Source organism: Austwickia sp. TVS 96-490-7B, from assembly GCF_019331795.1.
Classification (GTDB): Bacteria; Actinomycetota; Actinomycetes; order Actinomycetales; family Dermatophilaceae; genus Austwickia.
The window spans coordinates 425,548-540,890 of record NZ_JAHPZL010000003.1; the positions used below are offsets into that span (position 1 = coordinate 425,548).

Sequence of the window (115,343 nt, forward strand, 5' to 3'; positions counted from 1 at the left end):
TGGGCGCCAGATCTGTGGTCGAGGGGGCGATCACCCCTGGGGAGGCGGTGCAGTTTTACGGCTATGCCGCGTTTTTGTCGATCCCGTTGCACACGATGACCGAAGGCGCGGATCGTGCCGTGCGAAGTCTGGTCGCGGCCCGCCAGGTCATCACGGTGTTGCAGGTCAACCCGGATCAGCAGGACAGCGGACAGATGACAACGCCGGTGCGGCCACCGGTGGGGCCACAGCAGTGGCTGGATCCGGTGTCCGGCGTGGCCGTCTCAGCGGGGACCTTCCTGGCAGTGGCCTGTCCTGACCCAGCGGTGAGCACAGCCATGGCCGAACGTTTGACCAGGGTCGGTCCAGGACACTGCCAGACGCTCTTGGGCGACAACGCTCTGGCTGACCTTCCGCTGGCCCAGGTTCGATCACGGGTCATTTTGGGGGACAACGAAGCCCACCTTTTCAGCGGGTCACTGCGTGATCAATTGGATCCGAGATCACGGTGGGACGACGACGCGGTACGAACCGCGTTGTACGCCGCCGACGCCCTCGACGTACTCGACGGTCTCCCTGAGGGATTGGACACCCATGTCGAGGAACGCGGCCGCTCGTTGTCTGGCGGACAACGTCAACGTCTGGCCTTGGCTCGGGCGCTCCTGACTGACGCGGACCACTTGGTCCTCGTCGAACCGACCAGCGCCGTCGACGCTCACACCGAAGCCCGCATCGCCCCGCGGTTGCGCACCCACCGCCACGGCCGCAGCACCGTCATCGCCTCCGTGAGCCCGTTGCTGCTGGACGCCGCCGACGACGTGGTCCTGCTCGACCGTCAGGGTCATGTCGTGAGCCGCGGCCATCACCGTCATCTGCTCGACCACTGCCCGTCATACCGGAGTTGTGTCTTGCGTGAGGAAACCGACTGATCATGCCGCCCCACGACCCCAGCCCGCAGGCTCACGCCCTGCCAGTCGCCGCAGCCAGCACCGTACGCCGTTACGTCCGGTCCGCGGCCAGGGCCCACCGGGGAGAACTGGTGCGCACCCTGCTGTGGCATAGCAGCGCCACCGTCGCGCTGCTGGCCGTCCCTCGCCTGATCGGGATGATGATCGATCTGATCAGCGGGACACTCCCACCAGATCGGGCCGTGTCCTTGGCCAGGATCGATCAGATCACCGCAGCCCTCATCGGGGCTGTCCTCCTGCACAGCGTCCTCACCTGGTGCGCCAATCGTTCCGCCACCGTCCTCGGCGAACACCTCTTCGCGGAGTTGCGGGAAAACTTCATGTCCCGCGTCGGCGAGCTGCCCCTGTCCGTCGTCGAGCGCGCCGGCACCGGCGACCTGATCTCTCGCACCACCAACGACATCCAATCCCTGAACCTGGTGATCCGATTCGGCCTGCCCCAACTGTTCGTCGCCTCAGTCACCGTGGCCCTCACTCTGGTGGCCACCCTGGTGACGTGCCCGCCGATGACACCCGTGGTGCTGATCGCCCTCCCGATCCTGTGGCCAACGACCCGCCGCTACCTCCGCGACGCCCCGGCGGCATACCTGCGGGAACGAGCCAGCTACGCCACGATGAATGGCATTATCGCCGAGACCGTCGACGGCGCCCGAACCGTGGAAACACTGTCGTTAGCTGAACAGCGCATCCGCCGGATCGAGGACTCCATTGCGGACACCTTCACCGCCGAACGACGCACCCTACAGCTCCGATTGGCGTGGTTTCCCTGGGTCAGTCTGGCCGTGGTGTTGCCCGTCGCCGCCGGGCTGCTCTGGGGCGGTGTGCTCGTCAGCGCTGACGTGGCCACCATCGGGGAGGTCACCGCAGTGGTGCTCTATCTGCACCAAGCGGCGAAACCGCTGGAAGTCCTGCTGATGTGGCTCGACGAGATCCTCGTCGGAGCCACCAGCCTGGCCCGCATCATCGGAATCGACGACATCCCGCCCGACCGCATCCCCCGCGATGTCACCCCGGACGGCCAGGTCCTTGATGTCACAGACACGCGCTACTCCTACCAGCCTGGACGGGACGTGCTGCACGGCATCGACCTGCAGATCCACCCCGGCGAACGGCTCGCCCTGGTCGGTCCCTCCGGCGCCGGGAAATCCACGTTGGGTCGCCTCCTCGCTGGCGTCGATGGTCCCCGCACCGGGCGCATCACCGTGGGCGATGTCCCCCTCGTTGATCTGCCGTTGGATCGGTTACGCCGCGAAGTGGCTCTCCTCACCCAGGAACACCACATCTTCATCGGCACCCTCGCCCAAAACCTCTCCCTGGCCCATCCTCAAGCCACCACCGAGCAGCTCTGGGCGGCGCTCCGAGCCGTGGACGCCGACACCTGGGCGCGGGAACTCCCCGACGGCCTGGACACCACGGTCGGCTCCAGCGGTCACCGCCTCACCGAAGCTCAAGCGCAACAGATCGCCCTGGCCCGACTGGTCCTGGCCGACCCACACACGTTGATCCTCGACGAGGCGACTTCGTTGCTAGATCCCCGCGCCGCCCGGCATCTCGAACGATCCCTCGCCGCCGTCCTGCACGGACGCACCGTGGTGGCCATCGCGCACCGCTTGCACACCGCCCACGACGCCGACCGGGTCGCCGTCGTAGAAGCCGGCCGGATCAGCGAGCTAGGGACCCACCATGAGCTCGTCAGCAACGATGGCTCCTACGCCGCGTTATGGCAGTCCTGGAGCGAAGGGAGGGGGCACCCGTCCACGACGGATGTCCCCTCCCCCAGCTGATGATCAGAGGAACTCGAGCGGGTCGAACTCGTCGACCGGAATGACCCGCAGACGCGGCAACCGCTCATTAAACGCGGCCACGTCGTACTCCAGGTCAATCAGCTCCACGCTCGGCCCCAAGGCTGCAAACCGTGCATTACGGAACTCGGTGAAACCAATCACGCCCAGACGACGACCGTCGTCGAGCATCTCCACCTGCGGCAGGAAATCCCCGTCGTGGCTGACCAACATCACATCGGCAGGACGTTGCGCGATCGCGTCCAACGTGCGCTGGATGGCAATATCCACGACTTTTTGGTCTGGACGTCCACTCAACGCGACGGGCTTATAGCCCACCGCTATCAACGCCTGGACAAAAGGCATCGGCAGGTCACCGTTGACAGCGAGGAAAAACAAAGCCGTAACCGGCTGCTCCCAATGCTCCTCAGCGAACCGCTTCACCCTGTCCCACCGAGGACGTTCGTCCGGCCGGGGACGGCGCCCCAGGATGCCGGTGCCGAGCGTCGCGTCGATGTTTTCCCCATCGACGAGCAGGTACGTCGTCCCGCTCGGCTCCTGCAGGGTCATGGCTGCCTCCTCATATCGCCCCCGACAACGCCGGAAGTCACCGTCACATTCTGCTCCCGACACCAGGTCATGGACGCCCGAGGGCTTTCATCACCCGGAAGAAGCCGGTCATCACCCCAGTGAACTGGCGCGATGTCAACGGTCGAGGAACACCCAAACCTTGCAAGCGTTGCACCGCTACCGTCTGTGTCTCGGTGTACTTCATCACACCTTCAGCGCCATGGCGCCGCCCCATCCCAGACGCTTTGAAGCCGCCCATCGGCGCATGCGTCGACCCGTACGCCGCGGCATACCCCTCGTTGACGTTGACCGTGCCCGCCTCGATGGACGCGGCGATCCGACGGCCGCGCACCAGGTCCCGGGTCCACACTGAGGCGTTGAGCCCGTACTCGGTGTCATTGGCTACTCGGACGGCTTCCTCGTCCGACGCCACCCGATACACCGACACGACCGGACCGAACGTTTCTTCCCGGCACACCGTCATGTCCTCAGTGACCCCATCCAACACGGTCGGTTCATAACACCACGGTCCCAGGTCAGGACGGTGCCGCCCACCGGCCAGCACCGTCGCACCCTTAGCGCGGGCATCTTCCACATGCCGCTGCACCGTGGCCAGCTGCTCCGCAGACACCAAACTGCCCATGTCTGCGTCGTAGGTCAATGCCGTGCCGACGCGTACCGCCTGCACCGCCGGAATGAACGCCGCCAAGAACTCGTCGGCGATGTCTTCGTGCAGGATCAACCGTTCGATGCTGACGCACAGCTGGCCAGCGGACGCGAAGCACGCCTGCACGGCGCCTTCCACCGCACGACGCAAGGGCGCGTCAGCGGCGACATACATCGGGTTCTTGCCCCCCAACTCCAAGGAGCATGACACCAGCCGCTCTCCTGCCTGCTGTGCCACCGCACGACCGGTCTTGGTCGAACCGGTGAACTGGATGTAATCGACCAGGTCGAAAATCGCCGACCCGACGACCCCACCCCGCCCAAGAACGACCTGCAACACCCGCGAGGGCAGCCCCGCCTGCCGGAACAAGTCAGCGCAATACAACAATGTCAACGAGGTCTGCATATCCGGGCGGACCACCACCCCGTTGCCAGCCATCAACGCCGGGATCACATCGGTGATCCCCATCGACAACGGATAGTTCCACGGCGCCACGATCCCCACGACCCCTTTGGGATGGTGCAATTCGGTGACCTCAGTCAATCCCGGGATGATGCCGGTATGTTTGCGCGGCGCCAGATGCTGCGCTGTCGTCCGGGCGTAATACCGCGACACCTGACAGACGTCGACGATCTCCTCGAAAGCGTGCAACCGGGATTTGCCGCTCTCCAGCTGGATCAGGTCAAGCAACTCCACCTGATGGGCCAACACCAGATCGTGAAAACGCAACATGATCTCGGCCCGCGCCTCAATCGGCAACATGGCCCATGACGGCTGGACCGCACGTGCTCCATCCACGGCCACCCGCACATCCTCCGGAGTGGACAACGGGATCTGGGCCAGGGCCCGGCCACTCATGGGTGTCACCGCCGTGTGCGTCTGCGCCCGCGGAGACGTGATCGCCAAACCAGTAAGTCGTCGTATCACAGCGGGATCCAGCGGAGACTGGCCGGTAGCCGGGTCGATGTGCGGAAATTCTTGAAGGTCCTCGTGCAGGTCGAGGCCAGATGTCGCGGTCATGACCCCACCGTACGTCGCAGCGGCGCCAGAGCTGTCCTCCCCGCCCCCACCAACCGCCACGGGGCCGGCTTCCGACGTACGAAAACCGACCCCATAGCGGGTTCAGGGCTGATCAGCGAGCATCGTACGGCGCGACGATGACCTCTACCCGCTGGAATTCCTTCAAGTCGCTATAGCCCGTGGTGGCCATGGCCCGACGCAAGGCACCAGCGAAGTTCGTCGTCCCCTCAGCGCACCGGCTCGGGCCGTGCAGAATCTCCTGCAGCGAGCCAGCCACCCCGACCTGAACCCGCGAACCCCGCGGCAACTCGGTGTGATGCGACTCCGGCCCCCAGTGGAAACCCCGCCCCGGGGCTTCTTGGGCCCGCGCCAAAGCCGCACCCAACATCACTGCATCCGCGCCACAGGCCACCGCTTTGACCACGTCACCAGAGGTGCCCATGCCGCCGTCAGCGATCACATGGACATACCGGCCGCCAGACTCATCCAGGTAGTCCCGACGCGCTGCAGCAACATCTGCCACCGCCGAGGCCATCGGTGCATGAATCCCCAGAGTTTGCCGGGTGGTGTGCGCCGCACCGCCACCAAAACCGACCAGGACGCCTGCAGCACCCGTGCGCATCAGATGCAAAGCCGCGGTGTACGTCGCCGCACCGCCGACCACCACTGGCACATCCAGTTCATAGATGAACCGTTTGAGGTTCAACGGTTCGGCATGGCTGGAAACATGCTCCGCTGACACCGTGGTCCCCCTGATGACGAAAAGATCGACACCAGCATCTACCACGGTCTTCCAATGCTCCTGAGTCAGTTGCGGCGACAAGGCGCCCGCCACCACCACGCCGGAGTCACGCATCTGCCGCAGCCGATCCCGGATCAGCTCAGGCTTGATCGGCTCGGCGTAGATTTCTTGCATTCGCGCCGTCGCCATCGACAGGTCCAGACCCGCGATCTCAGCCAGCAGCGGCGACGGGTCGTCATACCGCGTCCACAACCCTTCCAGGTCAAGGACACCCAGACCGCCAGCCTGACCGAAGGCAATCGCCGTCTCCGGGGACATCACCGAATCCATCGGTGCCGCCACGAAGGGCAACGCGAACTGATAAGCGTCGATCTGCCAACTCAGCGAGACGTCACCAGGTGCTCTGGTACGCCGGGAAGGCACAATGGCGATGTCGTCGAAGCTGTACGCTCTGCGGCCGCGTTTGCCACGGCCGATCTCGATCTCGGTCACCGGCCCAATCTACCCGCGCCCAGCGTCAGGTCCTTCGCACAGCACGCCGGATCAGCGGGCGTTCCCGGCGTAGTTAGGAGCTTCGACAGTCATCTGGATGTCATGAGGGTGCGACTCCTTCAGACCAGCCGAGGTGATCCGCACAAAACGACCCTTGGCCTGCAACTGCGCGATGGTGCTCCCACCGACATAAAACATCGACTGTCGCAGTCCGCCGACCAGCTGATAGACCACCGCCGCCAAAGGGCCACGGTACGCGACCTGACCCTCGATGCCTTCCGGCACCACCTTGTCGTCATCGGTGACATCACCCTGGAAATAGCGATCCTTCGAATACGACTTGGCCCGACCCCGAGATTGCATTGCGCCCAGGCTGCCCATCCCGCGATAACTCTTGAACTGTTTACCGTTAATGAACACCAGCTCGCCTGGGCTTTCCTCACATCCAGCCAACAACGATCCCAGCATCACCGTGTCGGCGCCAGCAACCAGGGCTTTGGCGATATCCCCGCTGAACTGCAGACCCCCGTCACCGATCACCGGCACCCCCGCCGGACGACAGGCCAAGGACGCCTGATGAATCGCGGTCACCTGAGGCACTCCCACCCCGGCGACCACTCGCGTCGTACAAATTGACCCCGGACCGACGCCGACCTTCACCCCATCGGCCCCCGCGTCGACCAGAGCCTGAGCGCCTGCCCTCGTCGCCACATTTCCGCCGATGACGTCGACACCGGCCGCCGCCGGATCGGACTTCAGCCGCCGGATCATGTCCGTCACCCCGCGGGCATGTCCGTTGGCGGTGTCCACCACCAGGACATCCACTCCGGCCTCCACCAACGTCATCGCACGATCCCAGGAGTCCCCCCAGAAACCGATCGCGGCACCGACTCGCAACCGGCCAGCGTCATCCTTCGTGGCCAGCGGATACTGCTCTGATTTGGTGAAGTCCTTCACCGTAAACAGACCCTTCAACCGGCCAGCGTCATCCACCAGCGGCAGCTTCTCAATTTTGTTTTTGGCCAGCAGCGCCAGCGCCGCATCCTTATCGATCCCGACCGGCCCGGTCACCAGCGGCATCGGAGTCATCACATCCCGGACAAGACGGGTGAAATCTGTCTCGAAGCGCAGATCACGGTTGGTGATGATGCCAACCAGGTGCCCGCTGTCATCGACCACCGGCAGTCCCGAGATCCGGAACTGACCGCAGACCTGGTCGACCTCATGCAAGGTGGCATCCGGGCTGGTGGTGACCGGGTCGGTGATCATCCCAAACTCGGAGCGTTTCACCACGTCAACCTGATGGGCTTGGGCAGCAATAGACAGGTTGCGGTGCAAAATGCCCAATCCACCCTGTCGGGCCATGGCAATAGCCATCCGGGATTCCGTGACGGTGTCCATCGCTGCAGACAGCAACGGGATTCGTACGGTGACGTTGCGGGTCAGTCGCGTCGAGGTGTCGGCCTCGCTGGGGATGACGTCAGTGTCTCCGGGGAGGAGAAGCACGTCGTCGTACGTCAGCCCGATTGTCGCGAAGGGGTCGTGGTCTGGTCCGGTCGCGTCGCTCATCCTAGGAGTCTACGGGCCACTCCTGAATCTCTACGGCCTGCCTGGCCAGCCTCGCAGCCTCGGTGGTCGGTCACGCTGACCGACCACCGAGAAGACGATCGTCAGACCGTGAGGCTGCCGACCCATCCACTCGCGGTGGGTTGGAAGACCCACCCGCCGCTACAGGCCACCGGACTGCAGGCTCGGGTGCTGCCGTCCATCCCAAACGAAGGCCGCACGGTCAGCGACCCAGGGGACGATGAGGCGGGTGCGCCATCGTCCGGAGGCTGCCGAGGAGCTGGCGGCGGCGGTGGTGGTGGCGGCGGATTCCCACCAGGGTTGGTCGGCACCACTGGTTTCGGCGCCGACGGCTGCCGAGGAGCTGGCTGTGTCGGCAGGGGCGGCGGGGGCGGGGGCGGCGGTACCGCTCCAGGGTTGTTGTCTGAAGGTCTTGACGGACGTGGCTGTTGCGGCACATCGGGCGGGGGCTTAGCAGCTCCCGGCGCTTTCGGCGTGTGTGGTGCCGTTTTGCTCGGGGTAGAGGGCATGCCCCCGCTAGGGGTAGCGGTGCCAGTCAATGGGTCGGACGGCGCCACCGATGTCTGGCTCTTGCCAGGAGATTGAGTCTGCGACGACGGGGAGATTTTTTTGTCGGCCGAATTGCTCTGGGAACCCAACAGGGTTGCGCCGACACCACACACCACGCCTGCGGCCACGACGCCAGCGATGGCCAAGATCGGCACCTTGCGGCGGCCTTTCTCGTCTTCTTCCTCAATCTCAGCTTCGTCGTACTCATCGGGGACGCGCTGCTGTTCGCCGGTGTCGTAGTACTCCACGACCTCCGCTCGGGCGTCGGGATGCACCGATTCGGGGAGGTAAAGGGACCCGGTGTCACTCACTGAAGCAGCCGCAGCGTAGGCCATGGGCTCCCCGGTGCGCGGGTCGGCATAGCCATCAGCGTGGTCTCCGTGGTAGCCCGGTGCGGCATCCGCGGGGTACGTCGACGTGTCGGCATTCCACACGTCGTACGGCGCAGTGTCGGCAGGTAGGTGCCGAATCGGGCCGGTCGCTCTGGAAGAGACTCCCTGCGGGCCGTCCTGCCCGGGAAGGACTTCGGTGCCCTCTTCCAGATCAGGGGCGAAGGCCTCGGTCCGTCCGCCAGCCGGGATGGCCTCCATCGCCGCAGTGGACTGTTCAGCTGCGCCGTAGGGGTCGGCCAGTGCCTCGGTGGACGCTGTCGGTGCGCTCTGATCGACCTCTGGTAACGATTCCATCGCCGCAGTGGACAAGCCGCTGTCCTCAACCTGAGGCTCACCTCGACCCACCTGCTCGGTGGCTGCCGCAGCCGGAGCTGGGGGTGGCACCGGCGGTGCCGACGGCTCAGTGGGTGGCGCCGAGGGCCTCCGGGCAACCGCAGCAGCTGCAGCGGCTCCAGCCGCGAGTCCAGCCACTGGTGCAGCGACCTGAGCAGCTACCGATGGGCCGGACGCAGGAGCTGCCGGGGCAGCGGGTGGCGCCACAGGAGCTGCTGTGGGTGGGGCAACGGGAGCAGTGGGCGGAACAGCCGGAGCGACCGGCGGTGCCACCGGCTCCGAGACCGGAACTCCGCCGTCGTGAGCGGCGGCTTCGCTGTCAGCCAACATCGCATCGATGACATCCAGGTCGAGCCGTTCAGCGCAGATCGCGGCATCGGCATGGATCGGAGCGACCCAGTCCGTGAGCATCTCGGCGAGTTGCTCACCAATCGCGCCTTGACCGTTACCGAGCGCGTCGAGCAACCGGTCATCTGCGTCATACATGGTGCCTGTCATCCTCGTGCACCCCCTTGAGCTTTCATCAGCTGTCGCATTTTGACCAAAGCCCGGTGTTGAGCGACCCGGACCGCGCCCGTGCTCATCCCGAGAGAGCGACCTGTCTCCGCAGCGGACAGACCAACGGCGACCCGTAAAGTGAGCAATTCACGTTGATGATCGGGTAATTGATCGAGTAACCGGCCAGCACCCGGGACATCTACCGCGACCTCACCCGCTTCGCCGTTGGGGTCACTGGAAGTTCGCGTGTGAGGAATTTCACCCGCCACGTCGCCATGGCGTCGCATCAACCGATATGCCTCAGCCACCTCGCGCGAACAGATCGAGTAGAGCAGAGCTTCAAATGGCAAGCCTCGGTCGTCGTACTTCGGCAACGCCGACAGCACTGCCACACACACCTGAGAGGCGACCTCTTCGGAGAGGTCGCCTGCCCTCGGGGAGCGATGCAGCCGAGCCCTGGCATAGCGGAAGGCGCGGTCATGCACCTCACCCATCAACCAATCACGGGCCTGCAGGTCACCCTGCTGAGCTTGCAGAGCGGCGTCGGTGAGTTCGGACCGGGCAGGCACTGCCGGCGTGCTCATCGTCGCCGTCACCGCGCCACGGGCTGCGCCGCCCCGCGCGGCATGACGTTCTCCGGTCACGAGACTTTCACCTGCACACTTACCTCACTCGAATGCGGGATCAGCATCCGGTTCGGCCGGAGAGGCGTTCGCCCTTCCTGTCGCCGCGTTGATGATGCGCCACCCACAATTCCTCACCTCTGACTCGTGGAATTCCACAGGACCCTCTCCTCGCGACGTTTGGTCAGCGACGAGACGGGTACACCCGAAGACGGGAGACCTTGCTGGACGCCCGACCGACATCACGAAGAGAGGCACATTCTTGCACTGAACGGTCGCCAACCACATACCGAACCGGTCCACGTGGACATCTAGAGAGCGGAGGAGACGTTCGTGGCGGAGATCTCGAGACTGCCCGGCGCACACATCGACCATTGGGAGTGGCAACATTCAGGCGCCTGCCGTGGCTATGCCACTGACGTCTTCTTTCACCCTGACGGTGAGCGCGGGGCGGCCCGACGCCGGCGCGACGAATCTGCCAAGGCAGTGTGCCATCGCTGTCCTGTCCTCACCAGATGTCGTGAACATGCTCTCACCGTGCAGGAACCGTACGGCGTCTGGGGAGCAATGACCGAGGGAGAACGTGAAGCCGCTCGGCTCGGGTCTGCACCGATGATCGCAGCCTCCTAAGACGCCCCAAGATCGGGCGTCACGGGTCGCGCAACTCCAACCCGTGAGTCAGCTCTGAGGGTGAGCTCCGGGGGAAAACGCCCGGTGGGCGCCACCGCATTGATGACACCCACCGGGAGTGAGGCAATTCAGGATCAGTGGCCGTGACCGTGGCCGTGACCCGCCGGAGCCGGGGGCTCCTCTTCCTTCTTCTCCACGACCAAGGTGTCGGTGGTGAGCACCATCGACGCGATGGACGCGGCATTGCGCAGTGCAGAGCGGGTGACCTTGACTGGGTCGATGACCCCAGCGCCGTACAGGTCGCCGTAGACGCCAGTGGCGGCGTTCAGGCCCTGCCCGACCGGCAGCTCGCGCACCTTGGCGACCGCGACATAGCCCTCCATGCCAGCGTTCTCTGCGATCCACCGCAGCGGCTCAGCGGCCGCCTTGCGGATGATCGCCGCACCAGTGGCCTCGTCACCCTGCACGGACAGGCTGTCGACCGCCACGGCGGCATGCACCAGAGCGGTGCCACCGCCAGCAACGATGCCTTCTTCGATCGCAGCACGGGTGGCCGAGATCGCGTCTTCGATGCGGTGCTTCTTTTCCTTCAGCTCCACCTCAGTGTGCGCACCAACCTTGATGACGCACACGCCACCGGCCAGCTTCGCGAGGCGCTCCTGCAGCTTCTCGCGGTCCCAGTCAGAGTCGGTCCGCTCGATCTCCTGCTTGATCTGGGAGACCCGGGCGTCGACCTCGTCCTGCTTGCCGCCACCTTCCACGATGGTGGTGTTGTCCTTGCTGGACACGACCCGGCGGGCGGTACCCAGCTCGTCCAGGCCAGCACCGTCCAGCTTGAGGCCCACCTCTTCAGAGATGACGGTGGCGCCAGTGAGGATCGCCATGTCTTGCAGCATGGCCTTACGGCGGTCGCCGAAGCCCGGGGCCTTGACGGCGATGACCTTAAGGACCTCGCGCATCCGGTTGAGCACCAGCGTGGACAGGGCTTCGCCCTCCACGTCCTCAGCAATGACCAGCAGCGGCTTCTTCGCACCAGCAATCTTCTCCAGCAGCGGGAGCAGATCCTGGACGTTGGAGATCTTGCCGGAAGTAATCAGGACGTAGCAGTCCTCCAGCACACCTTCCATCCGGTCGGCGTCGGTGACGAAATACGGCGACAGGTAACCCTTGTCGAACTGCATTCCCTCAGTGAACTCCAGCTCGGTGGAGGCCGTCTGGGACTCCTCGACGGTGATGACACCGTCTTTGCCGACCTTGTCAAAAGCCTCAGCGATGAGCTCACCAATGGTGGCGTCCTGCGCGGACAGCGCGGCAACCTGAGCGATCTCGGTCTTGCCTTCGACCTCACGGGCATTGGCGAGCAACTGCTGCGAGACGGCCTCGACCGCTGCGTCCATGCCCTTCTTCAGCGCGGAAGGAGCCGCACCGGCGGCCACATTGCGCAGACCTTCTTTTACCATGGCCTGCGCCAGCACCGTGGCGGTGGTGGTCCCGTCGCCAGCGATGTCGTTGGTCTTGGTGGCAACCTCCTTGGCGAGCTGCGCGCCGAGGTTTTCGTACGGGTCCTCCAGGTCCACCTCACGAGCGATGGTCACACCGTCGTTGGTGATGGTGGGGGCGCCCCACGACTTGTCGATGACGACGTTGCGGCCCTTGGGGCCAAGCGTCACCTTCACGGTGTTGGCGAGGGCGTCGACGCCCCGCTCCAGCGCCTTGCGGGCGGAGTCGTTGAACTCCAGCTCCTTGGCCATGTCAATCCTTCTCTCTGTGCAGTCACGGTACACACGACGCCCCGGCGCACCGTAGCGGCGCGGCCGGGGCGCGTCATGATGTCGCACAGGACATCTGGTCCTGGCGCGGGGATCCGGAGAGGCAACGTACCTCACAGCACGCCAGCCTCCCCGGAGTGTCTGACGCCGACTCCTGGTCGACGTCAGGCACTGGCGGAGAATCAGCGCTCGATGACGGCCAGGACGTCGCGAGCGGACAGGATCAGGAACTCCTCGCCGGAGAACTTGACCTCAGTGCCGCCGTACTTGCTGTAGATGACCTTGTCGCCGACTTTGACGTCGAGCGGGACCCGGTTGCCCTTGTCGTCGATGCGACCCGGACCCACGGCCAGGACCTCGCCCTCCTGGGGCTTCTCCTTGGCGGTGTCCGGGATGACCAGTCCGGACGCGGTGGTCTGCTCGGCCTCGCTGGACTTGACGACGATGCGGTCCTCGAGCGGCTTGATGGAAACCGACACGATCGGAACCTTTCGCTTCGGCCGTGCCCCTCCACGAGGCACGGGGAACTGGTGGGCGCCTTCGAAGGCTCGTACGACGCCGTCGCGGGGGTCGCCGTGCGCGCTTCCGAGAGCGGACTTCTTCACTCTTCTGTGGAACCGAGCGCTTTAGCACTTGGCACCTCGGAGTGCTAATAGCGAATCTAGGCCCGTCATTAGCACTCGGTCAACTCGAGTGCCAACAACATCGATTCCGTCTCGGCCCCACCCGCACCGACACGGCAGCCCCCCGAGACGGACCTACGTCCTGTCCCTGGCGGACGGACCGATCCATGGCCAGACGGACCACACCAGTGCGAGAGGATGGACGCCATGGACATCACGCTCGTGGAACGGTTGCTCTCCGCCGAGGGATGGGCCCTCCTAGGATCATTGCCGCCGTACGACGACGCGACCTCCCTCAAACTAGGCGAAGCGCTCCGCGATGCCGGATACGACGGCGACCTTGTTGCCGCCGCCCTCACCCAAAGTCGGTTGCGCGCCCGCGCCCGCAACAAACTCGGCGACTTCGCCGACGGCATGTTGTTGACCCCTGACGGGCTTGAACAAGCCACCCGGCTCGAAATCGCCGCACGGCACGCCGGTCGCTTCCGCGCCGCCGGTGTCCCCCACCTGTGGGACCTTGGTTGCGGTATCGGCGCCGACGCCATGGCCGCCAGCGCCCTGGGACTATCCGTCACCGCAGTGGACAGCGACCCAGCCACCGCTGCTATCGCCGGGGTCAACCTGCGGCATTTCCCCGACGCCGACAGCCGTGTTGGCGACGCCACCCAGATCGCCGCGCTGATCCCCACCGAAGACGGCGCCTGGTTTGACCCCGCCCGACGGATCCCCGGCACCACCGACGCCCACGGCCGGACCCGCCGTACCTTCCGCCTGGACGACCTGTCCCCGGCCTTCTCCACCATCCTGGAAACTGCCGCCCGAGTGCCCGCCACGGGGGCCAAACTCTCCCCCTCTCTCAGCCACTCCGCGATTCCCGCTGGCTGCGAAGCCCAATGGATTTCCTTCTACGGCGAAGTCCTCGAATGCACCCTGTGGTGGGGGCCACTGGTCCACCACCAGGGACGCACCGCACTGGTCCTTTCCCCCCAGGGCACCGAGACCCTCGTCACTGAACAGGACACCGACCCCGGTGCCGGTGGGCTCGGCCCAGTGACCAACACCATGCCCACCGCAGGACAATACGTCTGGGACCCAGACCGTGCCGTCATCCGAGCCGGACTCGTCGGCGCCCTCACCGCAGCCACCGACGGCGCGGAGCTGTCCCACGGTGTCGGATACGTCGTCTCCTCCCGCCCCATCGATCTGCCCTACGCCCGCCGCTACGAGGTCATCGACGCGCTCCCCCTACAGACCAAAACCGTTCGATCCTGGCTCCGCCAGCACGGCATCGGACGTCTCGTCATCAAAAAACGCGGCGCCCAAGTCGATCCGGACACCTTCCGCAAAGACCTCCACCTCGACGGCAACGGCGAAGAACTGACCTGCCTGCTGACCAGAGTCGGCTCCCGACAGGCCTTCATCGCCGTCCGTCCCTGCTGACCGCAGGACGCCCACCCCGACAAGCGAAAGACGCCATGACCGCCCTCGACACCACCCCGGCCACCCACCCCACCCACCAGTGGCCGCTCCCCCCGGTGACCCCACCGAACGCGCAGATCCTCGCCGAAGCCCACGCTCGCAGCGATGCCCAAGCCAAACCCCTCGGAGCCCTTGGCCGCCTCGAAAGCCTCGCTGCCTGGGTCTCCGCCTGCCAAGGCGTCTGCCCGCCCCTGCCTCTCGACGACGTTCGCGTCGTCGTCCTCACCGGAGATCACGGCGTCTCCGATCATGGAGTCTCCGCCTATCCCGCCGCTGTCACCACCGCGATCGTCAACGGTGCCGCCACCGGATACGCCGGTATCAACGCCCTCGCCCACCCGCACGGGATCGCCGTACGAGTCCTGGACATCGCCTGCCAAGAAGACACCCTGGCCGACCATCGCTACAAGATCTGCCGCAGCAGCAACCCCCTGCACCTGCGTGACGCCCTCACCCGGGAGCAGACCCTCGCCGCCCTCAACGCTGGCGCCGCCATCGCTGACGAGGAGATCGACGACGGCGCACAGTTGCTCATCACCGGGGACATTGGCATCGGCAACACCACTCCCGCTGCCGCGCTCATCGCAGCGACCTGCAGCGCTACCGCGCAAGCCGCAGCTGGGCCAGGGACCGGCCTCGATGATGCCGGGGTGGCCGCGAAAGCCGCTCTCATCCAGACCGCCCTGGATCGCGTTGGTGACCGCGCCGCTGACCCCGTCGAACGCCTCGCCGCGCTCGGTGGCGCCGACCTAGCCGCTGCCGCAGGGCTGATGGCGCGAGCCGCCCAACGCGGCGTCCCGGTCCTCCTCGACGGCGTGATCTCCGTGGCTGAAGCCGTCCTCGCCGCCGAGCTAGCCCCCGGCTCGGCCTCCTGGTTCCTCGCCGGGCATCTCTCCCCCGAACCTGCCTGCCAGCTAGGTCTGACACACCTCGGACTAGACCCGATCATCGACCTGGGAATGCGACTGGGAGAAGGCACCGGAGCGGTCTGCGCTGTCCCGATCGTGCGCACCGCCATCGCGGCCTTGCGTGACTTGGCTCTGCTCTCTGACCTCACCCCAGTCAGCCACCCCACGGGGCCAGACGGCGACCCTGCACCGCAAAGCTGACCGGCACACCATGACCGACCAGCCCTCGAAAAGCCGTCCCGGAGCCGGACCCGGCGTCCTCCCCCGGGACGGCTTCGCCCTAGCCGCCGGAACCTTAACGATCCTGCCTACTCCAGCGCCGACCGCCGTAAACACCCGGGTAGCCGGACTGGCCATGATCGTTGGCCCGCTGGTCATGGCACCGGTAGCCCTCGTTGCCTGCCTGATCGGTCACCTCGTGGCCGCCGCTGGAGCTCCCCCTCTTGCTGCCGGATTAGTCACCATCGGGATGCTCCTCATCGGCACCCGCGCGATCCACGCTGACGGTCTCGCCGACACCGTCGATGGTCTTGGCGCGTCGTGGGACCGCGAGCGCGCCCTTGACGTGATGCGTCGCGGTGACGTCGGGCCGATGGGGGCGGTCGCGCTGGTGGTGGTCACCATGCTGCAGGCCGTGTGCATGGGAGCGATCCTAGAAAACCCGCATGGTTGGGTGTGGGCGGCGGTCCTGGTGGCCGCGTCCCGCAGTGCACTAGCCACCGGGACTCGCCGCGGAGTGCCTGCGGCCCGCCCGGAAGGGTTGGGTGAGGCGGTGGCTGGCGCGGTGTCCTGGCTGCGGTGGGGGGTGACGTGGCTGGTCACAGCGGCGGTGGTGGTGGCCTCTGGGTGGGCTGTTGGTCAGTCCCCGGTGATCGCTGGGGTGGCGGTGCTGTCGGCGGCAGTAGCAGTGGAGGTGTTCTTGGCGTTCGTCGTACGTCGGCTCGGCGGGATCACCGGGGACGTGCTGGGGGCCCTGGTGGAGACCGCCGCGACGGTGTCCTTGCTCGTGGCGACGTGCTGACCTGAAGGAGCGATGTCGTGGTCTGCTGATGACCCGGAGGTCGACCTGGTTACGGGCGCATCAGGTGGGCGTGGCAGCGGCGGAGACGCTCGAGCCACCATCTGGAGCGTTCCGGTTCGACAGCCCACTGGGTGAGCCGGTCCGGGTCAATCACAGCGGGCCGTACCTGGAGTTGCCCGTGGTCGGGGAGGAGTGGCTTTGGAGAGACATCTGCCGCTAGCAGCGCCACAGTGCCCAACCCGCAGGCGTAGTCCAGTCGGGGCAACGCCGCGGCCAGGGCGACCCCTGCAGCGATCCCCACTGAGGTATCTAAAGCGCTGGATACCACGGCGGGTAGGCCACATTCCTGGACGATCCGCAGCGCTGCCCGTATCCCGCCGAGGGGGGCCACTTTCACCACGATCACGTCTGCTGCTTCGAGGTCGCGCACACGGAGCGGATCGGCAGCTTTCCGGATCGATTCATCCGCCGCGATCGGGACGTCCACCCCGTCCCTGGCGAGTGCGAGACGCAACTCGGCTAGCTCTTCGACGGTGCGGCAGGGCTGTTCGGCGTACTCCAGGTCGAATCGGGACAGCCGGGCGAGCGCTTCTCGGGCTTCGGTGAGTGACCAGCCGCCGTTGGCGTCGATACGCACTCGCGCCGATGGCCCCCACAGTGCCCGTACTTCGGCGAGTCGGGCCACGTCGTGGTCGAGGTGTTGTCCGCGCTCAGCCACCTTCACTTTGACGGTGTCGCATCCAGGGAACCGAGTGAGGACGTGCTCGACGTCTGCGACGGGCACTGCAGGCAGGGTGGCGTTGACGCGCACGGTGTCCCGCATCGGCGGTGGCATCGGCCGGTAGGCCGCGTCTGCTGCTGCTGCCAACCAGCGGGATGCTTCTGCGTCGTCGTACTCCGGGAACGGCGCGAATTCACCCCATCCGCAGGGTCCGGGCAGCAGGACGGCCTCCCGGCTCTCCACGCCACGAAACCGGACTCGCATCGGCAGCCGGACCACTGTGGCTGCCCCGATGACGTCATCCCAGGGGAGGTCACGCATCCACGTCAGGTCAGTGATCGGATCGTCGGTCGTGTCAGGCACTCCCCTACGCTACCGGCGCCGTCCCACCGGCCGCCGCGGCCGGTGTTGTGACCGACCGTTGTGGTGTGGATCTCCTCCGATGCGCTCAGGTAGATGTTCAGCCCAGGGCCGCTGCTTTCACTGCGGTGTAGACGATGACGTCCATGATGCTGTCTACTTCAGCGTCTTTGGGGAGCAGGCTGACTGCCCGGGACAGGCCCTGCAGCACTGGCGGGTGGACGTACGAGCCGGCGGATTGACCAATCGCTTTGACGGTCGCTGCGGCTGAGGCGAGATCGGGGAAGACAAAGATGGTCGGTTCTGGTTCGCCACCCATCGCAGAGGTACGTCGGATCGCTTCTTGGAAGGAAACTGGTCCGCGAGTGACCAGGTCAGGGTGCTGCTCTGCGAGAAGTGCCCGAGCGGCGCCGATGGTGTCTCGGTCTTCTTGAGCGGTGGGCGACCAGGAACTCGGCGCGACGAAGGCGATGCGCGGGGTGAGACCACACATCCGGGCGGTGTCTGCTGTCTCGTGGGCGATGCACGCCAGTTGGCGGGCGTCGGGGTGGGCGTTGATCAACGTGTCGGCAAAGAACAACACCTCGTCAGGAAGCATCGCGGCCTGCGCTGCCGACGTGGTCACCACATCGCTGGCCAAAGCAGTCGCAGCGCGGGCACCTGCGATGAATCCGGCTCGGTCGCCGTTGAGTCCGCCGATGACTCCATCGACTTTGCCGTCTTCGAGCAACGCTAATGCGGCGACCATGGCCGCATCTAGGGCTTCGCCTAGTCCTTGCTCGGTGAGTCGCTGCCGGACTCGTTCCACTGCTGGCCCTTGCAGGTCCGGATCGATCACCTGTGTGCCTAGCGGCAGCATCTCCCCCGTTTCGGCGAGTCGGGCTTCGATGTCGCCCCGCCGCCCCACCACCGTGAACTGCAATGCTTCATACCGTTGCAGCAGCACCACGGCCTGCAATACGCGCGGGTCGGCGCCGTCGGCCAGGACCAGCCGGATCCGGCCTTTTCGCATCTCAGTGCGCAGCCGGTGCGCGAACTGAGCGGGGGTCACCCGAGTGGAGGCCTCAGCGCGCGGCAATTCCGCTAGGAAGGTCTCGTCGAAGGCATCGGCAACGGTCTCCCGCACCAGGTGGGCGCGTTCCTCGTCGTCAGCAGGGATATCCCGGTCCACGGTGACGATCGCCTGGGTCGTCGGGAAGGTCTTTTCCGCGCTGAGCAGCAACGGTAATCCGCCGTTCAGGGCGGGTCCCACCAGGGCCATCACGTCGGGGTGCGGTTCGATCCCGGCGGTGAGGAGCAGACCAGCCAGTTTGGTGCCGACGGTCTCAGCGAGCGCCGCAGACAACAGCACTTCGTGGCGATCACCAGGCACTACGACGAGGGCACCGTCGGTGAGAGCGGACAAGAAACCGGGGATGGACTGTGCCACGATGACTGTGCTGGCGATACGACGGCCGAGGTCGCCTTCAGAGAGGATGCGCAGGTTCAGTTCCCGCACAATGTCACCGACCCTGGCCTGGATGAATTCGGCGTGGTCGGTGACCTGGCCAACGCAGCGCAGTCCGCGCAGCCGCAGCGTGTCTTGAATCGCGGCGGGATCCAGATCGGTAGGGACGTGGTTGGCGAGGACCCCCACGACCCGGCTTTCTTGTCGGACCCGATAAATTCTTTCGGCGGCAGCAGCCTGGTCAGCGAATCGCTCTGGGGTGGATGAGCCGATCGCCCCGACCAGGACCACCTCAGCGTCCAGGGCCTGAGCTACTTCAATGTTGATTCGGTCGGCGTACGGCTGATCGGCGCTGGAAGCGAGCCCCTCCAGCACCAAGACGTGCCGGTCGGCGTCGAGTTCGGCGGTCAGGTCGACCATCTGAGTCATGACGTGTTTGAGGCGTCCCCCGGCGAGGCGGTACTCCAGGTCGCCGACGGCGATGGGCTCCGGGGGACGCTGCGCGGTCGCCAATCGGATCAGTTCGGTGGAGTGATCTTCGGATCGCCCTCGGGCCTGCGCGAAGGGTTTGCAGTAGCCCACCGAGATGTGCCGCCGTTCAAGAGCGTGGACCAATCCCAGACAGGCCGCGGTGACGCCTGCGTTGGTGCTGACCGGGACGACGAGAATACGGCGGGCCATGAGGGGGCTCCCTTGGTCGTGCAAGGCCGCGGGCAGGGTGGCCCTGCGAAACACCACTGTCCGTGCCCTATCGGCAGCTGTGGCCGGTTTCGAAGGGATTTAGGATCGCTAGGTGAACAGCGCCTCAGATGCCGCTCCCGTTGGCGGTGACCACCCGGTGTCCGTGACCTTTGATCCTGCTGCGTGGGAGGAGGTCCCCGGCTTCGATTTCACCGACGTGACCTATCACCGTTGCGTGCTGCCCGGCCCGGTCCCGGGGCGTCCGTTGGGGGCGGTGCGGATCGCTTTTGACCGGCCGGAGGTGCTGAATGCGTTCCGGCCGCACACCGTCGACGAGTTGTATCAGGCCTTAGATCATGCTCGGATGAGCCCGGAGGTCGGAGTGGTCTTATTGACCGGTAATGGGCCTGGTCCGGACGGGACTAGGTCAGCCGGGAAATGGGCTTTTTGCACCGGTGGTGATCAGCGGATCCGGGGGCGTAGCGGATATCAATACGCCTCGGAAGCCGCGACGGTCGCCGGAGACGAAGGCACGTCATCCGTCGATCAGGCCCGGGTGAAAGCTGAAGGCGGCCGATTGCACATTTTGGAGGTGCAACGCCTGATCCGCACCATGCCCAAAGTGGTCATTGCCCTGGTCAACGGATGGGCCGCTGGTGGCGGACATTCATTGCATGTGGTGTGTGACCTCACCATGGCGTCCGCGGAGCATGCCCGATTCAAACAGACCGACGCTGACGTGGGAAGTTTTGACGCCGGGTACGGGTCGGCGTATTTAGCACGGATGGTGGGGCAGAAATGTGCCCGGGAGATCTTCTTCCTGGGGCGCACCTATACGGCGGCCGATATGCACCGGATGGGCGCGGTGAACCTGGTCTGCCCCCACGCTGACCTGGAAGCCGAAGCATTGGACGTGGCTCGGGAAATCATGGGCAAATCCCCCCAGGCACAACGCATGTTGAAGTTCGCATTCAACCTGGTCGACGACGGCCTGATGGGTCAGCAAGTGTTTGCTGGCGAAGCAACCCGACTGGCGTACATGACTGACGAGGCCGTGGAGGGCCGGGATCAGTTCCTCGAGAAACGAGACCCCGACTGGTCGCCGTTCCCCTGGTATTTCTGATCTCGGCCAGGTCCGAGCGGGTGAGTCAATCCCAGATCGGCGCGCGGTGCACCTTGTATTGCGCTGCTTGCGCGAGAGGACGCACCGTGAGCTTGTCGATATTGACGTGGCGGGGCAGTCCAGCGACCCAGGACACGCATTCAGCAATGTCTTCTTGAGTGAGCGGTGAGTCAACCCCGGCGTACACGGCAGCAGCTTTGTCAGCGTCGCCGTCAAAGCGGGTCAAGGCAAACCCGTCCGAGTGCACCATCCCCGGGGCGATGTCGCAGACCCGCACGGGCTGTCCGCACAGTTCGAGACGCAAGGCGTCAGTGACCGCGACCTCGCCGTACTTAGCTGCGTTATAACCAGCGCCGCCCTCGTAGGCCATCTGTCCAGCGGTGGAGGTGATCATCACGATGGTGCCAGCGCCGGAGGCGAGTAGGGCGGGCAGGAGGGCTTTGGTGACCCGCACGGTGCCGAGCACGTTGGTGTCAAACATGGTGCGATAGCGGTCCAGATCGGCGTGCGCGACGGGTTCCGCCCCGGATGCCCCGCCAGCGTTGTTGACCAGCAACGTCAGCTGTGGTCCCACGTCCTGGGCAAGGGCAGCGACGTCGTCATCGGAGGTGACATCGCAGGTGAGCGTGCGGCATCCGACTTCTTGGGCGAGCGCAGCGAGCTTGTCAGTGCTTCGGGCGACGGCGATCACCTCGTAGCCGTCACCGACCAGGCGTCGCGCCGTGGCCTTTCCGATCCCGCTGCTCGCTCCGGTCACCACAGCCAATCCACGATTCGTCATGTTTGCCATTCTGGTCACCCGATCGGGTTGAAAGGCGGTGGGGTGGCAGGTTCGATGGGGACGTCGACCGCGCCTGTGCCGGTGTCAGCGCTATTAGGGTGGGCGGGTGAGTCGCCGTCTTGAGGTCTTGCCGATGCGGGTCGGAGCCGATCTGGCGGAGGTGATGAGGTCGGTGTCGGCGGCATTGGCCGGGACTGGTCCGGCGGTGCTCCCTCGCCCTGCGGGAGCGGATCTGTCGGTTCCAGATCATGATCCGCAGACGCTTCCTGATGATCTCGCAGTGGTGGTGGGCACGTCCGGGTCGACAGGCGCCCCCAAATTGGCGTTGTTGACGGCGACAGCGTTGCGCGCGAGTGCTGCCGCGACAGCTGACCGGTTGGGCGGGACGGGTGACTGGTTGTTGGCGTTGCCTGCGCATCATGTGGCGGGGATGCAGGTGGTGGTGCGCGCAGTCTGCGGTGGAGGTCAGGTGGTGGCCTCTGCTGCGGGCCCGTTCACGGTGGGGGTGTTCGTGGCAGGGACCGCTGCGTTGTCGGCAGGCGGTGCCGGGCGGCGGTACACCTCGTTAGTGCCGACGCAGCTGGCGCGATTGGTCGCTGATCCGGCGGGGGTAGCGGCATTGGCGGCGTATGACGCCGTACTGGTGGGAGGCGCGGCCTGTCCGGTGTCTCTGCTCACGCGCGCTCGGGAGTTGGGTGTGCCGGTGGTGACGACGTACGGGTCCAGTGAGACCTGCGGGGGGTGCGTGTACGACGGGCTGCCCTTGTCGGGGATACAGCTGCGCTTGGAAGGGGCGGATGAGCTCGGGGTGGGTCGGATCTGGGTGGGGGGTCCGGTAGTGGCGTCTGGATATCTCGGTGACCCGGTGCGCTCTGCTGCAGCGTTTCCACAGGTCGAGGGGCAGCGCTGGTATCGCACCGATGATCTCGGGCGGATAGATCCCTCGACCGGCAGGGTTCAGGTGTGGGGACGCGCCGATGATGTGATCGTGTCGGGTGGGATGAAGGTGTCACCGCGCGTGGTGGAGGAAGCCGTGGCGTCGGTCCTCCCGGCCGGCTGGACGGCAGTGGTGGTGGGGATTCCGGACAGCCAATGGGGCCAGCTGGTGGGATTGGCGGTGGCTCCGCAGGCCGCAGCGGATACCGCCGGGGAAGTCGGTACGGCGGCGTCACGGTGGGTCACCGGGGGTGGTGGTCTGGAGATGCTGCGGGAGGAATTGCGCGATGCGCTGCCGCGATATGCGCTGCCGCGGGTGATGCAGGTGTGGTCAGAAATTCCGCTGATCGGGGTGGGCAAACCGGACCGTGCGGCGGTGCTCCGACGTTTGTCTGCGGCGGCTGACACAATGACTGGCACCGACATGCCGTGAAGACGGCACCGGCCTTGCCCGTGATGTGAGATGACGGTGCGGCCGGGTCGGGTGGTCGACCGGATGAAGGAGTGCATGGTGCTGCGGGTGCTGGTGGGGTTGGGGGTGTTGGCGTTCACGGTCTACGCGGTCGTGGATTGTGTGCAGACATCCGAGGAACGAGTCCGGGGGCTGCCCAAGCTCGCATGGGTGATGATCGTCCTGCTCTTCCCACCCGCCGGTGGCTTGGCGTGGTTGATCGCGGGCCGGCCGGCAGGCCCGTCAGGGTCGTCGCTACCGTGGGCGAACCGTCAGGGCGGCCCCCAGGACCGCCAGAGCGGACCGAAAGGGCCAGACGATGACCCCGAGTTTTTGAAGGGGCTGTGAATGGCTTCGCTGCGCGATTGGGTGGAAGGCGCCCGCCCCCGGACGTTGCCTGCGGCGGTGGCTCCGGTGGTGATCGGCACCGGCGCTGCGGCCGCGATCGGGAAGGCCTCGGCCGCTGCAGCATTGCTGGCGCTGCTGGTGGCGGTGTCCTTGCAGATCGGCTGCAATTACGCCAATGACTACTCCGACGGGATCCGCGGCACCGATGCCGAACGGGTCGGGCCGGTGCGTCTGGTGGGCCAGGGACTGGCTGATCCGGACGACGTCAAACTGGCGGCGTTCGCCTGTTTTGGATTCGCGGCCATGACCGGGCTGGCGCTGTGCGCCTTGGCCAACACCTTCTGGATCCTGTTACTGGGCGCGGCGGCGATTTTCGCGGCGTGGTTTTACACCGGAGGCAGTTCGCCGTACGGCTATCTGGGTTTGGGTGAAGTGTTTGTTTTCGTCTTTTTTGGCTTAGTGGCGGTGATGGGCACTCAATACACCCAGGCGTTGCAGATCACCACGGCGGGATGGGCCGGGGCCGTCGGTTGTGGCGCATTGAGTTGCGCGATTCTCATGGTCAACAACATCCGCGATATTCCCGGCGACCGGGTCGCTGGGAAACGCACCCTGGCGGTGCGACTCGGCGAGAGGTATGCCCGATTGGCGTACGCCGGGATGATTGCGGTGGCATTGGGCACAACCATCGCCACGACGTTTCATCACGCCGGGGCCTTGGCCGGGTTAGCCGCATTTGGCTTGGCGCCGTGGCCGGTGGCTAAGACCTTGCAAGGGTCCAAGGGACGGGACCTCATCCCGGTCCTTGCGGCAACTGGCCGGTTGACTTTGGCCTTCGGTGTGCTCTTTGGGATCGGGATCGCGCTAGCCCCACAGCCGCTGCTGGGCTGAGACGTCTCGGCCTTCTGTGCCGGATCGGCCACGCGGCACGGGTCGCCTCGCGCAGAATGCTGCTGCGGACCTCTAGCGGAGGCTCCGTGGTCATCATCCGCGTCGTCCGTCGAGGGCGACACCATCCCCAGGAGCGTTCATGCCCCGCGTTCTCATCGCCGCCGACAAGTTCAAAGGTTCCCTTACCGGCGCCCAAGTGTTGGAGGCGATCTCCGCGGGCATCGCTGAAGCGGTCCCTGATGTGCAGGTGTGCAGTTCGTTGATCGCTGACGGCGGCGATGGCACCTTGGATGCGGCGGTGTCCTCGGGTTTCACTCGGGTCCCAGTGTCTGCCTCCGGGCCGTTCGGGGAGCCCGTTGAGACGTCGTACGCCGTCCGGGACGGGCGGGCCGTGGTGGAGATGGCTGACGCGTGCGGGATCGTCCGGGCCGGTGACCGGCGGGACGCGTTGCGGGCGACCAGCCGTGGCGTGGGCGATGTGATGCGGGTGGCGTTGGATAGCGGCATCCGGGACATCGTGTTGGGGATCGGCGGCAGCGCTTCCACTGACGGCGGCGCAGGCATGCTGCAAGCCTTGGGTGCCAGGTTGCTCGACGCCGAGGGCGCGGACCTTCCCCCCGGTGGGGGTGCATTGGCTCGGTTGGCGCAGGTGGACCTGAGCACGCTGCACCCCGCCTTGGCGGAGACCACGATCACGCTGGCCAGCGATGTCAACAATCCGCTGCTGGGCGAGCAGGGCTGCGTCGCGATCTTCGCTGGACAAAAGGGCGCCGACGAGGCCATGAAGGTGGAATTGGAGGCGGCGCTCACCCATTACGCGGCGCAGATCACTGCGGCAGTCGGCCGGGATGACACCGCATTGCCGGGCGCTGGCGCTGCCGGTGGCGTCGGTTATGCCGCGATGGCAGTGCTGGGTGCGGGGATGACACCGGGCATCGATGTCGTGCTGGGGTTGGGCGATTTCACCGAATTGTTGCCTGGCTCAGACCTGGTCATCACCGGTGAGGGCGCGCTGGATCTGCAAACTCTGCTGGGTAAAGCCCCAGCGGGGGTGGCCCGGGCTGCGAAAGCGGCTGGGGTGCCGGTGATCGCGTTGTGCGGAGTGGCATCGTTGACTCCGCAGGAGGTGGTGGACACCGGCTTGGCCGCGGTCTATCGACTGGTTGAGCTGGAACCAGACACCGCAGTGTGCATGCGGGACGCCGACCGGTTGCTGCGAGAGTTGGCTGCCCGAGCCGCTCGGGATCACTTCGTCAACTAATGGCTCACCCCCGCCCGGGCCACCTCGCCTCAACGAGGTGGCCCGGTCCGGCGGGGGTGGGTGTCGTCGGCATCACGTTCGTGGTGAGGGTGGCCTATCTGCCTCTCCCTGCTACTCCCTCAGCTGCCTGCGGAAAAGATCCGACACCATGAGGGCACTCACCACGAAAGACCCTATTTCCCAAGGGGTCGCATTCGCAGTGAAAATGATATATCCACTAAGAGGAGCCGCCACGATAAAAAATGTCCAGGCTGCCCAGGCGGGCAGCGACTCCCGCACCAGAGGATTCAGCCACGCCGCGACAACACCCGCCAGAAAGAAAAGCGCCAATCTCATGAACTTAGCAGTTCCAATACCAGGGGCCGCTAGACGGTGAAAAAAGTTATCACTGCCAGGAATTCACCACTAGTTTTCACCAGCGACCGGCGGAGGCACAGGGGTGAAATCGACCAGAAGGTCAAAGCTTATCTAGAGAATCACCGGCCGGGTTAGCGATACCGCTGACCGTCAGCGGCGATCTCCACCTCTTCAGCGTCTTCGTCGCGCTGGCGAGCCGGGCCTTTCTGATCGCCCTCAGCAGCCGCCGTATCATCCTGATCGGCACGATGCTCGATGCGAGAGGCGATCTGGGCGCTCAATTCCTCGCGCGGCCCATTGAGGAAAAACAGCGAAAACAGCATCGCAGCGGTGGTAGCGGCTAGGACCCACAGCAGCAGGTTGTCCCGCATAAAGGGGATCAACCAGAGGATCAGCAAGCAGGCAGCGAAGGCAAGAAGCCTCCAGAGGGAATAGCGGACGATGGCGGACATGTCACCTTCTTCGACGTAAGGTTCGTCGCCCCGGTCGGTGTCTTCCTGGGGTGGCGGGATCGGAAATGTCGCGCAGGGATGGTGCTGCGCCGTCGACGGTCATAGACCTGAGTAGGTGTGCTGCCCGCCGGCGTACAGATTGACGACGGTGAAATTCACGATGATCGCGACGTACCCGACAATCGCCAGGATATTTCCGGTACGTCGGCTCCACCCACTGGTGGCCCGGGCATGCAAATAAGCGGCATAAATCACCCAGATGATAAAGGTCCACACCTCTTTGGGATCCCAGTTCCAATAAGAACCCCAGGCTTGCTGCGCCCAGATGGCCCCGGCGATCAACGAAAACGTCCATAGCGGGAAAGCCACGACATGCATGCTGTACGCGAAGCGATCTAAGGTCTGCGCAGTGGGTAATGCGTCTAAGAAACTGCGCGCTGACTCCCCGGCCGCTAGTCGTTGTTCACGTCGCTCCCGCGCGAGCTGCAACAGCAGCACGCTAAACGCGATCGTGAAGATCGCCACCGACAACGTAGCGATAGGCACGTGAATAGCAAGCCAGAGGCTTTGCAAACTCGGCAGCAGCTCCGCTGCGGGGGAATACCACACGGTCAACGCCAGACCAAGAGCGAGCAGTGCCGGGACAGTGACAAAAAGGCCAAGCCACCGCAAGGGGCGACGTAAGGCCGCCCCGACGTACAAGGCCATGGCCAGGAGCGTCACCACCACGGTGAACTCAAACATATTCGCCACCGGCACCCGATGCACCGCGAGGCCACGACAGATCACCGAACCTACGAGCAGCATCGTCGTCAGCCAGGACAGGGTCATGCCCAGCCGTCCCCATCGGTCGCTGCGGCTCTCAAGGAGTCGCTGCCCCTGGTCTTCAGCCGCCTCGGCAGAGGACGAGACATCCGAGGCAGAGGACGAGACGTCTGAGACGTCCTCCTCAGCTGCGCCGCCGACAGTGACCAAAGCGGGATCAGGTATCCGAGCGGGTCGCGGCGCAAACGCCACATGGACTGCGAAGGCCAACATCGCCACGGTCAGCGCGACCATCGCGACGTAAAGGAACAAGTTCGCGTAATGCGCCAGCTGCAGTGAGGTCATGGGGCCTGTCCGGTGAGGTCGGTACGGGGTCGTCACGTCCCGGGTGCGTGTCCTGGGATATCGGACCCGGCAGCACGACCGGTCGGTGCCGGTCGACGTCGACGGAGAGTCAGCTTAGTGTCCGTTTCGTGCCGAACGGCTCTTGTGCCGGGACCAGTTCGTTCGACGGTCGTCCTGCTGCGTCAATCGAATCCAGAAGCCGGGTCACCATGGCACCGAGAGCAGGGTCATCGTGCTTCGCTAGTGCAGCGATCTGCACCGTGCTGCGTCGTACACCCTCAGGCCCATCAGGGGCAGCCGTCACCCGCACGAAGACTCGCCGCCGCCGGACTGTCAACGAGGCGACCAGAGCGAGCGCAGCGATCACAGCGCTGCCCAGGGCCAGCGGGCGAGCAGGATCGTAGCGGGTGGACACCCCGGCCCAGCGTTCCACAGCGTCAAAGGTGACGCTGCCGCGGTCGCCGGGGAGACGAACGGTCTGTCCAGGGGCGAGCGTCAAGCGGGTCAATGCCCCAGATTCGTCTTTGACAGGGGTCATGGCGGAAACGTCGAGGGAGTACACCGACTGGGAACGTCCGGCGGGAAAGAGGTTGCCTTCGTAGACGCCGAGCACCAGGGCCGGATTGGTGGGTGCGGGGAAGGTGGATCGGACCGTTCCATCCGCGCTGGTCCCGGCGGTGGGGAGGAACATCCCGACCAGACCGAGCTGCCGTGGAGTGGCGCCGGTGACTTTGACTGCTCCCACCGAGGTGTAGTCGGCGTCTTGCGGCAGGAAGACGACGTGCTGGTGGAAGAGGACCTTCCCGGCCCGGTCCCGCACCGTGATCATCGGGGCGTAGCCGTTGCCGAGAAGGTAGACCTGGGCACCCCCGAACGACAGCGGCGAGTTCACGGCCAGTTCTCGGCGGGTGACGGGGGCGCCGGGGCGTTCGGTGATGGTGGTGCGAGCCCGGAAATCCCGGGGGGCACCGACCTGGGCACCGGCGCGAGGGTCTGTCTCGAACCGGACGTCAAGGGAATCGATCCGCACGGTGAAGGGGGACAGCGCATCTGTGTCGACCCACGGGCCTGGGGAGAAGGTGTCGTAGCTGCCGACGCTGTTGGAGAATGACTGGCCGACGGGGACGATACGGTCGCCGCGCCACCCGACGAGATGTCCCCACGCGACCGCGACGATCAGCACCAGCAGTGCCGCATGGAAGATGAGGTTGCCGCTTTCTCTGAGGTATCCGGTCTCTGCGGAGACCACTGCGGGGTCGTCGTCGCGGCGTTGCCGATATCGCCGACCGAGGGCGGTGCGGGCCCGGGCGGTGACTTCTGACACGTCTCCGATGACGATGCGTTCTTCGTGGACGGGCAGGCGGTCCAGACGGGACGGCGCTCGGGGTGGTTGGGATCGCAGGTTCTGCAGGTGTTGGCGGGTCCGAGGGATGAGGCAACCCACCAGTGAGGTCATCAGCAACAGGTAGATCGCGGAGAACCACGGAGAGCTGAACACATCGAACATCCCGATCCGGTCGAGCCAGGGGCCGCTATCGGGGTGGTCAGCGATCCATTCGGCGACGCGCGGCGCGTCCACCGCCCGTTGGGGAAAAACCGACCCGGGTACGGCGGCGATCGCGGTCAGCAGCAGCAGGAACAGTGCTGTTTTCATGCTGGTCAGTTGCCGCCATGCCCAGCGAGCCAGGCCGACCGGACCGAGTTCGGGCAGTACGGCGGTGTTGGCTTGGGGGGACGGAGCGTTCCTGGCGGGGGTGCTGCCGGTGGGGTGCTCGTCGTGTGGCTGTTCGTCCATGGCTCGTTCAGAGTGCCACACCGGCAGCTCCGGGAGTCCAGGAGTGTCTAAGTGGGACGACTCGGCTCACAGGGTGGGGACGAAACCACCGACGAGTCGCGACTGCACCCAGGCCATGGAGGTGTCCCAACTACCAGTCACCAGGAGCACTCCCACTGTCGCCAACAGCGCTCCCCCGCCGATCTGCACGCCCCGGTGGTGTCGACGGAGCCAGGAGGTCGCGGCCACCGCGTGGGACCAGCCTGCGGCGATCACCAGGAAGGGCGCCCCCAACCCGAGGCAGTAGGCGATGCCGAGGGCTACGCCTCGGGCGATCTGGCCGTGGTCCGCTCCGGTGGTGGTGGCCAGGGTGTAGATCACCGCGAGAGTGGGGCCGGTGCACGGTGCCCATCCGACAGCAAACACCATGCCCAGGAAGGGTGCTCCGGCCAACCCGGCGGCGGGTCGCCATCGCGGTGACCAGCTGTGTCCTTGACCCACACCGAGGAAGACCGCTGCCATCATCAACACCAGGATCCCACCGAGCATCGAGAGGGTACGGCGGTGCGCCGCGAGCATCACCCCGGTGGCCGACGCAGCCACGGTCCCTGCGAGGAACACCACGGAAAAACCGGTGACAAACAAGGCCGCCCCACCGAGCACTCGGCCCCGCCGGGCGGGTGCGTCCCGCTCGTCGGCAGATAACCCGGTGACATAGCCCAAAAATCCAGGCACCAATGGCAGCACACACGGTGAGGCGAAGGACACCACTCCCGCAGCCCAGGCGATCAGCGCCGCTACCAGCAGGTTACCGTCGATGAGGACGCCACCGGTGGACATCAGGTCTCCTTCAGGACGTCCTGGACGAGTCCTACCACCGTGGATTCGGCCGTGACTTCCCCAGAGACGCGGGCCGCGATCCGACCCTTGCGGTCCAAGACCAGGGTGGTCGGAGTCGCTGCAGCTTTCCCCTGCAACGACAGCGGCACGGTTCGGTCGGGGTCGGAAAGTTGTGGGTAGGTCAGACCGAACCGCTGGACCACTGCTTGGCCGGTGGCGGCTGACTCTCCCGTATCGATCCCGAGGAAACGTACGTCGGGATGCGCCGCAGAGAGTTGGGTCCACGCTTGTTGCAATCGGGGCAGCTCAGCTTGGCAGGGACCACACCAACTTCCCCACACCGAGAGGACAACAACTTTGCCCTGTTCTTTCCGGCTGGACCAGCTACCGCCGTCTAGCAACGGCCCGGTCAACTGCACTGGCTCCCCCCGCCGGTCCGGCGCGATCTGTTCGATCGCGCCGTGACCAGCGGCGTCACCACGGCCGTCGCTGTTTTTAGCCAGCTCAGACACGGAGTTTGGATCGCCGGAGCATCCGACGAGCACCGATGACGCCAGGATCAGGGCCGACAGCGCCATCGACCGACGCGCCGCGGCCCCACGGCGGCGGGTCATGCCCCCGGGACCGAGCTGGCTCCGGCGTACAGCCGACACGCAGGCTCGACGTAGGCGACCGACTCGATCTGATCCCCGACGAAGGCCACCGAGGTCAACGAGGCGAGATTGCACCGCCGACGACGGGGGTCATGCCACAACCGCTCCCCTTGGATCGACCTGCGGACAATCTCCACGGGAAGTTGGTGACTCACCAGGACCGCTTCGTGGCCTTCCGCCGCATCCCGCGCTGCCATGACCACCGCCCGCATCCGGGCCGCAATCTGCTGGTACGGCTCACCCCAGCTGGGGCGCAACGGGTTGACCAGATGCGGCCACACCGACGGTTCACGCAGCCGGTCCGGCGTAAACGGCCGACCCTCAAAAACATTCGCCGCTTCGAGCAGCCGGTCGTCGAGACGCAGGGCTACCCCGGTCTGTTCCACGAGCGGTGCAGCAGTCTCCTGCGCCCGCTCCAAGGGCGAACTCACCAAGACCGTGATGTCCCGGCTGAGGAGATGATCCGCAGCTAACTGCGCCATCTGACGCCCCCTAGCGGACAGGTGATATCCGGGTAACCTGCCGTACAACACCCCTTCGGGGTTGTCGACTTCGCCGTGGCGCAACAGATGGACGATCGTTCGGCTGCTCATGCGCCCATGCTCCCATGCGCAGCGGCTGCTGCCTGCGCCGCGCGAGGCAGGGCCGCCAACACCTGCTCCACCGCGTCGTCATCATGAGCCGCCGAGCAGAACCACGCTTCGAAGGCGCTGGGAGGCAGGTGGACTCCAGACGCCAACATCTCATGGAAAAAAGCCCGGAATGCGTCAACGTCTTGCGCCTTCGCTCCCTCGTAATCGGTGACGGGGCCCTCTCGGAAGAACACCGAGAACATGCTGCCTGCCCACTGCACCACATGCGGCACCCCAGCCGCGGACAGTGCCGCGCTCGCCCCTGAGGCAATAGTTTCAGCCGCTGTCTGCACTCGGGTATAAACCGACTCGTCACAAGCCTGCAAGGTCGCCAGTCCAGCCGCAGTGGCCACCGGGTTTCCTGACAAGGTGCCCGCCTGATAGACCGGACCGGACGGGGCGAGCAACGCCATCACCTCGGCCCGCCCTCCGAAAGCTGCCGCGGGGAAACCTCCTCCCATTACCTTGCCAAAGGTGAACAGGTCAGGCGCACCTATGTCTCGACCGGTGTCATCGACCTGATAAGGGCCTTCTAACCCATACCAACCCGCACGAGAGCATCGGAAGCCGGTCATCACCTCGTCACTGATCAGCATCGCGCCATGGGCTGTGGTGATCCGGCGCAATGCCGCCGTCCACCCCGGCACCGGCGGCACCACACCCATGTTGCCTGCGGCGGCTTCCGTGATGACTGCCGCGATCTGATCGCCATACTCGGCAAAGGCCGCTTCCACAGCGGCAATGTCGTTGTACGGCAACACGATCGTCTCGGCAGCGGCACTTTCCGGCACCCCAGCGCAGTCTGGCAGCGCGAATGTCGCTACTCCACTCCCAGCGTGCGCGAGTAACGCGTCAACGTGACCGTGATAGCACCCGGCGAATTTGACCAACCGGCTTCGCCCGGTCGCTCCCCGCGCCAGCCGTACGGCGGACATGGTGGCCTCAGTCCCGGAACTGACCAGCCGGACCTGCTCGACCGGAGCCACCCGCGACACGATCTCTTCGGCCAGCGCGACCTCGTTCTCGCTCGGGGTGCCGAACGAGAAGCCACGTGCCGCGCTGCGCTGCACTGCGTCCAGCACACGAGGGTCGGCGTGCCCCAAAATCATCGGCCCCCAGCTGCCGACCAGGTCGACGTACCGGCGTCCATCGGCGTCAGTGAGCCATGCCCCCTGGGCCGAAACCATGAACCGTGGGGTCCCGCCCACTGCCCGGTAGGCCCGGACCGGACTATTGACCCCACCGGGGATCACCTGGGAGGCACGCGTGAAGAGCGCCGCGGATGCCGGGGCGTCGTAGGGGTAGGAAGGCAGCTCAGCAATGGGGTCGACCATGCGCCCATCCTCCCCCATCTTGCCCGTCGACCGGGGATGGTGGCCGGCGTCAGCTGGGCTCAGCCTGCAGTGGACGACGTGGTGGCCGGAGAAGAAGACGCCGATGTGGCTGGAGCGGTCAGCTGACCCTCACCTGCCGCAGCAGCAGCATCGGCGTGCGTCGAGACCAGAGCCGCCGAGTCTTTCGTTGGCTGGCCTGTGGTCCCCCGATCCTGCGGAGCTGGTTCCGACTCCGAGGCGTCGGAGTCGGAACCGAGCGATGCAAAGGTCCACAGCTTTTGCAGGACAAAGGAGATCGGGGTGGTGCACAGCACCTGGATGAGTTGCGCCCAGTACAACGGGCGACGCAACCCGGTGCTGCCGTCAAAGACATCCCGAGGCAGGCCAAAGAGCGAGCCCGGCGTCATCAACAAGGTCATGATGAACAGCCCAAACAGCTGGGCAACTAATCCCACTGCGAAGAATCGCAGCAGGCGTTTACGGCTTGCCCGATTTTCGCCGCCAAACGTCCAGAAACGGTTGATCTCGAAGTTCCAGACATTGGCGACAACGAAAGCTGCCATCGCGAAAAGGTGATAAACGCGGACGCTCTTTGACGTGGGCCACAACTGGAAGAGTGCTTCCCGAACCTGGTGGTCATTCATGCCAGTGAGCTTCTGCAGCACCACCACGACCGCCAGGTTCACGATGACACCGGACCCACCGACAAGACCGAACTTCACGAACTCGATCAGGAAGCCCCTGTTGAGACGCCCGGTCCTCAGATCACCATTACTCGACACTCGTCCAGTTTACTGGCCTGTCGGGGGCCGACCGTCACCTCCGGTCGACAAGCGGTCCCTGATCCGGCGCATCAACTCGCCGAGAACGAGGAAGTCCGCACGTCCCAGCGGGTCCACCAAGGTCTGGCGGACACTGTCGACATGCGCCCGAGCAAAGGCGTCCAAGACCGCATGACCTTCCGCAGTGAGGCAGAGTTCTACCCCACGTTTGTCATCGGGAACAGGCCGACGACAAACCCAACCACGCCGTTCCATCCTACTTGCGGTGTGCGTGAGTCGGCTCCTTGACTGGACCGCGATGTCGGCAATCACCGACATTCGCTGCGACCCACCGGGCACCTCGGAGAGAATCGCAAGGATTTCATACTCCGACAATGACGTTCCCATGGGTTGGAGGGCACGGTCGAGAGTTTCAAACACCTGGCAGCTGGCCCTCAAATAGGACCGCCAAGCGATTTGTTCCTCCTCGTCCAGCCACCGCTGTGAGCTGTCCATGACACAGCCCCCGTTCCCGTCGTCCGTGCGTGACATCCGCGACATACACCATTCCTCATCGGCCAGCCCAGGGCGAGCCCTGGTTTCTTCCTCCGACCCAGGAACAGGGGTCCCGGGACGGCCACTTCCCATGACGGTCACCGCGCGAACAGTGATTATCCGAGAAGGTGGGCAACCTCCCCTGCGTAATAGGTCAGGATCTGACCGGCCCCCGCACGTCGAATAGAAATGAGGCTTTCCAGAATGACCCGCTCCCGGTCGATCCAGCCGTTCGCAGCGGCTGCTTCGATCTGGGCGTATTCCCCAGAGACCTGGTAGGCGCTGACTGGGACCACAGATTCTTGGGCTACCGCCCGAAGCACGTCGAGATAGGGCAGCGCTGGCTTGACCATCACCATGTCGGCACCCTCAGCAATGTCCAACCGCACTTCACGCAGCGATTCGGTCAGATTTGCCGGATCTTGCTGGTACGTCGTCCGGTCCCCGGTGAGGGTCGATTCGACGGCGTCACGGAAGGGGCCGTAAAAGCCAGAAGCATACTTAGCGGCGTACGCCAGCAAGATGGTGTCCGTGTGACCCGCTCCATCCAACGCCGCCCGGACATACCCAATCTGGCCGTCCATCATCCCGGATAGCCCCAACACATGCGCACCGGCGGCGGCTTGCGCCAAGCCCATGGCAGCGTACCGCTCTACGGTGGCATCATTATCAACGACGGTGACTCGTCCGCCGCCAGGCAGGTCGCGGCTGGTCAGCACGCCGCAGTGGCCGTGGTCGGTGAATTCATCGAGGCATAGGTCCGCCATCACGACGAGGTCATCGCCGACGGCGTGGCGCACCTCAGTCAAGGCACGATTGAGGATGCCCTCAGGATCGTCAGCGCCACTGCCCTGAGCATCTCGGTGAGCCGGAACCCCGAAGATCATGATCCCACCCAGTCCGGCCTGAACCGCTTCTCGCGCGGTGGCCACCAGCGAGGTCATCGAGTGTTGACTCACCCCGGGCATGGAGCTGATCGGCTGCGGCTCGGTGGCCCCCTCGCGCACAAAGACCGGGAGGATGAGTTCGGCTGGGTCGAGGCGGGTTTGGGCCACCAGCCGACGTACTGCCGGGTTCTGCCGCAACCGCCGCGGACGGATGGTCAACGCGTGAGGATGGGGCATCGGCAGGAGGACCTTTCGTCACGGGGCGGCCGGTCGCATCGTGCCATACCGGCTGTGCCAACCGTACGATGCCTTCCTGACAGCGACGACAGCGGGTCCATGCAGAAGCTCAAAAATCCCTGAATAAGACTGTCAGACAAGGCATTTAAGGGAAAATGGGGGCCGCCATCGGTGGTGGCGGCCCCCATTGTCATAGTGACAACGTTCAACTACGACGCCGACGCCTCGTCTCACTCGGTCGGACCACTCGGTCGCCGTTCTGTTGGGCAGTCCGAGCCCGCTCCGTGCCGTACGCCGCCAACGCGCCCACCAATGCCGCCGCACTCGGCTCCGGGGCCACCACCGAAACGGTGAGCCCATGCTCCCGCGCGGTAGCCGCGGTCTTCGGCCCGATACACGCCACCACGGTGGCGGCATGTGGCTTCCCGGCAATGCCGACAAGGTTGCGCACCGTCGAAGAACTCGTAAACAGGACCGCGTCGAAGTCGCCCTTCTTAATGGACTCCCGCACCGCAGCCGGCGGCGGCGCCGCCCGCACTGTCCGATACGCCGTGACATCGTCGACCGCCCAACCCGCTTCCTGCAGGCCAGCGACCAGAATGTCGGTGGCGATATCCGCCCGTGGCAGGAATACTCCGTTGATCGGATCCAAGTCAGGGTCATACGCCGGCCATTCGTGCAGCAAACCCTGAGCGGACTGCTCCCCACTGGGGACCAAATCCGGCTCCAAACCCATGTCCCGCAGGGCAGCTGCGGTCACCCCGCCGACCGCGGCGATCTTGAGCCCGGCGAAGGCCCGCGAGTCCAACCCGCGCTCAGCGAACTTTTCCCGGACCGCGCGGACCGCGTTCACCGAAGTGAAACCGACCCACTCATACCGTCCGGTGACCATGCCCTCAATAGCCCGGTCCATTTGCGCCGGGGTCCGCGGGGGCTCAACGCTAATGGTGGGGACAACCTCACCGACCGCGCCATACCGTTGCAACTCGGTCAGCGTGGAGCTGGCCTGCTCTTTCGTTCGGGGAATCAACACCCGCCAGCCAAACAAGGGCAGTGATTCAAACCAGCTGAAGGCCTCTCGACCAGCAACATCGCCACCGATCACCGCGACCGTCGCGCCAGGCAATCGTCCCGACCGAAGCACCTTGGGCGCCTCAGACAGGGCAACCACGGTGGTGCGCTGCTCTGTGGTGCTACCGCCCACGACGAGCGCCACGTCGGTATGCGGGTCGCGGCCAGCGGCCAACAACCGCTCGATTCCCACCACCAGTTCCTCAGCCAAACCCATCAGGGTGACCGAGAGGTCGTCATCAGCAGCGGTCTCCCACGAGGGAACCGCCTCAATCTGGGTGACGATCAAGGAAACCGAGGTCTCTGAGCTCGCCCAGGGAATCCCGGCGTACGTCGGGACAGAGGTGGCATAACTCACCCCTGGGACGACCTCCACGGCTAGCCCGGCGTCCAGACAGGCCGCCAACTCAGCGCGTAAGGTTCCGGCCACGCCGGAGGCGCCGTCCATCAATCGGACGACCAGAGCGCTGCCCTGGTCGTCGGTGGGTTTACGGGCGATATCTCGGACCAGACGGGCCAACAGCTGACCCGCTCCCTCTTCAGCGGCGTCGGAGGCCTCGACGACGCGAGCGTCGGACCGTGCATGACGGTCCACGATGGAACGAGGAGTGCCCCGGTCAAGGACCAGGACATCAGCTTGGGAGACGAGTTCTGCGCCTCGGACGGTGAGCAGTCCGGGGGCTCCCGGACCGGTACCGACGAAGGCGACACTGGCCAAGGCATCGTCTCCAGGGGACGAGTGCTCGATCACGAATGGTGCTCCTGCGGTGCGATCACGAAACGGTCGGCGCCCTCGTCGAGCATGCGACGGGCCAGGTCGGCACCGAGTTCCTCTGGGTGGAGAGGCGTACCGGCGAGACTGCGCCTCAAGGAGAAGCAGCCATCCGCCGTCCCTATGAACGCATCAAGCCCCATTTCTATTCCCGCGTCCACCATGTGGATTCGGGCATAGGCCCCGATCGGTGCCGTACAACCAGCTTCCAAGGTGGCCAACAGAGCCCGCTCAGCTGTGACCTCGGCCCGGGTGCGGGGATCATCCAACTCCGCGACAGCAGTCACCACGTCAGCGCGGTCCTGACGGCATTCCACGGCCAAAGCACCCTGACCCGCGGCAGGGAGCATCACCGTGGGATCCAACGTCTGAGTGATCACATGAGCTTGACCCAACCGGGAGAGCCCAGCTCGCGCCAAGATCACGGCATCGCACTCGCCGGTGGCGACCTTCGCTAATCGAGTGCCCACATTGCCCCGAATCGCTTTCACCGTCAGATCCGGCCGCCACGCAGACAATTGGGCTGCTCGACGGGGGGATCCGGTCCCCACCACGCTGCCTGCTGGCAGCTCCGCCAGACTCAACCCGTCCCGGGCCACCAGCGCATCCCGAGGATCCTCACGCGGTGGGACTGCCGCAACGACCAGTCCCTCCGCTGGAGCAGAGGGCAGATCCTTCATCGAATGGACAGCCAAGTCGACGCGATCATCCAGCAAGGCCTGCCGGATCGCCGACGCAAAGACCCCGGTGCCGCCGATCTGGGTCAGCGGTGCCGTGTTGACATCACCTTCGGTGACGACCAGGACCATCTCTACCTCGTGGCCGCACGCCCGGAGCTGATCGGCGACCCATCCCGCCTGAGTCGTGGCGAGTTCGCTGCGTCGCGTCGCTAGTCGCAACGGTCGGTTCATCGGGGTGCGGGACCCCACAGCCGTCCTGTCGTCGTGGATGATGCCACCTCCGGTCATGCCAGGCCGCCTTTCTCCGGGGGGGAGGAGACGGCGGCTACGTCGTACGGGTCCAGGTCAAACAGCTCACGCAGCGCGTGCGCATAATCACCTGGTTCGGACCGACCGGACAATTCCTTCACCCGGACAGTGGGGGTGTGCAACAGCTTTTCCACCACACGATGCATCGCCAGCCGCACTTCACCCAACTCCTGGGGAGTCAGATCAGGCAACCGCGCGCTCAGGCGGGCATATTCCTTGGCCATCACATCCTCTGCGCGGCCTCGCAATGCCGTCACCGTCGGCGCGACCTCGAGGCTGCGCCGATGCGCGAGAAAACTCGCCACCTCGGCAGTCACCAGGTCATGCGCCCGGGACACTTCGTCGATTGATCCTCGCGTCGCAGCGATGACCTCACCGAGCTCTGCCAGCGCAACCACCTCCACCCCGTCATGGTGCCCTACCTCAGGGTCCACATCGCGTGGCAGGGCCAGGTCCAGATAGATCTGCGCCCGCCCTGACCGTGCCGCACAGGCCCGACCGACCCGTTCTTGATCCAAGACATAACCGACGGCGCCGGTGCATGAGATGACGATATCTGCGCGGGCCAGTGCGTTGTCGAGATCCTGCAAAGGCACAGCCTGACCTCCGGTCCCGCCAGCCAGACGTTGTGCCCGCTCGAAGGTCCGATTCACGATCACCAGCTCAGCGCAGCCCATCCTGGCCACTGTGGTCGCCGCCAAACTACTCATCGACCCGGCACCAAAAACCATCACCTTGGCCTGAGCTAACGGGCCGACATGGCTGACTGCGGTGGACAGCCCGGCTTCCACCAAGGACAACCCGGCATGGTCCAACCCGGTCTCGGTATGGGCCCGTTTAGCGACCCGCAACGCCTGCTGCACCACCGCGTTCAGCACCGGACCTGCCCGACCGGCCCGCTGGGCCCGGCGCAGGCCGGTGCGCAGCTGGCCCAGAATCTGTCCCTCACCGACTGCCATCGAGTCCAGTCCGCATGCCACCGCAAACAGGTGAGCGATCGCGCGCTCTTCGTAGTGGACATACAAGTGGTCAGTCAGCCGCTCCCGAGGCATCCCGGTGGCCGTCACCAGACATTGGCCGATCTCAGCGACCGCACCGTGGAAGGTCGTCCCGTCGGCGTAGATCTCCAAGCGGTTACAGGTGCCCAGTACCATCACCTCACGCACGTTGCCGCAGGCGGCAAGCGCGGCGGCCAGGCTCTCCACTTGGCGGTGGTCCAGCGCGGCTTCCTCCAGGACCGACATCGGCGCACTCCGATGAGACAGTCCGATGGCGATCAGACTCATACCTGCGCCCCTCCCTGCGCATGGAAAGCCAGGATTTGCAGCTCGTTGGCCACATCGACCTGGCGAAGGTGGACCCCTGGTGGTTCGGGGAGAACCGCCGGGGCGAAGTTGAGGATCGCCGTCACACCGGCCTGGACCAGTTGAGCACATACCGATTCCGCAGCGTCCTCGGGGGTGGCGATGATCCCGATGACCGGTGCCAATTCAGCGGCCATCGTCGCAAGTTCGGACATGGGTCGGATCGGTTGACCTGCGACCTCGCTGCCGGTGAGTGCCGGATCAGCGTCGAAGAGACCGGCGATGCGGAATCCTCGCTCGGACAGACCGGGATAACGGGCCAAGGCTTCCCCTAGGCGTCCCACGCCGACGACCAGCACGGGCCAGGCATGGGAGAGACCTAGAGCCGACGCGAGGTGACCGGCAAGACGGACGGTGTCATAGCCGACGCCACGTACTCCGTAGGAGCCCAGCAGGGAGAGGTCTTTGCGCAGCTGGGCGGGGGTGACTCCGGCGGCGGCAGCTAACTCTGCGGAGGAAACTGACCGTTGGCCGTGTTCGGTGAGTCTGGTGAGCACGTGCAGGTAGTCCGGGAGGCGGATGACGGTTGCCTCGGGGACGTCCCGGCGCACACCGTTCTCTTCACTCACGGACACCGGCTCCTCGTTCGACGCGATCATGTCTGGGCGTCCCGCCAGGACGCGTTGATCGGGGTGTTCCCGTGGATGGCCGCCCCCGCCACGGGCCCGCCCGCAGGGACCCAGGGCCCGACGGTGGAGAAAATGGACAGTTCACCATAGGCGGCACGGCGTTCAGGCGCCAAACGTCGCCGCCGGTGACCGAAGTGCCTCCCGGAGTTCGTCTTCGTCGATACGGAGCCGACATCGTACGACGCCGTCGATGAGGATCAGGGGGACCTCGTCCCACCAGTGTGGATCGTCTGCTCCAGTGCGGGTGAGGTCGCGCTCGTGCCAGCAGATGTCTTCCTGGTGGGCTACGGCGGTGAGGGTTTCCCGGGCACGGTCACAGAGATGACAGTCGGGGATCGTCACCAGGAGCACACGAGGTTTGGACATACCTGCAGGTTACGCGCTGATTCGCGGTAAGCCGCTTGGAGTGCCTCGCTCGGGCTGGGCACGCGTGGGTGCCGGGGCGCCTGGCAGCAGGCCTGCCCGGCGATCAGCCGAAGGCAGGTCCGCGGTGGGCGAGCAACTGATAGAGCGTGCGTTGGATGGTCTCTCGCACGCTGTCGGTGATTTCCAGGACCAGGACGGGGTCATCGGCGGCTTCTGGAGGAAGGCCGCCCGTCTCAATGGGAGCCCCGAATTCGATGATCCATTTGCTGGGCAACGGAATGAGCCCCAGCGGCCCCAACAGCGGAAACAACGGTGTCACTGGGAAATACGGCATTTTGCATGCCTTAGCGAGGAGCGGAAGATCAGCGAGAATCGGATAGGTCTCCTCAGCTCCCACGATGCTGCACGGAATGATAGGCACCTGTGTGCGTAACGCAGACGCCACAAAACCACCCCGCCCGAAACGTTGCAGCCGGTAGCGCTGGGAAAACGGTTTACCGATGCCTTTGAAACCTTCGGGCCACACCCCCACTAATTCTCCGGCACGCAGCAGCCGTTCAGCATCGAGAGGACTGGCCAGGGTACTGCCCGAACGTCGAGCCCATGCCCCCACCACAGGGGTAGAAAACACCAGGTCAGCCCCCAACATTCGGAGGTGACGGTGTGCTGGATGGTCATCGTGGACAGCCAGCTGAGTCATCAACGCATCGAGCGCGATCGTCCCGGAATGGTTACCCACGATCAAGGCGCCGCCATCCTGGGGCACGTGATGCATCCCCCGGACCTCCACCCGAAACCAGGATCGGTAGAGCGGACGCAGCAGCGGTAGGAATACGTTCTCGGTGAAGTCGGCATCAAAACCAAAGTCGTCGACGTCGTACTCCCCGCTCACCCGCCGCCGAAGGAAGGCGAGGGTGTCGGCGACCCGATCCTCCACCTGCTCCTCATCCACGCCGATCTGCCGGGCAGCCCATCGCAGCGCTTCGACGAGGGCGGTCACTGCGGCAGCGATGTCCTCCACGCCGTACGGGAGTGAGGAGGCGGCATGATCAACGGATGGGTTGTCCATCGCGCACCTCTTCTCGGGATCGTAGGCGGGCGTCGACGTTCGACATCAGATCGGCGCTCCAACGTCGCCACCGGCGGGTCACCGTCCCGTACGGCGGCGCGGGAAAGGCGGTGGCGGCCTCCAGGAAGGCGTGGCGGGTGTCCCTGGTCGGCAGGAAACCCAACCGTTCCTGGATGGCGGAATGATCCAATACTCGACCGTGGCGCAGAAATGCCAGATCTGTGGGGCTGGCCACGACCGGCCCAGCCAACCCGATCCGGCGACCCCAGGCGAGGGCCTGATGCATGGACGCCCCCGCGGTGGCGGGCAACGCGAGGCAGACCCGCCCGGTGAGGGCAGCGGCCTGGGAGACGGTCACCACCCCAGGTGCTGCGACGTTGACCGCACCGACCGGAGGCCCGACGACCGCTTGGACCACAGCTGCCACGGCGTCGTCCTCGTGCAGGAACTGCAATCGAGCGTCATACCCCATCGGGACAGGCACCACTGGTAACGCCAGATAATCCAATAACCGTGACGACATCTGTGACCCCACAACGTGCGCCAGACGTAACGTCGTCCATTCCAGGTCGGGTCGCCGACGCAGCACTGCCCGAAGGTATCCCTCTGCGTCCAGCACATCCCGAACGGCCCCCACCGCCCGGCCGCGAGGAATGACGAGATCCTCAGTAAACACCGCAGGGTCTTGGGCCGAGGAGCCGTAAACCTCACCGCTGGAACGCATCACGATCCGACGTAGCCGGTGAGACTGCTGACAGGCAGCCAGCAACTGCATCGTGCCTACGACGTTGGTTTCTTTTTGCGCGGCACGCGCCTGTCCACCTAGCGGCCTCGTCGACAACGCCAGGTGCACCACTGTGTCGATATCAGCCTGATCCAACAACCGGCCCACTACCGGGTGGCGCACGTCACTACGCACGAAGTCAGCCGCCCCGAGCGATACCAACGGAGCCGTCACATCCAAGCCGATGACCCGCCCCACCTCGGTATGTGCCGCGAGGGACCGAGCCACCCCAGCACCCAGACGCCCACCTGCCCCGGTCACCAAGACATTCCCTGCCACCCAGCACCTCCTTCGCCGCAGACGGTCGACGCTCGGTGGCGATCCACCTGCCCAGACGTGGCTCAGGCCGGGCAGAAGCTCATCTCAGTCCTGATGAACGACAAGGCCCACCCCTGAACAGGGAGCGGGCCCGATCGTCACACCGATGCTCCACGACCATGTCGGGGCACCGGGCACGTCACTTCTTGTTACGACGCTGGTGACGCGTCTTGCGCAGCAGCTTGCGATGCTTCTTCTTCGCCATACGCTTACGACGCTTCTTGATCACTGAGCCCATGAGTGGTCCTTTCCAGAACGATCCGCAAAAGAGTATCCCGCCGACGACGCCGCGCGGAAATCACTCGATCCACGATGACACAACGGACCGTTCGGAGTCGTCACACCCCCACCAGCGGCGTCACCACTCATGCGGTCTCGACGTACGCCGCCTCCAAGTAATCGGCCACCGCCTGATGCGGCACCCGGAAACTACGACCGACTCTCAACGCCGGGATATCCCCGCTGTGGATGAGTCGATAGACGGTCATCTTCGACACCCGCATCTTCGAAGCCACTTCCGCAACGGTGAGCAGATTCGACGCGTCAATTCGAGCGACGTCTGACATGGGAGACCTCCGGGCCAGGTGCTCGCCCGCCGATGTCGACGGGCGACGAAGGATGACAGGATGACGAACCCCCAAGCCGTCCAGCAGGAATGCTGGGAGCGTGCAACATCATGGCACGCCAGCAACCTCCAGAGCGGCGCTGCGACCCACGCATTCTTTTCGCGGCAGGTGTCTCACGAGTCCCCTGCCGTAACGGTGCTGCACAACGGCATGACGCGGTATCCCTACGGCGCTACGTCCCGCAGTGGTCATCTCAGTCAAACCAGACATCCAGGCCCCATCCAGGAAACACCGCCTCCCGGGTCGCCATCACCGCGCGATCCACGTTGTTATCCGGGTCAAAGCCCCCATCCCAGGACCGCCACCACACCCGTCCCTCCGCCGACGCCCCATCGCCCATCGACGTTGGCGCCACTACCTGGCATTGACGCTCCACATAGTCCCGCCACCCCTGCGGCACCGGCGCGTCCACCGGAAGGTCACGCCCTTGGACCATCGCCACCAGATGCGTCCAGGCCCGCGGGACCACCCCGACCACCTCGTAGCCGCCCCCACCCAACGCGATCCAGCGCCCGTCGCACAACTCCACCGCCAGGTCCCGGAGCATCGCGGCAGCCCACCGTTGCGCGTCCACGGATAACGCCAGGTGCGCCAACGGGTCATCCGCGTGCGAATCTGCCCCATGCTGACTGACGATGATCTGCGGTGCGAACGACCGCAACACCGGCGGCACCACGGCATGAAACGCCCGTAACCAGGCGGCATCCCCCACCCCAGGAGGCAACGCCAGGTTCACGGCGCTCCCCGGAGCACCCATCCCCCCGGTATCCTGCGCAAAACCCGTCCCCGGGAACAGGATTGCTCCGGTCTCATGGATCGACACCGTCACCACTCGTGGGTCATCCCAAAACACCCGTTCCACACCGTCGCCGTGATGAGCGTCCACGTCGACGTACGCCACTCGTTGCGCCCCCTGATCTAACAACCATTGGATCGCCACCGCAGCGTCGTTATAGATGCAGAACCCCGACGCGTGCCCCGGCATCGCATGATGCAAACCCCCGGTAAAATTCACCCCACGTTGGTAATGCCCCTGCCACACCCCCTGCGCCACAGCCACCGTTCCCGCGACGATCCTCGCGCTCGCCTCATGCATCCCCACGAACGCTGGATCATCGTCAGTCCCTAGACCGCACCGCTGCGAAGCGGCACTTGGATCGACGGAGGCTCGCCGTACCGCCGCGACATACTCCTCATCGTGCACCAAGCACAACATCTCATCGTCCGGGACATCAGGAGTGATCACCTCGACCTCCGACCCACCCAACAAGCCGAATTCGGTGCACAACCTGGCTGTCAGGTCGAGTCGGAGTGGATTCATCGGATGGTCCGCACCGAAGTCGTACCCGGTGAAACTGGGGTCCCACACGATCCCTGTGCGCGTCATACCAGCACGCTAGCGAGGACACCTGCGCTGCAGGGCCAAGCCCACCGCCGTGTCGACGACGCAGCTGCCGCTGACCCGTCCCCGGGGGCTGCCCATGCCAGGCAGCCCCCGAAAACGACCTCAGGACAGGCTCAACACCATCGCGATTTCCTGCTCCCCGGCGTCAGCGCCCGGGGCGCGCATCGGGCGACGGTGCTCACTCGGCCGGAAACCACGCCCGCTGGCAAAGGCCACCCCTCGGGCGTTTTCCGTGCCTACCCAGTAGATGAGATGACGATGACCCGCAGCCACGGCCTCCTTGACGGCCTCAGAGAAGAGATCCACTGCCACGCCCTGACCGCGCAACTCTTGCGGAACCCACAAGCCGAAGATCTCCGCGGCCTCGTCCTGCACCTCAGGATCCCCGGCACGCATCGACAGAATGCCAATGTCCTGCCCATCCCGACGCGCGATCAGCCGACCGGCCCGCAGCATCCTGGCCCGCCACAACGCCTCGTCGTAATCCTTCTCCTCGTCGTACGTCCGCACGAACGCGTCCGGCGACTCTTGCAACGAGCGCAGTCGCATATCCCGGTAGATCGGCCAGTCCTCTTCAGAGAGGCGGCGCACGGTGGTCTCGGTCATTCGTCACCCTTTCCGCGTCCTGGCCTGCACTCAGGCCGGTGATACGAGCGTCCCAGGACGCGATGAACACACGGTAACAGCGCTGTCGACGCCGACCCCGAGGACAACGTCACGCCCTCACCCCATCAGTAGTAACACCACCGCCGCCGGTTGTCGCTACCGGGTGCAGATCGGATCGACCGACGTGACACGCCTCGGATCACACCGACCGGACAGTCACCCGCCCAGCTCGCGGGACCGACGCGCTGACATCTCTACGGCGTCGACCAGCGCAGAACGCACCCCGGCCGCATCCAAAACTCGCAACGCCGCAATCGTCGTACCACCAGGGCTGCTCACCTGCTCACGCAACAGAGTCGGATGGTTTCCGTCCTGACGCAACAGTGCGGCCGCGCCGTACAAGGTCTGCTTGGTCAACTCGGTAGCGACCTGACGCGACAAGCCCTGCGCCACCCCACCTTCGACGAGTGCGTCGGCAATCATGAACACATACGCCGGGCCCGACCCGGACAAACCGGTCACCGCGTCCTGCTGTTTTTCTGGGACCGTCAGGACTGACCCACAATGTCCCAACAATTCCTCGGCGTACGCGACCTGTTCTGGGCCGCACTCTTTGCCGACGGAAAGCACCATCATGCCCTCACCAATCAACGCTGGGGTGTTGGGCATCACCCGCACCACCGCAGTCCCCTCCGGGAGACCCGACTCCAACACGTCCAGGCTGATCCCCGCAGCGACACTAATCACCAACGCCTCGTCAGAAATATGGTCCCGGACCTCCGCCAGCAGGCTGGCCACGCCATCCGGTTTGACCGAGATGAGGACCACCTCCGCCTGAGCGACAGCCCGAACATTGTCCGTGACCTTGACCTGCAGGTCCTCCCGAAGACGCCGGGCCGCATCCTGGTCCAACGTAGTGGCGCTCACCTCCGCCGGAGCGAAAGCCTGCGCCTCAAGCAGCGCTGCAAGGATCGCTGTTCCCATCACTCCGGCACCGAGCACGGCCAGACGGGCCATGTGGACTCTCCTTCTGTTCAGACCTCCAGGGAGGGTTCCCCGAAGGTGGGTTTCGTCACCGATCAACGAGCGAACGCTGCTTTCAGCAGGTCACCAACCTTGCTGGGGTCATCGGCCACCCGCGAGATCAGATAGGCATACCAGTCCTGACCGAAAGGCGTATACACCCGGCACAGATCGCCCCGATCACCGATCACCGCCTGCATCTCCGGGCGGACCCCATACCGCAGTTGGTACTCGTAACTGCCCCGCGGCCGATCCACATGACGAGCCAACGCCTCCACGATCTCAATGAGCCGCAGGTCTTGAGTGGACAGCACCGGGGTCCCCGGATTGGCGAGCAGCACCCGAGCACTCCGGGCGAATGACCGATCCACCTCCGCAGGATGACGGTACCGGTCATCACCGGTCCCCGGGGGGCCTTTGACGAGGCGCACCCGATGCCCCTGCTGTTCCCGTACGTCGGAAGCGGTCCGGCGGAGCGCCGCTTGCAATGAGATCCCCACCCCAGGGAAGTCTTGACGCAACTCGGCGACCGTCTCCACCGTGAGATCCACATCGTCAGCGTGGATCGTCTCCACCGTGACCAGAGCACCGGCATTCGCGGCGGCCTGACAGATCTTGCGGGCTTGGGTCAGGGCCAGATCAGGCCCCTCGACGCCGATCGCCATACCAATGTCAGCCAGCGCAAAACTGACCTCACATCGCCCCTCCGATGCCAACCCCGACTCGCCGAGACGCCGTAACAATGTGCGATAGCGACGAGCGTGGTAGATCGCAGCCTGCGCGTCCTCTGGGACGGGTTGCAGCGAAGTGAGACAGACGTGGCGTCGCTTCAAGACCAACTCCGCGCTGACTTCAACGGCAGAGGCAATCGTCTCACCGGCGACAAACCGACGAACGAGTTCGCGGCTCATAGTGGGTGCCTCGGCGAGACGGCGCAGCCGACGTTCCCGGGCGACCCGACGCAGCGAGGCCGACAGCATGGCCTTGGCGTTGGGCACGGTTCCCCCCCCTCACTGCTGACGAAAAGTCGTGTAACGCGCCCAGGCTAGCGCCATCCGCTGCGGCTGCTCCCCACGCTGCCCCTGAGGGCACCTCACCCGGCCACGGTCGCGGAGCGCCGGAAGTCTCCCCTCCCCGATCAGGGCACAACCCAACTGACCCAGTGCTCCCAAACGATATCGATCACCTCTGACGTCCCATCAGCAACTACGCTCAACGCCAAGCCCGGCAACCGCCGTGGCCAGCCCACAACGACCCCAGGACACGCCCCGTCCCGGAATCAGACAAGGAGGTCGGTGTTGAACACCAAACGGTGGATGCTCACCGCCGCGGTCACCGTGATCGCCATCGTGCTAGGCATTGCCGCAGCCATGATCACCTACAGCGAAAACACCACCGACGGCCCCCGCCAAAACGGCCTACGCGTCGTGGCCTCCCGACAGAAAGTCAGCGGCTACGAACGAGATTGTGGCAAAGGAAAAGGCTGCGTCTTCGGTACTCGATGGAGCGACGACCACCCTGGCCTACGCGGACACAACAAATGCGACACCCGCAACGACCTCCTCGCCAGTCAAGGTCATGACGTCGTCAAAGACGGCGCCTGCACCGTCGCCACCGCAGTCATCGACGATCCCTACACCGGACAGTCCATCCGGATGAAAGCCGGCCAGAACCCTTCCCCGGTGGAAATCGACCACATCTACCCGCTCGCCCTGGCCTGGGACATGGGCGCCTCGAAATGGGACCAAGCCCGCCGCGTCCAATTCGCCAACGATCAAGACGCCAATCTCGTCGCCGCTGAGGCCAAAGCCAATCACAACAAAAAAGACAAGGGACCCGGATTGTGGCTCCCCCCCAACAAGGACTACGTCAAGACGTACGTCTGTAAATTCCGTGACGTCGCCCTGAAATACGACCTCGCTGTGACCGCCGAAGACGCCAAAGCCATCACCGAACACTGCCCGGTCGGCACCAAAACCTCGTAACGACCGTGACGGGGTACGGCAATCAGGGAAAACACCGCCGTACCCCAGGCTGGCTGCGCCCCTGCCCGAGCGATCTCCCCGCCGGTCACCCCCGCAGGCGACGCTTCGTCGCCCGTCGTACCCGACGATCCTCCCGCCGTTCCCGCCGTCGAGCTGCCCCCGCCCGCATCGTCGTCAACCGCTGATGATGCGGGTGCGGCACCGGCGGATGCTGCGCTGGCGGGTGCCCCAAATGCAGCCGCGCAAACATCAACGACTCCAACAGGTCCGCCTCCCGCTGCGCCATCGAGCACTTCCGAGTCGAGACCTCCAAGCAGACCGCCCCGGTAAAGCCCATCTCCGGCAACCGCGCCACAAACTCGTCACACGGCTGGCCACCACGCCCCGGCACCAGATGCTCATCCATGAACGACCCCGACCCGTCCGCCAGATGCACATGCCGCAACCGATCCCCCAACGTCGCCTGCATCTCCAACACATCGCTTCCAGCCGTCGCGGTGTGCGACAAATCCAACGTGACGTTGTCATACGGCTGCGGCACCGGATCCCACCCCGGCAAATACGCCTGCACGTCAGTGCGGCGCGCCCGCCACGGAAACATGTTTTCTACCGCGATCGGCATCCCGGTGGCGTCCTCCCGCTCGGCGACCCCGTCAGCAAAAGCCCGCGCATAGTCGCGCTGCCACCGGAACGGCGGATGCACCACGACCACCTCGGCCCCCAACTCCTCAGCCAAGCTCACTGACCGGTCCAGCTTCACCCACGGATCGCTGGTCCCCCACACCCGTTGAGTCACTAACAAACACGGCGCATGCACCGACACCACCGGGACGCCATACTCCTGCGACCAGCGGCGCAACAAGGACACTTCTTGGGTCAGCGGATCCGACAGGACCATCACCTCGACCCCGTCGTACCCCAGTCGAGCGGCAGTCTCAAACGCTGCCTGCGGTCCTAACGGATACACCGAGGACGTCGACATCGTGACCCGGATGGCACTCGGCGCTGAATCGGCGACCATGGAACTCAGGGTAGGCGCACGAGCTGAGCGCCATTCAAGGGGCTCCGATCACACCAGGTCACGGTGCAGGAATCAGGTCCAACTCCGCCAGGATGACGCCCTCCCGCAAAGCCCACGGACACACCACCAGATCCTCGATACCCACCAAGTCCATCACCGCTTCGACCACCAATGCCCCCGCCAAGACCTGTCGGCTGCGGTCCGCCGAAACCCCCGGCAGAGCACACCGTTGCGCCGCGGTGCGTCCGGCTAGCTCCGGCACCAAGGCATGCAGATCATCCCGCCGTAACGACCTGGCAACATAGGGGCCCTCTTGGCTGGGTGCCGCCCCGCACATCCGAGCCAATGAGCGGATCGTCTTCGACGTCCCGACATACCGATCAGGGACCCCCACCTTGGTCAGGTCCCGCACCACCCTCGCAATCTCGGCGCGAATGTCCTTACGCACTGAGCGGATCTGCTCCGACGACGGCGGATCTCCAGGCAGTCGTTCCCGAGTGAGTCGCCCCGCCCCCAACGGCAACGACAACGCCACATCAGGATCCTCATCAACCCCCGCCGCCAACTCCAACGAGCCGCCACCCACGTCGACAAGCATCAACCTGCCACTCGACCAGCCACACCAGCGCCGCGCCGCCAAGAAGGTCAACCGCGACTCGTCCTCGCCCGGCAGGACTTGCAAAGTGACCCCGGTACGCGCCGCCACCTCCGCTAACACGTGATCCCCGTTGGGCGCCTCCCGGATCGCGCTGGTCGCAAAACCCCGCAAGGTTTCCACGCCCCAATCTTCCGCCTTGACCGTGCATTCCTGCACAAAGGACACCAAGGTCTGACAGCCTTCGTCGCTGATTCCTCCGTCATCGGTGGTGTGCTCGGACAGCCGCAACGCCATCTTGTACGACGACGCTGGCAGCGGATGCGCGCCCCAGTGCGCGTCGACTGCGAGGAGATGCACCGTATTAGAACCGACGTCGATCACTCCCATGCGCATGGCAGCGAGAGTAGCCGTCACCGCCGCTGAGATACCGGAATTCCGCTCCCGCTGACCATTTTCACTCAGGTCTGGGAAGAAGCCGACGACAAGTGGCTCAGGAACCCCCGGCATGCATATCGCCATCTCTGTGTCCCCGGCTCTGGAGTCCACACCATGACCGCTTCCATGACAGCCCCGCAATCCGGCCTCGACGAGCACGACAGTCCCCTGGGACGACGCATCGGGATCGGCGCCAAAATCATCGCCATCGGCATTCTCGGCCTGATTAGCACTCTGCTGATGTTCGGCATCAACATGTGGGGCCAAGGTCGGGTGGAACAGACCACCGACGAGATGAAGGCAGCTCAGCATCTCAGCTGGACCTCCCTCAAGGTGGACCAGTTGATCTCGGAGATCAACCGACGTCAAAACGGTGTTGTCGTCGACCTGCTGACCATCGGTCAGAAAGGCGCCGAACCGACCTCGGGCCAACGGTCAAAGTTCCTCGCTCGGCAGAAAGAACTCAACGACCTGCTGGACAACTTCCCACCGCTGCTCACCGACGGTGACCGTGCCCAGCTGGAGCTCCTGAAGAAGCACACCGCCAACTTCAACAAGTACGACGACGAAGGCATTGCTAACTTCCGCAAAGACACCGCCGCCAGCCGGGCCCTGGGCTTGGACCAGATCATGAACCAGTGCGTGCCGGACATTGTCGAGCAGAACAAAGCGTCCTCGGCCATCAACGACACCGCCCGGAAAGGCGTCGTCGAGGCGGAACAGAAAGTCGTCGATGTCCGCAACACCACCCGCATCATCACCCTGGTGACGATGCTCATCGCATCTGCCCTGATGATCGGCTTGGCTGTCTTTATTGCTCGCGGGATTCGCGGGTCAGTGCAGTTGGTGCGGGCATCTGTGGATGCCATGCGCCGCGGCGACCTGACGGTGCCTTGCCGCCGGACCACCAACGACGAGATCGGCGACATGGCAGCGTCCACGGAGAGCACCCGCATCAGCCTGCAGAGCATCATGCGTCAGGTGGGGACGGCCGCGACCTCCGTCGCTGCCGCTTCCGAGGAACTCTCCGCGACCTCCTCGCAACTCAACAACGCTGCTGAACGCTCCTCCGGTGAGGCCGCGCTGGCCACCCAGTCCGCTGGTGAAGTGTCCTCGAACGTGCAGACCGTGGCCGCTGGCACCGAAGAAATGACCGCCTCCATCCGCGAAATCTCCAAAAACACCACCGACGCCGCCGGCGTCGCCGCCTCCGCCGTCCAAGTCGCCGACCGCACCAACACCACCGTCGCCAAACTCGGCGAATCCAGCATCGAAATCGGCAACGTCATCAAAACCATCACCTCCATCGCCGAACAAACCAACCTCCTCGCCCTCAACGCCACCATCGAAGCCGCCCGCGCCGGGGAAGCCGGCAAAGGCTTCGCCGTCGTCGCCAACGAAGTCAAAGACCTCGCCCAAGAAACCAGCAAAGCCACCGAAGACATCGCCCACCGCGTCGAAGCCATCCAAATCGACACCGAAGCCGCCGTCGCCGCCATCAGCGAAATCGCCGCCATCATCTCCCAAATCAACGACACCCAAGCCACCATCGCCTCCGCCGTCGAAGAACAAACCGCCACCACCAACGAAATGGGACGGAATGTCTCCGAAGCCGCCTCCGGGGCCAGCCGGATCGCGGACAATATCGACGCGGTGGCTCGGGGCGTGGCTGACACCACCTCAGCAGCAAGCAATACCGCCCAGGCTGCCGACGAGTTGGCTCGCCAGGCAACAGAATTGCAAGGTCTGGTGGGTCAGTTCCGCTACTGATACGCCGAAGAGAGCCGCACTGACGGGTCGGGGATGTCCGGGGAAAGCCTGGACACCCGGCCCGTCGTCGTGAACACGGGCACCTCCAACATCGCCACCCCATTGGGGATAATGGTTCTCATGTCCACATCTGCACCGGTTGCCGCCCCACTCCCAGTCACCGTCCTGTCAGGCTTTCTCGGCGCAGGCAAGACCACCCTGCTCAACCACGTCCTAGCCAATCGAGACGGCTTGCGCGTCGCCGTCATTGTCAACGACATGAGCGAAGTCAACATCGACGCCGCCCTGGTCGCTGACGGCTCCAGCCTCTCCCGCACCGAGGAACGCCTCGTCGAACTCACCAACGGGTGCATCTGCTGCACCCTGCGCGACGACCTCCTCGACGAAGTCGGCCGACTCGCCGCCGAAGGACGCTTCGACCACCTCCTCATCGAGTCCTCCGGCATTTCCGAACCCATGCCCGTCGCCGCCACCTTTGCCCTGGAAAGCGACGACGGCTCCACCCTGTGGCAACGAGCCCAACTCGACACCATGGTGACCGTCGTCGACGCCACCAGCTTCCTCACCGAACTCGCCCGCGCCGACGACCTCATCGAACGCGGCCTAGACCAGCACGAAGGCGACGACCGCACCGTCTCAGCGCTCCTCATCGACCAAGTCGAATTCGCCGACGTCATCCTGGTCAACAAAACCGACCTGGTCCCCGCCGAAGAAACCGAACGGCTCGAAGCGACCCTGCGACGACTCAACCCGCTCGCCGATGTCATCCGCACCGACCACTCCCGCATCGACGTCACCCAGATCGTCGGCGCCCGCCGCTTCGACATGGAACGCGCGCAACAGGCCCCCGGCTGGGTTGCCGAACTCAACGGCGATCACGTCCCAGAAACCGAGGAATACGGCATCTCCTCCCTGGTCTTCCGCTCTCCCCGCCCCTTCCACCCGGCTCGGCTCATGGACCTTCTCGTCCATGACCTCGACGACGGCCCCTACGGTCGCATCGTGCGCTCCAAAGGGTTCTTCACCCTCGCCAGCCGCCCCGACGTCACCGGATTGTGGAGCCAAGCCGGCGGATCAGCCCGGTTTGACCCCGCAGGCGCTCGCGACACGACGTACGACGACCACGACGGACCGGCCGCCTCGCACGCCGAGGAACTCGTCTTCATCGGCATCAACCTCGACGCTCCCGCCCTGCGCACCCGGCTCCAGGCGTGCCTACTGACCGACGCCGAATACGCCGAAGGCCCCGACCAGTGGCGACAGTACGACGATGAGTTCCCCGCCTGGGAAGGCTACGGTCCAGACGACGCCTGCGAGCACGAAGAATGCCAGGACCACCCTGACCACCAGTGACCCGAGGTGTCGGCTGGCCGCCCTATAGTGATCACGTGGCCGGCCGACACCCACCCCGAGAAACTCCCCTCGACAACCCCCGCACGTGGATCGAATTCACTGACCCCGCCGAACCAGCCCAACGCCTCCGCTGCGACCTCACCTGGCTCACCTCGTCGTACGCCTGCATCTTTGCGGCAGGATGTCTCGGGATCGACCGGCACCGCCCCCACGACGGCTGCTGCGCCCTCGGCGCCCATCTCACCGACCACGACGACCTGGTGCGGGTCCGCGACGCCGTCACCCAACTCACTCCCGACGACTGGCAGCTGCACCAGCACAGCACCGGCCCCGACGGCTGGTGGGAAGACAGCGACGACCTCACCGAGGACGACGAAACCGAACTCACAACCCGACTCGTCGACGGTGCCTGCATCCTGCTCAACCGCGCCGACCACCCCGGAGGGCCCGGATGCGCTCTCCACCAGTACGCCCAACGCCACGGGCTACCCCCACACAGCGTCAAACCCGACGTGTGTTGGCAACTCCCGTTACGACGGACCTACCGCACGGTCACCCTTCCCGATGACACCGAATACCTCGAGATCAGCATCGGCGAATACGACCGGCGCGGCTGGGGTCCCGGCGGCCACGACCTGCACTGGTATTGCACCGGATCTGCGTTATCGCACCACTCGAACAGCGCGCTCTACCTGAGCTGCGCCGCCGAACTCATCGAGCTCATCGGCCGTCCGGCGTACGACGAACTCCACCGCCTCATCACCGCCCACCCCGGCATCATCACGTACCCCGCCACCACCGTTGCTCACCACCCACCAGCACCCACCACGTCCGCACCAGGCCGCACGCCCCGATGAAACCTCACGACGCCATCCCCTCCCCCAATATTTGGGAGCATCCCGAGATCTACGAGATCGAAAACCAGGCCGTCGACCCCGACGGGTTGATCCTCGCCGCTATCCAACGCCTCCACCCCCTCGCCGGACAAGATGTCCTCGACCTCGGCTGCGGCACCGGATATCACCTGCCGATCTTCGCCAACCTCGTCGGCACACATGGCAGCGTCACCGGCGTCGAACCCCACCCGCCGTTAATCGCCGCCGCCCGCCGCCGGTTGATCGCCCACCAGGACGACGACCGCGAAGGCCCCGGCCCCGTCGTCCATGTCCTCCCTGGATCAGCGCAGCACATCCCCCTCCCTGACCACAGCATCGACCTCGTCCATGCCCGCTGGGCCTACTTCTTCGGCCCCGGATGCGAACCTGGCCTGGCCGAAATCGCCCGCGTGCTACGCCCCGGCGGGACCGCCATCATCATCGACAACGACGCCACCACCTCCACCTTCGGCACCTGGTTTCGGCGCGCTATGCCCCACTACGATCCACTCGCTGTCGACCGGTTCTGGCGCCGCCGTGGCTACACCGCCGAACGCCTACTCATCCGATGGCAGATGGCCGATCGGGCTGATTTCGAAGCGGTCGTCCGCATCGAATTTGCCCCTGCCATCGCCCAAGAACTCCTCGCTTCCCACCCCGGGCGCGATATCGACTATGCCGTCAACCTGTGGTGGTCGCGCTACTAACCCCACCCACCCAGCCGAACCAGTTGTCAGTACCGGCCGCTACGGTGCCACACATGGCACGCACCACCCCCTCCCGCGCGGCACGCTCCGCCCCCGGATACCGCTGCACCGAATGCGGCTGGACCGCCGTCAAATGGGTCGGGCGCTGTGGCGAATGCCAATCGTGGGGCACTGTCGAAGAAGTCGGCCAGACCACCGCACGCACCGCCCCAGCCACCCGCCTAGATCGTCCCGCCCGCCCCATCGAAGACGTCGACGCCTCCCCGGCAGCGGCACGCACCACCGGAGTCCCCGAATTCGATCGGGTCCTCGGCCGGGGCCTCGTCGCCGGATCGGTCGTCCTGGTCGCCGGTGAGCCAGGAATCGGCAAATCCACGCTGCTGTTGGACGTCGCCGCCCGCACTGCCCGACTCGGACACACCGTCCTCTACGTGACCGGTGAAGAATCCGCCGCCCAAGTGCGCCTACGCGCCGAACGCATCGGAGCCCTCGCCGACCAGCTTTACCTGGCTGCAGAAACCGACCTGAGTGCCGTCCTCGCCCAGATCGAGAAAATCACCCCCGACCTGCTGATCGTCGACTCGGTCCAAACCATCGCCTCCCTCGAGGTCGATGGCTCCGCCGGCAACGTCTCCCAAGTCCGAGAAGTCACCGCCAGCCTCATCAGCACCGCCAAAACCCGCGACATGGCGACCCTGCTCGTCGGCCACGTCACCAAAGACGGATCCATCGCCGGGCCCCGCGTCCTCGAACATCTCGTCGACGTCGTCATCCAATTCGAAGGCGAGCGGGGGTCCCGTCTCCGCCTCGTCCGGGCCGTTAAAAACCGCTACGGCCCCACCGACGAAGTCGGCTGCTTCGACCTCGGCGACACCGGCATTGAAGGACTCGCCGACCCCAGCGGACTCTTCGTGTCCAGCCGAGACCTCGTCGTCCCTGGCACCGCTGTCACCGTCACCCTCGAAGGACGCCGACCCCTCGTCGCCGAAATCCAAGCCCTACTCGCCCCGACCTCCGCCCCCTCCCCCCGACGTACCACCTCCGGCCTGGACTCCTCCCGGATCGCGATGCTGCTCGCCGTCCTCGAGCGACGAGCCCGCATGCCGGTCGGCCGCTGCGACACCTACGTGTCCACCGTCGGTGGCGTCCGCGTCGCCGAACCCGCTGCCGACCTCGCCGCGGCTCTCGCCATGGCCAGCTCGGTCCTCGATCGCCCCCTCCCCACCGGCATGATCGCCCTCGGTGAAGTCGGACTCGCCGGTGAAGTGCGTCCCGTCACTGGTGTTCCCCGCCGCCTCGCTGAGGCCGCCCGCATCGGGTTTACCCGCGCCGTCGTCCCCGCTGGGTCCTTCACCAACGCGGCCCGCGGACACCGCGACGGCGGGCTCTCCCCTCGACCAGTCGGGCCAGTGATCAAGGCCCCCGGCATCCCCGACACCATGAGCGTCATCGAAGTCGCGGACCTACGCCACGCCGCGCATCTGGTCCTCACCGACACCAACGACACCACGGCACGAGCCAGCGACGCTGTCGGCGAACGACCCGGCTGATCAGGGCACCCGCACAGGTCACCCGTAGGATGCGCAGGACGCCCCACCCCCGGTCGCCTCAGAAAGGCCGAACGTGAGCCGCCCCGACGCCTACGAACTCCACCGACCTGTCATCGACTGGTACCACCAGCACGCCCGCGACCTGCCCTGGCGCCACCCGGACTGTACCCCCTGGGGGATCTTCGTCTCCGAGGTCATGCTGCAGCAGACCCCGGTCGCGCGCGTCGAACCCGCCTGGCATCGCTGGATGACCCGCTGGCCTACCCCCGCCGACCTGGCCACCGACGCCCCCGGCGAAGCTGTTCGCGCCTGGGATCGCCTCGGCTACCCCCGCAGAGCCCTACGGTTGCACGCCGCCGCCGAAGCTATGGTCCACCGACACCACGGAGCTGTCCCCGACACCGAAGCGGACCTGCTTGCCCTACCAGGTGTCGGTGCCTACACCGCTGCCGCCGTCGCCGCGTTCGCCTATGGCCGCAGAACCACCGTCGTCGACACCAACATTCGCCGAGTCCATGCCCGCCTGATCACCGGCTCCGCCCTCCCCCACCCCAGCCTCACCCGCGCCGAAACCACCCTCGCCAACACCCTGCTCCCCACCGACACCGCCACCTCAGTGCACTGGAATGTCGCCGTGATGGAACTCGGTGCGCTCATCTGCACTGCGCGCTCACCTCAGTGCGGTCTCTGCCCAGTCACCAACCAGTGCGCCTGGCGCCGAGCTGGCAGCCCGCCGTATGTCGGCAAAGCCCACCGCGGACAAGCCTGGCACGGGACCGACCGACAAGCCCGAGGCGCCATGATGGCTGTCCTCCGTTCTCGACCAACAGCGGTCACCGTTGACGAACTCCATGCCGCCTGGCCCCAGGACCCCATCCAACGCGACCGCTGCCTCGCCTCACTGATTGAAGACGGCCTCGTCGACACTGACGACTCCGGGCGCTACCACCTGCCGCGCTGACCCCGCCCCTGCCTTTCTCCCCCGAGAGGTGCCCCCAACGCAGGCTATGCCGATGCCATCCCGTCGGACGTACACAGCCCCGCAATCCGTCCCGGCGCGTCGGCCAAGAACCCGTAATCCCGCTGGTCACATCGCTGAGCGCCACTGTGGTCCCGACACACCGGGGTAGCACTGTACGTCCGACGGGACGCTCCACGTCCGATCCCACACCCCTGGTCGACGTCGCGGCGTCCTCGGTTGGCGCTCCACCCACCCCGCGAGACACCTCCGGGTCTGCTCAGCAGTGACGAAAACGTCCGCCCACACCAGGGAAAACACCACCCAATCGGCTGCCGTCAACTGGGTATACCGTCGGCGGTCGCGCACAAAACCCGCTGACCCACCATGGAACTCGTATCCATCGCATTCCACGACCAGTCCCAGCCGCAGATCAGCCAGATCCACCCTGGCACGCAGTGACCCCACCTCAATCCACACTTGCGGGCGGAGGTCCAAGAGCGGCACCTCCAATCCGAGTGCCCGAGCCCCCGATTCAAACGGATTCGCCGCAGCTGCACTGGCTGACTCAGCGACTCGACGCACCTGACCTGCCCCGCGCCCCCGACAACGCACACCTGCCCGTTGCAACTCTTCTGCCCCGACATCGCCAGCGCGCAACGCCGAGTCAGCGACCGCCAACACTTCACTCCAGGGCAAGGTCCGGGCGCAATCCACCACAGTCCGCAACGGATCAGTGCGCCCCCGAGCGATTTCTCCGCGAGTCAACAAGCCGTAGTGAATGTCCAACGACCCCATGTCAGTGCGACGGACCTTGCGCCCGCGAGGCACCATGACGCTGATGCGACGCGGTGCCTGACCTACTCCCCAGCCATGATCGACTGCCGCTGATAGATGTGACAACACGGCAGAGCGCCGGTGGGCTTCAGCCCGCGCCCGAGCGACTGACGGCAACGCATATCGGCCCCGAGCAAGATGACAGATGCGGCCATCTGCGACTGCGCGGCGCAACGCTCTGTTGCTGACCACCAAGTCCGCACGAGAAGCGACGCCTTGGCGCCAGATCAACTGATCGAGGAGAGGATCAGGGTGCGCACGATGGAGGAGTGGGCCGGTGTGCGCGTGATCGAGAAGGGGACCGGTATTCACGCGGCTCAGGGTGGCATGATCCACACCCACCCCTCCCCGAGTTATCCACAGATGCTGGGCAGCAGGTCATGGTGTCCCGTCGGACGTACACAGCCCCGCAATCCATCCCGGCGCATCGGCCAAGAATCCATAATCTCGCTGTTCACAGCTCTGATAGCCGCAGCGAGACCGACACACCGGGGTAGCACTGTCCGTCCGACGGGACAGCACACCGGCAATCCCCGCTTCACTTGCATCTAGAGCAATCGAAGCATCCTGGTGTTGCCCAGGGTGTTGGGTTTGACCCGCTCTAAATCGAGGAATTCGGCGACGCCTTCGTCATAGGAGCGCAAGAGTTGGGCGTAGACCTCCGGCTCGACGGCTTGTCCTTCGATGGGGCGGAAACCGTGTCGGGCGAAGAAGTCGACTTCAAAGGTGAGGCAGAAGACTCGGGCGACGCCGATGTCCTGTGCGTCTGCGATGAGTCGATCGACGAGGGCCGCGCCCACTCCTCGTCCATGAGCGTCAGGGGCGACGGCGAGGGTGCGGATCTCGGCGAGGTCTTCCCACATGACATGGAGCGCGCCGCAACCCAGGAGTTGACTCTGGTGGGGGTCAGTGACGACGCGGAATTCAGCGAGACCTTCGTAATAAGCCACGGCGTCTTTAGCGATGAGGATGCGCTGAGCCGCATAGGGAGCGACCAGGTTTCGGATGCCAGGCACGTCTTTGGTGGTGGCGCGGCGCACGATGAAGCCCGCTGGATGCCGTCCGGCGGGAGTCGACTGTGGGGGATCGGGATGCTCCATAGGGGCAGGGTGTCAGAGGTGACTGTGCGGCGGCCTGGTGGGGATGTCACGGCAGGGTGATGCGCTGATGCGGGAATGGTGGGTGATGATGGTGGATACCGCCGACATCATGCCTTCATGGGCGCCTTACTGTGATAAGGCAATCCTTAGAACGACAACCGTTCTCATTAGATCTAAGATGACTCCATGATCCCTCGTCGTCTCACCACTGTGCTGACACTGTCCACCATCGTCCTGGCGGCAACGGGCTGCTCCGGATCTGACTCGAAAAGCTCTGACAGCAAAGGAAATAGCGGAGACAAGGTCGCTATTGTCGCCTCCTTCTACCCGTTGGAGTACGCCGCCAAACGGATCGGCGGCGACCACGTCGAGGTGACCAACCTGACTAAGCCCGGTGCAGAGCCTCACGACCTGGAGCTGTCTCCGCAGGACATCGCCAAGGTGACCTCTGCTCAGCTGGCGATCTACGAAAAGGGCTTGCAGCCCGCGGTCGACAAAGCGGTAGAGCAGCAGGGCGCGAAGAACGCGTACGACGTAGCCTCAGTCGCGGACCTCTCTTTGACAGCGGTGGACGAAGACGAGCATGACCACGGCAAGGATGAGCACGGTAAAGACGATCACGGCAAGGACGCCGAGAAGAAGAAGGATGCAGAGAAGAAAGAGACTGACAACAAGGACGAGCACGACCACGGCGGCGACGGTAAGGACCCGCATTTCTGGTTGGACCCGGTCCGTTATGTCTCTGTCGTCAAGGGCATTGCTGACAAACTGAGCCAGACCGACCCGGCGCACAAGGATGCATACACCAAGAACGCCGAGGAACTGGTCAAAGATTTGAATCAGGTTGACTCGGACTTCTCGAGCACCCTGAAGACGTGCACCAACAAGAACCTGGTGACCAGCCACGCGGCATTTGGGTATCTGGCGAAGCGTTATGGGATGACACAGATGCCCATCGCTGGGATTTCACCGGACCAGGAGCCCAACCCGGCACGGATGGCCCAGATCAGCGCATTCGTGAAGGAACACAAGGTGTCGACGATCTACACCGAAACCTTGGCCAGTCCTGCCGTCGCCAAGACGATTGCGTCATCCACTGGGGCGCAGACGGCAGTCCTCGACCCGATTGAGGGTTTGACCGACGCCTCAGCGGGAAAGAACTACCTTGACGTGATGCGGTCGAACCTGGCGACGTTGAAGAAGGGACAGTCCTGCTCGTGACGGTTCCGGATCTGACGGGGGCGGGGCCCTGCCTGCCCCCGGTGATCGAGCTGCGGTCGGCGTCCTTCGGGTACGCCGGCCGCACCGTGGTCAATGGTGTCACTCTCATGGTGACTCGCGGCGAATCCGTGGCGTTACTCGGCCCCAACGGGTGTGGGAAGTCCACCCTCGTCAAGGGCCTGCTGGGGCTGAACGACCATATGGGTGGTGAGGTCCTTGTTTTCGGTGAACCGCTGAGGTCATTGCAGCGCCGGAGCCGGATTGGCTATGTCCCGCAGCGGCACACGGTCTCATCGTCGGTTGCCGCGACGGTGTCAGAGGTAGTGATGATCGGTCGACTGCCCCATCTGAGAGTGTGGCGACGGCCGGGCAAAGCGGACCGGGCAGTCGTGGAGCGTTCGTTGGACCTGGTCGGCCTGTCAGGGATGGCTAAGGCTGATGTATCGCACTTGTCCGGCGGCCAGCAGCGTCGAGTATTAGTGGCACGGGCCTTAGCTGCTGAGCCTGAGGTGTTGATCATGGACGAGCCGACGGCAGGGGTGGATGAGTCCAATCAGGCCATGCTGGCTGAGGCCATGCATTCGCTGGCTGCGGAGGGGGTCACCTTGGTGACGGTGACACATGGGTTGGAATCGATGGCCGATGCAGTCTCCCGGGTGGTGGTGATGCGAGGCGGCTCGATCGTGGCTGACGGCGCACCGTCGGAGGTGTTGGTGACCGGTACCCCGCCGACACATCATGTGTCTGAGGGGCCGGTCCCCGGCGGGGCCGTGTTGCAGGAGCTGCGTCTGGATGGGGCTGCCGATGTATGAGTTGGTGCAGTACGACTTCATGCAGCGGGCGTTGTTGGCGGCCGTGATGGTCGGTGCGACGGCACCGTTGGTGGGTTTCTTCTTGGTGCAGCGCCGGTTGTCGTTGATCGGTGATGGCATGGGCCATGTGGCGCTGGCCGGTGTGGCGGTGGGTGTCCTGACCGGGCAGCAGCCGGTATTGACGGCGTTGGCCGTGGCGGTGGTTTGCGCGGTGTTGATTGAGGTGATCCGGGTTCGAGGTCGTACCAGCGGGGATGTGGCGCTGGCGATCATGTTCTACGGCGGGATCGCTACCGGGGTGGTGTTGCTGTCGAAGGCTCCGATGCGGGGTCCGAGCATGAACACGTACTTGTTCGGGGCGATCACCACGACCACCGAAGAGGATCTGTGGACCTTCGCAGCGTTGGCGGCGGTGGTGCTTGTGGTGACGGTGGTGTTGCGGCCGTGGCTGTTTGCGGTGGCCAATGACGAGGAATATGCGCGCGCGGCCGGGTTGCCGGTGATGGCGTTGAATGTGACGCTGGCCGTCTTGACTGCGGTGACTGTGGTGTTGTCGATGCGGGTGGTGGGTTTGCTCCTCATCAGCGCATTGATGATCGTGCCCAATGCGACTGGTCAGATTGTGGCGCGCAGTTGTCGTTCGGGGATGCTTTTGGCGGTGCTGATCGGGTTGTGCTGTTCGGTCGGCGGGGTGGCTGGGTCGTTTTACCTGGACACCCCTTCGGGCGGCACGATCGTGATCCTCGCGGTCTCCATGTACGCCGTAGTGGCCATTGTGGCTGCCATGGCGCGTCCGCTATGGGCGGCAGTATCGGGTCATGCCGCGACGCATGCTGCGGCACATGAGCATGATCACGGTCCTGGTTGTGGCCATCAGGCGGTGCCGCACGGTGATCATGTGGATTATGTGCATGACGGGCATCGTCATGCTCCTCATGCGGGTCATTACGACGAGCATGGGGAACACCCTGGCGGCCGGGTTGACCCTGCCCAGCCGGATGGGGGGTCGATCTCGCGTCCGGCGGAGGCTGGCTCCCCCACCGGTCCGAGGTGAACTTGTGGGCACCCGGAGCGGGAGGGACCATGGAAGTCGAGGACCCCGGCCCCGTTCACGGGGTAGGGTCATCCCCCGGAAGCAGCGACGGTCTACCGACGGCAGGGTGGGCGGCTCGTCAGTGAGGAGTGGTACCGATGGCCCAGGGTGAGCGCCGCGCAACCCGGCAGCGACGGGCCGTAGAGGAGGCCTTAGCTGCGACAGCTGATTTCGTATCAGCTCAGGTGCTCCACTCCCGACTGCGCAGCGCTGGTGACACGATCGGCCTGGCGACCGTGTATCGGGCCCTGGCGTGCCTCGTGGAAGAAGGCCGGGCGGACATGATCCGCCGCCATGACGGCGAGGCGATCTACCGGTTGTGTTCCACCGACGAGCACCACCATCATCTGGTCTGCCGGGATTGCGGCAAGACCGTCGAAGTTGAAGCCCCCCAGGATGAGAAATGGGCGGGAGAACTCGCTCATCAGCACGGCTTCAGTGATATCTGGCACACCTTGGAAATCTTCGGCACCTGCAGCACCTGCCACGAGACGCACCACTGACTCCTGCCGTCCACAGCCACTGGCTCCTGCGTCCACAGTCTTCTCAGCACCCCTCGTGTGAGCGTTCTGTCGATCCGCTGGCTCGCAATGGTGGGCTTGGTGTCTCGTGGCATCGATCCGTCATCTCGCGCCGAGGTGCCCGCCTTAGCCAGGAAGTGCGATCAAGGCCACCCCCGCTAGTGCGGTGACGACCCCGGCGATCTGGACTGGCCGCATCCGTTCGTGCAGGATCACTGCGGCAAGCCCGACAGTGACCACGGGATAGAGCGAGGAGAGCACCGAGGTCACGGAGAGCATCCCCTTCGTCGCAGCAACACCGAAGAGCAGGTTGGCGCCCATGTCGCCCGCTCCTAGCAACGCTAGGGCCGGTAGGTCGCGTCGTCGTACGCCGCCGACGCTGCGGGTGACCAGCGCGGCCAGAGCGAAGCTCGTGACACTGGTGGTGCGCATCCCGAGCATCGTCATCAGGGTTGAGCTTTCCGAGCCTCGGGCGATGGCGTAGATGGCGATGCCGAACCCTAGCGCGGCACCGGCGGCATACCAGATGGCTCGGGCTTTGACATGGGGTTCTCCGCGCAGTTCTGGGCCGGAGGCGAGGATCGCACCGGTGAGGGCGAGGATAATCCCGGCGAGTTTTTCCATGCTGGGGCGTTCACCAGCAGCAATTGCGATGAATACGGGGATCACTGCGCCCGTAGCGCTGATCGGGGAGACCACGCCGACGGTCCCAACGGCGAGGGCTCGGTAGAACAGGACGAGCCCAGCTGATCCTGCAAAACCGGCGAGCACCGCCCAAGGAAGCCAGTCGGTGGATGGGGGTATTCCGAGGAAGGCGACCGCGATCACCAGGATCACGAGAGAGCAGGCTTGCGAGACTCCGACGACAGCCATCGCCGCGCGGTGTCGGGAGAGCATCCCGCCGGCGAAATCGGAAATGCCGTATCCGACGGCAGACAGCAAGGCGACAGCGGACGCGAACAGAGCTTCCATGGTCAGCCCAGACTACGGGGCTGATCTGGATGATCGAAGAGCGGAGAGGGACCTCACTCGCAGGTGAGGTCCCTCTCCTTCACGATGGATCAGTCAGCGACCGGGGGTTCGGGTGCTTGACCGCCAGTGGAGCCTGCGCCAGCGACTCCAGAAACTCGGTCCTGGCCGCCTTCGTGGCTGCTGCCCGGGGCGTGGTCTGGGACCGGGACCGGGGTGAGTTCCTTGCGGGTCCCGACGAAAGTGAAGATCTGATCTTTGTCTTCACCTTCGACGTCGACGGTGACGAGTTCGCCAGCGCCGATCTCGCCGTAAAGGATCTTCTCGGAGAGCACGTCTTCAATGTCGCGCTGGATGGCACGGCGCAGCGGACGCGCCCCCAGGACCGGGTCGTAGCCCTTCTTAGCGAGGAGCTGTTTGGCTGCCGGGGAGAGCTCGATGCCCATGTCCTTGTCGCGCAGCCGGTCGTCCAGGCGGGCGATCATCAGGTCGACGATCTGGACGATCTCGTCTTGGCTGAGCTGCGGGAAGACCACGATGTCGTCGACGCGGTTGAGGAACTCGGGGCGGAAGTGCTGTTTGAGCTCGTCCTGGACTTTGTTCTTCATGCGTTCGTAGTTGCTGGCCCCGGTGCTGGCGTCGGGAGCGAAGCCCAAGGAGACGGCCTTGGAGATGTCCCGGGTGCCCAGGTTGGTGGTCATCAGGATGACGGTGTTTTTGAAGTCGACGACCCGCCCCTGGGAGTCGGTCAGGCGGCCGTCCTCCAGGATCTGCAGCAACGAGTTGAAGATATCGGCGTGGGCTTTCTCGACCTCATCAAAAAGGACGACTGAGAACGGCTTCCGGCGCACCTTCTCGGTGAGCTGACCGCCTTCTTCGTAGCCGACGTATCCGGGCGGGGAGCCAAAGAGACGCGACACCGTGTGCTTCTCAGCGAACTCGCTCATGTCGAGCGTGATCAGGCTGTCCTCGTCGCCGAAGAGGAATTCGGCGAGCGCTTTGGCCAGTTCGGTCTTACCGACGCCGGTGGGTCCAGCGAAGATGAACGAACCGCCGGGACGACGCGGGTCTTTCAGACCAGCGCGGGTACGCCGGATGGACTGGGACAGTGCCTTGATGGCGTCGTCCATGCCGACGATGCGTTTGTGCAGCTCGGCTTCCATGTTGAGCAGTCTGGTCGACTCTTCTTCGGTGAGTTTGAACACCGGGATGCCGGTGGACGCGGCCAGGACCTCGGCGATGAGCTCTTCGTCGACCTCGGCGACGACATCCATGTCGCCGGTTTTCCATTCCTTCTCACGTTTGGCTTTGGCCTCGATGAGTTGTTTTTCGTCGTCGCGTAGTTTGGCGGCTTTTTCGAAGTCTTGGCCGTCAATTGCTGCTTCTTTTTCCCGGCGGACGTGGGCGATCTTGTCGTCGAATTCGCGCAGGTCCGGCGGGGCGGTCATCCGACGGATCCGCAACCGGGCGCCTGCTTCATCGATGAGGTCGATGGCCTTGTCGGGCAGGTAGCGGTCGTTGATGTAGCGGTCGGCGAGGTTGGCGGCGGCGACCAGCGCCGCGTCGGTGATGGAGACCCGGTGGTGGGCTTCGTAGCGGTCGCGCAGCCCTTTGAGGATCTCAATGGTGTGCGGCAAGGTCGGCTCGGCGACCTGGATGGGCTGGAAGCGCCGTTCCAGGGCGGGGTCCTTCTCGATGTATTTGCGGTACTCATCGAGCGTGGTCGCGCCGATGGTCTGCAGTTCCCCGCGGGCCAGCATCGGTTTGAGGATGGATGCGGCGTCGATGGCACCTTCAGCAGCACCTGCTCCGACGAGGGTGTGGATTTCGTCGATGAACAGGATGATGTCACCGCGGGTGCGGATCTCTTTGAGGACTTTTTTCAGCCGTTCCTCGAAGTCACCGCGGTAGCGAGATCCGGCGACGAGGGCGCCGAGGTCGAGGGTGTAGATGTGCTTGTCTTTGAGCGTCTCGGGCACTTCGCCTTTGACGATGTCCTGGGCGAGTCCTTCGACGACGGCCGTCTTGCCGACGCCGGGTTCGCCGATGAGGATCGGGTTGTTTTTGGTACGACGGGACAGGACCTGCATGACCCGTTCAATCTCGGTGGACCGGCCGATGACCGGGTCAAGTTTGCCTTCGCGGGCTGCTTGGGTGAGGTTGCGCCCGAACTGGTCGAGCACCAGGCTGCCAGCTGGGGTGGCTTCTGAGGTGGACTGTCCGCCCACTCCGGCGGCAGCGGTCTCTTTGCCCTGGTAGCCGGAGAGCAGCTGAATGACTGTCTGGCGCACCCGGGACAGGTCAGCGCCGAGCTTGACCAGCACCTGGGCGGCGACTCCCTCACCTTCTCGGATGAGACCGAGCAGGATGTGCTCGGTGCCGATGTAGTTGTGCCCGAGCTGCAACGCCTCGCGCAGGCTCAGCTCCAGGACCTTTTTGGCGCGTGGGGTGAACGGGATGTGCCCGCTGGGCGCCTGGGTGCCGGTGCCGATGATCTCCTGCACCTGCTCCCGTACGGCGTCCAGGGAGATTCCCAGACTCTCCAACGCTTTGGCGGCGACTCCCTCACCTTCGTGGATGAGACCGAGCAGGATGTGCTCGGTGCCGATGTAGTTGTGGTTGAGCATGCGCGCTTCTTCCTGCGCAAGCACGACCACCCGACGTGCCCGGTCGGTGAACCGTTCGAACATGTGACCCGCTCCTCAGCTCATCGAGTTCTCTCGATGCTATCGGTGCCTTTCAGCCGACCGCACCTTCACATTGGCCGCGAACGCGCGTGCCCCCGTGGTGGACCCGGTGGCCCTCGCTGATGCAACGCACCTCGCCCCGCGCTGATTCCAGTTTTCACGACACGAAGGCAAACACATCGGCCCTGTTCGCTGACGGCGTAGGCGGGATTTGGCAGCATGGCCTTCGTGAACATACCCGTGAAGGATGAGCAGGCCCTGTCGTATCCGCTGGTGGACGTCGGCTGGCTGGCCAACCGCCTGAACGATCCTGGCATCGTCGTCCTGGACGCGAGCATCCCACCGAACGACCCTGATGGGAAGCGGATTCCTGGCGCAAGACGCTTCGACCTGGAGAAACACTTCTCCGATCCGGATGCCGCCTTGCCACACACGATGCCTTCGGCCGCCGTATTCCAGGAAGGCGCCCGCCGATTGGGCATCAATGATGACGACATGGTTGTCGTCTACGACATCACCGACATCTACTCGGCGGCTCGTGCCTGGTGGATGTTCCGGGCGATGGGTCACGAACGGGTTGCCGTCCTTGACGGTGGCTTGCGGGCGTGGCGTGCGGCCGAGCACGAGGTGATGCCGATCACCGAGGACAAGGTGTCCGAGGGGAATTTCACGGCCCGCCCTCGCCCGGGAATGATCGTGGACATCACCCACGTCGATCACCTCCTCGCCCAGATCGCCGATGACCCTCAGGCAGCGACGACATCCGTCGTGGACGCCCGTAGCCAGGAACGGTTCACCGGGCAGGCGCAGGAGCCTCGGGCGGGGCTGCGTTCCGGACACATGCCCGGAGCGGGGAACCTCCCCTACCTGGCGGTGCAGTCCGAGGGGCGGATGCTGTCCCCGGCGGAGCTGCACACTCTGGTCGATCAGGCGGCGGACAAGCGTGGCCGGATGGTGATGAGCTGCGGTTCAGGGGTGACCGCGTGTGTGGTCGCGTTGGCGGCCCGGCTCGCTGGGTACGCCGAGGCGGACGTGGCGGTGTACGACGGCAGCTGGACCGAATGGGGCGCGACGGATTCTGGCCGGGAGGTCGTCACCGGGGAGGCCGTTCCCGTGGCGGAACGGGACAGCAACGGGGACGAACCCGCCCGCGGATGATCCCGCCGGTCATCCCACCGCGGTGCGTGGTGAGGTGACCGACGGGGTGACCACCGGCGTCGTCGAGGGTGGTGGCGGCGGCTCGGGGGTGGTCCGGGCGGCATCTTCCGGGGAGAGCTCGGCGTCGAATCCCAGTCGGGGATAGAGCGCGTCGAACCCGCGATCCAGGCCGAAATCCAAGGCGACGACGCCGTGCCCACCGCGTCGCGTCTCAATGTAGACGGCGTGCGCACCGGATTTTCGGGCAGCGCCGGTCTTTCGTCGTGCCCCGGTGATGTGGTGGGTGTCGTCGGCGCAGATCGTGAAGACCGTCCACGTGTCGGCGAAGTTCGCTGAGGCCATCATGGTGGGGACCCTGGTGGCGTCGTAAGCCGCTTTGTCCCCGTTGAACATCCGAGAGAGGGTTTTTGCGGGAGCATCAGATCCGGGGAATTCTTCCCCGGAGATGTCCAGCGCGTTGCCCCAGGTCGAGGTGTGCCGAGTGACGAATCGCGCTGCGCACAGGCCGCCGTTGGAGTATCCGGCGATGACCCAGTCGGCGCGCTGTTGCCGCACATTCAGGTGGGACTTGATCCAGGCAACGACGTCGGTGTTGACATAGGTTTCGGCTTTGCCATACAGCTCTGTGTCCATGCACAGCGTGTCGTGCAGGGGGTCAGCGAGCTGATCTGCGACCACCACGATCGGGGCGAGGCCTTGGTGAGCGGCAGCTTTGCGGTCCAGAGCATCGGCGATGTGTCCCACATCCGGGGTGCCTGGCTGCCCCATCAACATCACCACGACCGGCAGGGCAGGCGGGTCGGCGACCTGAGCGGCAGGTGGAAGGTAGAGGGATGCTGGTCGCGCCTCAAACCCGGAAGCGGTCCCCGGGATGGCCACGGTGGACCGTTTGCCTTTCTCTGGCATCCCTGCCGGGGCTTTCCAAGTCTGCGCGATCCACCGGACGCTATCACTGGGGCTGCTCTTTTTCTTTCCTTTAAGCAGGTCACGTGCGTCCACGATTTCGGTGGTGGGTTTCCCGATGAGCGCCCCGACGGTGTCCAGGATGCCGTACGACGCATTGATCCCCACCGCGGTGACGGCCACCATCGGCACGATCGCCAGGACCGCGAGGACCTTGCGCCACCACCGACAGCAGACCGCGTCCAGGCCAACGAGGGCCAGGACGGCGCAGCACAGGACGACCCAGACCTGCCCGCCGAGCGGGAGCCCATCGGGGATCATCTGCAACCACACATCGACCACCAGGACCAGCAGGACACCGGTCGCCAGTCCCGCCAGCAGCGTCGCCCCACCGAGAGTCAGCCAGCGCCGGGTGAACCGTTGCGGATGCCGGGTGAGCAGCAGCAGGACCAGCAGTGTCGTGACGACGTACGTGACGATCTCGGGCCACCACCCGACCACCGGCAGCCGCAGCACCTGCAACACCCACGGGTGCTGCCAGATGCTGGTGGCTGGGAGGATCGCCGTCGGGGCCCAGCCCACCTCGAGGGCCGTCACAGCCCCGATCATGGGTGTTGAACCGGGGGGCGCTCGGCCGGAGCGGCAGCCGCTCCAGAAGAGGACGCCGGTGCCGGAATGTCTTCCTTCACAACCGGTTTGGGAGCAGGGGCTCGGTTTTTCCGCATTTGTTCGACAACCCTCCAGGCCAACCCGAACGAAGCATCGGGCACATAAGCACGAGTGACGGCACGCGCGATCGCCGGGAGGACCGCAGGATCGGCGTACAAGAGATACATGGGTCGATAACTCGGTTGAAACTTGGCTTTGAATCTCAATAACGAGCGGAAGCCGTAGACCGGTTCCAATTCTCGGCCAACTAATTCCAACATGGCATCCACCGCGGCGGGGAGCACCCCTGGCCTGCTAGTTCCCACCCCATCTGCAGGTGGCACTTTGGCCAACGGCGCACCAGAAAGGCTGAGTTCCTGACAGCCTTCGGCTTGGAGATCCAGCGCAGCTTGCCCGATCAGCACTTCCATGGTGTGTCGGAAACCGTGATGGGGTCGACGCATGAAATCCAAGGTCCAGCCGTGGATCTGGCCGTCCCGATAGATCGGGAGCCAGGAGGCACAGCCTTGCAGCACCCCGTCAGCGTCGGTCAGCAAGAAAAGACGCACCGCAGGGTCGGCCAGCTCGTCTAACCCCCCGAGGGTGAAACCCATTTCCGGGAGCGCTTGCTCACTGACCCACTGCTCGGAGATCTCGCGGATTTGCAGCCGGATCTCCAGAGGGGCGTCCTGCCAGGTGGTCCAGGAGGTCGTGAGATTTTGCTTCCGAACGTGGTTCAGTGCGGTCCGGACATCTTGGAAGCGTTTACCGGTGAAGGCTAGGTCGGGCAACGACAGGACCGCCTCTTCGGCGACCTGGACACTCTCCCATCCGCGAGCTGCCGTCAGAGTGCGCATCTGCTCTCCAGCAGAGTAGAAGGCGACGGTCCACCCTTGAGAGTCGGCGTGCGCCAGGAACTCCGATAAGGCCTGCTCCGCCCGATCTGCGGGTCCGACCAGGTCACCGGTGGTCAACGCGACACTGCCAATCACCCGGTAAGGGACATACGATTCGCCGTCAGCGGAAAACCAATGCGCGTTACCAGCCCACAGCCCCATCCACGCCAGCGAGCCACCGCCATGGCGGATCAGCAGGTCACGGGCTCGGTCTGCTTCAGGGCGCACTCCGGCGGTGCGGGATTGGGCTCGGGCGAGGACGATCGTCAGCGGAATCCACGTGGCCACCCCGATCCACGAATACAACAACATGGCGACAGGACCAGCAGGCAGCAACGTGGGAAAGGCATCACTGACCTGCCGCAGATATTCCAACGGGACAAGTCGGCGTGGAGCGTCAGCAACAAGTTGTCCCAGTGAGGCTCGGGGCGTCCACTGGTCCAAGACCGCCAGACCTACCAGGACGTAAACAGCGAGCCCCACGCCCACAATGGCTGCTGACCAACTGAGCAGTCGACGTACTGACCCTGGCGGACCGGCAACGGTGAACAACCCACGGGTGGCGATGAGGAGCAATGCCAAGCAGATCGGCTCGGCCGTAGGCAACAGCACAAACAGCAGATCTTCAGTGGAGATCGGGGCGGAGGTGATGGAGCTGGCATCCTCGATCCACTCCAGCATGGTGTCGACCAGGAATCCGGCCAGGATCAACTCGATGGCGAGCGCGCCAATCCAGGCCAGACGGCGTCCACGGCGCAGCCCGACCGAGAAGATCAGCAGCAACACGGTCGGGACGCAGGTCAACAGCAGCAAACCCGGGTCGGGAGCGAGGGTCAGCCGTTGGATGGCGCAGTCTCTCGGTGAGAGCTCGTGACAGCCGTGGGCCAACAGCTCTGCCGCTTCAGGAGCTGGTTTGGCGATGAAACTCGCCAAGATCGACAGTGGCCCGTCACCGACGCCCAACCATGCACCCAGGAGTGGACCGATGGCTCCGGCGGCGAGGATGAGTGCGACCAGGACTCGGGCTTCATGGATCGACCCCACGGGACGGACGTCAGCGCGGCGAGGGCGGAGCAGCATTCCAATCAGCAAGCCAGCCACCCCGGCGCACAGGATAGACACTGACAGCGCGCCGCCGTGGAAGAGCGCCATCGTCGCCACGGCTGTCCCGCCGGTCACCCGCCACCGCCGCCGCCAGAGCCGAGACATGTACGACGTCGCAGCCGCCCCAGCACCGGCAATCGCTGGCGCCGGGCCGGCGATTCCGTAGGTCAGGATGTTGTCCGACCAGTCCCCGAAGGCATTGACAATGACCTGGGCAAATCCGAGGGAGAGGAGGGCACCTAGGACCTGGCTGACACCCATCACCGCGAGGAAGCGGGTGCGCCCCAGCAGTCGTTCGGTAGGGGCTCCCACCAGCAGGACCAGGACCAGTCCGCTGACCCAGCCGCGGTGCAGCCACGGCGTCAGTGGGCTCCCCGGCACGAAATAGCTGGTGAACAAGGTCCACGGTCGTTCGGTCAGGAGACCTAAGTGAAGCAGCCATTGCTCGTCGACAGCGTCTTGGATCTCCATCGGCAGATACCGGATGACAACACTCAGGATCACCATCCAGAGGACAATCACGCAGGTCAGAGGGGACCTGCGTAAGGCAGCTCCCACGCCGCGTGCGATCCATGCCGTGCTGGCAGTCGGTGTCGACGGCCCGTCTGAGTTTTTCACCCGCGGAAACTCCATTCGCCTTTCAGCCTCAGGGCGACATCGGCCAACCCTGCGCGCCAGACACTTTGCCATACGATCGCGGACACCTTCCGCCTATCGTCGTCGCGCCACCCAGCTTGAGCAGGTGCGGAAAGTCATCAGCGGACCATCAGCCACAATTGATCTCAGTCAGCGCCACTGTCATAGGAGTACGCCGGGGATATCCCCCCGTCGGGTGATGGGGCCACCACCGAAACGAATGTTCTTCTCCTCAAAAGAAAAACACGGTGAATGTGGGATGAGGAGGCACCCCACCCCACGCGGACTCATCGTGCGTTACTCGCTCCCCCAGCGGGGCATCAGTGGGCGCATCCGATCCACGACCGGCCCAATACCGAAGACCACGACGAGCGTGCCCAGCCCGACATCAGCGCCACAACTCCAGCCCAGCAGACATCCTCCGACTTGTAATGCCATGTATCCCCACTGGAAGGGCAGCACGTCATCGAAGGCGATCGCGGGGCCCTCCGTCGGCCCGATCCCCAGGTCTGCCGCCAGATAACCGGCGATTCCGACGCAGATGACCGTAAATCCCACGACGAACTCGACCCAGCGCCCCAGGGTGGCTTCTGGCCAGGGCACCACCGGCAGCAGAAGCTCAACAGCGATTCCCACCACGACGGGCTGAGTCAGCGTGCCCACATCCGGGCGCACCCCCTTGGCCCAGGCGATCCCGACAAAGAGCAACGCAACGCTGACGCTGACCACGGTGAACGACCAACCAGTGAATAACCGCAAGCCGTTGAGCATCGTCGAGTAGCCGTCAGCGCCTTGCCGGGAACCCAGCAGCAGGGCCACTCCGAGGGCGAGGACGAGGCAGGACACGACCAGCAGCAGGAGCCGTGCTGGTGGATAGCGGCGCACAATCACCGGGTGAGCCTATCCGCAGATGCCGGTGGCGCCGCCCCAGGTCAGGGACGGCGCCACCGGCGTACTGGTGCGCTCGTGGTCACAGATCGGCGGTCGTCACCAGGTCGTGTTTTTCGACGAGTTCACGGGCGAAGTCCGAGCGTTGCAGTCGACGGAGTCGCTCCACTTCGCGATGCAGCGCTTTTGAGGTCGCAATGCACATCGCGACCATGACCAGGCTGAACGGCGCAGCCACCAGGATGGCCATGGTTTGCAGGGCGGATAGACCACCAGTGAGTTCACCGGCGCGAGCACCTCCCCACAGCAGGGCGATGGCAATGGCTCCTCCCAGCGCTGACCAGACCACTCGGGTCCATACCGGTGGCAGCTCGTCCCCGCCGGAGGCGAGCATCGCTACCACCAACGATCCAGAGTCGGCGCTGGTGACGAAAAAGATCACGATCAGCAGGAGGAACAACCCGGCCAAGATCGATCCGCCTGGCATGCCCGACAGCATCTGGAAGAGCGCGGTGCTGGTGGAGACGGCGCCGTCTTTGATGAGGGCTCCGTCACCGACGATCTGACGGTAGATGGCGGTCCCCCCGAGGATGGAGAACCAGAGGAAAGTCACCAACGTGGGCACCAAGAGCACCCCGCCAACAAACTCACGCACGGTGCGGCCCCGAGAGATTCGGGCGATGAACACTCCGACGAAGGGCGACCAGGACATCCACCATCCCCAGTAGTACGTCGTCCAGGCAGACAGCCAGGTGGAGCCGCTGTCACCTTGGAAGGGCATGGTCCTAAAACTCAGCCCAAGGATGTTTTGGATATAGGCGCCGAGGTTTTGCACAAATTCTCTGAGCAAAAAGAGCGAGGGCCCCAGGACGAGGACCAGCACCATCAGCACCACGGCGAGGATGAGATTGCCATTGGATAGCCATTTGATACCGACATCAAGGCCGCTGACCACCGAGATCATCGCGATCGCGGTGATGACCGTCACCAAGATCAGCATCAGAGTGATGCTGGGGGCAGCGACCCCGAGGAAATCCAATCCGGCGGTGAGCTGGGTGACCCCGAAGCCCAGTGAGGTCGCCACTCCGAAGAGGGTCCCGACGATGGCGACCACGTCGATCACATCACCCCAGAACCCACGGACCCGCTCACCGAGCAGAGGTTCGAGCGCCCATCGGATCGAGACTGGACGGCCCCGCCGGTGCACTGAGAGTGCCAACGCGAGAGCCACCACGATGTAGATCGCCCAGGCGTGCAGCCCCCAGTGCAGGAAGGTGGTGGTCATTGCTTCCTGGGCTTTGACCGCGGGGCTGGAACCAGCAGCTGCGGCGGCGGTGCCCGGCGGCGGTGAGGCGAAATGATTGAGCGGTTCGGCCACTCCCCAAAAGACCAGTCCGATGCCCATTCCAGCGGCGAAAAGCATGGCAAACCAGCTGGTCAAACCGTACGCCGGAGCTTCGTCGTCCGGCCCAAGCCGTACCTCTCCCCATCGGGACAGGCCGGCATACAGGCAAAACATCACGAAGCCAGTCACGATGAGGACGTAATACCACCCCAGGCCGTCGATGACTGTGGTGTTGGCCTGGGTGAGCACGGCCTTGAGCCGCGCGGGGGCAGCCAGGGCAATGATGACGAACACACCGATGAGGATGACGGCGGGGTAGAAGACACGGGGCGCGATACCTGCGCGCAACGGGGCGGTCGGGGAGGTGGTGCTCACTGCTCTCCTCACTCACGGATGACGTACGGCGGAGGAGGAGCTTCCGTCGGCGACGTTCCTGTGACGATCGGGATCAAGATGGTGCTGCGTCTCCGCAGGGGTGCGGAGACGCTGAAGATTGAACGTTACCGTTCCGTAACTAATCAGGACAAAATGGCTGAAGCCAGTCACCCCTGCAGAACGGCCCGGAAAACACATCTGGCGATGTCACCGGGTCACCGTGATCCCTCCTCGAGAGTTGCGGCCGTGAACAGCACGCTCTCGCTCATATCTCCCCTGAGTTATTCCTGACGAGGGGCAGACACGACAGGGCGGGACCCTCCCAATTCAAGGGGGTCCCGCCCTGGTCGACCTCAACGGTCATGCGCGACCGAGTCGCGCACTACGCGATCGAGAATCAGGCGTGAGCGCGCTCGTAGGCGGACTGCAGCTCGCCGGAGACGCGGCCACGGTCGCTCACCTGGAAGCCATTGGCGCGGCCCCACTCACGGACAGCGTTGAGGTCGCGACGGCCAGCAGCGGCACCGCCAGCGCGACGACCCGTGACCTTACGGCCACCCGCACGGCGGGCGTGACCAATCCAGGTCGCCATCTGGGTGCGCAGCTTCTCTGCATTGGCCTCGGAAAGGTCGATGTCATAAGTCACACCATCGAGCGCAAAGCTGATCGTCTCGCGGGCCTCTCCGCCATCGATGTCGTCAACCAAGAGCACCTGAACCTTCTGTGCCATCGTCTTTCTCCTTCACAACGTTGCCATGGGACATCAGCAAGGGTTTCCCTCGGAGTGAGCTTAAATCAAGATGAGTCAAATTGGAAATAGGACTCTGTGTCATCAAGTGACGTTGGAGATTTTTGCTCGATCATCCGAAGCGGATGAGACGTTAACACACCTGGTGGGCAACAAGCTGCCAGCACGAAGTGATGACAGGCAACATCCAAGCAAGCGCAGGCATCATTGGATCAGCCTTCGACAAGACAAGCACCCAGCACTCGACATGAGTGATGAACCTGATTCTTGAACCACTCAGCAAGGGAGAGTTAAGGATCAATCACAGAAGACCCATGGAAGACATAGATCACGCCCCTCAGACCGGACGTGAACCACATCCGGCGAGATCACCCCTCACTGCGCAAAGTGCTCAACTAAAATGCTGTTTATGCAGCACCATGGATCATTATGCACACCGTGACCGGGGAGAAGTGGCACTGTGAGTCACTGAGGCCGAGTCATCGTAAATCCGAAGGAACCGCTTCGACTCACAACGTGAAGCGCTCGATCAGTGTTCCCATGAACATCCCGAAGGGGAGAGAGTGACCTACGCCAGGTCAGTCACCTATTGGTGGTGGAGACGGATTACCGCCTGAATGAGCCGCCTCCCAGCGCGCTTGAGCCAGTCGCTCATTTCGGTCACCCTCAAGCACTGCCTTCATGACCTTGTAGAAGAGGAAGCCAATGCCTACCGACGGAGCCAGAGCCAACAGCATGGGAGTGATCGTTCCCATCTTTCCTCCTCCTCGCACGCAGGAACGAGCTCCTCCCGTAACCCGCGAACCCGATGGGCGAACATGAACCACAGACATCTTCGCCCGAGGATCTGAGCCTACCCTGTGTCCGTGGCTCTGATCCCATGGCAACCAGCATGGTCCGAAGCGCTCTACGGAAGCGCAGGTTTATGGCGCAGAGAAGAACCTTGCGAACACTTCGCCACATCTGTACAGGGCATCCCGGGAACAACGACAATCCTCGCCGACGCGCTTGCGAGATTGGCTCAAGATCACCATCTGAAGCGCATCGTTGACATGGCTGCGGGCAGCGGTGAGCTAGCCGCTTGCTTAGCTCGTCGACATCCCGACATCGATGTCCTGGCGATCGACATCCGGAAACGGCCCTCGGATCTTCCCGAGACGGTCCGATGGCATCGCACTCCGGGTGGATCTCAGCTGGGAACGGGATGGCCCCATCTCACCCAAACTCTGGTGATCGCCCACGAATGGCTGGACGCCATCCCCTGCCCGATCCTAGAAAGAGGAAGCGACGGCGAATTGCGCACTGTTTTCGTCGACCACCTCACTGGCACAGAGGAATTGGGCAAACCAGCTGACCGCGAACAGATCGACTGGTGCCGCCAATGGTGGCCATGGGATGACCTGCCACCGGGGGCGCGCATCGAAGTGGGGCTCCCCCGGGATCGCGCCTGGGACGACCTGCTGTCCCGGGCTGAAGATGCTCTAGTCGTCGCTATCGACTACGGGCATCTGCGCACCGCGCGACCGACGTACGGCACGCTCACCGGATACCGGCACGGACGCGCCACCGCCCCGATCCCGGACGGACGGCACGATCTGACCGCGCATGTGGCTGTCGACTCGCTACGCCACGACCGCATCCTCACTCAGCGCCAGGCACTACTCGACCTGGGGGTGAACCCCGGGCAACCCGACCCCAGCCGAGCCGTCACCGACCCAGCGAGGTACCTAGCGGAATTGGCACAATGCTCTGCGGCTGCCCGGATGATGGCGCCGCAGGGATTAGGCGGATTCTTCTGGGTGCTGGCCCGCACCGGTAGATCCGTCGCCGGTGACAGTGAGAACTCTCCTCAATAATCTCGCCTTGTGAGACATCGAGCGTCCACGCAGCTGCCGGACGGGGTCCTCCCCCGCCGCTGAAGGAACCCGCCATGACCAGATGTCACCCCCAGGTCATCCACCAATCCGCGCCAGACGTTCCCGGACCTGATCCCGACTCACGATGCCCGTGTCGATGGCCTGCACGACACCCTTTTTATCGATGAAGACATGCGCTGGCACTCCCATCACCCGGTACGCCGAAGCGATCCTTGTTTGCGGATCTGGAATATGGGTGTACGTCAGGCCTAAGCGCTTCACGTATTCCTGCACCGCTGGCGCACCCTCGGAGAGGTACACCCCGACCACCGCGACCCCATCCTCCCCGGCGGCCTCGTGGACCGCCTGGATGTCGGGGAACTCTGCCCGACAGGACGCGCACCAGGACGCACCGAAGGTCAACCACACCGGCCGACCCGCGAACTGCGCCAAAGTCACTTCTGCCCCATCCACGCCTTTGGCGGTGAACCCTGGCGCTGCCGACCCCACCGCCGGAGCTGGCCCTGTCGCTCCACCTTTGAGATCCACTGCGGACACCTTGCCCATCCCCGCGGCCTCGTGGGGCGCCGCTGCATCGCCCTCAGCTCCCCGCACCAGATGGACTCCACCCAGCACCAACACCAGGGTCACCACCAACACCAGTGGCGTACCCCATCGGTTGGCCCGCAACCGGGAGCGCCAGTCATGAGCCAGAGGAGTCGGATCGACGTCGTTGTCGATGGTGTCACTCGACGATGCGGTAGACATAGCAAAACCTCTCAGGCGTAGGAGTGCAGGCCACCGAAGAACAGGTTGCCGAAGTAGGTAAACAGGACAGCGGCAAAACCCAGGATGAGCAGCCATGCTGCCCGCCGACCTCGCCAGTCACGCACCACCCGGGCATGGAGGTATGCCCCGTAGATCAGCCAGGTCACCAGGGCTGCCGTCTCCTTGGGATCCCACGACCAGTACGTCCCCCAGGCGATTTCGGCCCACACCGCCCCCAGGATGATCATCACCGTCATCAGCGGATAAGACACCACTGCCGCGCGGTATCCCAACTCGTCCAGGACCGCAGCGGCCGGCACCGCTTTCCACGACACATAGGGCTTGAGCAGATACAACGCGGCAGCACCAAAAGCTACTCCGGCTGCTCCGTAAGACAACACCGCCGTCGCCACGTGCACGGTGAGCAAGAAATTGTTTTGCAGTGCCGGGACCAACGGCTGAGCATCCGAATCGATGGCCTGGGCATACATCAGCATGGCGATGGTGACCGGCAACACCAGCAGAGCCAACGCCCGGATCCGATAACGCCACTCGAAATACACGTACACCGCCAGGATCCCCCACGCGAAAGACACCGCAAACTCATGCTGATTCGCAAACGGACCATGACCAGTCGCTGCCGCCCGAGTCCACAACGACGCCGTCAAACAGATCAATGACACCTGACCCAGCGCGCTCCCCAACCACGCTGCGCCATCCCCAGACGACGAGGCGCCCGCTGCCGCATCACCACCTGCACTATCCGGTCCAGCGGCACCGACCGGCACCAAGGCCGGCGATGTCGCCCGACGCAGGGCGACCGCGGCGACATCGGCGGCCAGAGCCAAGGCGACCAGCACGGTCGCCGCAACCAGGAAATACTGAGATATGTCGAGCATCGTCACTACCTCGTCGATTCGGGCGGGTATCGGTCCGGACAAAAAAACTCAGCGGCGAAGGCGGTCATGGTCGGCCAAGGTCTCCTCGCGCGGGCGTGGATCATCCGATAGCGCAGCGGTGAACCGCCGGAACCATCGTTCGTACGTCGTGACCTGTCGTTCCGGGGCTGCGATCCGCACGACACTGCCGGACCCGTCCTCAGCAGCCGTCACCCGCACCCACATCCGACGATGGTGCACACACATCGTCATGACGAGGCCAATGACCATGCAGACCGAACCGGCCCACACCCACCATGCCCCCGGATCCTTGACGATCATGAGACCGGTGTACTGCCGCTCCCGTTCGAAGGTGACGCTCAGCTCATCGATCTTCTCGGACTTACCTTGAGAGACGATCTGGGAAGCTGACGGCTCTTGCGACCCCGAGCGGTACAACTCCAGCAATACCTGACCGGCCCCAATCTCCCGATCCACCGCTCCTGACGCAGCGCTGACGACATACAAGGTCATGTCCTTGCCAGGCAGCTTGACCTTGCCGATAGAGCGCCGCTTGTCCTCGCTCTGCCACGCCAAGGGCACTGCCCCTGAAAAGACCGTCGCGCCCGCCTGGTCCTTTGCCGTCACCGCAGCAGCAATCCCGTACGACGCCTGATGCACCGCCACTCCGTCATACCGCAGCGGCGAGTTCACTCGCACTGTCTGCGCGCCAACCTGAGCACCGTCTTTGAAGAGCACCACATCGGAGAAGTAATCCAGCGGCCGACCTTGCTCGGTGTATTTATCGGTGAACGCCTCAGCACGCACTGACAATCCGGTGCCATGACCCACGTCAGCAGTCGTGCCGACCGCCACCGGTAGCGCTGGCTCCTTGAAGCCATACAGATTGCTGATCAACACGCCGAGTAGCACGATCACAAAACCGGCATGCGCTAATGCCGTACCGAAAGGCGCCCACCGAAAGTGGTCGGCGTACAGGTTCAATCCGGGACCACGCGGATCTTCCAGGACCCGGTATCGGCGTGACCGGAACAGCGCCCGCACCCGATCCAGTGCGTCCTGCGGAGGCAGCGACATCACCACCTGGTCCCGCAACCCAGCATGTTCGAAGAAACCATCGGTGACATGCACGTGCGGATGCACCGCCCGGCGCCACAACTGCGGCACCCGATGACAGGTGCAGGCAATAATGCTGATCGCCAGCAAAAGCGTCACCGCGATCAACCAGATGGATCCAAAGATGTCCAACATCCCAGTGATCGCCAAGAAACCGGTCCAACCGCCATACCTCGGTCGCAGTGAGGACACCCACGACGCCCAGGCCTGCGGGTCGTCCTTGACCCCGTCCGGTGCCTGCTCCACAACGGTCCCGATCAGGGTCAGCACCGCCATCGCGAGGATCAGACCCAAACCGGTCTTCTTGTGGTAGAAAAACGCATTGACCCGGTGCAGAGCTTCCCGGACAGGCCCCCGATCTCGGGTTTTCCTGGACACCGGAGGCTCAGCAGTGCTCGGCAGCGACGTCTCCGGTCGGGAGCAGACATCAGTCATGGTTTCCTCGCTCACAGGCCGATAGGGGGAAACAGGCCCGACACACGGGCAAAAAGGTCAGTGATCATCAAGAAACCACCGGCGATCAGCACGGCCCCCGAACCCAACGCCACCGCTGCCCCATGACGGCGCAGCACCCCCAGACGAGAACGCACCACATCTGCACCCACCGCGACCGCCACAAAGGGGACGCCCAAGCCAAGGCAATACGCCACCAGCAGCAACGCCCCCTCAGCCACCGTGTCTCGGGTCGACGCCAACCCGATCACCCCGCCCAGGATCGGGCCAATACACGGGGTCCACCCCGCCCCAAAGGCGACACCAAGTAACGCGCTACGACGCACCCCCACCGCCTGCCCCTGCCCACCCACCGTGGGACGAATCGTGCGCTGCAACAGCGGAATCTCAATCAACCCAGCCACATGCAGACCCAGCACGATCAGCACCGCGCCACCCAACATGCGCAATGTCGCCCGATGCTCCCCCACGGCGTCACCGATCACACCGATCGACGCCCACAGCGTCACAAACACTACGGAAAAACCAGCCACAAACGCACAGGCCTGCCGCAACGCCGTACGACGGTCGTGGCGGGCACCCGCTGACGCGTCGCCGAGGAGATAGCCGATGTACACCGGCACGATCGGCAGGAAACACGGCGAAGCAAACGAGATGACCCCCGCCAGCAACGCTAAGGGCACCGTCACCCCTGTCATCGTCGGCTCCGATCTGACTCAGATATCACCGTGGTCACCGGGACTCAGCGGTCCCCGCGGACGGGGTAGCGGCACTCGGAGCGGCCGACGCCGCCTTGGCACCGGCACTGGCAGCTGGCCCCATCCGGTCCATATGACTGGACACATTTTTTGCCAGCTTGGAGTCCGGATCGATCTCGACAACCTTGCGCCATTCCGCTTTGGCTTTTTCCACATCAGGCGGGTTAGCGCTGAAGTGCAACACACCAAGGTTGTAATACGCCTCAGCGGACTTGGGGTCCATCTCAGTGACGGTCGTCCATTCCTTTTCCGCGCGCGCTGCATCACCGGAGTTGGCCAAGGATGCCGCCAACACCAACCGGGAGCTGACGTCTTTCGGTTGCAGCTCCACTACCTTGTGCTGCCACTCAGCAGCTTTGGCGTACTCCCCCGCGCCGTAATACTGGTCGGTCAACGCTCGCAGCGAAGCAACATCTCGAGGATCGGCATTGACCTTGTCGGTGAGTTCTTTCACCTTGGCCTGATCGACCTGCACCGTGGCGGGAGCGCCTGGAGCCGCAGAGTGAGCAGGGGTGTCCGGGCGACCTGCCTGGTAGACGCCGTAGATGACTCCCACGGCAAGCAGCAGGGCGAGCGCCGGAGCGAGCAAACGGGACCGCGCTTTCCCAGCAGTAGCTGGTGTCGCCTCGCTCGCCCCCTGATCTGGAGTGTGGGGACGATCGACGACCGGGATACGTCGCCCCACGGCAGCTTTCGGGCGAGGGCGGGCAGTTGGGGTGGTGGCGGGGGTGGGCGTGGTGGGCGGGTCAGCGCGAAACTCGTCCTCATCGAATTGGTCTGCCGGGAGGTCTTCGTCGAGGTTCAGCTGCGGCGAAGCCGCTGCGGTGCCGGTGGCATGTCTGGCTGGTGACCCGTCCGCAGATGTCGTCGCGATGTCGCTGAGGTGCTCGCGCCAGCGGTCATACCCGTCCCGCAGCTGGTCCAGGTGGTGGTGCGACCAGGGCTGCACTGCGGTGGGAGCGTTGCTGAGGTAGGTGCTCACATCGTCGTACCGGGCATGGACCGTGGCTGCGTCGGCGGTGGCGGGCAGACCGAGCAGATCAAGGAATCGTTCCGGGGTGCACTCCTGGCCGGCCAGCTGCTCCGCGTGGCTACGCCCACTCATCGATACTCCTGTTGCTGCAGCGGTGACGCCGTCGCCGCCTCCTTTTTATTCCGTTCTCCACTGTCTCCTGGGCGGGACGGCCGAGGCCATCCTCCGCCCGGCATGTTTCCGGTAGAGATCTCCGGCAAGGGGCACAGCAGCATCGTCGATCGATACAGTCCCGCCTCTATCCGACGACCGAGGACCTTGTACCCGGGACCGCCACATCTGTATCTCCCGTATCAGGCGAGCTATATACGGGCAGAAGAGATCTCGTATAGAGAAGGGGCCTGAGATGCGCCTTAACGCACCTCAGGCCCCATCCGTCGACATCCGTGGTCAGATCACCGACTCGATGATGGCGATGCTGACGGCGAGGGGGACGACGCCGCTGACGGAGCTGGCTGCCCCTCCGTCGTCAATGGCTTGCCCGCCAAGGCCATCTCACCTTGTCGGACATAATTCGCCGCCTGGTTCAGCAGGCTCATCTCGTAGTCCGGAGCGTGGAAGCCGTTGGAGTTCTCCGAGACCACCATGTCGATGAGATACGACGCCTTGCGGTGGAAACCCTGGGCTGTCTCGATCCGGTCCCCCGGCGTCCCGTTGTGCTGGGCGTCGGCGATGTCATTGACCAACTGAATCATCCCGTCGAAGGTCATGTTCTTCGCATCAATGAATCGGCCCTGGATCGTCTCGACCCGTCCCTTGATCTCATCCTCGGAGGCCTTGTGACAGCTCTGACAGGCTTTGTTGACATTCAACATCGGTGAGCGCACCTGGTGGTCACTGACCTTCGCTGAGCCCTGGCGGCTATACGGCATGTGGCAGTCCGCACAGGACACGCCAGCCTTGCTATGGATGCCATTGGCCCACATCTCAAACTCCGGGTGCTGAGCCTTGAGCATCTTCGTCCCGGTGACCTTGTGGGTCCAGTCGACGAATTTCTCGTCTTCCAAGTACTTCAGTTCATCCTCGACCTTCATTCCCGCTTTCCACGGGAAGGTCAGCGTCTTGCCCTCACCTTTGAAGTAATACTCGGTGTGGCACTGGCCGCACACGAAGCTACGCATCTCCTGCGCCGTGGCCATCGTGTTGACGTCGTAATCCTTGACGCCTTGGCTGGCCTTGAGGTCCCGCATCGCGTTGATAAACGCCGGACGGGTGATCCGCAGTTTCATCGTCTTCGGGTCGTGACAGTCGATGCAGCCCACCGGGTGTTGCACCTTCGCGGTCGCATCGGCGTACGTCATCTTGTTCATCTTGTCGAAGCCAGCCTGCAGGTTTCCCTCACCCAACTGGTACTTCTGCAGCACGTACGTCGACGCGTGACAGTTCAGACAGGTCCCAGGTTGTTTGACCTCGGTGACCCGCTTGGTGTCCCGCTGGTCTTCCAACATATAGGCGTGCCCGCGCTTTTCCCGGTAATCCTTGCTGAAGGCATATCCCGCCCACATCGTCACCAGGCGCGGATCAGACTCCAGTTTGCTGCGGGCCACCACACTGCGCGGGTCCGCATCAGAGGGGTTGCGCGGCATGGCCTCAGACCCGCCATACCGGGTCCGCTTCATGTCCACGGTTTTCTTATACATGTCGTAATGAATGGGGAAATTCTGTCCCCAGACCGCCGGATCGACGGTCTTGTCATCAAGCTCGACGACCTTGGTGTAAGGCTCGCGGGCTTCTTCTTTACGTTCGAGGATGTTGACGAGCAACGCCGTCAATCCCATCGTGACGACCGCGACGACCGCGACCGCACCAACGATGAGCCACAAGAGCCTACGGCGCCGCGGCACTTCCTGAGTTGTTTCGGTTTCCATGGTGTCCACCTACATGTGCCCGACGTTGCGATGGCAGGAGATGCACGAGATTTGTTGCCCGTGCTCGGAACGCACCGCCCTGATGTTTTCGGTGATCTGCTGGTGGCAGCTCAGACAGGCGTGCTCAGTGATCTGACGATTGCGCTCGGTCATCTGGATGTTCTGCGGATACCGGCCGGTGGTGAAGGCAAAACCGTGGTTCCACCCGTTCAACGCCTTCGTGTAGTACTTGTCCACCACATTGTGCGGGGCGTGACAGTCATTGCACACCGCGACTTTGCCGTGACTGGACTTCATCCAACCGTCGTACTCGCTGCGCATCACATGGCAGTTGACACAGGCCTGCGGATCGTTACTCAGGTACGCAAAACCGTTGGCGTATCCGAAAGTGAAGAACCCCACCCCGATCAACGAGCCCACCACAAAGATCGCCGCGGCGTACACCCAGCTCACACGCCTGGCGAAGATCCTCCGCACGGAGGCAGGCACCCGTGTGCGCATCGTCGCAACCCTCGTTCACTGCCGCCCTCACCGGACGGCTGCCACCCCGCCGATGACGCACCGACGGGGAGGGCAACCTGTCGGGTCGCCCATCGTCCCCATCCTTGCCGCTCACCCAGGTTGCCGACCATCCGTCGGCCGGTAGAAAACCGATATATACCGGAGCCCCCCACCACTATGCCGTTCAGCTGCGGGATGGTAGTCCCAGGCCCTGCCGGACGATGTACGCCGCCGCCTGGATGCGATTATCCATTCCCAACTTCTGCAACGCATTATGGACGTGATTCTTCACGGTCCCCTCAGTGATCGACAACCGGGCGCCGATCTCTTTATTGGTCAATCCGTCAGCGACCAACCGCATAATTTCCAGCTCCCGATGGGATAACCCCGGGTCGGTCGCCGCGACAGCCGGAGCATGGGGCGAGCGGCCTCCCTCCCGCAACTCCACCAACAACCGCCCCACCAAGGCCGGAGATACCGGGGTCTCATCTCGCATCACGGAACGCAGCATGTCAAACAGCTGCTCCGGGCGGAGATCCTTCAATAAATACCCGTGGACTCCCAACCGGATCGCCTCAAAAAGCTTGTCGTCCTGTTCACAGACGGTGAGCATGATGACCTTCACCGCGGGCATCTGATCCCGCAGGATCCGGGCAGCCTCCACCCCGTCCATCACCGGCATTTCCAGGTCCATCACCACCAGGTCCGGGCGCAACGCCCGCGCCTGCTCGATGCCATCCAAGCCGTTGGCAGCCTCGCCAGCCACCTCAAAATCGTCTTGCCCGTTGATGAGCGCCGCTACCGCGCTGCGGAACAGCGTCTGATCGTCAACCAATAACACCCGAACCGGGTCTCCCGGCCCCCGATAACGTGGGGTGATGATCATGCGTGAACCCTCTCCCTGCCCTGCCCAAGATGACATCGGGGCACTGCAACCCGTACCCGGGTGCCCCGACCCGGCGCCGCATCGATCGTCAACCTGCCACCGGCGAGCTGAGTGCGCTCCTGCATCGACCGCAACCCAAAACCATCCGATCCCATCGCGACCCGGTCGAGGTCAAAGCCTCGGCCGTCGTCCTCGACCTCAAACAACACCGTCTCGGCACTCTGAGAAACCCGGACCACCGCACACTCCGCCGCGGCATGCTTGCGGATATTGGTCAACGCCTCCTGCACCACACGGATCACTTGAACCTCGCCATGCGGCGACAACGCAGGATCAGCCACCAAACCAGTGTCTAGCCGGGCATCGATACCCGCCTGACGGGCGTATTTGGCGACATATGTGCGCAAGCTCTCCAACAACCCATGATCCTCACGAGGCGTCGTCCGCAACCCCAGAATCGCTTCTCGGACATCCCGATACGCGTCATGGCACAGATCCGCGACTGCCTCAATTTCTTCGACAACACCGGGGCGCGCCGCCACTTTCGGGTCGCCCGCCAAAGCCAGCAGTCGCAGGTGACTCGCTCCGAGGACCTGGGCCAGGCTGTCGTGCATCTCCCGAGCGATCCGATCCCGCTCGGCGAGCGTCGCCGCATGCCTGGTGCGCTCCCCGACCTCAGCCTGCTCCAACGCGATCGCCGCCAAATCAGCTAAAGCACGAACGGTGCTCGACTGCCCCGACTCGGCCACATCAGGTCCAGCAGATCGAGCCACCCACAGCTGCCCCCACCGGCCAGCCCGCCCTTGCACTTCGGCCTGCGTCAGATCCGCCCCACACCACACCTCAGCAGGGCAGTCCGGACCGCCCGCACGGCATCCCCGAATCCCCCCGTCATAGACACAGGTCCGCCCCCCAATGACGCTGCCCGCCACACCATGTCCCGCTGATCCCGGACGCAAGCCGATATCCAAGCACACACCGGCATCTCGTCCAGTCAGCAGCTCCTGGGCTCCGCTTGCCACCGCGGACAATGTCGCGGTGGTGTCCTCATGGCGGGCGATTCGCCACAGGACGTCACACACCATTTCGCTGTGGCGACGGCTCCGGTCGAGATCTTCGATGAGGGCCGCACGCTCCTGCAACGCCCGATCCAACTCGGCGTGACGGGCCATTAACAGCCGGTGTTCGCGGCGTACCGTCAACGCCATCGCCGACCCGAAGACCACCACCCCGAGAACGGTCACCACATCCAGAAAGATCTGCGCCCAATCAGGCCACAGCACCGCCCGCACATGCGGACGGGCCAACGCCAGCAGCACTAAAAACACCACCGGAATAGCGATTCCTGCGAATGCCAGGCGATGCAGCCACCATTCCCCCTGGGCATCGCCCCCCGGACGGAACCGGGACAGAACCCCACGAGGTGTCGTCCCCGGAGAGCAGCGCTCGGACCGGACGTCCGTCCCCATGCTCCCCTCCTCACCAGCACCATCGGGAATGTTCCTTTGATTCCTAGATATTAATGCTCCAGCCGACACCCGTAGCGCAACAACGCCCGCCGACCCGGGGAAACACCCCGACCCCGCCACGGAACACACCACCTAGGCTGTACCCATGCCCGCACCGACCACCGGACCCGAAATCGTCGTCGGCATCGGAGCGGCCGCCCGCTGGTGCTCCGACATCGTCCTGGAACTCGGCGAAGACCACCCCACCGCTCACGGACTGCTCCGCCTCGCCGTGCACCTCGACGGCGACAACCCCGCCGACGCCCGCATCGTCACCGCCGAACCCCTGGTCGGCCACCTCCACCGAGGCGTCGAAAAGCTCTTCGAGGTGCGCGACTACCGCGCCATCCTCGCTCTCGCCAACCGACACGACTGGCACTCGTCGTACGCCGGTGAACTCGGCATCGCACTCGGCGTGGAAGCCATGTTGGGCCTTGAAGTCCCCGCCCGCGCCACCTGGTTGCGCACCCTGCTCGCCGAATACACCCGGATCATCCACCATCTGACCTTCCTGGCCCACGCTCCCCTCCCCGGCGGTCTTCTCCCAGATGACGACACCCTCCACCAGCTCCGCGAACGTCTCGTCACCGGCCTAGAAAGCGCCACCGGCGGCCGGATGCACCCGATGGTGCTGCGCATCGGCGGGCTGGTCGCTGACATGCCAGCCGGATGGTTCGCCCAGGTCGAGGAGGACGTCGCCGCAGTCCGGGCCGCACTCCCCCGCCTCCAGGACGCCCTGGTCTCCCCTCGCGTTGTCACGGCCACCCGCGGAATCGGCGTCCTCGACGCCACCACCGCCACCGCCTACGGCGCACTGGGAGTGATCTCTCGAGCCGCTGGATTGGCCACTGACCTCCGCCGCGACGAACCGTACCTGGCGTACGACGTCCTCTTCGGCCCGGACGGACCGGGTCGGGTCGTCACCGCCGAACACGGTGACACCCTCGCTCGATGGGACGTCCTGGCTGGCCAGTGCGCTGTCTCCATCGACCTGGTCACCGCCTGCTTGGACGAACTACGCCAGATGGCACCAGGACCCGTCGATGTCCGGCTCCCGAAGGTGCTCAGAGTCCCCGAAGGTTCCCACTACGTGTCCACCGAAGCCCCCGCGGGACACGCCGGATACCTCATCGTCTCTCGCGGTGAGAAAACCCCCTGGCGGCTCGCGATGCGCACCCCCTCGTTTGCTGCAGCGTCAGCACTCCCCCACGTCCTGCCTGGTCACCGAATCGCTGACCTCGCGCCGATCATCGGATCGCTCTGTCTCGTCGTCGGAGACATCGACCGTTAACCCTGGCGCAGATATTCACCGAGACGGGCCGGCGTGATCCTCGGGATCATCCGCAGGCGGGTCGATCCGGCACCACGACTGCACCATCAAACCCACCACCACCATCACCGCCCCCACCACCACATAGGCAGCGGCGCTTCCCATCCCAGCCCGAACTGTCGCTGACGCCCCATCCGGGGCGAGGACCGCCGCATTCGCCGCATACCACCCGGCCACGACCGCTCCGGCCAACGCACTCGCCCGCGCCAGGATCAACGTGCGAAACGCCCGCAGCGGATCCAACCGTCGAGTCAGTTTTCCCCGCTTCCACAGCCGGATGGGCCAGGCAGCCACGACCAACCCGACCATGATGACCACCAGCAGCGCCGCACCCGGCCACCGCGGCAAGGGCATCCGACCCACCTGGTCGTTGACAACCCGCTGCACCAGATAGCCCACCGAGCCGGCCAGCAGGAAAGCCCACCCGATCGTCCGACCCTGCAACCCCTGCCTCTCGGAAGAACCGCTCACGACATCGCCTCCGGCGCGGCCATCACCATCACCGACGCTGCCACACTCTGCGGCCATGCCGGCCCCGGACGTACCCCGGACACGTCCAACCCCGCCACAGCCTGGGCCACCGCCTCATGTGAGGGATCTGCCACTGACCACGGCACCATCACAAAAGCCCGCTCCCAGGCCCGCGGATGCGGCAGCATCAGCTCCGGATCATCGCTGCGCACCTGACCACCCTGACGCGGGTCGACGTACTGAATGAGGTCTAGATCCAGCGTGCGCGCCCCCCAACGCACCGCCCGTTGTCGACCATGCACCGCCTCGATCTCATGCAGCCAGGACAACACCGTCCTGGGCGCTGACCTGGTCCGCAACACGGCCACCGCATTGAGATACGTCGGCTGACCCGCGGGACCACCCACCGGGTCAGTACGCCACAACGGCGATACCCTGAGCAGATCGACCCCAGGCAGGTCCCCGATACGGCGGATCGCATCGGCGAGGCGCTCCTGCGGCGACGACAGATTAGCTCCCAAAGCCACCACCACCTCCGCCTGCCGTTCCCGACGCACCGACACTGACACATCGCCGAAGGGCACCCCCACTGGGGCTTGCGGCTTATGCACTGTCACCGTGGTCGCCTCCATCAACGGAGACGCCAACACCTCCTCAGCCACCTGTTCAGCGAGATGTTCAATCAGGTCAACCGGTGCGCCAGCGACGACCGCCACCGCACGATGCGCGACCTCGGCATAACTGACGGTGTCCGCAAGCCGATCCGAATGACCAGCCCAGCTCAGATCCACCTCCATGTCGATGTCCACCAGGAACGGTTGAGGTGCCGTTTTTTCCTCCGGCAGCACACCGTGACAGGCATCGACCCGCATCCCACGCAGACTGATCCGATCAGTCATCGCTGATCCTCCCTGGCCGCTGATCCTGCGCCTTCACGACGCACCAGGTCAGCAGCGCGCATCCGCTCCACCACGCGGATCGCCGCGACCGATGCCGCGACATCATGCACCCGGACCGCCCACGCGCCAGCCTGCGCAGCGACCACGCTGATCGCCCCAGTCGCCGCGTCACGCTCTAGCGGTGGCGCCGGACGTCCCTGCGCATCGGCCATCAACATCCCCAAAAACGCCTTCCGGGAAGCACCGACCACCATCGGCAACCCCAAATCGTCCAGGTCATTGAGGTGAGCCAGCAATGTCCAGTTGTGGTCCGCAGTCTTGCTGAAACCCAATCCCGGATCCACCACCAATCGGTCCCGGCCGATCCCGGCAGCCAACGCCGCCTCCACCCGAGACCCCAGCTCAGCGCGCACCTCCCGCACGACATCGTCGTACGTCGCCAGCTGCTGCATCACCGCACCATGGGCTCGCCAATGCATGAGGATGTACGGCGCACCGCTGCGCGCCACCACGTCACACATGTCCGGGTCAGCCAAGCCACCACTGACGTCGTTCACGATCTGAGCGCCAACGTCCAATGCCGCCTGAGCCACCTCAGCGCGCATCGTGTCCACCGACACGACCGCCCCGTGCTCGGCAAGACGACGAATCACCGGCACCACCCGGCGTAACTCCTCATCCTGCTCTGGCCGTTGAGAACCCGGCCGCGTCGATTCCCCCCCGACGTCGAGGATGTCAGCGCCCGCAGCAAGCAGCTCCAGGCCGTGGGCCACCGCTGCGTCTTCGTCGAGCCAGAGACCACCATCACTGAAGGAGTCCGGAGTGACATTGACCACCCCCATCACCTGGGTGCGAGGCACATCGCCCGGGGAAAAAGACACCATCAAACCGGTCACCTTCCGCCGTGCAAGATCAGTCCCATCGCCTCAGCCCGGGTCTCCGGACGACGCAGCGAACCTCGAACCGCCGACGTGGTGGTGCGGGCCCCGGGTTTTTTCACCCCACGCATCGACATGCACAGGTGTTCTGCCTCGACGACGACGATGACACCTTGGGCCTGTAAGTGGGTGACCAGGGCATCCGCGATCTGGGTGGTGAGTCGTTCCTGGACCTGAGGTCGTTTAGCGAAACAGTCAACCAGCCTGGCCAATTTAGACAGCCCGGTGACCTGACCACTGCGATCCGGGATATACCCGACGTGGGCGACACCGTGGAAAGGCAACAGATGGTGTTCGCAGGTACTCAACACCTCAATGTCCCGGACCAGGATCAATTCGTCGTGGTCGATCTCGAAGCGACGTTCCAGGATGTCTTCCGGACTCTGGTCACGTCCAGAAAACATCTCTGCGTAAGCCCGAGCGACCCGTCTCGGAGTGTCCCGCAGACCGTCACGATCAGGGTCCTCGCCCAGCGCTGAGAGCAACTCACGCACTGCGGCCTCAGCCCGAACGAGGTCAACTGCCCGGGAAGCGACCGGACTGACAGCGGCGGCGGTGCCCCCTGAAGCAGGGGCACCGCCTTCAGTGAGCTGATCAGCCACCGATCCGTCCATCCGGTGGGTTCTGCACGATCACCGCCGGTGGGTGTTCCTCACCTGGTGCCGGTCGGTCTGGGTCCTCACCACGGTCTAGGGCCGCGCGTTCGGCCGGAGTCAGGACCGGAGGGATTTCGCTGACCGTACGGCGCTCGCTGGACAGCCACACCTGGCGGCGAGGCTGCTTGCGCACTGGGGCGAAGATCTCCGCGAGCTGCTCCGCTCCCAAGGTCTCCTTGTCGAGGAGTTCGAGGACCAGATGATCGAGGATGTCGCGGTTTTCGTGGAGGATGTGCCACGCCTCGTCGTGCGCGGCCTCGATGAGTCGACGAATCTCCTCATCGACGATCGTGGCCAGGCCTTCGGAATAGTCGCGCTGATGACCCATGTCACGGCCGAGGAACACCTCGCCGTTGTCCTGGCCGAGGCGAATCGCGCCGATCCGTTCGCTCATTCCGAACTGGGTGACCATCTTGCGGGCCATCCCAGTGGCCTTCTCGATGTCGTTGGCGGCACCGCTCGTCGGGTCGTGGTAGATGATCTCTTCCGCGACGCGGCCGCCGAGAGCGTAGGCCAGCTGGTCGAGCATCTCGTTGCGCGACTGGCTGTACTTGTCCTCCAACGGCAACACCATGGTGTATCCCAGCGCCCGTCCGCGCGGCAGGATGGTCACCTTGGTGACCGGGTCGGTGTGATTGAGCGCAGCTGCCACCAGGGCGTGCCCGCCCTCGTGGTAGGCCGTCATCTTCTTTTCCTTGTTGCTCATCAGCCGGGTGCGCCGTTGCGGACCAGCAACGACCCGGTCGATGGCTTCGTCGAGCGCCCGGTCGTCGATGAGTTGGGCGTTGGAACGAGCAGTCAACAATGCCGCTTCGTTGAGCACATTCGCCAGGTCAGCACCGGTGAATCCCGGCGTACGACGAGCTACCGCGAGCAGGTCAACCCCTGGCGCCAATGGTTTACCCCGACCGTGGACCTGAAGGATCGCGTGACGGCCCAACATGTCGGGCGCCTCCACCGCGATCTGACGGTCGAATCGACCAGGGCGCAGCAGCGCCGGATCGAGGATGTCGGGCCGGTTGGTGGCGGCGATGAGGATGACGTTCTGACGGGCGTTGAAGCCGTCCATCTCCACCAGCAACTGGTTAAGGGTCTGCTCACGTTCATCGTGCCCGCCGCCGAGGCCAGCGCCGCGGTGGCGACCGACGGCGTCGATCTCGTCGACGAAGACGATGGCCGGGGCATTCTGCTTGGCCTGGTCAAACAAGTCACGCACTCGGCTCGCACCGACACCGACAAACATTTCGACGAAGTCGGATCCAGAGATCGAGTAGAACGGCACTCCAGCTTCGCCAGCGACGGCGCGAGCCAGGAGGGTTTTACCAGTACCGGGAGGTCCATAGAGCAGGACGCCTCGGGGGATCTTCGCACCGACAGCCTGGAACTTGCCGGACTCGGCGAGGAACTCCTTGATCTCGGTGAGTTCTTCGATGGCTTCGTCGGCACCAGCGACATCGGCGAAGGTCACCGGCTCGGTGTTCTTGTCCGCGAGCTTGGCCCGCGACTTGCCGAACTGCATGATCCGGCCGCCGCCACCTTGTGCCTGGTTCATCATCCAGATGAAGAACCCAATCAGCAGCAGTGTCGGCAGGAAATTGGTCAACAGAATTGACCAGACCGACGACTGCGGCGGCTGGTCGTTGTAGCCGTTCGGGGGCTGTTTAGCCTTCAGCTCACCCAGCAGCGACTCACCGCGCTGGGGGATGTAGAGCGTGTAGACCTTGTCGACGTTTTTCAGGTCACCGACGTCCTGCTTGTTTTTCAGGGTGAGTTCCAGCCGGTCGTTGTCGACGAAAACTGCCGACTGGACCTGACCGGAGTTGATCAGTTGCTCAGCCTGATATGTCTTGACCTGGGCGAACCCTCCCCCTGGCACCAGCAGATACATCGCCATCAAGACGATGCAAAGGGTGACCACGGCGATCGGGATCGACAACCTGGGGATGCGTTTGGCGTTCATCTTCAGGGCAGCGCCCCGGACCTCCTGCTCGTGACAGCATTCACCGGGCGCCTGCCGCGGCTCCTCGCACGGTACACGAGCCGGGCCACGCCCCTCACCAGGTGACAACGGTCCGGACCGCCATCATGTTCCGTCACGGACCGTAGACATCCCCGTGAACCCACTATCGGTGGGCGCCAAGGGCCGTCGTACCGGTCCGTGACGGCCCGGTCAGTTCGACGATACGCGTCCAGAGCTCCGCCGCTCGAGATACCACACCATCTCGCACGAAGCGATGCCGATGAGGACGGCCACGGCAGCGGCGCCCAGAGCACTGACGCTCCCGATATCAAGCATCAGGAAGCGAGACAGCGGCGGGACGGTGAACATCACCACATAGGCCAAGGCACTCATCCCGAGCAGCACAAACTTCCACGGACGGTCCGGTCGAGTGACGACCTTCAGGACCCACATCGCAATTCCAATGACCACGAGCAGCACGGCCGTGGAGATCTGCTCCCGTGTGGCGTCATGCAGCTGAGAGCGCAGCACAGCGTAGGTGACGAAGGCGAGGACGCCGATGATGATGCCGGCCGGCGCGGACCGGGCCAAGGCACGACGGGCAAAGCCGGTGTGCGCACGGTCGGCATTGGGCGCCAACGACAGGATGAACGCCGGAATACCGATGGTGAACCACGCGGTGATCGTGACGTGCAGCGGCACGAAGGGGAAAGGCATCCCGAAGAGCCCCACCAGCAAGGCCAGCACACATGAGTAGAACGTTTTGGTGAGGAAGAGAGCAGCGACCCGTTCGATGTTGCCGATGACCCGGCGACCTTCTGCGACGACTTTCGGCAGAGTCGCGAATCTGTCGTCGAGCAATACGATCTGAGCTGCGGAGCGGCTCGCGGCCGACCCTGAGCCCATCGCCACCCCCACGTCCGAATCCTTCAACGCCAGGACGTCGTTGACGCCATCGCCTGTCATCGCCACGACATGTCCTCGCGACTGAAGTGCGCCTACCATCGCCCGCTTCTGTTGCGGGGTGACGCGGCCGAACACCGCGTGACCCTGCAGGACATCAGCGAGGCGGTCCTGGTCCTGCGGGAGGGTGCGGGCATCCACAGCGTCAGCGACGGACCTGGTCTCACCAATACCCACTGATTGAGCGACAGCGGCGACAGCAGCGGCATTGTCGCCCGAGATGACCTTGACATCGACGCCCTGGTCGTCGAAATAAGCGACGGTCTCCGCAGCGTCAGCGCGGACCTGTTGCGCCAGCACCACGAGCGCCAGCGGTCGAGGCTGCCCCAATCGGGTCGGGTCGTCCACGCTGCCATCAGCCTCGCTCAGCAAGACAACTCGGCGGCCGGTGGATCCGATCTCTTCGGCTTGCATCGCGATCGGTGATCCCGGCTCAGCCAAGACATCGGGGGCGCCCAGGAGCAGGCTGGTGGGACGCCCTGGCGCAGCGGCGAAAGTAGCTCCGGACCATTTGGTCGACGACGCAAACGGGGCACTCGCGGTGGTTGGCCACGGGTCGGTGGGGACCCCGACGTGGGCGACGATCGCAGCCATCGTGGCGTTGGGGTAACGGTCAGTGGCGCCGAACTGGGCGAGAAGCTCTTCCATCCGGCTTCGGTCGAACCCTGCGACGACGGGGATGACGTCGTCCAGCTGCATCCCGCCTTCGGTGAGGGTGCCGGTCTTGTCGACGCACACCACGTCCACCCGAGCCAACCCTTCGATGGCCGGCAGCTCCTGCACCAGGCAGCCATGCCGACCGAGCCGGACGACTCCGACGGCGAAGGCCACCGAGGTCATCAGGACTAGGCCTTCTGGGACCATCGGCACCAGCGCAGCGACCAAACCGAGCAGGGCGCTGTCCCGGTCGGCGTGAACGTGGTTCAGCTGCACCCAGACTGTCATCAGACCGACCGGGATCAACAGGTAGGTGACATAGCGCAGGATCTGGTCGATACCGCCACGTAGCTCTGAATCGACCAGGGTGTAGCGGCTGGCTTCCTCAGCGAGTTGAGCGGCGTACGCCTCCGACCCGACCTTGGTGGCCCGGTAGGCGCCAGCACCGGCCACCACGAAACTGCCGGAGAGCACCGGGTCGCCCACGGTTTTACCGATCGGGTCGGACTCCCCCGTCAGCAGGGATTCGTCGATGTCGAGGTGGTCGGCCTCGATGATTTCGCCGTCGACGACAACCTGGTCGCCGGGGCGAAGTTCGATGATGTCGTCGACGACAATCTGATTGCGGTCCAGGTCACTGGCCTGACCGTCTCGTCGGACGATGGGTCGGGCCTGGCCGACCACGGCCAGTGAGTCGAGGGTCTTCTTGGCCCGCAATTCCTGGATGATGCCGATGACGCTGTTGGCGATGATCAGCGCGGCGAAGAGCCCGTTTTTGAAGGAACCAGTGATCACCACAATGCCGAAGAGGACGGCGAGGATAGCGTTGATTCGGGTGAACACGTTGGCGCGGACGATGTCGCCAACGGTCCGTCCGGACCGGGGCGGCAGGTCGTTGACCTGGCCTGCCGCGACGCGTTGGGCCACTTCGGCAACGGTCAGCCCTGGGGCTGCTCGATGTCGCTCCTCGGTCACATGATCCGTCACTGCCGCGCCTCTCTGCCTCGAGCATCTCCGGCAGTTTCACGTTCGACGCTGTGCTGAGGTTCCCTGGCGGGAGGGCCGCCCCGATCCTGGTCAGCCCTCCCTGTCAGCGATGGTCAGGCGTAAACGTGCGGCGCCAACGTGCCCACGCACCGCAGGTTGCGGTACTGCTCGGCGTAGTCCAGGCCGTAGCCGACAACGAACTCGTTGGGGATGTCGAATCCGACGTATTTCACGTCGACCTCGACCTTGGCTGCCTCGGGTTTGCGCAGCAGGGTGCAGATCTCCACGGAGGCAGCATTGCGGGAGGCCAGGTTTGCTTGGATCCAGGACAGGGTCAGCCCGGAGTCCACGATGTCCTCAACGATCAGGACGTGCTTGCCGGTGATGTCAGTGTCGAGGTCTTTCAGGATCCGCACCACCCCGGAGGATTTGGTGCCTGACCCGTAGGAGCTGACAGCCATCCAGTCCATCGGTGCGGTGCCTGGCAGGGCCCGCATCAGGTCAGACATGACCAGAACGGCACCTTTGAGCACCCCTACGAGGAGAAGGTCCTTGCCTTCATAGTCGGCCCAGATCTGGCTGGCCAGCTCGTCGAGCCGCTCCAGGATCTGTTCCTCGCTGATGAGGACCTTCTCCAGGTCCCGTCCCATGTGCTCGGCGTCCACTCACGTCTCCTCATGCGATGCTGTGCGGCGGTCCGTCGTCCATTCTCGCCCCTGTTGGTCACAGATGTGTACGGCGCCGCCGCTGCGCAGGATGCGATCCCCCCCGGGGAGATTGATCGGTCCTTGTCCGTGCCAGTTGGTGAGCAGCGCGTCGAGGGCAGCGATATGCGTGGCGGTAGGGGCGCCTGCACCGATTTCTCGGGCGAGGAGGCGCCACAATCGTCCCCGCACGGCGGGGGGGTGTTGGAGCAGCTCACCGACCGGCCATGGGGGGGCTGCGGGGAGTGCTGCGCGGGCTTGTGCTGCCCAGTCGTCGAGGGCGTCGGCATCCTGTCGGGCTAGGTCAGCGCTGCGCGCTAAGGCCGCGGTCAGCCCTGGACCTAAGTCGGATTCGAGATCGGCCAAGGCGCGTCTGGCTCGGTTGCGCAGAAACCTCGGGTCTTGGTTGGTGGGGTCTTGCCAATAGTCCAGCCCGGCGGCGTCGCAGGCTGCGACAGTCGTCTCTCGGGACAGCGCCAGCAGGGGACGTTCGTACGGCGGTCGTCGTCGTGCCATCCCGGCGAGGGTGCGGGTGCCGGATCCGCGAGCCAACCCCAGAAGGACCTGTTCGGCTTGGTCGTCCCGGGTATGTCCGAGCCAGATGCGATCAGCGCCGAACTCCGCCGCGGCGTTGGCCAGGACGTCGTATCGGGCCTGACGGGCTCGCGCTTCCGGGCCACCGGAACCAGTGGCCGCGACCTGGGCCCGGCGCACCTGCACCGGGTCCAAACCCAGCTGACAGCACTGCTCAGCAGCGTGGTCAGCGACGGCCGCGGAGCGGGGTTGTAGACCATGGTCGACGATGATTGCGCCGACCTCCACCTGATGACGGGGACCTTCAAATGCGGCGGCAGCAGCTAAAGCGAGAGAGTCGGCGCCGCCGCTGCAGGCGATGAGGATGCGGCTGCCGTCGGCGAGGGCGGTGAGATGGTCCCGGACGGCACAGCGGGTCGCCGCGATGGCGGGATCGGGTCCGGTCATGGTGGGGCGCTCGTCCTCGTCGTCAGCCGTGGATACGGCGGATCCACAGCTGTGGGGCAGCGATTTCTTGGGGGGTGGGCAGATGCTGTGGGTCGGTCCACACCGCGTTGAAGTCATCGATACCGACGCTGGAGATGACCTGGCGCACAAAGTCGGCTCCGTCTCGATATTGGGCCATTTTGGCCTCCAACCCCACGAGCCGCCGCCACCACAGGTCCAGCCCGGTGATGCTGTGGCGTCGCTGGTCAAATCGGGATCTGATCTGGGCGACGCTGGGCACCACGGCTGGTCCCACCTCGTCCATGATCACGTCCGCATGTCCTTCGAGGAGGGCCATCACCGCTCGGAGGCGGTCCACTGCGTCGCGTTGTCCGGGGCTCATCATCAGCTCTGCGACCCCAGCGCTATCGGCACGTCGGACGTGGTCGAGTCCAGCAACCAGGGCGCTGAGTCGCTCCCGCATGTGCCGACCATGCGGGAGAAGATCCACCGCGATCTGGCGGGTTTGCTGGACGAGATGCTCGCGCAGCCAAGGCACTGCGGTGAACTGCACCCGGTGGGTTTCTTCGTGCAGACAGACCCACTGCCGGAAATCGGTGGGTTTCAAGTCGAGTTGGCGCTCGACTTGAACGATATTGGGCGCGACCAGTAAGAGCTGACCCGGCCGATCGGTGCCATAGGCCAGGTCGTATTGGCCGAGGACCCGGGTGGCCAAGATCGACATCAAGACAGCGACCTCACTCCCGGTCGCCGAACTGCCCACGACTCGAGTCACTCGGTGCGGGGCGGCTCGGCCATTCCGGCGTACCGCTTCATCGACTACCGGATCCAACAGGACCCGAAACGAATCAATGTTGATCTGCGCCCAGGTAGCCCGGTCCACGACCAATGCCGGGCTGCCCTCGTCGGAGCAGGCTAGCCGGGTGGCGTCGGCAACAGGTTGGCTGGCTCGACGGGAGGCATCACGCAGACCTGCGACAACGTCCCGAGCCTCGGCGGGGCGTAGTCGCGGCCCGGCCGGAGTCAACGCCCGCGCCCCGGCCGCGGCCAACGACCAGTCGACCCAGCAGGTCAGGTCAGTGTCTTGATCGCACCGTGACACGGGCTGATCGCTCATGTGGTGCATCCTTCCCTATGCCAGCGGGGGCATCCCCACGGCATCATGATGGCCTGCGCCCACCGGTCCAGGTCAGCGACAGCCGCAGTCAGCTAGTGCTGCAGCGATGCGGTCCAGTGCCGCCCGTGCCTCTTGAGTGCCGCTGGCTGGGACCTTGTCCGCAAGAGTCGCAAAGACAAGCAGTCGGCCATCGGCGTCCACGACGGTCCCCGCCAGCGAGGAGACCCCCGTGAGGGTGCCGGTTTTGGCGCGGACCAGTCCGACGCCGTTGCGGCTCTCCGGCCCAGCGAATCGGGCAGCCAAGGTGCCAGTCAGCCCAGCGACCGGCAGTCCAGCGATCACTCGGGACAGTTCCGGGGAGGCTCCGGTGGTGCCGCGAGCCACCGTCGCAGCCATGGTGGCTGCGGTGGCAGTCGTCCCGGCGGCCAACCCTGAGGCATCCACCACCCGCAACCCTTCAGCGGGCAGACCCAACTCGCCCATCCGACGGGTGATCCACTCAGCCACCGCAGAGAAAGTCGGCGAAACCCCTGCTTTGACCGCACCAATCCGTGCGAGCGCCGCGGTGAGGGTGTTATCGGATTCGGTCAGAGCGAGGGCGAGTTGCTCGGTGACTGGCGCGGAGCGCACCAGCCCAAGTTGCTCGGCGTCGGTGGCGGCAGCGGTGCGGGTAATCGGTCCGGTGACGGTGATGCCCCGGTTAGTCAGAGCGGCCTTCAGCGCGGTGGCTGTCGCCAGGGTCGGGTCGGCAGGTCCGGCGGGCCCGCCTTCTCGGGGCCGATAGGTGGTCAAGTTCAACGGGGTGACCGCGCCGGCGTATCCGGATCGGACGTCGCCAGGGTCCCAACTCGGGTCAATGCGCGGACCCGCCAGGGATCCTTCGTCCACCGCGAGGGTGACCGGTGTCTGTTGACCGTCCGGAGTGGACCGCAGAGTCTGGGCGACCTGGTCTGCTAGGTCGGCGAGCCCAGCTCGTCCGGCGATTTTGTCCGGCGATCCCGCTCCGGGCGCCAGCAGCGTGTCACCGCCTGCGACGAGGACAATCTGGTGGGGGGCGCGTCCGCGGACGACGCGGGTGTCTAGGGTCGTCCCGGCCGGAACGACGGAGGTCACCGCGGCGGCGGTGATCAGTTTTGTCGCGGACGCCGGAGTGAGTGGGACGGTGCCGCGGTCGGCGTACACGGTGCTGCCGTTGCTGCCGTCGACGACGACGACACCGACGCGTCCGCCCAATGCAGGGTCACGCAGTAGCGGGGCTAGTCGGGCACCGATCCCTTGGGCGGTTGGTGCGGGGGCTTGAGGTGATCGGGCCGGAAGCGGCAGCGCTGCTGGATCGACGGGGTGCAACCGGTCCGGGCCGCCTTGGCCGAGGCTGTACCCGGAGGGGGGGGTCACTTTGGTGCCGGTCCGGGCATCTGCCGGGGATTCCGCGGACAATTTTTCCGCGGGTCGGTCCGCACGAACCGACGTGCTCGTCCCGATCCCGGCGCCCAGGACGACGACGCACGCCATACCTGCCGCCCATCGCGCCTTGCCCACTGCAACCGTCCTTCGATCGTGTCCGAACGGTCACGACACGCCTCGGGGCGCACCGTGAGCCGGAATGCGACAGACTTGGCCCTGACCGTACCGCCGCTGACCGCGAGCGTACGACATCTGCCGAGTGACGAAGGGGACACCTATGACGGGCGACATCGAGCTGCACACCGACGAACAGGACGGCGTATCCGAGGCGGAGGCGCCGATGTTCTTCGACGTGACGGTGGAGATCCCCAAAGGGCAGCGCAACAAGTACGAAATTGACCACGCGACCGGGCGGATCCGGTTGGACCGGATGCTGTTCACCTCCACCCAGTATCCCAGCGATTACGGGTACATCGAAGACACCTTGGGTGAGGACGGCGACCCGCTGGACGCCCTCGTGCTGTTGGACTCCCCGACCTTCCCCGGGGTGGTCATCAACTGCCGGGCGATCGGGATGTTCCATATGCGGGATGAGTCCGGTGGTGACGACAAGATCCTGTGTGTGCCCGCCCGGGACCCGCGGGTCGGTCACATCCAAAACCTTGACGATGTCAACGAATTCGACCGGCTGGAAATCCAGCACTTCTTCGAGACCTACAAGGACCTGGAGCCGGGTAAGTCAGTGGAAGGGGCGCACTGGGCAGACCGGGCGACCGCAGAGCGAGTCATCCGGGAAGCCATTGAGCGGGCCAAGGACAACGGCATGACCACCAACCGCTGGCCCAACCCGCACATGCACTGATCGGCCGCTTTCCCCCGAGACCTGGGGATGCGATAGCGGTGGGGCGACCTGATCTCAGGTCGCCCCCACCGCTATCCGCGCGTCTTCGGTGTTCAGATCACCCGGCCGGCATACGGGACCAGATCGCCCCAGTAAATCGACTGGATTTGGATGGGCTCGTTGAAGGTGGGGGCAGCGATCATCCTCCCGCCGCCGATATACAGACCCACATGGTGGATGTCCCCGCCAATCTGGCCATAGAAGATCAGATCGCCCGGTTGCGCCTGATTCAAGGGGACATGTTTGGTCTGGGCCCACTGGTTGTTGGTCTGGTGAATGAGGCTGACGCCCGCGCTCGCCCACGCCATCTTCGTCAGCCCGGAGCAGTCATACCCGACCGGTCCTTCACCACCCCAGTGATAGGGCTTGCCGAGTTGCGCACGGGCATACGCGATAGCGGCTGCCGCCCCGCTGCCATTGACCGCGGGCACCGAGCCATCGATGGGATTCTCGTCGGCGGCTCGGGCTGCCGCTTCTCTCGCGGCAGCTTCGAGGAGGGCTGTCCGGCGTTGCTCTTCGATTTCCGTGCTGGTACGTCGGACCTCGGCGAGGATCGCCAAGAGTGCTTTCTGCCGCTCCACGATCCGATTGCGTTCGGTAACGGCGTCCCGCAGCTCAGCCCGGGCGGCGTCTGCGGTGTCCTTAGCTTGGCGGGCCGCAGCTTCCTGTTGAATCTTGGCTGTTGCGGCGGCACGGCTGGCAGTCGCAGCCCGTTCAGAGGCTTTATTCGCATCCCCGAGCACCGTGTTGCGGTAGGAACTCAGCACATCCAGACCCGCAGCTCGGTCAGCCACTTTTGTCGTCCCTTTGGGATCGATCAGGACCTCTAGTCCGTCCAACGAGCCACCATTCATCCAGACCTGAGCGGCTAGGGAATCTACGTGGCGTTTGGCAACTCCCGCTTCCTCAGCAGCGCGATCTGCTTGTTTCTGCGCCTCTTCCGCGGCCTGAACTCGCTGATCCAGCTCAATCTTGGCGGCGTTGGCTTTCTCCGCCGCAATGCCGGCTTTGCGGGAACGTTCTTGAAGATTGGCGGTGGCAGCGTCCAGAGCAGCGTTGATGTCAGCGACGTTGCGGGACGTGAGAGCGACCTTGGCCTTAGCTTCAGCGACCTGCTCCTGGGAGGGCGCCCCGCCAAGATCTCCAGGGTCAGCATGAGCAAGGGGCGCCACGCCCAGGGCGCTCGCGCAGAGAAGTGTGGCCAGCAGTGAGAGGGTGCGACGGGGCCGTTTCATCGCAGGGGCTGCGACTGATACGGCCGAGGTGACTCGGTGCTGGTAGGGGGCCATGAAAGACCTTCCAACGGGGACGAAGGGCAGCGGCTGACGCATCAGGCCGACAGTGGGGCTCTGCGGCCAGAATGCCTGAGGCTCAAACGAATAAGTCGCGTTATCCGTCCGTGATCTCAGGCACGCCCGGCGCAGCTGAGCCCAACGGTACCTATTGAGCGCTCAATGGTGAGAGCCGACCTCCCCGACCGGATTGCCGTCGTACCTCCACCCTCGACACCGCGCCAGCGACGCCCACCGCACTCGCTCACACCGACGGGACGAAACGCACCCCCACCGGCCCCTCTCGCCGCTCCTGCACCCACGACCGATGCCAAGCCGACCCGGCCGCCAAGGCAGCCCGCGCATCGTTCTGCTCGTCGAGATGAGTCACCGACAACGGGATGTCCACACACCGCGTCCGCTCCACCGCGTTCGGCGCGCCCTGGGCAACCAGCTCTGCAAGCACCGCTGCCACCGGTTTGGGTCGATGATCCGTGGTGAACAAACCGAGGTCATATTCCCGCTCAGGGAAATCCACCAGATCCCGAGAAACATCATGGGAACTCCACCACGTGACCCCGACCAACCGAGGCTCATCAAGCACCCTGGCCAACACGGCACGAGCGAACTCACCAGCCTGCTCTGCGGGGACCTCCGGGCCTGGAGCACCCACCTCCTGCAACCACACCGGCCGGTGCGGATCATCCGCAGAGGCGACTGCCAACTGCACCAGATAGTCAGCCCAGCTCAGGCAGATCTCATCGTCATATGCTGCGATCCCGGTCGGTCCGTTGAAAATCCACGAATGCACCGAGGTCCAGTCCCCGACCCGCGCTGCCTCGACTGGTGTGAACGGATGGCCGGGATCGGTCCACGCCGCAGAGAACAGCGAATGCAATGCCGCCACCTGAGGGACCTCCTCAGCCACGATCCCGACCAGATCTTGCGCCCATGCCAACGACTCCGATGGGCTGGTCTCGTTGGACGGCCACAGGTTGTTGAGTTCGTTGCCTGTGGTGATGGCAAAAAGCGCAGGATGTGCTCCGAGGGTGCGGCACATCGTCCGCACATAGTCCCGCAGACCGGCGCGCACCGTGTCATCGGTAAACAGGCTGCGGGAATGCCAGGTCAGGATCCAAGACGGCAGAAAATCGAAACTCGACAGATGCCCCTGAACCAGGTCAAGACATACCGCCAACCCCCGTTCGTGGGCGAGATCCAGAACGGATGCCACATCGTCCATAGCCCTGGGTCGAATGTGCGAGCGGTTGGGCTGGATCCACGGCCAGATCGGGAAAACCCGAATATGGTCTAAACCTAGCTCGGCAAGGTCATCTAGATCACGACGTACGTCGTCCAGATCAAGATCGAGCCAGCTGTAAAACCACGACGTGCTGGGGACATAGTTGGCTCCCACCCTGACCCTTCGCCCTCCAGACGATCCCGATGAATTTATGCCGTCAAGGCGAGGGCTGTCCCCACTGACCAGCGTCGCGGGCCGTGGGAGCATCGAAGCATCGGTCATCGGAGCCTCATTTTCAACAGTGGGCGCGCCGGCGTACCCGACAGCGTCAGGAGGAAAGACACGTATCCAGATCTCCTCATTACTAAACCGGTTTGGTCATCAGCGTCAACCGATGAAGACACACCGATCAGTCTCTCGGTGCGGCGGTACTCTCTCGCACCACCAAACGAGGTGGTTGCGATGCCACATGGATCGTCACCGAGGGATCAGCGATCACTGCCACCAACGCCCGCGCCGTCAAGACGCCGAGCTCAAACGGATCGCTGCGCAACGCGGTCATCGCTGGATGTACCGCCTTGGTGAGCACCGTGTCGTCAAACGAGACCAGGGACAGCTCACCAGGCACCGCCACTCCCATCTCATGGGCCACGCCCAAACCAGCGACGGCGAGAAGATCACTGTCGTACACGATGGCAGTGGGCAGATTATGCGGCCTGCTGAGCAGTTCCCTGGTCGCCGAGGCACTGGCCGCATCGGAGAAGTCCGTGGTCACAGACTCCGCCCAGTCCAGGCCGAGGCGCTCTTTGGCATCCCGGACCGCTGCCATCCGCCGCCGGGTATGCCGGAAAACACCCATGCCAGCCACGTGGGCAATCCGTCGGTGACCCAACGCCGCCAGATAGTCCAGGATCCGCACCGTCGCCACATAGTCGTCGGTCGTGACAACGGGAACCCCCTCCCAGAGCGGTTCGGCACCACCGACAGCAACGGCTGGCAACCCGAGGTCCCGGACAGCCGCCGGTCGAGGATCGTTGTCATACAGGTCGACCAGGATGACTCCATCGACCTTGGTCGCCTGACGCCACCTGCGATAGGTCGCGATTTCGTCGGTGTGCGCTTCGGTCACTGCGAGTTGCAGGCCCAATTGGTGTTCGCGCAGCTCGTCTTGCAAGCCGGAGATGAACTGGCCATAAAACGGTTCGACGCCCAGGGTGCGGGCCGGGCGGGAGAAGACGAGCCCCACCATGTCGGCGCGGGCGTGCACTAGGGCTCGCGCAGCCGAATGGGGCTGCCAGTCCAATTCCCTTGCGACGGAGAGTATTCGAGCTCTGGTGGCGTCTGAGACGCCGGGCCTGCCGTTCAACGCGAAGGAGGCGGAGCTCTTCGAGACGCCGGCGCGACGCGCAACGTCATTGATCGTGACCCGGGCCATGCCGTGATTCTGGCATATCACGGAACACTTGACACCGCCAAACACCTAGGTACATAGTCAAGAAACTAAAACGGTTTATCTCTCTTCCACACACTCCCACTGTGCCCTGGAAGAGCAGTGCACCTGCGGACCATCTCAAAGGAGAGATCGGATGAGTCAGCGCCTCACAGCCCTCACCATCGCCGCGATCGTCACCCTGACCGCAGGGTGCGGCCTCGGCGGCGGCGAGCAAAGCCAGGCCAGCAAGAGCATCGACACCTCAGGCGAAATCAGTGGCGAGGTGTCCTTCCAGACCTGGTCACTCAAAACCGGCTTCAAAGACTATTTCGAATCTCTCATCAAAGACTTCGAGACCAAACACCCCAAGGTCAAGATCAATTGGGTCGATCAGCCTGCTGATCACTACGCCGACAAGATCACCAGCCAGATCACTACCAAAACCCTTCCCGACGTCATCAACCTTCCCCCTGAGATTGCCTACAGCGCAGCTAAAGCCGGGGCCCTCCTCGACCTGCGACCCTCGGTCTCCGACCTGGACGACAAATATCAAAAAACAGCACTCGACGCATACTCCTACAGCGGGGTCAAGGGCACCTACGCCTTCCCGTGGTATCTCGGGACTAACGTCTGCTTCTGGAATAAAGAGCTCATGTCCAAGGGCGGCCTCGATCCCAAAAAAGCACCTCCAAAAACCCTCGACGAACTCATCGAACAGGCCAAGATCTTGCATGACAAGACCGATGGATCTGTCACCCTGATGAGCCGCAAGCCGGAAATCATGGACTTTTCCTTCGCGGGCGTCAAGATCATGGATGACGAGCAGAAGAAGTTTGTTTTCAACACTCCTGAGTCCGTGGCAATCCTCGACAAGTACGTCGCCGCCTACAAGGCGGGATACATGCCGAAGAACATCCTGAGCTCTGAATACCTTGGCAACTCTGAGCTCTTCAAGAAGGAACAGGTCGCCTGGACCACCGCCGGGGGCAGCTTCATCGCTAAAGTCAAAGAAAGTGACCCGACCTTAGCGGACAAGATGGTGCCCTCTCCCAACATTGGCGCCGCTCCGCTGTGGGCACAAGGGATATCGGTGAATGCCGCCGCTAAAAACAGCGCCGCCGCTCTCACTTTCGCCGCCTTCGTCACGAACGAAGAAAATCAGGTGAACTTCACCACTAAGACCACAGCTAAAGGGTTCTTCCCCGGCTCAAAAGGCAAGCAGAGCACTGATATCTTCAACAGCTCTGATGGCACTCCTGCCCAAGATGGCCCCTTGATGGCATGGAAAGCCCTACCCGAGGCCCGAATCGCTGCTCCGCCGCTATGGACCGATGCCATGCGCATGTACCTTGACCAGCAGATCGCCGATGCCCTGACCGAAAAGATCTCCTCGAAACAAGCTCTCGACAACGCCGTACAGAAAGCGAACTCTCTCCTGAACTACTGACGACACCCCGGTGACGGTCCCGACCTGCCCGGTCGGGACCGTCACCGCACCACGACTCGACGGTGGGCGCCTCCTCAGTCCGGTCCCACCGAGGCCACGAAGGATCCCATCGATGCATTTCCACCGCAGGTCGACACCCTGGTTGATGTTGTTGCCCGCGCTCCTCCTCCTCTTCGCCTTCAGTTTGTTCCCCGCGGTCAACACGGTCATTCTGTCTTTCACGAACGTGAAATTGATTGGCGGTGGCCATTTCACTGGCCTGACCAACTACCTGCGGTTATTCCAAGACGACCAGCTCCTCAACGCCATCCTGAACAGCATCGTCTATATGGTGATCTGCCTTCCGCTGCTGACGTTGCTGCCCTTGTTGCTAGCGATGCTCATCCAAAAAAATGTGCCTGGTATCGGGTTTTTCCGGACGGTTTTCTACTTCCCGGTCGTCGCCTCGGCCCTGGTGGTGGCCCTGATCTGGCAGTGGCTACTGGATGACCGCGGACTGGTCAACGGGATGCTCACGGCCTCAGGGCTCATCTCTTCTGCCGTGCCCTTCTTGCAAGGCCGGTGGTTGTTGATCTTCTCCGCGATTGGACTGACGGTCTGGAAGGGCCTGGGCTGGTACATGGTGATCTATCTGGCCGGTCTTGGCAGCATCGACAAGTCCTTGTACGAAGCGGCCACTGTCGACGGCGCCAATGCGTGGCGCCGCTTTTGGCATGTCACCGTCCCCGGCGTCCGCGGCACCATGATGCTGGTCGCGGTGATGATCTCAGTGTCAGCCTTACGCGTCTTTACTGAGCCCTATGTGCTGTCCGGGGGGATCGGTGGACCTGGTGGTCGCTCATCGACCGTGGTCATGCTGATCAAACAGAACGGCGCCGGAGTGCAGGGCCAGCTCGGCTACGCCTGCGCCCTGTCAGTCGTGCTCTTCGTGATCTGCCTGGGCCCGATGCTGCTGTTGGCTCGACTGAACGTGAGGGACCGATGAACACCCGGATCCGGCCGTGGGAATACCTATGGCGTTACGCCTTGCTGGCGTTGATGACTGTCATCGCTATCGGGCCGATGGCCTACCAGCTCTCCACCTCGCTGAAGAGCAAATATGAAAACATCAACTCCCCCACTCCACAATTCATCCCCCAAGATCCGACCTGGGACAATTACGTCGAGGTCACCCGGGTCATCCCGGTGTGGAGTTACATCGGCAATTCCCTCTTCGTCGCAGCGCTGGTCGTCGTCGGCAATGTGATTGGCTGCACCCTCGCCGGGTATGCCATGTCCCGACTGCAATTTCGGGGCCGCAAAGTTGTCCTGGCGTTGTTTCTCTCAACACTGATCCTGCCCGGCGAGGCGACCATCATGTCCCAGTTCCAGATGATCACCTCGATGGGATTAGCCAACACCCTGTGGGGAGTGGCATTGCCCGGCTTGATCAGCGCTTTGAATGTGCTGTTGATGTACAACGCGTTTAATCAAGTCCCGATCGAGCTGGACCAGGCAGCGATCGTGGATGGCGCCAACACCTGGCAGCGGCTGTGGCACGTGGGCATCCCCAATGTCACCGGGAGCTTGTCAATTGTGGCGATCTTCAGCTTCATCGGGGCCTGGGATGATTTCCTGTGGCCGCTGCTGGTGCTCTCCGATCCAGATCAGATGACCCTCACGGTGGGCCTGTCATATCTGAACGGAGCATTCACCAACAATCCACGAGTCATCGCAGCCGGGTCGATGATTGCGTTGGTGCCGATCGTGCTGTTCTTCGCAGTCCTGCATCGGTATTTCTTCCAAGGGGTCGGCGAAGGCGCAGTGAAAGGCTGATCCAGGTCACCACCCAAGCTGATGCCACGTGATCGCTGTCAGCGGGCCAGGTCCCGGGCTGCGGTGGCCTGGGACGCCCAGATCTGTGCGATCGGGGCAGCGGCACGGCGGGCACGTTTCAGGTCGCGTCCCTCGTAGCTCCACGGCGGCGGGTAGGCGGTGATCCCGGCGTCCAACGGAAGCTCAGCGACCTCCTGCTGCCACCCTGTCCATCGCAGTTCAGCCGCGAAGTCGTCCAGACCGACGGCGAGCGCCCATTCAACGAAGGCGGCATAGCCAGCGTCGAGTCCCACCCATTCGAGGGTGTCTGGTCCGAAGTAGGCGATGTCACCGGCGGCGCAGGGAAGGCCACCAGCGTTGACAGCGAACAGTCCGCCCAGGACGTCGTAGGCGACGACCATCGCGCCAGGTGTGACGGGAGTGCTGCCGGTCCCCCCGATCGCATTGATCTCGGCAAGGCTGGGTAGACCGGCGGTGGTGTCGGTGGCTGTCTGCCCTCCTCCGAGGAGGCGGAGCCAGCCGCCGTCCGCGACGATGCCGCCGCAGTGCCCGGCGAGCGCGCCGAGGACGGTTTGGGTGGGGGTTTGTAAGGCGGTGAGGGTGTCAGCGCAGCCGGTGGGATCGCCGGGGAGGATGCGGGCGTGGCGTTGCTGCGCCCAGGAGGTCACGAGGGGCCAGGCGTCGTCGTCGGAGTAGAGCCGTTCGGCGGGTTGCGGGCCGATCATGGGGTGCCTTCCGTCGGGGCAGGGCGGGGCTAGGGCGGTCGGGGGAGCTTGGTCGTGACTTCTCAGGGTACGGACCGGAGCGGTTAGGGGGTGAGTCGGTGGGCGCCGGTGTAGACGTTCATCCGGTCACCGCGGACCAGTCCGACGAGTGTCAGCCCGGCGTCTTCGGCGAGTTCGACGGCCAGCGATGAGGGCGCGGCCACCCCGGAGAGGACCGGGATGCCGGCGAGGACGGTACGTCGCACAATGTCGTACGACGTACGGCCGCTGATCTGCACGATCAGTCCGTTGCCGGGAAGGCGGTCGTGGAGGAGTGCCCAGCCGATGACTTTGTCGATGGCGTTACGGCGGCTGATGTCCTCGCGGACCACGAGGACCTCGCCGTCGGTGGTGAAGAGTCCGGCGGTGGGGATATCCCGGATCGTGCTGATGTCGCGGTGGCGTTCGCGGAGCAGGTCGGGCAGGTCGAGCAGGACGGTGGCGGAGACCGGGGTCCGGTCCTGGTGGAGACTCCGCTCTTCCGCGACACGGACGAGGTCGAGGGTGGCTGCGCCGCAAGTGGATCCGATGGGGAGGGGGTCTCCCACGTCGGTGGGGATACGCACTCCGGCGGAGACGGTCACGTCAAGCAGGTTGTAGGTGTTTTGCGCGGTGCTCTGCGGGGTGGTCGCCACAGCTCCGGCGCAGTAGCGGGCGGTGGCAATGTCGACCCGGTGCCGGATGATCCCGGCGCCGTGGAGCAGTCCGTGGGCGAGTTCGATGTCGTGACCGGGGGTTCGCACGGTGGCGGCGACGCTGCGCCCGTTGACTCTGATTTCGAGGGGTTCTTCCACCGCGAGGGTGTCCACGCGCCGTCGTCGTTCACAAGGCACTCCCGGTTCGGGACGGGTCACAGTGACCAGTCGTCGGCGTACGGTCAGTCGTCCCATGCAGTCGTCTTCTCTCTCCTGTGGCCACCCGCCTGGATGCTATCGAAAGAGGGTCGTTCTTTTGGGGTGGTGTTTGGGGTGGCTCGGAATGCCCGGGGGACTTTTTTCCTGGTGTCCTACCTACCACCCGTTCAGCCAGTGCCCAGCTGAGACCCATACCATCACCAGCATGCTTGGACGTCCCACTCTCTGCGCCGCGACCAGTCTCACCCTCGTGGTTGCCGCCTTCTCCGTCGGATGCGCTGGCCCGGCCGATCAGGGCGGCTCCAGCGGTCAGGGATCAACAGACACCAGCCGCACAGCCAGCCCAGTGATGGCTCAGCGGATCGAAGACAACTCGCCCTTTAAGGTCGGCCCGGACGTGCCGTCGTTCACCGTACCCGGAACGACATACGAAACGCTCTCGTCAGAGGACAACAAAGACCGTTATGCGGTCCGCTGGCCAATGATTCCCGGGGCCACAGCACTCAACAAATCTGTGGGGGATTTCGCGAAGGAAAAGCTCGCTAGCTATCAGAAAAAAGATCAACAGCAGGAGTATGGCGGTTTCGCCCAGATGCACATTAACGGCGAGATCGTCGGTGCCGCCGCCCAGGTCGCTGCCGTCCGGGTCACCTCCTCCATCCCGCGGGGCGCAAAAGGCGTCGGCCTGCACAACACATTTTACGGCGACGCTGGCGGATCGTGGGTATCCCCCTCGCATGACTTAATCGATCAGGGTCGGCGTAGTGAGTTCGTCAAGACCGTGCTGGATACGTCAGCCGCCAAGTCGGGGAATCCAGCGCCCCCAATCCCCAGTTCAGTGGACCTATTACTCACCGATGTCACCGTCACCGATAACGGCGGATTGCGTGTCGTCGTCGACGAGGGGGTCGTCGGTGGGGTGGGCGAACCGGTGATCTCGGCAGAAATGTCCGCAGAGACGGCGGCACCGTTCCTCTCTGAGCGCGGCAAATCCGTGGTGCAGGCGTTGACCTCCAAAGCGCCGTACGGCGGTCAGGCCACCGCCACGGCGACACCTTCGCCCAGCAGCACCGCGCCGCGACCGACCCCGTCGACGCAGAACGTGGACTGCGCAGTCAAGAAATGCGTGGCGCTGACCTTCGATGACGGCCCCGGCCCTTATACCGACAAGTTGATTCAAGATTTGACGAGTGCCCAGGTGCCGGCGACCTTCTTCATGGTGGGACGCAGCGCCCAAGCCCACCCTGATGTGGTCAAACGGGTCTCTGAAGCTGGCATGGTCATCGCTAACCACACCTGGGATCACCGCGACCTCGCTCAGATGGACTCGGGTCAGGTCAACTGGGAGATTAATTCAACCAGCAAGAAACTCACTGAAATCACCGGGAAGCCCGTGAATCTGCTTCGGCCGCCGTACGGGTCGTACGGTCCGGAGGTCAAGCAGGCGGGTGCGCCCATCATCCTGTGGGACGTAGACACCGAAGACTGGAAAAACCGCAATGTGGCAGTGACGACGAAGCGCGCCGTCTCTCAGGCCAAGGCCGGATCGATCATCCTGCTGCATGACGTACACCCGACCACCGTCCAGTCCGTGCCGGGCATCATCGCTCAACTGAAGGAGAAGGGGTTCACTTTCGTGACGATTCCGCAGCTCCTGGGGCAGATGAAAAACGGTGGGGTCTATTTCAGCAAGAACGAATGACCGCTCCGGTCAGACCCTGACCGACCAAGAACACCTCACCACGCGTCGGCGCCTCTCTTTTCACGAGGGGCGCCGACGCGTCTGTCATCTCTGACCACTGACATCACACTGCCACCGCTATTTTCTCCCGACACGTACGTTTTGCGAATAATGTCGGGCACACTGAGATTTCACTCACACAAAAGAGCCCCCGATCACTGAACAGCCCTAGCCTTTAAGGGCCACTGAGCTGATTTCAGGAGGGGAAATGAATTCACCCGAAAGAACTGGACAGTCAACCCAAAACATCACGGACACTCAGATCACCGAAAGCAGCCATATCGTCGATCGACCCTCAACCACAGCCAGCCTGGTCGTCGAAGCTATTGGCACATTCTTCCTGGTCCTCACCATCGGATGCACCGTCCTCACCGACCAACCGCTAGCCCCAGTGGCCATCGGCTCGGTCCTGATGGTGATGATCTTCGCGGGCGGACACATCTCTGGAGCCCATTTCAACCCAGCCGTCACCCTGGCGGTGACCCTCCGGGGCCGACTCCGCAGCAACCAACTTCCCATGTATTGGGCCTGCCAGATCATCGGCGGCGCTGCCGGAGCCCTCAGTGCCGTCGCCCTGACCCGTCGGCACACCGGCAACCCCACCGTGAACATCACCACCGCCGGGATCGCAGCGGAGTTTCTCTTCACCCTCGCCCTGTGCTGGGTAGTCCTCAACGTCGCTACCAGCCGCGACCACGCCGACAACCACTTCTACGGCGTCGCCATCGGCTTCACCGTGCTCGCCGGAGCCGTGGCCGTCGGGTCGATCAGCGGTGCCGCTTTCAACCCGGCAGTGGCACTCGGCGTGGGCATCATGGGATTGATCGGTTGGCCAGCCGTCCTCGTGTGGGCGGTCACCCAGCTCGCCGCAGGAGGCGTCGCAGCGGTCCTCTTCCGGATCGCCAACCCGCACGACCGCTGATCCGCACCGCACGAGACCGCCGCTGCTGGCGGCACCTTCACAGCACCACATAGGAAGCAGGGCCTCGGTGACGCTCAAGGATGATGACATCTCACCGAGGCCCTGTCTTAACCCCCGGCGCGACCTGAGGCGCCGTATCCTCATCGCCACCTACCTGCCCAGCCTGCTCGCCGGAATGGGGCTAGGCGCTGTCCTGCCTGTCCTTCCCTCCACCGCACTGGACTACGGGGCGAGCTCCGCCGACGCCGCCTGGATCATGTCGATGATCATGTTCGGCTCGCTCCTGGCGAGCCTGCCAGCTAGCGTCCTCACCGCTCGCCTCGGGGAACGTCCCTGCCTGGTCGGCGCGGCTCTGCTCCAAGCCGTCGCCGTTGCTGGTCTGATCCACGACCCATCGCTGCCGCTCATCGCCGCCGCCGCGCTGGCCCTCGGCATCGGGCAGAGCGTCTTCGCCCTCGCCCGCCAGACCTACCTCGTCGACGCCATCCCGGTCGCCATTCGAGCTCGCGCCCTGTCCACCCTCGGCGGTGTGTTGCGGATGGGGATGTTCGCTGGTCCGCTCTGCGGCTCAGCGCTCATCATCCTGCACGGACGCACGGCCGTGTACGTCGCCGCCACCACCGTGCTGGTCATCGCTGCCGCCACCTGCTGGCTGCTGCCCACTCCCACCGGCCGGGACGACAGCCCACTCCCGGTCACCACACTGCGCACCGTGCTCTACGGCGACCGGCGGTTCTTTGCCACCATCGGCTTCGGCATCGCTTTGCTGGCCGCGGTACGTGGCTCACGCCAAGTGGTCCTGCCGCTCTGGGCCGAGCACTGTGGTCTCGACGCCGCCACCACCTCCCTCATCATCAGCCTGTCGTGGGCCGTCGACGTCCTGCTGTTCTACCCCGGAGGCTGGCTGATGGACCACTACGGGCGACGCGCCACTGCCCTGCCGACAACTTTCGGGATGGCCCTGGCCTTCGCTGCCCTGCCCTGGACTCAGGACGCCCTCGGAGTCGCCGCGGTTGGGATCCTCGTCGCCCTCAGCAACGGATTCGGCTCAGGGCTCGTGATGACCATCACCGCCGACGCCTCCCCCGCTCAGGGGCGCCCTCAATTCCTGGGGATCAGCCGTTTCCTCGGCGACCTCGGCGCGGCCGGCGGACCCGCCCTGTTATCCCTGATGACCGGGCTCCTCTCCCTCACCGCAGGGGTGTGGTGCATCGTGGCGCTCGCTGTCGGTGCCGGCATGGTCTTCGCCCATTACCTCCCCCGACGCACCTCGGCCTGAGGCCATCCTCAATGTCATCGAGTCTGCCAATCGTTTCCCGGAAGACCAGACAGTTTCGAGATGTCAAGCGCTGGCGTGATACCTGCACTCGGAACAACGCCATATTTTTCCAAGGCCACTCGCAAACTCTCTGCCGCATCAATATTCAGCGAGCTAGACGTCCACATTGTGTAGGGCAGGTTGACAAACCTACCCTCACGCACTGCCCGCAGATCCTTACTCGCTGGATGGGATCGCAAGATATCGACCTTCTCCTGGTAAGTCTGTCCTGGATACTCCACAAAAGCGATCACCTCCGGGTCTGCGGTACGGATTCGCTCCCAGCTCACTTTAGACCACGTATCCCTGACGTCTTCCAACGCATTGCGACCCCCAGCGGAGTCAATCACGGCCTGGGGGCCACCGAAAGCACCGGAAGAGAAAATGGTGTCTTTCCCCGAATCAAAAAGGAAAACTGTCGGGCGTCGCGTCGCCTGCGGGGCCTTGCCCAAACGTTCACGACGGGAACGCATGTCAGCGATGACCTTCTCGGCCTCCTCGGCATGACCCGTCAAGGCTGCAATATTTGAGATATCGGTCTCCACGGCATCCCAAGCGTTCATGGTTCCCCGTTTCGAGTCCCCACCCGGACGGCAACTTTCCGATAATAGATAAGAATCGATACCATGACCCTTCAACGTGTCAGGAGTCAGATTCTTTGCTTCACTAAACCCATAGTTCCAGCCAGCAAAAACAACCTGCGGCTTCGCCGCCAAGATGTTTTCTTGAGTCGGATACTTCCCGTTGACAACGTTAAGTCCATCCAACTTTTCGCCGTATTTTGCCCGCAACACTGGCTCATCACGGGCCAGGTTTGTCACCGCAATAAGCTGCTCACGTGCCCCCGCAGCCAGAACCAATGAGATGATATTACCGTCATTCGCAAACAATCTTGTGACTGGCGCGCGATAACTCACGCTTTGCCCGCAATTGGTGACTGTTACGCGATCTCCCACAGTGGTGGCTGAGGTAATTCCGGTCGGAGTGGGCGCCGCTGGTCCGATCTGCCTCGGAGTTGAAGAGTCCGCGGCACCACATCCCGCCAGGCAGACCACTACCGTCGACATCATTCCTAGCTGTCGAGTCAATGTCAGCCTCGACAGGGACTGCACCGTCCCCGCCTGCCTCTTATTGGTCGTCACTGACATCATCCTTTCGCTGGTCCGAACGGTCCCACAACAAATGGGGACGTCCTGTCATGGGATGCTTGACCTGCACTGCTGCCACCCCAAAGGCTTGGAAAATCACTTCGGGGGTCAGCGTTTCTGTCGGCACTCCGAAAGCCAACAGTGATCCCGCCCCCACCACGGCAACGTGACTGAAATGGCGTAACACCAGGTCCAAATCGTGCAGGGAAGCCACGACCGATCCCGGATAGTTCGACAAGATGCCCAATAGTTGTACTTGCCAAGCAATATCCAAATGATTGGTGGGCTCATCCAGCATGAGTATTGGAGCATTCTGCAGCAGCCCACGCGCCAGAA

104 protein-coding genes (2 of these 104 only partly in view) are annotated in these 115,343 nt (G+C 64.4%); 32 read left to right on the plus strand and 72 right to left on the minus strand.

The window, feature by feature from the left end; genetic code table 11:
• On the plus strand, nucleotides 1–908 hold the 3' portion of the coding sequence (locus KEM60_RS04490) for an ABC transporter ATP-binding protein (RefSeq protein WP_219106294.1). 817 nt of this gene lie to the left of the window's left edge; the window shows 908 of its 1,725 coding nt (coding positions 818–1,725); the start codon falls outside the window, past its left edge; it ends in the stop codon at nucleotides 906–908.
• Between the two features lie 2 nt (nucleotides 909–910).
• A complete protein-coding gene (locus tag KEM60_RS04495) occupies nucleotides 911–2,731 on the plus strand; it encodes an ABC transporter ATP-binding protein (protein WP_219106295.1) in 1,821 nt (606 codons plus the stop codon).
• A gap of 3 nt (nucleotides 2,732–2,734) precedes the next feature.
• Here the strand turns inward: KEM60_RS04495 and KEM60_RS04500 are convergent, their stop codons facing one another.
• From KEM60_RS04500 to KEM60_RS04525, 6 genes are all read right to left on the minus strand, one after another.
• Nucleotides 2,735–3,298 (minus strand): NYN domain-containing protein, encoded by a 564-nt coding sequence (locus KEM60_RS04500; protein WP_219106296.1) that lies wholly within the window; start codon nucleotides 3,296–3,298, stop codon nucleotides 2,735–2,737.
• 67 nt (nucleotides 3,299–3,365) lie between these two features.
• Nucleotides 3,366–4,985 carry a succinic semialdehyde dehydrogenase gene (locus KEM60_RS04505; protein ID WP_219106297.1) on the minus strand — a complete coding sequence of 540 codons (1,620 nt, stop codon included), beginning with the start codon at nucleotides 4,983–4,985 and terminating at the stop codon, nucleotides 3,366–3,368.
• Nucleotides 4,986–5,097: 112 nt separating this feature from the next.
• Nucleotides 5,098–6,219 (minus strand): GuaB3 family IMP dehydrogenase-related protein, encoded by a 1,122-nt coding sequence (locus KEM60_RS04510; protein WP_219106298.1) that lies wholly within the window; start codon nucleotides 6,217–6,219, stop codon nucleotides 5,098–5,100.
• Nucleotides 6,220–6,270: 51 nt separating this feature from the next.
• Entirely contained in the window at nucleotides 6,271–7,788 is a 1,518-nt protein-coding gene (gene guaB / locus KEM60_RS04515) for an IMP dehydrogenase (RefSeq protein ID WP_219106299.1), read from the minus strand.
• Between the two features lie 101 nt (nucleotides 7,789–7,889).
• The gene (locus tag KEM60_RS04520; protein WP_219106300.1) at nucleotides 7,890–9,578 is read right to left on the minus strand and encodes a hypothetical protein; all 1,689 of its coding nucleotides are present in this window, start codon (nucleotides 9,576–9,578) and stop codon (nucleotides 7,890–7,892) included.
• Nucleotides 9,575–10,222, minus strand: a complete 648-nt coding sequence (locus KEM60_RS04525; protein ID WP_255574231.1) for a sigma-70 family RNA polymerase sigma factor — start codon at nucleotides 10,220–10,222, stop codon at nucleotides 9,575–9,577. Before KEM60_RS04525 ends, KEM60_RS04520 begins: the two co-directional genes overlap by 4 nt.
• Nucleotides 10,223–10,534: 312 nt before the next feature.
• On the opposite strand from KEM60_RS04525, the gene KEM60_RS04530 reads away from it, so the two are divergent.
• Nucleotides 10,535–10,831 (plus strand): WhiB family transcriptional regulator, encoded by a 297-nt coding sequence (locus KEM60_RS04530; RefSeq protein WP_219106301.1) that lies wholly within the window; start codon nucleotides 10,535–10,537, stop codon nucleotides 10,829–10,831.
• Between the two features lie 134 nt (nucleotides 10,832–10,965).
• Here KEM60_RS04530 and groL read toward each other — a convergent pair whose 3' ends face one another.
• Complete coding sequence (groL, locus tag KEM60_RS04535) at nucleotides 10,966–12,582, minus strand: chaperonin GroEL (protein WP_219106302.1); 1,617 nt, start codon at nucleotides 12,580–12,582, stop codon at nucleotides 10,966–10,968.
• Nucleotides 12,583–12,782: 200 nt separating this feature from the next.
• Nucleotides 12,783–13,079 (minus strand): co-chaperone GroES, encoded by a 297-nt coding sequence (groES, locus tag KEM60_RS04540; protein ID WP_219106303.1) that lies wholly within the window; start codon nucleotides 13,077–13,079, stop codon nucleotides 12,783–12,785.
• Between the two features lie 351 nt (nucleotides 13,080–13,430).
• Here groES and KEM60_RS04545 point away from each other — a divergent pair, with 351 nt between their 5' ends.
• Genes KEM60_RS04545 through KEM60_RS04555 form a run of 3 tightly spaced genes read left to right on the plus strand, consistent with a single transcriptional unit; the run spans nucleotide 13,431 to nucleotide 16,631 of the window.
• Nucleotides 13,431–14,663, plus strand: coding sequence for a class I SAM-dependent methyltransferase (locus KEM60_RS04545; RefSeq protein WP_219106304.1), 1,233 nt, complete (start codon nucleotides 13,431–13,433; stop codon nucleotides 14,661–14,663).
• A gap of 35 nt (nucleotides 14,664–14,698) precedes the next feature.
• Nucleotides 14,699–15,811, plus strand: coding sequence for a nicotinate-nucleotide--dimethylbenzimidazole phosphoribosyltransferase (gene cobT, locus KEM60_RS04550; protein ID WP_219106305.1), 1,113 nt, complete (start codon nucleotides 14,699–14,701; stop codon nucleotides 15,809–15,811).
• 10 nt (nucleotides 15,812–15,821) lie between these two features.
• Nucleotides 15,822–16,631: an adenosylcobinamide-GDP ribazoletransferase gene (locus KEM60_RS04555; protein ID WP_219106306.1), complete on the plus strand. Its 810-nt coding sequence runs from the start codon at nucleotides 15,822–15,824 to the stop codon at nucleotides 16,629–16,631.
• Between the two features lie 49 nt (nucleotides 16,632–16,680).
• Here KEM60_RS04555 and KEM60_RS04560 read toward each other — a convergent pair whose 3' ends face one another.
• Together KEM60_RS04560 and KEM60_RS04565 are read right to left on the minus strand one after the other, a co-directional pair.
• Nucleotides 16,681–17,673: an o-succinylbenzoate synthase gene (locus tag KEM60_RS04560; RefSeq protein ID WP_219106579.1), complete on the minus strand. Its 993-nt coding sequence runs from the start codon at nucleotides 17,671–17,673 to the stop codon at nucleotides 16,681–16,683.
• Nucleotides 17,674–17,812: 139 nt separating this feature from the next.
• Nucleotides 17,813–19,840: a phosphate acyltransferase gene (locus KEM60_RS04565; RefSeq protein ID WP_219106307.1), complete on the minus strand. Its 2,028-nt coding sequence runs from the start codon at nucleotides 19,838–19,840 to the stop codon at nucleotides 17,813–17,815.
• Nucleotides 19,841–19,952: 112 nt separating this feature from the next.
• Between KEM60_RS04565 and KEM60_RS04570 the strand changes: the two genes are divergently transcribed.
• Nucleotides 19,953–20,963 carry a 1,4-dihydroxy-2-naphthoyl-CoA synthase gene (locus KEM60_RS04570; protein ID WP_255574232.1) on the plus strand — a complete coding sequence of 337 codons (1,011 nt, stop codon included), beginning with the start codon at nucleotides 19,953–19,955 and terminating at the stop codon, nucleotides 20,961–20,963.
• 25 nt (nucleotides 20,964–20,988) lie between these two features.
• On the opposite strand, the gene KEM60_RS04575 is transcribed toward KEM60_RS04570, so the two are convergent.
• Entirely contained in the window at nucleotides 20,989–21,744 is a 756-nt protein-coding gene (locus KEM60_RS04575) for an SDR family oxidoreductase (RefSeq protein WP_219106308.1), read from the minus strand.
• 106 nt (nucleotides 21,745–21,850) lie between these two features.
• Between KEM60_RS04575 and KEM60_RS04580 the strand changes: the two genes are divergently transcribed.
• The 4 genes from KEM60_RS04580 to KEM60_RS04595 all read left to right on the plus strand — a co-directional run bounded on the left by KEM60_RS04580 (nucleotide 21,851) and on the right by KEM60_RS04595 (nucleotide 25,631).
• The gene (locus KEM60_RS04580; protein ID WP_255574233.1) at nucleotides 21,851–23,113 is read left to right on the plus strand and encodes an AMP-binding protein; all 1,263 of its coding nucleotides are present in this window, start codon (nucleotides 21,851–21,853) and stop codon (nucleotides 23,111–23,113) included.
• A 30-nt stretch (nucleotides 23,114–23,143) separates the two neighbouring features.
• Nucleotides 23,144–23,479 carry a PLD nuclease N-terminal domain-containing protein gene (locus tag KEM60_RS04585; protein ID WP_255574234.1) on the plus strand — a complete coding sequence of 112 codons (336 nt, stop codon included), beginning with the start codon at nucleotides 23,144–23,146 and terminating at the stop codon, nucleotides 23,477–23,479.
• Nucleotides 23,480–24,370: a 1,4-dihydroxy-2-naphthoate polyprenyltransferase gene (locus tag KEM60_RS04590; RefSeq protein WP_219106309.1), complete on the plus strand. Its 891-nt coding sequence runs from the start codon at nucleotides 23,480–23,482 to the stop codon at nucleotides 24,368–24,370.
• A gap of 139 nt (nucleotides 24,371–24,509) precedes the next feature.
• The gene (locus KEM60_RS04595; RefSeq protein WP_219106310.1) at nucleotides 24,510–25,631 is read left to right on the plus strand and encodes a glycerate kinase; all 1,122 of its coding nucleotides are present in this window, start codon (nucleotides 24,510–24,512) and stop codon (nucleotides 25,629–25,631) included.
• Nucleotides 25,632–26,119: 488 nt separating this feature from the next.
• Here KEM60_RS04595 and KEM60_RS04600 read toward each other — a convergent pair whose 3' ends face one another.
• From KEM60_RS04600 to KEM60_RS04710, 23 genes are all read right to left on the minus strand, one after another.
• On the minus strand, nucleotides 26,120–26,440 hold the full coding sequence (locus KEM60_RS04600) for a DUF4229 domain-containing protein (RefSeq protein WP_219106311.1): 321 nt from the start codon (nucleotides 26,438–26,440) through the stop codon (nucleotides 26,120–26,122).
• A 99-nt stretch (nucleotides 26,441–26,539) separates the two neighbouring features.
• Entirely contained in the window at nucleotides 26,540–27,550 is a 1,011-nt protein-coding gene (gene ccsB / locus KEM60_RS04605) for a c-type cytochrome biogenesis protein CcsB (RefSeq protein ID WP_219106312.1), read from the minus strand.
• Nucleotides 27,551–27,659: 109 nt separating this feature from the next.
• The gene (locus KEM60_RS04610; protein WP_219106313.1) at nucleotides 27,660–29,345 is read right to left on the minus strand and encodes a cytochrome c biogenesis protein ResB; all 1,686 of its coding nucleotides are present in this window, start codon (nucleotides 29,343–29,345) and stop codon (nucleotides 27,660–27,662) included.
• 66 nt (nucleotides 29,346–29,411) lie between these two features.
• Complete coding sequence (locus KEM60_RS04615) at nucleotides 29,412–30,164, minus strand: cytochrome c biogenesis CcdA family protein (protein ID WP_219106314.1); 753 nt, start codon at nucleotides 30,162–30,164, stop codon at nucleotides 29,412–29,414.
• Nucleotides 30,164–30,778, minus strand: coding sequence for a TlpA disulfide reductase family protein (locus KEM60_RS04620; RefSeq protein ID WP_219106315.1), 615 nt, complete (start codon nucleotides 30,776–30,778; stop codon nucleotides 30,164–30,166). Before KEM60_RS04620 ends, KEM60_RS04615 begins: the two co-directional genes overlap by 1 nt.
• Complete coding sequence (locus tag KEM60_RS04625; RefSeq protein ID WP_219106316.1) at nucleotides 30,775–31,410, minus strand: histidine phosphatase family protein; 636 nt, start codon at nucleotides 31,408–31,410, stop codon at nucleotides 30,775–30,777. The genes KEM60_RS04620 and KEM60_RS04625 overlap by 4 nt, the downstream gene beginning before the upstream one ends.
• A complete protein-coding gene (gene hemL / locus KEM60_RS04630; RefSeq protein ID WP_219106317.1) occupies nucleotides 31,407–32,783 on the minus strand; it encodes a glutamate-1-semialdehyde 2,1-aminomutase in 1,377 nt (458 codons plus the stop codon). Before hemL ends, KEM60_RS04625 begins: the two co-directional genes overlap by 4 nt.
• 59 nt (nucleotides 32,784–32,842) lie before the next feature.
• Nucleotides 32,843–33,505 (minus strand): GtrA family protein, encoded by a 663-nt coding sequence (locus tag KEM60_RS04635; protein ID WP_219106318.1) that lies wholly within the window; start codon nucleotides 33,503–33,505, stop codon nucleotides 32,843–32,845.
• Nucleotides 33,506–33,574: 69 nt separating this feature from the next.
• The gene (locus KEM60_RS04640; RefSeq protein ID WP_219106319.1) at nucleotides 33,575–34,060 is read right to left on the minus strand and encodes a MarR family winged helix-turn-helix transcriptional regulator; all 486 of its coding nucleotides are present in this window, start codon (nucleotides 34,058–34,060) and stop codon (nucleotides 33,575–33,577) included.
• Nucleotides 34,061–34,215: 155 nt separating this feature from the next.
• Nucleotides 34,216–35,223 carry a porphobilinogen synthase gene (gene hemB / locus KEM60_RS04645; protein WP_219106320.1) on the minus strand — a complete coding sequence of 336 codons (1,008 nt, stop codon included), beginning with the start codon at nucleotides 35,221–35,223 and terminating at the stop codon, nucleotides 34,216–34,218.
• 205 nt (nucleotides 35,224–35,428) lie between these two features.
• Nucleotides 35,429–37,045, minus strand: a complete 1,617-nt coding sequence (locus tag KEM60_RS04650) for a uroporphyrinogen-III synthase (protein WP_255574235.1) — start codon at nucleotides 37,043–37,045, stop codon at nucleotides 35,429–35,431.
• Nucleotides 37,042–38,034 (minus strand): hydroxymethylbilane synthase, encoded by a 993-nt coding sequence (hemC, locus tag KEM60_RS04655; RefSeq protein ID WP_370626285.1) that lies wholly within the window; start codon nucleotides 38,032–38,034, stop codon nucleotides 37,042–37,044. Before hemC ends, KEM60_RS04650 begins: the two co-directional genes overlap by 4 nt.
• A complete protein-coding gene (locus KEM60_RS04660) occupies nucleotides 38,031–39,341 on the minus strand; it encodes a glutamyl-tRNA reductase (protein ID WP_219106321.1) in 1,311 nt (436 codons plus the stop codon). The genes hemC and KEM60_RS04660 overlap by 4 nt, the downstream gene beginning before the upstream one ends.
• Entirely contained in the window at nucleotides 39,338–39,988 is a 651-nt protein-coding gene (locus tag KEM60_RS04665) for a redox-sensing transcriptional repressor Rex (RefSeq protein ID WP_255574236.1), read from the minus strand. The genes KEM60_RS04660 and KEM60_RS04665 overlap by 4 nt, the downstream gene beginning before the upstream one ends.
• Before the next feature lie 162 nt (nucleotides 39,989–40,150).
• Nucleotides 40,151–40,414: a glutaredoxin family protein gene (locus tag KEM60_RS04670; protein WP_219106323.1), complete on the minus strand. Its 264-nt coding sequence runs from the start codon at nucleotides 40,412–40,414 to the stop codon at nucleotides 40,151–40,153.
• A 103-nt stretch (nucleotides 40,415–40,517) separates the two neighbouring features.
• The gene (locus KEM60_RS04675; RefSeq protein ID WP_219106324.1) at nucleotides 40,518–41,483 is read right to left on the minus strand and encodes a lysophospholipid acyltransferase family protein; all 966 of its coding nucleotides are present in this window, start codon (nucleotides 41,481–41,483) and stop codon (nucleotides 40,518–40,520) included.
• Entirely contained in the window at nucleotides 41,464–42,546 is a 1,083-nt protein-coding gene (locus KEM60_RS04680; RefSeq protein WP_219106325.1) for an NAD-dependent epimerase/dehydratase family protein, read from the minus strand. The genes KEM60_RS04675 and KEM60_RS04680 overlap by 20 nt, the downstream gene beginning before the upstream one ends.
• 178 nt (nucleotides 42,547–42,724) lie before the next feature.
• A complete protein-coding gene (locus tag KEM60_RS04685) occupies nucleotides 42,725–42,823 on the minus strand; it encodes a 30S ribosomal protein bS22 (protein WP_003792170.1) in 99 nt (32 codons plus the stop codon).
• 127 nt (nucleotides 42,824–42,950) lie between these two features.
• Nucleotides 42,951–43,151 carry a helix-turn-helix domain-containing protein gene (locus tag KEM60_RS04690; protein ID WP_219106326.1) on the minus strand — a complete coding sequence of 67 codons (201 nt, stop codon included), beginning with the start codon at nucleotides 43,149–43,151 and terminating at the stop codon, nucleotides 42,951–42,953.
• Nucleotides 43,152–43,404: 253 nt separating this feature from the next.
• Entirely contained in the window at nucleotides 43,405–44,598 is a 1,194-nt protein-coding gene (locus KEM60_RS04695) for an acetoin utilization protein AcuC (RefSeq protein WP_219106327.1), read from the minus strand.
• Nucleotides 44,599–44,718: 120 nt separating this feature from the next.
• Nucleotides 44,719–45,222, minus strand: a complete 504-nt coding sequence (locus KEM60_RS04700; RefSeq protein ID WP_219106328.1) for a GNAT family N-acetyltransferase — start codon at nucleotides 45,220–45,222, stop codon at nucleotides 44,719–44,721.
• A 216-nt stretch (nucleotides 45,223–45,438) separates the two neighbouring features.
• Nucleotides 45,439–46,239 carry a pyrroline-5-carboxylate reductase gene (gene proC / locus KEM60_RS04705; protein WP_219106329.1) on the minus strand — a complete coding sequence of 267 codons (801 nt, stop codon included), beginning with the start codon at nucleotides 46,237–46,239 and terminating at the stop codon, nucleotides 45,439–45,441.
• 62 nt (nucleotides 46,240–46,301) lie between these two features.
• Nucleotides 46,302–47,243, minus strand: a complete 942-nt coding sequence (locus KEM60_RS04710) for a proline dehydrogenase family protein (RefSeq protein ID WP_219106330.1) — start codon at nucleotides 47,241–47,243, stop codon at nucleotides 46,302–46,304.
• A gap of 297 nt (nucleotides 47,244–47,540) precedes the next feature.
• On the opposite strand from KEM60_RS04710, the gene KEM60_RS04715 reads away from it, so the two are divergent.
• The gene (locus KEM60_RS04715; protein WP_219106331.1) at nucleotides 47,541–48,230 is read left to right on the plus strand and encodes an HNH endonuclease family protein; all 690 of its coding nucleotides are present in this window, start codon (nucleotides 47,541–47,543) and stop codon (nucleotides 48,228–48,230) included.
• A gap of 85 nt (nucleotides 48,231–48,315) precedes the next feature.
• On the opposite strand, the gene KEM60_RS04720 is transcribed toward KEM60_RS04715, so the two are convergent.
• Together KEM60_RS04720 and KEM60_RS04725 are read right to left on the minus strand one after the other, a co-directional pair.
• Entirely contained in the window at nucleotides 48,316–49,251 is a 936-nt protein-coding gene (locus tag KEM60_RS04720) for a sugar phosphate isomerase/epimerase (protein WP_219106332.1), read from the minus strand.
• A 58-nt stretch (nucleotides 49,252–49,309) separates the two neighbouring features.
• Nucleotides 49,310–50,242, minus strand: a complete 933-nt coding sequence (locus KEM60_RS04725; RefSeq protein ID WP_219106333.1) for a Ppx/GppA phosphatase family protein — start codon at nucleotides 50,240–50,242, stop codon at nucleotides 49,310–49,312.
• A gap of 168 nt (nucleotides 50,243–50,410) precedes the next feature.
• Between KEM60_RS04725 and KEM60_RS04730 the strand changes: the two genes are divergently transcribed.
• A complete protein-coding gene (locus KEM60_RS04730; RefSeq protein ID WP_255574239.1) occupies nucleotides 50,411–52,054 on the plus strand; it encodes a methyl-accepting chemotaxis protein in 1,644 nt (547 codons plus the stop codon).
• Here the strand turns inward: KEM60_RS04730 and KEM60_RS16450 are convergent.
• A complete protein-coding gene (locus tag KEM60_RS16450) occupies nucleotides 52,048–52,176 on the minus strand; it encodes a hypothetical protein (RefSeq protein WP_255574240.1) in 129 nt (42 codons plus the stop codon). The genes KEM60_RS04730 and KEM60_RS16450 overlap by 7 nt on opposite strands.
• Here KEM60_RS16450 and KEM60_RS04735 point away from each other — a divergent pair.
• The 5 genes from KEM60_RS04735 (at nucleotide 52,175) to KEM60_RS04755 (ending at nucleotide 57,500) form a co-directional block, all read left to right on the plus strand.
• Nucleotides 52,175–53,407, plus strand: a complete 1,233-nt coding sequence (locus KEM60_RS04735; RefSeq protein WP_219106335.1) for a GTP-binding protein — start codon at nucleotides 52,175–52,177, stop codon at nucleotides 53,405–53,407. The genes KEM60_RS16450 and KEM60_RS04735 overlap by 2 nt on opposite strands.
• 35 nt (nucleotides 53,408–53,442) lie before the next feature.
• Nucleotides 53,443–54,264, plus strand: a complete 822-nt coding sequence (locus KEM60_RS04740) for a hypothetical protein (RefSeq protein WP_219106336.1) — start codon at nucleotides 53,443–53,445, stop codon at nucleotides 54,262–54,264.
• Entirely contained in the window at nucleotides 54,261–54,989 is a 729-nt protein-coding gene (locus KEM60_RS04745) for a class I SAM-dependent methyltransferase (protein WP_219106337.1), read from the plus strand. Before KEM60_RS04740 ends, KEM60_RS04745 begins: the two co-directional genes overlap by 4 nt.
• 53 nt (nucleotides 54,990–55,042) lie before the next feature.
• Entirely contained in the window at nucleotides 55,043–56,539 is a 1,497-nt protein-coding gene (gene radA, locus KEM60_RS04750) for a DNA repair protein RadA (RefSeq protein ID WP_219106338.1), read from the plus strand.
• A 73-nt stretch (nucleotides 56,540–56,612) separates the two neighbouring features.
• Entirely contained in the window at nucleotides 56,613–57,500 is an 888-nt protein-coding gene (locus tag KEM60_RS04755; protein ID WP_304502071.1) for an A/G-specific adenine glycosylase, read from the plus strand.
• 126 nt (nucleotides 57,501–57,626) lie between these two features.
• On the opposite strand, the gene KEM60_RS04760 is transcribed toward KEM60_RS04755, so the two are convergent.
• A complete protein-coding gene (locus KEM60_RS04760; RefSeq protein WP_219106339.1) occupies nucleotides 57,627–58,646 on the minus strand; it encodes a hypothetical protein in 1,020 nt (339 codons plus the stop codon).
• 236 nt (nucleotides 58,647–58,882) lie between these two features.
• The gene (locus tag KEM60_RS04765) at nucleotides 58,883–59,434 is read right to left on the minus strand and encodes an amino-acid N-acetyltransferase (RefSeq protein ID WP_219106340.1); all 552 of its coding nucleotides are present in this window, start codon (nucleotides 59,432–59,434) and stop codon (nucleotides 58,883–58,885) included.
• Nucleotides 59,435–59,620: 186 nt separating this feature from the next.
• Between KEM60_RS04765 and KEM60_RS04770 the strand changes: the two genes are divergently transcribed.
• From KEM60_RS04770 to KEM60_RS04785, 4 genes are all read left to right on the plus strand, one after another.
• Nucleotides 59,621–60,655: a metal ABC transporter substrate-binding protein gene (locus KEM60_RS04770; RefSeq protein ID WP_219106341.1), complete on the plus strand. Its 1,035-nt coding sequence runs from the start codon at nucleotides 59,621–59,623 to the stop codon at nucleotides 60,653–60,655.
• A complete protein-coding gene (locus KEM60_RS04775; protein WP_255574243.1) occupies nucleotides 60,652–61,467 on the plus strand; it encodes a metal ABC transporter ATP-binding protein in 816 nt (271 codons plus the stop codon). Before KEM60_RS04770 ends, KEM60_RS04775 begins: the two co-directional genes overlap by 4 nt.
• A complete protein-coding gene (locus KEM60_RS04780) occupies nucleotides 61,460–62,521 on the plus strand; it encodes a metal ABC transporter permease (RefSeq protein WP_219106587.1) in 1,062 nt (353 codons plus the stop codon). Before KEM60_RS04775 ends, KEM60_RS04780 begins: the two co-directional genes overlap by 8 nt.
• Nucleotides 62,522–62,658: 137 nt before the next feature.
• Nucleotides 62,659–63,063 (plus strand): Fur family transcriptional regulator, encoded by a 405-nt coding sequence (locus KEM60_RS04785; protein WP_219106342.1) that lies wholly within the window; start codon nucleotides 62,659–62,661, stop codon nucleotides 63,061–63,063.
• Between the two features lie 144 nt (nucleotides 63,064–63,207).
• Here KEM60_RS04785 and KEM60_RS04790 read toward each other — a convergent pair whose 3' ends face one another.
• Nucleotides 63,208–64,053 carry a DMT family transporter gene (locus KEM60_RS04790; RefSeq protein ID WP_219106343.1) on the minus strand — a complete coding sequence of 282 codons (846 nt, stop codon included), beginning with the start codon at nucleotides 64,051–64,053 and terminating at the stop codon, nucleotides 63,208–63,210.
• 89 nt (nucleotides 64,054–64,142) lie between these two features.
• Nucleotides 64,143–66,740: an ATP-dependent Clp protease ATP-binding subunit gene (locus KEM60_RS04795; RefSeq protein WP_219106344.1), complete on the minus strand. Its 2,598-nt coding sequence runs from the start codon at nucleotides 66,738–66,740 to the stop codon at nucleotides 64,143–64,145.
• Nucleotides 66,741–66,965: 225 nt separating this feature from the next.
• Here KEM60_RS04795 and KEM60_RS04800 point away from each other — a divergent pair, with 225 nt between their 5' ends.
• Nucleotides 66,966–67,895 carry a sulfurtransferase gene (locus tag KEM60_RS04800; protein ID WP_219106345.1) on the plus strand — a complete coding sequence of 310 codons (930 nt, stop codon included), beginning with the start codon at nucleotides 66,966–66,968 and terminating at the stop codon, nucleotides 67,893–67,895.
• Nucleotides 67,896–67,904: 9 nt separating this feature from the next.
• On the opposite strand, the gene KEM60_RS04805 is transcribed toward KEM60_RS04800, so the two are convergent.
• From KEM60_RS04805 to KEM60_RS04825, 5 genes are all read right to left on the minus strand, one after another.
• The gene (locus KEM60_RS04805; protein WP_219106346.1) at nucleotides 67,905–69,395 is read right to left on the minus strand and encodes an esterase family protein; all 1,491 of its coding nucleotides are present in this window, start codon (nucleotides 69,393–69,395) and stop codon (nucleotides 67,905–67,907) included.
• Between the two features lie 8 nt (nucleotides 69,396–69,403).
• Nucleotides 69,404–71,953 carry a bifunctional lysylphosphatidylglycerol flippase/synthetase MprF gene (locus KEM60_RS04810; RefSeq protein ID WP_219106347.1) on the minus strand — a complete coding sequence of 850 codons (2,550 nt, stop codon included), beginning with the start codon at nucleotides 71,951–71,953 and terminating at the stop codon, nucleotides 69,404–69,406.
• A gap of 426 nt (nucleotides 71,954–72,379) precedes the next feature.
• Nucleotides 72,380–72,973: a YitT family protein gene (locus tag KEM60_RS04815; RefSeq protein WP_219106348.1), complete on the minus strand. Its 594-nt coding sequence runs from the start codon at nucleotides 72,971–72,973 to the stop codon at nucleotides 72,380–72,382.
• Nucleotides 72,974–73,052: 79 nt separating this feature from the next.
• Complete coding sequence (locus KEM60_RS04820) at nucleotides 73,053–74,690, minus strand: BCCT family transporter (protein ID WP_219106349.1); 1,638 nt, start codon at nucleotides 74,688–74,690, stop codon at nucleotides 73,053–73,055.
• Nucleotides 74,691–75,087: 397 nt separating this feature from the next.
• Complete coding sequence (locus tag KEM60_RS04825; RefSeq protein ID WP_219106350.1) at nucleotides 75,088–75,420, minus strand: Lsr2 family protein; 333 nt, start codon at nucleotides 75,418–75,420, stop codon at nucleotides 75,088–75,090.
• Nucleotides 75,421–76,304: 884 nt separating this feature from the next.
• Here KEM60_RS04825 and KEM60_RS04830 point away from each other — a divergent pair.
• Nucleotides 76,305–77,294 carry an SAM-dependent methyltransferase gene (locus KEM60_RS04830; protein ID WP_219106351.1) on the plus strand — a complete coding sequence of 330 codons (990 nt, stop codon included), beginning with the start codon at nucleotides 76,305–76,307 and terminating at the stop codon, nucleotides 77,292–77,294.
• 96 nt (nucleotides 77,295–77,390) lie between these two features.
• Here the strand turns inward: KEM60_RS04830 and KEM60_RS04835 are convergent, their stop codons facing one another.
• From KEM60_RS04835 to KEM60_RS04875, 9 genes are all read right to left on the minus strand, one after another.
• Nucleotides 77,391–78,062: a TlpA disulfide reductase family protein gene (locus KEM60_RS04835; protein ID WP_219106352.1), complete on the minus strand. Its 672-nt coding sequence runs from the start codon at nucleotides 78,060–78,062 to the stop codon at nucleotides 77,391–77,393.
• 11 nt (nucleotides 78,063–78,073) lie between these two features.
• Complete coding sequence (gene ccsB, locus KEM60_RS04840) at nucleotides 78,074–78,961, minus strand: c-type cytochrome biogenesis protein CcsB (RefSeq protein WP_219106353.1); 888 nt, start codon at nucleotides 78,959–78,961, stop codon at nucleotides 78,074–78,076.
• Between the two features lie 48 nt (nucleotides 78,962–79,009).
• The gene (locus KEM60_RS04845; RefSeq protein WP_219106354.1) at nucleotides 79,010–80,512 is read right to left on the minus strand and encodes a cytochrome c biogenesis protein ResB; all 1,503 of its coding nucleotides are present in this window, start codon (nucleotides 80,510–80,512) and stop codon (nucleotides 79,010–79,012) included.
• 11 nt (nucleotides 80,513–80,523) lie between these two features.
• Entirely contained in the window at nucleotides 80,524–81,228 is a 705-nt protein-coding gene (locus KEM60_RS04850; protein WP_219106355.1) for a cytochrome c biogenesis CcdA family protein, read from the minus strand.
• A 34-nt stretch (nucleotides 81,229–81,262) separates the two neighbouring features.
• Nucleotides 81,263–82,393 carry a hypothetical protein gene (locus KEM60_RS04855; protein ID WP_219106356.1) on the minus strand — a complete coding sequence of 377 codons (1,131 nt, stop codon included), beginning with the start codon at nucleotides 82,391–82,393 and terminating at the stop codon, nucleotides 81,263–81,265.
• A 323-nt stretch (nucleotides 82,394–82,716) separates the two neighbouring features.
• Nucleotides 82,717–84,189: an ammonia-forming cytochrome c nitrite reductase subunit c552 gene (locus KEM60_RS04860; RefSeq protein WP_219106357.1), complete on the minus strand. Its 1,473-nt coding sequence runs from the start codon at nucleotides 84,187–84,189 to the stop codon at nucleotides 82,717–82,719.
• A 9-nt stretch (nucleotides 84,190–84,198) separates the two neighbouring features.
• On the minus strand, nucleotides 84,199–84,642 hold the full coding sequence (gene nrfH, locus KEM60_RS04865; protein WP_255574244.1) for a cytochrome c nitrite reductase small subunit: 444 nt from the start codon (nucleotides 84,640–84,642) through the stop codon (nucleotides 84,199–84,201).
• 232 nt (nucleotides 84,643–84,874) lie between these two features.
• Nucleotides 84,875–85,576 carry a response regulator transcription factor gene (locus KEM60_RS04870; protein ID WP_219106359.1) on the minus strand — a complete coding sequence of 234 codons (702 nt, stop codon included), beginning with the start codon at nucleotides 85,574–85,576 and terminating at the stop codon, nucleotides 84,875–84,877.
• The gene (locus tag KEM60_RS04875; protein WP_219106360.1) at nucleotides 85,573–87,045 is read right to left on the minus strand and encodes a sensor histidine kinase; all 1,473 of its coding nucleotides are present in this window, start codon (nucleotides 87,043–87,045) and stop codon (nucleotides 85,573–85,575) included. Before KEM60_RS04875 ends, KEM60_RS04870 begins: the two co-directional genes overlap by 4 nt.
• A 145-nt stretch (nucleotides 87,046–87,190) precedes the next feature.
• Between KEM60_RS04875 and KEM60_RS04880 the strand changes: the two genes are divergently transcribed.
• Entirely contained in the window at nucleotides 87,191–88,375 is a 1,185-nt protein-coding gene (locus tag KEM60_RS04880) for an NADH-quinone oxidoreductase subunit D (RefSeq protein WP_219106361.1), read from the plus strand.
• Between the two features lie 15 nt (nucleotides 88,376–88,390).
• Here KEM60_RS04880 and KEM60_RS04885 read toward each other — a convergent pair whose 3' ends face one another.
• From KEM60_RS04885 to KEM60_RS04930, 10 genes are all read right to left on the minus strand, one after another.
• On the minus strand, nucleotides 88,391–88,885 hold the full coding sequence (locus KEM60_RS04885) for a DUF3180 domain-containing protein (RefSeq protein WP_219106362.1): 495 nt from the start codon (nucleotides 88,883–88,885) through the stop codon (nucleotides 88,391–88,393).
• On the minus strand, nucleotides 88,882–89,784 hold the full coding sequence (gene folB, locus KEM60_RS04890; protein ID WP_219106363.1) for a dihydroneopterin aldolase: 903 nt from the start codon (nucleotides 89,782–89,784) through the stop codon (nucleotides 88,882–88,884). The genes KEM60_RS04885 and folB overlap by 4 nt, the downstream gene beginning before the upstream one ends.
• Complete coding sequence (gene folP / locus KEM60_RS04895; protein WP_255574245.1) at nucleotides 89,781–90,668, minus strand: dihydropteroate synthase; 888 nt, start codon at nucleotides 90,666–90,668, stop codon at nucleotides 89,781–89,783. The genes folB and folP overlap by 4 nt, the downstream gene beginning before the upstream one ends.
• An 8-nt stretch (nucleotides 90,669–90,676) precedes the next feature.
• Complete coding sequence (gene folE / locus KEM60_RS04900) at nucleotides 90,677–91,324, minus strand: GTP cyclohydrolase I FolE (protein WP_255574246.1); 648 nt, start codon at nucleotides 91,322–91,324, stop codon at nucleotides 90,677–90,679.
• Nucleotides 91,317–93,338 carry an ATP-dependent zinc metalloprotease FtsH gene (gene ftsH / locus KEM60_RS04905; RefSeq protein WP_219106365.1) on the minus strand — a complete coding sequence of 674 codons (2,022 nt, stop codon included), beginning with the start codon at nucleotides 93,336–93,338 and terminating at the stop codon, nucleotides 91,317–91,319. Before ftsH ends, folE begins: the two co-directional genes overlap by 8 nt.
• Before the next feature lie 210 nt (nucleotides 93,339–93,548).
• Entirely contained in the window at nucleotides 93,549–95,945 is a 2,397-nt protein-coding gene (locus KEM60_RS04910) for an HAD-IC family P-type ATPase (RefSeq protein WP_219106366.1), read from the minus strand.
• 113 nt (nucleotides 95,946–96,058) lie between these two features.
• Complete coding sequence (gene hpt, locus KEM60_RS04915) at nucleotides 96,059–96,610, minus strand: hypoxanthine phosphoribosyltransferase (RefSeq protein ID WP_219106367.1); 552 nt, start codon at nucleotides 96,608–96,610, stop codon at nucleotides 96,059–96,061.
• Nucleotides 96,611–97,630, minus strand: coding sequence for a tRNA lysidine(34) synthetase TilS (gene tilS, locus KEM60_RS04920; RefSeq protein WP_219106368.1), 1,020 nt, complete (start codon nucleotides 97,628–97,630; stop codon nucleotides 96,611–96,613). It abuts the gene before it with no gap.
• A gap of 22 nt (nucleotides 97,631–97,652) precedes the next feature.
• Entirely contained in the window at nucleotides 97,653–98,747 is a 1,095-nt protein-coding gene (locus KEM60_RS04925) for a zinc-dependent metalloprotease (RefSeq protein ID WP_219106369.1), read from the minus strand.
• Nucleotides 98,748–98,819: 72 nt separating this feature from the next.
• Complete coding sequence (locus KEM60_RS04930; RefSeq protein WP_219106370.1) at nucleotides 98,820–100,286, minus strand: D-alanyl-D-alanine carboxypeptidase/D-alanyl-D-alanine-endopeptidase; 1,467 nt, start codon at nucleotides 100,284–100,286, stop codon at nucleotides 98,820–98,822.
• Between the two features lie 205 nt (nucleotides 100,287–100,491).
• On the opposite strand from KEM60_RS04930, the gene KEM60_RS04935 reads away from it, so the two are divergent.
• Nucleotides 100,492–101,013, plus strand: a complete 522-nt coding sequence (locus KEM60_RS04935; protein ID WP_219106589.1) for an inorganic diphosphatase — start codon at nucleotides 100,492–100,494, stop codon at nucleotides 101,011–101,013.
• Between the two features lie 92 nt (nucleotides 101,014–101,105).
• Here the strand turns inward: KEM60_RS04935 and KEM60_RS04940 are convergent, their stop codons facing one another.
• The 3 genes from KEM60_RS04940 to KEM60_RS04950 form a co-directional block, all read right to left on the minus strand.
• On the minus strand, nucleotides 101,106–102,341 hold the full coding sequence (locus tag KEM60_RS04940; RefSeq protein ID WP_219106371.1) for a C40 family peptidase: 1,236 nt from the start codon (nucleotides 102,339–102,341) through the stop codon (nucleotides 101,106–101,108).
• A 247-nt stretch (nucleotides 102,342–102,588) separates the two neighbouring features.
• Nucleotides 102,589–103,740, minus strand: coding sequence for a glycosyl hydrolase (locus KEM60_RS04945; protein WP_255574252.1), 1,152 nt, complete (start codon nucleotides 103,738–103,740; stop codon nucleotides 102,589–102,591).
• Nucleotides 103,741–103,975: 235 nt separating this feature from the next.
• Nucleotides 103,976–105,001, minus strand: a complete 1,026-nt coding sequence (locus KEM60_RS04950; RefSeq protein WP_219106372.1) for a LacI family DNA-binding transcriptional regulator — start codon at nucleotides 104,999–105,001, stop codon at nucleotides 103,976–103,978.
• A 151-nt stretch (nucleotides 105,002–105,152) separates the two neighbouring features.
• Between KEM60_RS04950 and KEM60_RS04955 the strand changes: the two genes are divergently transcribed.
• From KEM60_RS04955 to KEM60_RS04965, 3 genes are all read left to right on the plus strand, one after another.
• Nucleotides 105,153–106,445, plus strand: a complete 1,293-nt coding sequence (locus KEM60_RS04955) for an extracellular solute-binding protein (protein ID WP_219106373.1) — start codon at nucleotides 105,153–105,155, stop codon at nucleotides 106,443–106,445.
• A 112-nt stretch (nucleotides 106,446–106,557) separates the two neighbouring features.
• The gene (locus tag KEM60_RS04960) at nucleotides 106,558–107,430 is read left to right on the plus strand and encodes a carbohydrate ABC transporter permease (RefSeq protein WP_219106374.1); all 873 of its coding nucleotides are present in this window, start codon (nucleotides 106,558–106,560) and stop codon (nucleotides 107,428–107,430) included.
• The gene (locus tag KEM60_RS04965; protein WP_219106375.1) at nucleotides 107,427–108,260 is read left to right on the plus strand and encodes a carbohydrate ABC transporter permease; all 834 of its coding nucleotides are present in this window, start codon (nucleotides 107,427–107,429) and stop codon (nucleotides 108,258–108,260) included. The genes KEM60_RS04960 and KEM60_RS04965 overlap by 4 nt, the downstream gene beginning before the upstream one ends.
• A gap of 38 nt (nucleotides 108,261–108,298) precedes the next feature.
• Here the strand turns inward: KEM60_RS04965 and KEM60_RS04970 are convergent, their stop codons facing one another.
• Complete coding sequence (locus KEM60_RS04970) at nucleotides 108,299–108,985, minus strand: DUF2625 family protein (protein ID WP_219106376.1); 687 nt, start codon at nucleotides 108,983–108,985, stop codon at nucleotides 108,299–108,301.
• Between the two features lie 83 nt (nucleotides 108,986–109,068).
• Nucleotides 109,069–109,914, minus strand: a complete 846-nt coding sequence (locus KEM60_RS04975) for a formate dehydrogenase accessory sulfurtransferase FdhD (protein WP_219106377.1) — start codon at nucleotides 109,912–109,914, stop codon at nucleotides 109,069–109,071.
• Between the two features lie 169 nt (nucleotides 109,915–110,083).
• On the opposite strand from KEM60_RS04975, the gene KEM60_RS04980 reads away from it, so the two are divergent.
• The 3 genes from KEM60_RS04980 to KEM60_RS04990 all read left to right on the plus strand — a co-directional run bounded on the left by KEM60_RS04980 (nucleotide 110,084) and on the right by KEM60_RS04990 (nucleotide 113,820).
• The gene (locus KEM60_RS04980) at nucleotides 110,084–111,580 is read left to right on the plus strand and encodes a polysaccharide deacetylase family protein (protein WP_219106378.1); all 1,497 of its coding nucleotides are present in this window, start codon (nucleotides 110,084–110,086) and stop codon (nucleotides 111,578–111,580) included.
• 247 nt (nucleotides 111,581–111,827) lie between these two features.
• Nucleotides 111,828–112,541: an MIP/aquaporin family protein gene (locus KEM60_RS04985; RefSeq protein WP_219106379.1), complete on the plus strand. Its 714-nt coding sequence runs from the start codon at nucleotides 111,828–111,830 to the stop codon at nucleotides 112,539–112,541.
• Nucleotides 112,542–112,608: 67 nt separating this feature from the next.
• Entirely contained in the window at nucleotides 112,609–113,820 is a 1,212-nt protein-coding gene (locus tag KEM60_RS04990) for an MFS transporter (protein WP_219106380.1), read from the plus strand.
• Between the two features lie 14 nt (nucleotides 113,821–113,834).
• On the opposite strand, the gene KEM60_RS04995 is transcribed toward KEM60_RS04990, so the two are convergent.
• Together KEM60_RS04995 and KEM60_RS05000 are read right to left on the minus strand one after the other, a co-directional pair.
• On the minus strand, nucleotides 113,835–115,010 hold the full coding sequence (locus KEM60_RS04995; RefSeq protein ID WP_370626288.1) for an ABC transporter substrate-binding protein: 1,176 nt from the start codon (nucleotides 115,008–115,010) through the stop codon (nucleotides 113,835–113,837).
• Nucleotides 114,988–115,343: the end of an ABC transporter ATP-binding protein gene (locus KEM60_RS05000; RefSeq protein ID WP_255574258.1), read on the minus strand. 490 nt of this gene lie beyond the right edge of the window; only the last 356 of its 846 coding nucleotides appear in the window; its start codon lies off the right edge, out of view; its stop codon occupies nucleotides 114,988–114,990. Before KEM60_RS05000 ends, KEM60_RS04995 begins: the two co-directional genes overlap by 23 nt.

Coding starts and splice junctions, on each gene's coding strand:
- KEM60_RS04495 (WP_219106295.1), top strand. CDS start 911: ATGCCGCCCCACGACCCCAGCCCGCAGGCTCACGCCCTGCCAGTCGCC.
- KEM60_RS04500 (WP_219106296.1), bottom strand. CDS start 3,298: ATGACCCTGCAGGAGCCGAGCGGGACGACGTACCTGCTCGTCGATGGG.
- KEM60_RS04505 (WP_219106297.1), bottom strand. CDS start 4,985: ATGACCGCGACATCTGGCCTCGACCTGCACGAGGACCTTCAAGAATTT.
- guaB (WP_219106299.1), bottom strand. CDS start 7,788: ATGAGCGACGCGACCGGACCAGACCACGACCCCTTCGCGACAATCGGG.
- KEM60_RS04520 (WP_219106300.1), bottom strand. CDS start 9,578: ATGACAGGCACCATGTATGACGCAGATGACCGGTTGCTCGACGCGCTC.
- groL (WP_219106302.1), bottom strand. CDS start 12,582: ATGGCCAAGGAGCTGGAGTTCAACGACTCCGCCCGCAAGGCGCTGGAG.
- KEM60_RS04545 (WP_219106304.1), top strand. CDS start 13,431: ATGGACATCACGCTCGTGGAACGGTTGCTCTCCGCCGAGGGATGGGCC.
- cobT (WP_219106305.1), top strand. CDS start 14,699: ATGACCGCCCTCGACACCACCCCGGCCACCCACCCCACCCACCAGTGG.
- KEM60_RS04555 (WP_219106306.1), top strand. CDS start 15,822: ATGACCGACCAGCCCTCGAAAAGCCGTCCCGGAGCCGGACCCGGCGTC.
- KEM60_RS04560 (WP_219106579.1), bottom strand. CDS start 17,673: ATGCGTGACCTCCCCTGGGATGACGTCATCGGGGCAGCCACAGTGGTC.
- KEM60_RS04565 (WP_219106307.1), bottom strand. CDS start 19,840: ATGGCCCGCCGTATTCTCGTCGTCCCGGTCAGCACCAACGCAGGCGTC.
- KEM60_RS04575 (WP_219106308.1), bottom strand. CDS start 21,744: ATGACGAATCGTGGATTGGCTGTGGTGACCGGAGCGAGCAGCGGGATC.
- KEM60_RS04585 (WP_255574234.1), top strand. CDS start 23,144: ATGACGGTGCGGCCGGGTCGGGTGGTCGACCGGATGAAGGAGTGCATG.
- KEM60_RS04590 (WP_219106309.1), top strand. CDS start 23,480: ATGGCTTCGCTGCGCGATTGGGTGGAAGGCGCCCGCCCCCGGACGTTG.
- KEM60_RS04595 (WP_219106310.1), top strand. CDS start 24,510: ATGCCCCGCGTTCTCATCGCCGCCGACAAGTTCAAAGGTTCCCTTACC.
- KEM60_RS04600 (WP_219106311.1), bottom strand. CDS start 26,440: ATGTCCGCCATCGTCCGCTATTCCCTCTGGAGGCTTCTTGCCTTCGCT.
- ccsB (WP_219106312.1), bottom strand. CDS start 27,550: ATGACCTCACTGCAGCTGGCGCATTACGCGAACTTGTTCCTTTACGTC.
- KEM60_RS04610 (WP_219106313.1), bottom strand. CDS start 29,345: ATGGACGAACAGCCACACGACGAGCACCCCACCGGCAGCACCCCCGCC.
- KEM60_RS04615 (WP_219106314.1), bottom strand. CDS start 30,164: ATGTCCACCGGTGGCGTCCTCATCGACGGTAACCTGCTGGTAGCGGCG.
- KEM60_RS04620 (WP_219106315.1), bottom strand. CDS start 30,778: ATGACCCGCCGCCGTGGGGCCGCGGCGCGTCGGTCGATGGCGCTGTCG.
- KEM60_RS04625 (WP_219106316.1), bottom strand. CDS start 31,410: ATGAGCAGCCGAACGATCGTCCATCTGTTGCGCCACGGCGAAGTCGAC.
- hemL (WP_219106317.1), bottom strand. CDS start 32,783: ATGGTCGACCCCATTGCTGAGCTGCCTTCCTACCCCTACGACGCCCCG.
- KEM60_RS04640 (WP_219106319.1), bottom strand. CDS start 34,060: ATGGACAGCTCACAGCGGTGGCTGGACGAGGAGGAACAAATCGCTTGG.
- hemB (WP_219106320.1), bottom strand. CDS start 35,223: ATGCCCCATCCTCACGCGTTGACCATCCGTCCGCGGCGGTTGCGGCAG.
- hemC (WP_370626285.1), bottom strand. CDS start 38,034: ATGACCGGAGGTGGCATCATCCACGACGACAGGACGGCTGTGGGGTCC.
- KEM60_RS04660 (WP_219106321.1), bottom strand. CDS start 39,341: ATGAGTCTGATCGCCATCGGACTGTCTCATCGGAGTGCGCCGATGTCG.
- KEM60_RS04670 (WP_219106323.1), bottom strand. CDS start 40,414: ATGTCCAAACCTCGTGTGCTCCTGGTGACGATCCCCGACTGTCATCTC.
- KEM60_RS04675 (WP_219106324.1), bottom strand. CDS start 41,483: ATGGACAACCCATCCGTTGATCATGCCGCCTCCTCACTCCCGTACGGC.
- KEM60_RS04685 (WP_003792170.1), bottom strand. CDS start 42,823: ATGGGCTCAGTGATCAAGAAGCGTCGTAAGCGTATGGCGAAGAAGAAG.
- KEM60_RS04690 (WP_219106326.1), bottom strand. CDS start 43,151: ATGTCAGACGTCGCTCGAATTGACGCGTCGAATCTGCTCACCGTTGCG.
- KEM60_RS04695 (WP_219106327.1), bottom strand. CDS start 44,598: ATGACGCGCACAGGGATCGTGTGGGACCCCAGTTTCACCGGGTACGAC.
- KEM60_RS04700 (WP_219106328.1), bottom strand. CDS start 45,222: ATGACCGAGACCACCGTGCGCCGCCTCTCTGAAGAGGACTGGCCGATC.
- proC (WP_219106329.1), bottom strand. CDS start 46,239: ATGGCCCGTCTGGCCGTGCTCGGTGCCGGAGTGATGGGAACAGCGATC.
- KEM60_RS04720 (WP_219106332.1), bottom strand. CDS start 49,251: ATGGTCGCCGATTCAGCGCCGAGTGCCATCCGGGTCACGATGTCGACG.
- KEM60_RS04725 (WP_219106333.1), bottom strand. CDS start 50,242: ATGCGCATGGGAGTGATCGACGTCGGTTCTAATACGGTGCATCTCCTC.
- KEM60_RS04730 (WP_255574239.1), top strand. CDS start 50,411: ATGACAGCCCCGCAATCCGGCCTCGACGAGCACGACAGTCCCCTGGGA.
- KEM60_RS04735 (WP_219106335.1), top strand. CDS start 52,175: ATGTCCACATCTGCACCGGTTGCCGCCCCACTCCCAGTCACCGTCCTG.
- KEM60_RS16450 (WP_255574240.1), bottom strand. CDS start 52,176: ATGAGAACCATTATCCCCAATGGGGTGGCGATGTTGGAGGTGCCCGTG.
- KEM60_RS04745 (WP_219106337.1), top strand. CDS start 54,261: ATGAAACCTCACGACGCCATCCCCTCCCCCAATATTTGGGAGCATCCC.
- radA (WP_219106338.1), top strand. CDS start 55,043: ATGGCACGCACCACCCCCTCCCGCGCGGCACGCTCCGCCCCCGGATAC.
- KEM60_RS04765 (WP_219106340.1), bottom strand. CDS start 59,434: ATGGAGCATCCCGATCCCCCACAGTCGACTCCCGCCGGACGGCATCCA.
- KEM60_RS04770 (WP_219106341.1), top strand. CDS start 59,621: ATGATCCCTCGTCGTCTCACCACTGTGCTGACACTGTCCACCATCGTC.
- KEM60_RS04780 (WP_219106587.1), top strand. CDS start 61,460: ATGTATGAGTTGGTGCAGTACGACTTCATGCAGCGGGCGTTGTTGGCG.
- KEM60_RS04785 (WP_219106342.1), top strand. CDS start 62,659: ATGGCCCAGGGTGAGCGCCGCGCAACCCGGCAGCGACGGGCCGTAGAG.
- KEM60_RS04790 (WP_219106343.1), bottom strand. CDS start 64,053: ATGGAAGCTCTGTTCGCGTCCGCTGTCGCCTTGCTGTCTGCCGTCGGA.
- KEM60_RS04795 (WP_219106344.1), bottom strand. CDS start 66,740: ATGTTCGAACGGTTCACCGACCGGGCACGTCGGGTGGTCGTGCTTGCG.
- KEM60_RS04810 (WP_219106347.1), bottom strand. CDS start 71,953: ATGGTGATCCTGAGTGTTGTCATCCGGTATCTGCCGATGGAGATCCAA.
- KEM60_RS04825 (WP_219106350.1), bottom strand. CDS start 75,420: ATGGCACAGAAGGTTCAGGTGCTCTTGGTTGACGACATCGATGGCGGA.
- KEM60_RS04835 (WP_219106352.1), bottom strand. CDS start 78,062: ATGTCTACCGCATCGTCGAGTGACACCATCGACAACGACGTCGATCCG.
- ccsB (WP_219106353.1), bottom strand. CDS start 78,961: ATGCTCGACATATCTCAGTATTTCCTGGTTGCGGCGACCGTGCTGGTC.
- KEM60_RS04845 (WP_219106354.1), bottom strand. CDS start 80,512: ATGACTGATGTCTGCTCCCGACCGGAGACGTCGCTGCCGAGCACTGCT.
- KEM60_RS04850 (WP_219106355.1), bottom strand. CDS start 81,228: ATGACAGGGGTGACGGTGCCCTTAGCGTTGCTGGCGGGGGTCATCTCG.
- KEM60_RS04855 (WP_219106356.1), bottom strand. CDS start 82,393: ATGAGTGGGCGTAGCCACGCGGAGCAGCTGGCCGGCCAGGAGTGCACC.
- KEM60_RS04860 (WP_219106357.1), bottom strand. CDS start 84,189: ATGGAAACCGAAACAACTCAGGAAGTGCCGCGGCGCCGTAGGCTCTTG.
- KEM60_RS04870 (WP_219106359.1), bottom strand. CDS start 85,576: ATGATCATCACCCCACGTTATCGGGGGCCGGGAGACCCGGTTCGGGTG.
- KEM60_RS04875 (WP_219106360.1), bottom strand. CDS start 87,045: ATGGGGACGGACGTCCGGTCCGAGCGCTGCTCTCCGGGGACGACACCT.
- KEM60_RS04880 (WP_219106361.1), top strand. CDS start 87,191: ATGCCCGCACCGACCACCGGACCCGAAATCGTCGTCGGCATCGGAGCG.
- folB (WP_219106363.1), bottom strand. CDS start 89,784: ATGACTGATCGGATCAGTCTGCGTGGGATGCGGGTCGATGCCTGTCAC.
- folP (WP_255574245.1), bottom strand. CDS start 90,668: ATGGTGTCTTTTTCCCCGGGCGATGTGCCTCGCACCCAGGTGATGGGG.
- ftsH (WP_219106365.1), bottom strand. CDS start 93,338: ATGAACGCCAAACGCATCCCCAGGTTGTCGATCCCGATCGCCGTGGTC.
- tilS (WP_219106368.1), bottom strand. CDS start 97,630: ATGACCGGACCCGATCCCGCCATCGCGGCGACCCGCTGTGCCGTCCGG.
- KEM60_RS04925 (WP_219106369.1), bottom strand. CDS start 98,747: ATGAGCGATCAGCCCGTGTCACGGTGCGATCAAGACACTGACCTGACC.
- KEM60_RS04935 (WP_219106589.1), top strand. CDS start 100,492: ATGTTCTTCGACGTGACGGTGGAGATCCCCAAAGGGCAGCGCAACAAG.
- KEM60_RS04940 (WP_219106371.1), bottom strand. CDS start 102,341: ATGGCCCCCTACCAGCACCGAGTCACCTCGGCCGTATCAGTCGCAGCC.
- KEM60_RS04950 (WP_219106372.1), bottom strand. CDS start 105,001: ATGGCCCGGGTCACGATCAATGACGTTGCGCGTCGCGCCGGCGTCTCG.
- KEM60_RS04955 (WP_219106373.1), top strand. CDS start 105,153: ATGAGTCAGCGCCTCACAGCCCTCACCATCGCCGCGATCGTCACCCTG.
- KEM60_RS04960 (WP_219106374.1), top strand. CDS start 106,558: ATGCATTTCCACCGCAGGTCGACACCCTGGTTGATGTTGTTGCCCGCG.
- KEM60_RS04965 (WP_219106375.1), top strand. CDS start 107,427: ATGAACACCCGGATCCGGCCGTGGGAATACCTATGGCGTTACGCCTTG.
- KEM60_RS04970 (WP_219106376.1), bottom strand. CDS start 108,985: ATGATCGGCCCGCAACCCGCCGAACGGCTCTACTCCGACGACGACGCC.
- KEM60_RS04975 (WP_219106377.1), bottom strand. CDS start 109,914: ATGGGACGACTGACCGTACGCCGACGACTGGTCACTGTGACCCGTCCC.
- KEM60_RS04980 (WP_219106378.1), top strand. CDS start 110,084: ATGCTTGGACGTCCCACTCTCTGCGCCGCGACCAGTCTCACCCTCGTG.
- KEM60_RS04985 (WP_219106379.1), top strand. CDS start 111,828: ATGAATTCACCCGAAAGAACTGGACAGTCAACCCAAAACATCACGGAC.
- KEM60_RS04995 (WP_370626288.1), bottom strand. CDS start 115,010: ATGATGTCAGTGACGACCAATAAGAGGCAGGCGGGGACGGTGCAGTCC.